Annotated in this window: 62 protein-coding genes (2 of these 62 cut by a window edge); 22 read left to right on the top strand and 40 right to left on the bottom strand. The window is 66.0% G+C overall.

The genetic code is table 11. The annotated features are described in order from the left end of the window. A protein-coding gene (gene eccCa / locus ACLMAL_RS00265) for a type VII secretion protein EccCa (RefSeq protein WP_411997247.1) crosses the window boundary here: on the bottom strand, positions 1-2345 show its 5' portion. The gene continues 1696 nt to the left of window position 1, outside the view; 2345 of the gene's 4041 nt are visible here — the first part of the coding sequence; it begins with the start codon at positions 2343-2345; its stop codon lies off the left edge, out of view. A gap of 171 nt (positions 2346-2516) precedes the next feature. Here eccCa (ACLMAL_RS00265) and eccD (ACLMAL_RS00270) point away from each other — a divergent pair, with 171 nt between their 5' ends. Continuing rightward, positions 2517-3983 carry a type VII secretion integral membrane protein EccD gene (gene eccD / locus ACLMAL_RS00270; protein ID WP_411997248.1) on the top strand — a complete coding sequence of 489 codons (1467 nt, stop codon included), beginning with the start codon at positions 2517-2519 and terminating at the stop codon, positions 3981-3983. Then, positions 3980-5389, top strand: a complete 1410-nt coding sequence (gene mycP / locus ACLMAL_RS00275) for a type VII secretion-associated serine protease mycosin (protein ID WP_411997249.1) — start codon at positions 3980-3982, stop codon at positions 5387-5389. Before eccD (ACLMAL_RS00270) ends, mycP (ACLMAL_RS00275) begins: the two co-directional genes overlap by 4 nt. A 180-nt stretch (positions 5390-5569) precedes the next feature. Here mycP (ACLMAL_RS00275) and ACLMAL_RS00280 read toward each other — a convergent pair whose 3' ends face one another. Continuing rightward, positions 5570-5812: a hypothetical protein gene (locus ACLMAL_RS00280; protein ID WP_411997250.1), complete on the bottom strand. Its 243-nt coding sequence runs from the start codon at positions 5810-5812 to the stop codon at positions 5570-5572. Positions 5813-6028: 216 nt separating this feature from the next. Continuing rightward, positions 6029-7513 (bottom strand): type VII secretion protein EccB, encoded by a 1485-nt coding sequence (gene eccB / locus ACLMAL_RS00285; RefSeq protein ID WP_411997251.1) that lies wholly within the window; start codon positions 7511-7513, stop codon positions 6029-6031. A gap of 112 nt (positions 7514-7625) precedes the next feature. Between eccB (ACLMAL_RS00285) and eccE (ACLMAL_RS00290) the strand changes: the two genes are divergently transcribed. Continuing rightward, the gene (gene eccE, locus ACLMAL_RS00290; RefSeq protein WP_411997252.1) at positions 7626-9278 is read left to right on the top strand and encodes a type VII secretion protein EccE; all 1653 of its coding nucleotides are present in this window, start codon (positions 7626-7628) and stop codon (positions 9276-9278) included. On the opposite strand, the gene ACLMAL_RS00295 is transcribed toward eccE (ACLMAL_RS00290), so the two are convergent. Continuing rightward, entirely contained in the window at positions 9266-9826 is a 561-nt protein-coding gene (locus ACLMAL_RS00295) for an NADPH-dependent FMN reductase (RefSeq protein ID WP_411997253.1), read from the bottom strand. The two genes, eccE (ACLMAL_RS00290) and ACLMAL_RS00295, sit on opposite strands and share 13 nt — an antisense overlap. Positions 9827-10083: 257 nt before the next feature. Between ACLMAL_RS00295 and ACLMAL_RS00300 the strand changes: the two genes are divergently transcribed. Further along, the gene (locus tag ACLMAL_RS00300; protein ID WP_411997254.1) at positions 10084-10926 is read left to right on the top strand and encodes an NAD(P)H-binding protein; all 843 of its coding nucleotides are present in this window, start codon (positions 10084-10086) and stop codon (positions 10924-10926) included. 129 nt (positions 10927-11055) lie between these two features. Here ACLMAL_RS00300 and ACLMAL_RS00305 read toward each other — a convergent pair whose 3' ends face one another. Then, a complete protein-coding gene (locus ACLMAL_RS00305; RefSeq protein ID WP_328409334.1) occupies positions 11056-11865 on the bottom strand; it encodes an S-methyl-5'-thioadenosine phosphorylase in 810 nt (269 codons plus the stop codon). A 247-nt stretch (positions 11866-12112) separates the two neighbouring features. Between ACLMAL_RS00305 and ACLMAL_RS00310 the strand changes: the two genes are divergently transcribed. Further along, on the top strand, positions 12113-12457 hold the full coding sequence (locus ACLMAL_RS00310) for a metal-sensitive transcriptional regulator (protein ID WP_406236406.1): 345 nt from the start codon (positions 12113-12115) through the stop codon (positions 12455-12457). A gap of 7 nt (positions 12458-12464) precedes the next feature. On the opposite strand, the gene ACLMAL_RS00315 is transcribed toward ACLMAL_RS00310, so the two are convergent. Both ACLMAL_RS00315 and ACLMAL_RS00320 read right to left on the bottom strand, forming a co-directional pair. Then, on the bottom strand, positions 12465-13025 hold the full coding sequence (locus ACLMAL_RS00315) for a DUF1772 domain-containing protein (RefSeq protein WP_411997255.1): 561 nt from the start codon (positions 13023-13025) through the stop codon (positions 12465-12467). Positions 13026-13053: 28 nt separating this feature from the next. Beyond that, the gene (locus ACLMAL_RS00320) at positions 13054-13887 is read right to left on the bottom strand and encodes an NmrA family transcriptional regulator (protein WP_411997256.1); all 834 of its coding nucleotides are present in this window, start codon (positions 13885-13887) and stop codon (positions 13054-13056) included. 117 nt (positions 13888-14004) lie between these two features. Here ACLMAL_RS00320 and ACLMAL_RS00325 point away from each other — a divergent pair, with 117 nt between their 5' ends. From ACLMAL_RS00325 to ACLMAL_RS00335, 3 genes are all read left to right on the top strand, one after another. Beyond that, positions 14005-14907 (top strand): LysR family transcriptional regulator, encoded by a 903-nt coding sequence (locus ACLMAL_RS00325; RefSeq protein WP_411997257.1) that lies wholly within the window; start codon positions 14005-14007, stop codon positions 14905-14907. Between the two features lie 577 nt (positions 14908-15484). Beyond that, the gene (locus tag ACLMAL_RS00330) at positions 15485-15943 is read left to right on the top strand and encodes a hypothetical protein (RefSeq protein WP_411997258.1); all 459 of its coding nucleotides are present in this window, start codon (positions 15485-15487) and stop codon (positions 15941-15943) included. Positions 15944-15969: 26 nt separating this feature from the next. Next, entirely contained in the window at positions 15970-16119 is a 150-nt protein-coding gene (locus ACLMAL_RS00335) for a hypothetical protein (RefSeq protein ID WP_411997259.1), read from the top strand. Positions 16120-16402: 283 nt separating this feature from the next. Here ACLMAL_RS00335 and ACLMAL_RS00340 read toward each other — a convergent pair whose 3' ends face one another. Further along, positions 16403-16825, bottom strand: a complete 423-nt coding sequence (locus tag ACLMAL_RS00340; RefSeq protein ID WP_411997260.1) for a DUF6924 domain-containing protein — start codon at positions 16823-16825, stop codon at positions 16403-16405. Positions 16826-17031: 206 nt separating this feature from the next. After that, on the bottom strand, positions 17032-17475 hold the full coding sequence (locus ACLMAL_RS00345; protein ID WP_411997261.1) for a pentapeptide repeat-containing protein: 444 nt from the start codon (positions 17473-17475) through the stop codon (positions 17032-17034). 480 nt (positions 17476-17955) lie between these two features. Between ACLMAL_RS00345 and ACLMAL_RS00350 the strand changes: the two genes are divergently transcribed. After that, positions 17956-18189, top strand: a complete 234-nt coding sequence (locus tag ACLMAL_RS00350; RefSeq protein WP_411997262.1) for a hypothetical protein — start codon at positions 17956-17958, stop codon at positions 18187-18189. Positions 18190-18320: 131 nt separating this feature from the next. Here ACLMAL_RS00350 and ACLMAL_RS00355 read toward each other — a convergent pair whose 3' ends face one another. Then, positions 18321-19217: a LysR family transcriptional regulator gene (locus ACLMAL_RS00355; RefSeq protein ID WP_411997263.1), complete on the bottom strand. Its 897-nt coding sequence runs from the start codon at positions 19215-19217 to the stop codon at positions 18321-18323. A gap of 48 nt (positions 19218-19265) precedes the next feature. Between ACLMAL_RS00355 and ACLMAL_RS00360 the strand changes: the two genes are divergently transcribed. The 3 genes from ACLMAL_RS00360 (at position 19266) to ACLMAL_RS00370 (ending at position 21389) form a co-directional block, all read left to right on the top strand. Continuing rightward, on the top strand, positions 19266-19991 hold the full coding sequence (locus ACLMAL_RS00360) for an SDR family NAD(P)-dependent oxidoreductase (protein ID WP_411997264.1): 726 nt from the start codon (positions 19266-19268) through the stop codon (positions 19989-19991). Between the two features lie 66 nt (positions 19992-20057). After that, complete coding sequence (locus ACLMAL_RS00365; RefSeq protein ID WP_411997265.1) at positions 20058-20981, top strand: NADP-dependent oxidoreductase; 924 nt, start codon at positions 20058-20060, stop codon at positions 20979-20981. Positions 20982-21122: 141 nt separating this feature from the next. Next, the gene (locus ACLMAL_RS00370) at positions 21123-21389 is read left to right on the top strand and encodes a recombinase family protein (protein ID WP_411997266.1); all 267 of its coding nucleotides are present in this window, start codon (positions 21123-21125) and stop codon (positions 21387-21389) included. 39 nt (positions 21390-21428) lie between these two features. On the opposite strand, the gene ACLMAL_RS00375 is transcribed toward ACLMAL_RS00370, so the two are convergent. The 5 genes from ACLMAL_RS00375 to ACLMAL_RS00395 form a co-directional block, all read right to left on the bottom strand. After that, positions 21429-22337 (bottom strand): TAXI family TRAP transporter solute-binding subunit, encoded by a 909-nt coding sequence (locus ACLMAL_RS00375; RefSeq protein ID WP_411997518.1) that lies wholly within the window; start codon positions 22335-22337, stop codon positions 21429-21431. After that, a complete protein-coding gene (locus tag ACLMAL_RS00380) occupies positions 22337-24127 on the bottom strand; it encodes an ATP-binding protein (protein ID WP_411997267.1) in 1791 nt (596 codons plus the stop codon). Before ACLMAL_RS00380 ends, ACLMAL_RS00375 begins: the two co-directional genes overlap by 1 nt. Positions 24128-24146: 19 nt before the next feature. Beyond that, a complete protein-coding gene (locus tag ACLMAL_RS00385; RefSeq protein ID WP_411997268.1) occupies positions 24147-24806 on the bottom strand; it encodes a response regulator transcription factor in 660 nt (219 codons plus the stop codon). 62 nt (positions 24807-24868) lie between these two features. Continuing rightward, the gene (locus ACLMAL_RS00390; RefSeq protein WP_411997269.1) at positions 24869-26293 is read right to left on the bottom strand and encodes an MFS transporter; all 1425 of its coding nucleotides are present in this window, start codon (positions 26291-26293) and stop codon (positions 24869-24871) included. A gap of 644 nt (positions 26294-26937) precedes the next feature. Then, positions 26938-27771, bottom strand: a complete 834-nt coding sequence (locus ACLMAL_RS00395; RefSeq protein ID WP_411997270.1) for an LLM class F420-dependent oxidoreductase — start codon at positions 27769-27771, stop codon at positions 26938-26940. Between the two features lie 158 nt (positions 27772-27929). Here ACLMAL_RS00395 and ACLMAL_RS00400 point away from each other — a divergent pair, with 158 nt between their 5' ends. Further along, complete coding sequence (locus ACLMAL_RS00400) at positions 27930-28373, top strand: Hsp20/alpha crystallin family protein (protein WP_411997271.1); 444 nt, start codon at positions 27930-27932, stop codon at positions 28371-28373. 145 nt (positions 28374-28518) lie between these two features. Here the strand turns inward: ACLMAL_RS00400 and truA are convergent, their stop codons facing one another. The 9 genes from truA to ACLMAL_RS00445 form a co-directional block, all read right to left on the bottom strand. Continuing rightward, positions 28519-29442, bottom strand: coding sequence for a tRNA pseudouridine(38-40) synthase TruA (gene truA / locus ACLMAL_RS00405; RefSeq protein ID WP_411997272.1), 924 nt, complete (start codon positions 29440-29442; stop codon positions 28519-28521). A 93-nt stretch (positions 29443-29535) separates the two neighbouring features. Continuing rightward, complete coding sequence (gene rplQ, locus ACLMAL_RS00410; protein WP_411997273.1) at positions 29536-30060, bottom strand: 50S ribosomal protein L17; 525 nt, start codon at positions 30058-30060, stop codon at positions 29536-29538. Positions 30061-30109: 49 nt separating this feature from the next. Further along, positions 30110-31168, bottom strand: coding sequence for a DNA-directed RNA polymerase subunit alpha (locus tag ACLMAL_RS00415; protein WP_040686662.1), 1059 nt, complete (start codon positions 31166-31168; stop codon positions 30110-30112). Positions 31169-31320: 152 nt separating this feature from the next. After that, on the bottom strand, positions 31321-31926 hold the full coding sequence (rpsD, locus tag ACLMAL_RS00420) for a 30S ribosomal protein S4 (protein WP_328409306.1): 606 nt from the start codon (positions 31924-31926) through the stop codon (positions 31321-31323). A 21-nt stretch (positions 31927-31947) separates the two neighbouring features. After that, on the bottom strand, positions 31948-32361 hold the full coding sequence (rpsK, locus tag ACLMAL_RS00425; protein ID WP_040731638.1) for a 30S ribosomal protein S11: 414 nt from the start codon (positions 32359-32361) through the stop codon (positions 31948-31950). Positions 32362-32370: 9 nt separating this feature from the next. Next, positions 32371-32745 (bottom strand): 30S ribosomal protein S13, encoded by a 375-nt coding sequence (gene rpsM / locus ACLMAL_RS00430; protein WP_014981767.1) that lies wholly within the window; start codon positions 32743-32745, stop codon positions 32371-32373. 243 nt (positions 32746-32988) lie between these two features. Then, positions 32989-33102, bottom strand: coding sequence for a 50S ribosomal protein L36 (rpmJ, locus tag ACLMAL_RS00435; RefSeq protein ID WP_011207363.1), 114 nt, complete (start codon positions 33100-33102; stop codon positions 32989-32991). Between the two features lie 126 nt (positions 33103-33228). Beyond that, the gene (gene infA / locus ACLMAL_RS00440; protein WP_003418601.1) at positions 33229-33450 is read right to left on the bottom strand and encodes a translation initiation factor IF-1; all 222 of its coding nucleotides are present in this window, start codon (positions 33448-33450) and stop codon (positions 33229-33231) included. Between the two features lie 387 nt (positions 33451-33837). After that, a complete protein-coding gene (locus tag ACLMAL_RS00445) occupies positions 33838-34296 on the bottom strand; it encodes a hypothetical protein (protein ID WP_411997543.1) in 459 nt (152 codons plus the stop codon). A gap of 1320 nt (positions 34297-35616) precedes the next feature. On the opposite strand from ACLMAL_RS00445, the gene ACLMAL_RS00450 reads away from it, so the two are divergent. Beyond that, the gene (locus tag ACLMAL_RS00450; RefSeq protein ID WP_411997519.1) at positions 35617-37182 is read left to right on the top strand and encodes an AAA family ATPase; all 1566 of its coding nucleotides are present in this window, start codon (positions 35617-35619) and stop codon (positions 37180-37182) included. Positions 37183-37186: 4 nt separating this feature from the next. Here the strand turns inward: ACLMAL_RS00450 and ACLMAL_RS00455 are convergent, their stop codons facing one another. Continuing rightward, complete coding sequence (locus ACLMAL_RS00455) at positions 37187-38161, bottom strand: GlxA family transcriptional regulator (RefSeq protein ID WP_411997274.1); 975 nt, start codon at positions 38159-38161, stop codon at positions 37187-37189. A 119-nt stretch (positions 38162-38280) separates the two neighbouring features. Between ACLMAL_RS00455 and ACLMAL_RS00460 the strand changes: the two genes are divergently transcribed. Together ACLMAL_RS00460 and ACLMAL_RS00465 are read left to right on the top strand one after the other, a co-directional pair. Next, positions 38281-38748, top strand: coding sequence for a VOC family protein (locus ACLMAL_RS00460; protein WP_328409299.1), 468 nt, complete (start codon positions 38281-38283; stop codon positions 38746-38748). An 18-nt stretch (positions 38749-38766) separates the two neighbouring features. Beyond that, entirely contained in the window at positions 38767-39150 is a 384-nt protein-coding gene (locus tag ACLMAL_RS00465; protein ID WP_411997275.1) for a hypothetical protein, read from the top strand. Between the two features lie 52 nt (positions 39151-39202). Here ACLMAL_RS00465 and ACLMAL_RS00470 read toward each other — a convergent pair whose 3' ends face one another. Then, a complete protein-coding gene (locus ACLMAL_RS00470; protein ID WP_328409295.1) occupies positions 39203-39664 on the bottom strand; it encodes a DUF4254 domain-containing protein in 462 nt (153 codons plus the stop codon). A gap of 213 nt (positions 39665-39877) precedes the next feature. Here ACLMAL_RS00470 and ACLMAL_RS00475 point away from each other — a divergent pair, with 213 nt between their 5' ends. Beyond that, positions 39878-40687, top strand: a complete 810-nt coding sequence (locus tag ACLMAL_RS00475) for a GntR family transcriptional regulator (RefSeq protein ID WP_411997276.1) — start codon at positions 39878-39880, stop codon at positions 40685-40687. Continuing rightward, positions 40684-41274 (top strand): GNAT family N-acetyltransferase, encoded by a 591-nt coding sequence (locus tag ACLMAL_RS00480; RefSeq protein ID WP_411997277.1) that lies wholly within the window; start codon positions 40684-40686, stop codon positions 41272-41274. Before ACLMAL_RS00475 ends, ACLMAL_RS00480 begins: the two co-directional genes overlap by 4 nt. Before the next feature lie 8 nt (positions 41275-41282). Here ACLMAL_RS00480 and eccCa (ACLMAL_RS00485) read toward each other — a convergent pair whose 3' ends face one another. The 3 genes from eccCa (ACLMAL_RS00485) to eccD (ACLMAL_RS00495) are packed head-to-tail and all read right to left on the bottom strand — an operon-like array spanning position 41283 to position 48246. After that, on the bottom strand, positions 41283-45353 hold the full coding sequence (gene eccCa / locus ACLMAL_RS00485; protein ID WP_411997278.1) for a type VII secretion protein EccCa: 4071 nt from the start codon (positions 45351-45353) through the stop codon (positions 41283-41285). A gap of 3 nt (positions 45354-45356) precedes the next feature. After that, positions 45357-46760 carry a type VII secretion-associated serine protease mycosin gene (mycP, locus tag ACLMAL_RS00490; protein WP_411997279.1) on the bottom strand — a complete coding sequence of 468 codons (1404 nt, stop codon included), beginning with the start codon at positions 46758-46760 and terminating at the stop codon, positions 45357-45359. 13 nt (positions 46761-46773) lie between these two features. Further along, positions 46774-48246: a type VII secretion integral membrane protein EccD gene (gene eccD / locus ACLMAL_RS00495; protein ID WP_411997280.1), complete on the bottom strand. Its 1473-nt coding sequence runs from the start codon at positions 48244-48246 to the stop codon at positions 46774-46776. A gap of 120 nt (positions 48247-48366) precedes the next feature. On the opposite strand from eccD (ACLMAL_RS00495), the gene eccA reads away from it, so the two are divergent. Then, positions 48367-50184 (top strand): type VII secretion AAA-ATPase EccA, encoded by a 1818-nt coding sequence (gene eccA, locus ACLMAL_RS00500; RefSeq protein WP_411997281.1) that lies wholly within the window; start codon positions 48367-48369, stop codon positions 50182-50184. An 85-nt stretch (positions 50185-50269) separates the two neighbouring features. Here the strand turns inward: eccA and eccB (ACLMAL_RS00505) are convergent, their stop codons facing one another. Then, positions 50270-51697 (bottom strand): type VII secretion protein EccB, encoded by a 1428-nt coding sequence (gene eccB / locus ACLMAL_RS00505; protein ID WP_411997282.1) that lies wholly within the window; start codon positions 51695-51697, stop codon positions 50270-50272. Between the two features lie 138 nt (positions 51698-51835). On the opposite strand from eccB (ACLMAL_RS00505), the gene eccE (ACLMAL_RS00510) reads away from it, so the two are divergent. Further along, positions 51836-53563, top strand: coding sequence for a type VII secretion protein EccE (gene eccE / locus ACLMAL_RS00510; RefSeq protein WP_411997283.1), 1728 nt, complete (start codon positions 51836-51838; stop codon positions 53561-53563). A 57-nt stretch (positions 53564-53620) separates the two neighbouring features. On the opposite strand, the gene ACLMAL_RS00515 is transcribed toward eccE (ACLMAL_RS00510), so the two are convergent. From ACLMAL_RS00515 to ACLMAL_RS00555, 9 genes are all read right to left on the bottom strand, one after another. Then, positions 53621-53911, bottom strand: coding sequence for a hypothetical protein (locus ACLMAL_RS00515; RefSeq protein WP_411997284.1), 291 nt, complete (start codon positions 53909-53911; stop codon positions 53621-53623). 37 nt (positions 53912-53948) lie between these two features. After that, positions 53949-54245 carry a WXG100 family type VII secretion target gene (locus ACLMAL_RS00520; RefSeq protein ID WP_411997285.1) on the bottom strand — a complete coding sequence of 99 codons (297 nt, stop codon included), beginning with the start codon at positions 54243-54245 and terminating at the stop codon, positions 53949-53951. Between the two features lie 90 nt (positions 54246-54335). Then, complete coding sequence (locus ACLMAL_RS00525; protein WP_411997286.1) at positions 54336-55127, bottom strand: ESX secretion-associated protein EspG; 792 nt, start codon at positions 55125-55127, stop codon at positions 54336-54338. Positions 55128-55152: 25 nt separating this feature from the next. After that, positions 55153-56151: a PPE domain-containing protein gene (locus ACLMAL_RS00530; RefSeq protein ID WP_411997287.1), complete on the bottom strand. Its 999-nt coding sequence runs from the start codon at positions 56149-56151 to the stop codon at positions 55153-55155. Between the two features lie 15 nt (positions 56152-56166). Then, positions 56167-56463 carry a PE domain-containing protein gene (locus ACLMAL_RS00535; protein ID WP_411997288.1) on the bottom strand — a complete coding sequence of 99 codons (297 nt, stop codon included), beginning with the start codon at positions 56461-56463 and terminating at the stop codon, positions 56167-56169. Between the two features lie 12 nt (positions 56464-56475). Further along, entirely contained in the window at positions 56476-57750 is a 1275-nt protein-coding gene (locus tag ACLMAL_RS00540; RefSeq protein ID WP_411997289.1) for a hypothetical protein, read from the bottom strand. Between the two features lie 71 nt (positions 57751-57821). After that, positions 57822-58139, bottom strand: a complete 318-nt coding sequence (locus ACLMAL_RS00545) for a hypothetical protein (RefSeq protein WP_411997290.1) — start codon at positions 58137-58139, stop codon at positions 57822-57824. A 119-nt stretch (positions 58140-58258) separates the two neighbouring features. Beyond that, a complete protein-coding gene (locus tag ACLMAL_RS00550) occupies positions 58259-58546 on the bottom strand; it encodes a YbaB/EbfC family nucleoid-associated protein (RefSeq protein ID WP_411997291.1) in 288 nt (95 codons plus the stop codon). 8 nt (positions 58547-58554) lie between these two features. Then, entirely contained in the window at positions 58555-58869 is a 315-nt protein-coding gene (locus ACLMAL_RS00555) for a hypothetical protein (protein ID WP_411997292.1), read from the bottom strand. Between the two features lie 290 nt (positions 58870-59159). Here ACLMAL_RS00555 and ACLMAL_RS00560 point away from each other — a divergent pair, with 290 nt between their 5' ends. Then, positions 59160-61229 carry a hypothetical protein gene (locus ACLMAL_RS00560; RefSeq protein WP_411997293.1) on the top strand — a complete coding sequence of 690 codons (2070 nt, stop codon included), beginning with the start codon at positions 59160-59162 and terminating at the stop codon, positions 61227-61229. Next, positions 61226-62008: an ESX secretion-associated protein EspG gene (locus tag ACLMAL_RS00565; protein ID WP_411997294.1), complete on the top strand. Its 783-nt coding sequence runs from the start codon at positions 61226-61228 to the stop codon at positions 62006-62008. Before ACLMAL_RS00560 ends, ACLMAL_RS00565 begins: the two co-directional genes overlap by 4 nt. Before the next feature lie 866 nt (positions 62009-62874). Here the strand turns inward: ACLMAL_RS00565 and ACLMAL_RS00570 are convergent. After that, positions 62875-115343: the 3' portion of a sigma-70 family RNA polymerase sigma factor gene (locus ACLMAL_RS00570; RefSeq protein ID WP_411997295.1), read on the bottom strand. Its footprint extends 52438 nt past the window's final position; 52469 of the gene's 104907 nt are visible here — the last part of the coding sequence; the start codon falls outside the window, past its right edge; its stop codon occupies positions 62875-62877.

Here is a 115343-nt window from a genome sequence, read left to right on the forward strand (position 1 = left end):
GGCAGCCAGATCTCGTGTGCCGGACGGCCGTGGCCGCGGATGCGCGAGACCAGCATGTTCACGTTGGAGATCTGTTCGCCGTCGTCGGAGCGCTGCTCCGGCTCGTTGGCGGGCGTGGCCTGCAACGGAATCCGGTCGGCGGGCCGGAAGTCGACGTGGACGGCGGCGAACGGGCGCGCTTTCACATCGATTTCCCCGCCCGCGATCCCCGCACTGGTGACCTCGCGCTGCGAACCGCCGCCGACATACGGGCCGGAGACATAGGAGGCCTGGAACCGCTGGATCTCGCCCGAGTCCGACTTCAGGTAGCCGCCACCGGGAACGCCCGGCAGGTTGTAGGCATCGGGGACACCGAGCACCTGGCGAGATTCGTTGGCGGAGAAGGTCTTCAGACCGATCCGATAGGACAGGTGGCTTTCGAGGCCCTTCAGCTTGCCTTCCTCGAGGCGCTGCGAGGCCAACAGCAGGTGCACGTGCAGCGAGCGACCGAGGCGGCCGATCATCACGAACAGCTCGGCGAAATCCGGGTGCTGGGTGAGCAATTCGGAGAACTCGTCGAGCACGACGAACAGCGCGGGCAGCGGATCGAGATCCGCGCCCGTGGCACGGGCCTTCTCGTACTCGGAGACGTTGGCGAAGTTGCCCGCTTGGCGCAACACTTCCTGGCGGCGGTTCATCTCGCCCGCCAGCGCGTCCTTCATACGGTCGACGAGGTCGGCCTCGTCTTCGAGGTTGGTGATGACCGCCGCGACATGCGGAACGCCGTCGAGGCCGAGGAAGGTCGCACCACCCTTGAAGTCGACGAGCACCAGGTTCAATTGGTCCGGTGAATGGGTGGCGAGCAGGCTGAGCACCAGGGTGCGCAGAAACTCGGACTTACCGGAACCGGTTGCGCCGATGCACAATCCGTGCGGGCCCATGCCGCTCTCCGCGGCTTCCTTGATGTCGAGCTCGACCGGAAGACCGTCCGCGCCGACACCGAACGCGACCCGCAACCGCTCGCGGCCGTAGCGTGGGCGCCAGGCGTGTTCGGGATTGAAGGTGCCGATGTCGCCGAGACTCATCAGCTGCGACCATGACGAGATCACCTCGGAGTCGTCGACCTCGACATCGCTGCTGCGCTGGGTCGCCGCGCGATACGGCGCGAGCCTGCGTGCCACCTGCTGGGCCTGCTGCGGGGAAATCCGGTCGATCAGCGCGAAACGTTCCTGGTTGCCGGTGGCGCCGCGACCGACGCACTCGCCGTTCTCCACGACCATCTTGATACCGCGCGATACCGCCAAACGCGGTGCGTACCCGCACAAGTCGATGAGCGTGACGCCCTCGTAGCCGGATTCACGCAGCTGATCGTCCTCGGCCTCGAGCAGACCGCCGTCGACCACGATGACGATGTGCACCAGATTGACGTTGGCAGGCTGATTACGGGAGTACCGAACGCGATTGGCCAGCAACGGATGCAGACCCGTCATGGCCTCGCGAATCGAGCCGTAGAACATGCGCTGGGTGCCGATGCCGTCCTGCGCGTCGGGGTGCTGGGTGTGCGGCAGCCACTTGGTCCACTCCCACTCGCGTGCCGTGTCCGGGCCGCAGACCACCGCGACGAGCACCTGGTCGGGCGCCTGGAACATGCACAGCTGCAACAACATTGCGCGAGTCATTTCCCTGGCTTCGACCCGATCGCCGTCCAGGGCGATGGTTGCGAAGCCCTTCACTGCGATCGCGGTCGGCAGGTCGGGGACCGTCGAGTGGGCGCGCACGAAACGGCGCAGCGACACCGCGGCGATCGGCTCGAGCTCCTCGACCGGACCGGTCTCCGGCGCGACCAGTCGCGTGGCGAGGCGCTGGCCGCCGATACCGATGCGGGCGTGGCAGAAGTCCTTGTCCCCCGCACGCCGTTCCCACATCCGGCTGGTGCCCGCCAGCATCCAGATCAGGCCGGGCTCCGGGTGGCTCCATTCGACGGAAGCGCGCTGCTGCCTTGCGGTGTCGTCGACATCCCTGCGCACCTGGTCGAGATAGCGCAGATAGTCCTTGCGGTCCTCGTTCGCTTCGGCGGCCTTCTGCCCCTTGCCACCGCCCTGACCGGCGAACATGCCGACCATGGAGAAGACCATCATCATCGGGAACATCATGGTCATCGGGTTCGATGCGATGCCACCGCCCTGGGTGAACATCAGGGCCATCATCCCGACCATGCCGACGACCATCACGACCGGCATCATCTTGCTGAGCAAGCTGCCCGGCGTTACCCGGGGAATCTCGGGCGGCGGCTGCAAGGTGACTTCACCGCCGGGAGAACGCGGCATCTCTCGTCGCGCACGGCGCTGGAACCGGACGGTACTCATCAGACGAGAAATCCCCCTTACGCAGCTGTACTTCGGGCTCAGTGTAGAGCCGGCAGCTGACATGTCGTACAGTTCGACCAGCATTCTGCTGCCCGAACCGTGGGTTCGCAAGCTCGGCCCCTGGGTATGCCGGTTGCGGAAACACGAGGTAGAAGACGAGTTGGGGGAAGCTTGACGCACGCGCGCCTTGACCATATCGACGAAGAGTCCTCGCGCGGAATTGTCCGTGCACCGGACTTGGCTCGAGTGACGATTCTGGCCAAACACACTCAGGTGGATATGGCGATCCCGGTCGACGTTCCCGTCGCCCTGGTGATTCCGAGCGTCGTCGACATGGTCGCCCAGCACAGCCGCACCAACGATTTCGACAACCAGGGCGAACGCTTCGAGCCCGCCGAGTGGGTGCTCGCCCGTATCGGCCATCCGCCGTTCTCCAACTCGCTGAGCCTCGGCGAACACGGTGTCCGCGACGGCGAGCTGCTGATGCTCGAAAGTGCTTCGCACACAGCGCCGATGCCGCTGTTCGACGACATCATGTACAACGTCGCGATCGCGGACACCGACCACTACCGCAGCTGGAGTCCGAAGGTCGCGCGACTCACCGGCTCTATCCTCGCCGCGATCACCATGATCGTCGGCTGCCTCGGTCTGCTGCTGGCCAAGGACGCGCTGCCCGGCTACGTGAGCGGGTCGATCGCGCTGACGGTCGCCATCCTGCTCGTCGTCGCAGGCATGGTGTTCAGCCGCATGTACGGCGACACCGGCACCGCGCTTGTGCTCGCCGGCTGTGCGCTGCCCGCGGCGTTCACCGCGGGCATGCTGCTGGTGCCCGACGATTACGACTGGGCGCACATCCTGCTCGGCTCGGTCCTGCTCGGCGCCACCGCGATCCTCGCGTGGCGCGTCACCGGTGTCGGCCTGGCGCTGTTCATCGGCGCGAGCACCCTTGCGGTGTACGCGGTTCCGGCCGCGATGGTCGGTCTGCTCACCGAGCAGTCGCTGCCCGCCATCGGCGCGGTCGCCGCCGCACTCGGACTCGGCGGTCTCTCGCTGGCGCCACGGGTTTCGATGCTGCTCGCCAAACTGCCGCTGCCGCCGGTGCCTTCGCCGGGCACCCCGATCGACCCGACCGAGGACGATCCGGACGACCACCGCGCGCTGCCGACCATGGATGCCCTGCGGGTCAAGTCGGAGCGGGCCCGCATGTACCTCGGCGGACTCGTCGCAGCGACCACGCTCATCACCGTCGCGGGTTCGCTGGCGGCCACCGACCCCGACGCCGAAAGCCCCTACTGGCAAGGCATCGCGCTCGCACTGGTCTGCGCGATCGTGCTGATGTTCCGCAGCCGCACCTACGCAGGCGCCGAACAAGCCGTGGTGCTGATCGCAGGCGGCGCGGCCATCGTGCTGATCATGCTGATCGGCGCGAGCATCGGCATGGAGCAGCCGCTGATGGTCTTCGGCGCCGCGATGGTCATCCTGATCGCCGCGCTCATTCTCGGCATCATCATCCCGAACCAGTCTGCGACGCCGCCGATGCGCCGCGGCGTAGAACTGCTCGAGTACGCGTTCGTCGCCGCCGTACTGCCGCTGGTGTTCTGGGTGGCCTCGCTCTACTCGCTCGTTCGCGGGCTGTGAGCGCGACCCTGCGCGTCGCGGCCGTCGCCGTAACGCTGGGCCTGAGTGCGTCATTCGGGCTCGGCGCCGGGCAGGGAGTCGCGCACGCCGACCGGCCGCCCCCGGTGAACCCGAGCCTGCTGCCGGCGGGCGATCCGGCGGCCCCACCCGAAAAGACCGAGCGGCCACCGAATTCCGACTGCAATAACACGGTGTCCGGCGGCGACGGACCGAGCATCCCCGCCGCGCAACGCTCGCTGGACCTGGAAAGTGCCTGGCGGTTCTCCCGCGGTGAAGGCCAGATGGTCGCGGTAATCGACACCGGCGTCGCCCGCCATCTCCGGCTTCCCGGGCTGGAGGCCGAAGGCGACTTCGTGGCCAATGTCGGCGACGGTACCGAGGACTGCGATGCCCACGGCACGTTCGTCGCCGGCCTCATCGCCGCGACAAAGGTTGACGGACAGGGCTTTTCCGGCGTCGCCCCCGAGGCACGCATCATGACCATCCGGCAGACCAGCAAGATGTATCAGCGGGAAGGCCGGGCAAAGGAGCGCAACCCCGACGACCTGCCCGAAGGCTACGGAAACCTGCCGACCATGGCCTCGGCCATCCGGCGGGCCGCGGACAAGGGCGCCACCGTAATCAATATCTCCGAAGTCTGGTGCGGCCCGGAGAAAGACCGCGACGGATCAATCGGCGCCGCAGTGCAATACGCCACCCTCGTGAAGAATGTGGTCGTCGTGGTTGCCGCGGGAAACAAGGACGACGCGTGCAAGACCGACCAGGCGATCATCGATCCACTCGATCCCACCGCCGACCCGTGGAGCAAGGTCCAGGTCAATGTCGTCCCAGCCCGCTGGGACGACTACGTGCTTGCGGTCGGCTCGATCGATGCCAACGGCGCGCCGTCGAAGTTCACTGTGCCAGGCCCTTGGCTCGGCGTAGCCGCACCCGGCGAGAACATGATCTCGCTCGACCCGCGCAGCACCGGGACCTCCACCGGAACCATCGACACGCGTGGCGACCAGAAAACGATGAACGGCACAAGCTTTGCCACCCCGCTGGTGTCCGGCGTCGTCGCCTTGGTGCGCGCCCGCTTCCCCGAGCTCAGTGCGCAGGAAGTGATCAAACGGATTCAGGCCACCGCGCACGCACCCGCCGAAGGCTGGAATCAGTACGTCGGGTACGGCGCCGTCGACCCGATTGCCGCGCTGACCAACGAGGTGACCGGCGGGCTACCGCCCAAGCGCCCGAGCCCGGCAGCCAGCACTCAGCTCGCAGTGCCCGCACCGGCTCCCGCGCCCGACCACCGAGCGCGAAATATCGCACTGATCGGCACCGGAATCATCGCGGCCGCACTGATTCTCGGCTACCTCGCGTCATTCCCTATCCGGCGCAGATTCGGAGTTTCCTCCGAGGACATGTAGCGCGATCGACCAAAGCCGCTGGCGGATAGCCGAACTGCGCTGCGCGGTGGATCGTTGAGCGCGCTGCAAACGCACGCGAGGGTCTCGGCAACCTGTGCCGAGACCCTCGCGTGGGTTCCTGATCAGCAATCACCCGAGCAGTCGCTGTGATTCAGCTCGAGGCAAGCCTTTCGACTCGGCTCAGTAGGAAGTTTTTGGCGTCAGCTCCGCCCGACCATCCGACATCGGTGAACAACCCCAATATCTGTGTTCCTGATGGGCGTCGAGATCGCTGTTGCATTCCGCCATAGAATCGTATTTCTCGTTACCGGTGATAGTGCCGGTATGTGCGTATGCCGCCCCTGCGCCAACGATTCCGGCCGCTCCTCCGCCGAGCGCTGCCACGGCCGCGAACGATGCGATCGCTCGATAGATCTTGGTCATTGCCACTCCCTCTTCTGATACCGAGCGGCGAATGCCGCCCATCAGACGAGTTGCTTCCGGTCGTGAAGATTCTTGCGCTGCAATGGAATTCGCTACCGAACCCACCTACACGCACTCTTCGCTCCAGAACTCGGCCCATCACCATCTCTGACGTACCGCGACCAAGATCGGTTCCGTTGAAACCCCAACATTTTCGATCGGTCGCCGGACCGCTGCTCACTTAATAGATGCGACAGGCTGTTTCGCCGGCGACGGGTCCGGAGCGACGCCGTCGTGCGCGACCATCGCCTCTTCCCTGCCGAGGCTGGGGCCGGAGGCGAGCAGGCCGACGATCGGCCACGGCGCTGGTTCCGGCTGCACACCTGCCTCGGTATCCATCCCGAGTGCTTTGGCCGCGTCGGCGTTCTTGACGCCGTAGCGGACTCCGGTGTCGGCGATATAGAACTGGCTGTCCTTGCGGCGGCTATCGGGTTCGATGCCGGTGCTCTGGATGAACGCGCCGGTGCCCGGCTTGATGTACACCGAGTCGGCGTTGGCCCCGGAACCGTCCGCCTGCGCGAGCGGCACCAGTTTGGCCTTCTCCGGAATCGGCAGCGCCACACCGGTGATCACCGAAAGCTCGGCACGGTTACCGTCCTTGTTGTCCGCGGCCGCGGCGATCGGGCTCCAGGACAGGCAGCCGACCGGCTGGTCCTTGGACTGGATGATGGTCGGCGCGGTGTGCGGGTAGAGCTCTACGCGCAAAGTGTGCGAGACATCCGCATTGGTCTTGTCGATCTGATCGATCGTGGTGGTGGTCGCTGTGGACCGGTAGCGGTTGCGAATGATCTTGGCGGTCAACGGGGAAATCGGCTGCAACCCGTCCTGCAGGACCACATAGTGGCTACCAGGCTCGGTGGGCACTTCCACCACGTCGCCGATCCGATGGTTGGCGACCGGGTAGTTCACCGCCGCGCCCGGATCGTTGATCGGGGGCGGAATGATCGGCAGCACTTCGGGAATCGTGTTGAGCAGGCCCGCACCGATCGGTCGTGGAGCCATGCCGGTGATATTCAGCGCGTCGGTGACGGCGCGGTCGGTCATGTCGACTCGGGCGCGCCGATTTTCGTACACCAGATACGCCGAGTCCTTGCCCTGCACGAGCAGGGCCTTGTCCTTGCCCATGACCGAGGCTTTTTCGCCGAGCTCGGGGTCACCCGCGAGCACCGAGGTGGTGAGGTCCTTGCTGCCGTCGTTCTTCAGCTGATCGCAAACCGTCCAGGCGCGGCCCTTGCCGTCCGTCTCGAAACGCAGCGAGGCGGGCGCACCGGGAATGCCGATCAGCTGGCCGCGCGGCTTCTTGCCGAGTTCGGAGTCCTTGACGACCGCGGGCTTGGCGGGCTCCCCAGCGGCCAGCCGAGCCGAAGCGAGGTTCAGCGCGGGATGCACGACGTCATCGATGACTACATAGACGCCACCGGATTCTTTGCCGATCAGGATCTTGTTGCTGCCGATCTTGTCCTGTGGGCGCAGCAGCGCGAGCACGCCGCAGCCGGCAAGTACGACAATGGCCAATACCAGCCCGGCCGCGTACGCACGCGACTGCGAGCGCATCGGATCGTGCAGCATCCGCACGTCCCTGCGGACCAGCGCATGCTCCATCCGCCGGACCAGGAAGCGATAGCCGCTGACCTGCCAGCGAGTAGTGGGTTTTGAAGGCATGTTTCCTCCCCCGAACAGTGCTCACGTTCGCGGAACACAGTACAGTTCCCGGGGACTCTTGTTCAGCTCGGCCGGTAGGAAACGGCCGATATCGGGTACTTGGGGGACGACGATGGCCGAATCTGCCGGCGCGGGACCACGCCCGCTCCTCGGGCGCATTTCGCTGCAGAATCTGCTTGTTGCACAGGTGATCGGACTCGTAGCCGGACTGCTCGCGCTGCTCGTCGGACTTGCGGCGCTGCCCGCTCTCGCCGTGGCCGTCGTCGCCGCGCTGCTGCCGCTCATCCCCGTTGCCAAACGGACCCTGCTGGACTGGATGAGCACCTGGTGGCGCTATGCCACGCGCGATGACTACGAGATCGGCGACACCGTCGATTTCCGTGGCACCGATGGTCGTTCGCTCGGGCTGTACTGGGACGGGGTTCGGGTTGTGACGGTTGTCGAGGTGCTCGCCCCCAAGGGTGGGCTGACTCGCATCGCCCGCACGACGGTGCACGCCTCGCACCTGCTGCCGCTCCCCGAGCTGGCCAAATGCCTCAACCAGCACGACATCCTGCTCAGCGGCATCGACATCATCAGCCACGGACACCGCAGCCGCTCCGGCACACCGGCGGGCAAGATCTACGAATCGCTGCTCGGGCCGCTGCCCGCCACCGCGCATCGCACGGTGTGGTTGGCCATCAGCTTCGACGCGATCACCTGCCCGGAGGCCACGGCCCGCCGCGGCGGCGGCAGCGAGGGCGCCTCGCGTGCGGTAACCATTGCGACACAACGCATTATGCGTACGTTGGAGGATGCCGACTGCAGCGCCCGCATCCTTACCGCACCGGAAATCCGCAAGGCGGTCCTGCAGATCACCGCCGGTTTCGATCCGCGCACGCTGACCCACCGCTGGCGCTACGCGGAGATCGGCAACAGCGTGAACATCGGCAGTGCGGTCGACCCCAAGCGGCTCGGCTCCGACCTGCTCTCCCAGCTGTGGGTGGCGCCCTCGCGCGGCACCACGGTCGCGGTGCGGCTGCGTCCCGGTAGTTCGGCCGAGTCGGTGAGCATCGGCGCGGCCTGGCGGCTGACCGCACGCGAGCTGCCGGAGCGGACCAATCTCAAGGGCCTCATCTCGATGAACGGCCGCCACCGCGACGGACTGCTCGCCCATCTCCCGCTGGCCATCCCGGCTCTCGACGACACCGTGCCGGTGGCCGAATATCCGATCGATGTGATCGGCGCGCTGCACCTGCCGTCGTCGGGCTGCGGTCAGCTGATCGGCTCGGACGACGAGGCTCAGGGTGTCGCGGTGCGAATCGTCGGCACCGGCATCTCGACCGTCTATGTCGCAGGCGAGCTATATCTGGCGCAGCAGTTGGTGTTCCGCGCACTCGCGGTCGGCGAGCGCATCCTGGTCCGCACCGATCGGGCGCACGCGTGGGAGAACCTGGTGAACACCATCGCCAACCCCGAGCGGCTCACCCTCGCGGTCGAAACACACCAGTCCGACGCGGGTTTCACGGCCACTGTGGTCGACGGGGTGCTCGCGCCCGCGCCGCACGCCGGTGTCACGACGATCTACGTCACCGGCGACCCGATGGGCTGGCCCGCCACCCGTCCCGACCTGTCGATCCACCAGCCCGGCGCCATCGGCAACCACGTCATCCTGCGCACCGGCACCGCGCAGGTCGACCTCACCCTGGTCTCCATCCCCCGCGAGGCCACCTACATCGGCCACCCGCGCGGCCGCCGCGCCATGGTGGGTAGTCAGCCCGGGTAGGGGTCGGCGGTGCGGGCGGTTCGCAATGTTCTTGCCCACCAGGTCAGTTGGCGAATCAGGCGGTCGGCGGCGTCGATGGCGGCACCGTCGTGGGTCTCCCCCGCTGCGTCGAACTGCTTCTTCGCCTGATGGAAGCTGACCGTCTCACGGATCGAGACCATGTGGATTTCGGCGACTACCTGACGCAGCTGTTCGACGGCGCGTAGACCGCCGGAAAGGCCGCCGTAGGCGACGAAGCCGATCGGTTTGGCCCGCCATTCCCGTTTCGCCGTGTCGAAGGCGGTTTTCAGCGAGGCCGGATAGCCGTGGTTGTACTCGGAAGTGATCGCCACGAAGGCGTCGGCGGCGGCCAGCCTGGCGCGGTATGCCTCGACCGTCGGCGTATCGGTGAGATCGACCGGCAGCGGAGTTTCCCTGAGATCGATAACGCCCGTATCGAATTCGGGATTTGCCCGCACCGTCCGCAGGAACCAGTCGGCGACGACCGGGGCGAAACGCTCCGGCCGCACGCTGGCCACGATCACTTCGAGCCGCAACGGGTTGTCCACAGCGTGAGCCTATCGCCGCAACATGGCAGCGACGAGCGGCACACCAGCGAGAGCGCTACTCGACGTTTGCCGCAGCCATGAGCCACTCAGCACCACTCCCCGGCTACCGATCGAGGCCTACGCCCACGGTTGGCCTGCGAGAGTCACGAAATTGCCAGCCTCGCAGGTGTTCCCGTCAACAGGGATCTACTTCCCGCGTTGTGGGCGGCGCATGTCCTATGTTCGGGTGGACCGATCCCGAGTCTGCAGGAGGCGAAATGATTCTGGTAACCGGTGCTACCGGGAACATCGGCACAGAATTGGTTGCGCAGTTGAGTGATTCCGGGAAGCGGGTGCGGGCACTGGTGCGGGATCCCCAGCGCGCGACGCTGCCTGCCGGTGTCGAAGCCGTGGTGGGAGATCTGAATCAGCCGGAGAACATGGCCGAGGCGCTCGACGGCGTCGACGGGATGTTTCTGATGCCGGGCTATGCGGGCATGCCCGAACTGCTCGCGCGCGCGAAAAAGGCCGGGGTGCAACAGGTTGCGTTGCTCTCGGGTGGTTCGGCGGCGCTGGAGGATATGAGCAACGCGGTCTCCAGGTACATGACACAGTCCGAGCGGGATGTTCGGGAATCCGGGCTCGCGTGGACATTTCTGCGCCCGCGCTCGTTCATGTCGAACGCGCTGCGCTGGCTGCCGCAGCTTGCCGTCGGTGACGTGGTGCGGGCCCAATTCTCCGAGGTCAGGGTGGCCGCAATTGATCCGGGCGATATCGCGGCCGTCGCCGCGGCGGCGCTCACCGGAGGCGGGCTGGAGGGACGCATCCTCGAGCTGACCGGGCCACAGGCGTTGCTGCCCGCCGATCAGGTCGCGGTGCTGGCCAGAGTGCTCGACCGCCCGCTGGTCTGCCAGAACCTGACCAACGAGGAGACCGTTGCGGAGCTGGAGGCGAGCATGCCCAGCGAATACGTCGAGGCGTTCGTCAGCTTCTTCGTCGACGGCACACTGGACGAGTCCAAGGTCCACCCCACGGTCCGCGAGGTGACCGGCCGCGACCCGCACACCTTTGAACAGTGGGCCCGCACCCACGTGGCCGCCTTCGCGGCCGCGACACCGTGAGTGGAGCGGTTCGAATCTCGGCCCACTCCGCCAGGCCGGCCGACGCTGCTCGGTCGGCCTACTCCACTCGATCGGCCCACTCCACCCGGAGGCGAACGTCCCTCGATCGACAACCTCTCGTTCGATGACTCAGGGCAGCTCGAACGGCAGCGTCACGCCCCCGTGCACACTGCACTTCGCACAGGTGTCGGTGTGCGGAACAGCCGACACCGAGCGGCGGATCAGCTCCTTGAACGGACCGAGGTTCTTCTTGAACTCGGCGAAGACGTCGGTGGCATGCACACCGTGGCCCTCCTCCATGCCTGCATCCAGGTCGGTCACCAAAGCGACTGCGGCGTAGCACATTTCCAGTTCCCGAGCGAGCACCGCCTCGGGATGGCCGGTCATGTTCACCAGTTCCCAGCCCTGGGCCGCGAACCAGCGGCTCTCGGCCCTGGTGGAAAACCGGGGGCCCTGCACGACCACCATGGTGCCCGACGACTTCATCGGCAGCTCATCGGTCGCGGATTTCGTCGCGGCGGAACGCAATTCTTCGCAGTAGGGATCGGCGAAGGAAACGTGCACACCGCCGCCGTCGAAGTAGGTCTGCGGCCGCCCCGAGGTGCGGTCCACCAGCTGATCGGGTACCGCGACGGTGCCGGGCCCCCAGTCCGCGCGCAGGCTGCCGACCGCACACGGGGCGAAGATCCGACGCACCCCGAGCGAGCGCAGCGCCCACATATTGGCCTGGTACGGCAGCGTGTGGGGGGCGTACTCGTGTTGCTTGCCGTGCCGCGGCAGGAACGCCACCGGCCGACCCTCTACTTCGCCGATCGCGACCGGCGCGCTCGGCTTGCCGTAGGGGGTGTCGACCTCGACGGTGGTCGCCTCGTTGTCGAAGAAATCATAGAAGCCACTACCACCGATGACGGCGATCGCGGGCCGGGCATGCGAACTCATGCACATGATTGTCCCGCCCGGCTCCGTGCGCCGGCCGGAAGGGTCCCCGTCCGCACCTCCGAGCGCACCTAGGACGCACTGAGCCCGTCACAGCGTCGGCACCGTGCCGACCATCGCAGCGACGGCCCTGCAGGTGCCCGACCGGCCCGGCCGGGCGCTGACCTGACAAGTCACTTGATCCGTTGTACCCTAGGGGGGTATTAATCAGTTCAGGCCGGAGATCCGGCAGGCAGCGAGGAGACAGCCGGTGACACCCCACCCGTCGCACGACACCGCGGCCACCCAGGATCACGCCGCAGACGACCACTCCAGCCATGGCTACATCACGGCCAAGGACGACTACCTCAAGCGGCTGCGCCGGATCGAGGGGCAGGCCCGTGGACTACAGCGCATGGTCGAGGAAGAAAAGTACTGCATCGACATCCTCACCCAGGTCTCCGCGATGACCAAGGCGCTGCAGGCAGTCGCGATGGGCCTGCTCGAGGACCACATCAGCCACTGTGTCGTCGATGCGGCGGTCGCCGGTGGCCCCGAGGCCGACGCCAAGATCAAAGAGGCCACCGACGCCATTGCCCGCCTGGTCCGTTCCTGACGGTCCGCTAGTGCGACATCGGCCGTGCCGGTGACAGTTTCGCGGCACGCGGGTCTGCGACCACCTCGACGCCGGCCTGTCGGCCGGATCGCAACAGCGCCAACGCGAAACACGTCAGTGCACCGACATTGACGACTGCGCGCGCGATGTTCCAGGCCACCCACGGGCCTTCGAACTCGGCGCGCACGGCGGCCGGATCCGCGATCGTCGCCGGATCACCCGCCGCGGCGAGCTTGTCGTTCAATGGCACGTTCGCGCCGCTGGTGATCAGGAACATCACGAGATAGCAGATGAATCCGGCGATCGCCCAGTACCGCACTGCCGGGTCGCCGGAGCGCCAGTTCGCCACCACCGCAGCGAGTCCGGCGACCAGCCCACCCATGAACATGGTCATGAACAGCGGATTCACAATGGCCACATTGATGTTCTGCATGACCTCGACGAATGCGGCGTCGCCGCTACGTTTCAGGCCGGGCATCACCGAATAGGCGAACGCGGCGAACAGCCCGGCCATCAGTCCGGCCGTCACCGCCGCGAGAACCAACGTGGTCGATCGCAAAGCCTTCATGACGCGGCTCCCTTCCCGAGGGCGGTCCTCATTCGGCATCCCAGACGCCGTCGGCCGCTGCTGCTTTCACATACTCGGCGAAATCCCGCGGCGGACGGCCGAGGCCGCGCTGCACACCGTCGCCGAGATACGCATTGCGGCCATCCAGGACGGTGGTGAACAGATAGCCGAGGAACTCGATCAGGTAATCGGGCACCTGCGCCTCGGCCAATGCCGCCGCGTAGTCCTGCGGCGACACTTGGACGTACTCGATCGAACGCCCGGTGGCCGCGGCGATTTCGGCGACCGCCTCGGCGAAGGTGAGCATGCGTGGTCCGGTCACCTCGTATACCTGGCCGGCGTGTCCTTCCTCGGTCAGCGCGGCCACCGCGAGATCGGCGATGTCATCGATATCGATGAACGGCTCGGGGACCGCCCCGACCGGCAGCACCAGCTGCCCGGCCCGCAGCGGGGCAAGGAACTCGCCCTCGCTGAAGTTCTGAGCGAAGAAGCTGGACCGCACCACCGTCAGCTCCAGCCCCACCTCGGCGAGCGCCTGCTCCGCGGCCTGCGCCTCCTCCTCGCCGCGGCCCGACAGCAGCACCAGCCGCCGCACGCCCGCGGTCGCGGCCATCTCGCCGAAGGCGCGCACTGCCTCCGGGGCACCCGGCACCGCGAGATCCGGCTGGAAGGAGACATACACCGCGTGCACATCCAGCAGCGCAGGCGCCCAACTCGCCGGGTTGTCCCAATCGAACGGCGGGTCGACGGAGCGAGAGCCGACGCGTACCGGAGCCCCGATGGCCTGTAGCCGCTCGACGATCCGGCTGCCGGTCTTGCCTGTGCCACCGAGCACAAGGATGTATTCGGAGTTCTTACTCATAGATCGGTGTTCCTCAATTCACGTGGACAACTGCCTTTTCAAGGATTAAGAAGGGTGGTCCTGGGAACAACGACGCGTTACGCAACAACCGTTTAGGCCCACTCAACGATCGACGGGATGGCCATGGAACGGCACGAGATCGAAGCGTTCCTGACGCTGGCGGACGAGCTACATTTCGGCAGAGCAGCCGAGCGGCTGCGGGTGTCGCCGAGCCGGATCACCCAGATCATCCAACGCCTCGAACGCCAAATCGGCGCACCACTTTTCGAACGAACCAGCCGCAAGGTGACCCTCACTCCCATCGGGCAACTACTGCGCGAGGATCTGCTACCGGGGCACCAGCGAATTCAGCAGGCCATCGAGCGCGCGACCGCCGAAGGTCGCGGTGTCACCGGTGTGCTGAACATCGGATTCAACGGCGCCGCCGCCGGTCAGCTGATTCTGGAGGCGACCAAGCACTTCCGCGCGGCGCACCCCGGCAGCGAGGTGAATATCCGAGAGGTACAGATCAGCGACGGCCTCATCGGCTGGCGCAGTGACGCTTTCGACATGGTACTGATCGGCCGTCCGATCGATGAGCCCGACCTGGTCACCGGCCCGACCCTGATCAGTGAGGCGCGGATGCTCGCGGTGTCCTCCCGGCATCCACTGGCCCGGCGCGCCTCGATCTCGCTGGAGGATCTCACCGCGGTCACCCTGCTGCGGATGCCGACGACGCTGCCCGACTCGGTCGTGCAGGACCGGGTCCCGTCGCACACGCCGAGTGGCGCGCCGATTGCGCACGGCAGGCGCGCCCAGACCTTCCAGGAAATCCTCACCCTCATCGGCGCGGGCGAGGGCGCTTTCATCGTCGGAGCCCAGGTCACCCGCTTCTACCTCCGACCGGACGTCACCTACCTCCCGTTCGACGACGCCCCACCCGTTGAGTGGGGGTTCGTGTGGCGGTTCTCCCGGGAGACAGCCAGAGTCCGGGCGTTCAACGACGCCGCGATGGAAACGAGCAAGAACCGTCAGCACTGATCCCGGCAGTTGCGCAACGTGATGCTGCAGAACCCAGGCACGGTGGAACGAAATCCGGGTCGAGCGGCTGCACATATTTTCGACTGCCATGGGCCTCGATCAGTGGGCATATCGGTGGACCGCTGACACCAAACGGGGTCCCGGTAGTAATCGTGCAAAAGACAACCGAGTTCGCGTAGCCGGGGTAATCAACAGTCGATGGGTTCCTGAGCGGTCCGGTTGTCTCCCCTCCTCGTTTCGTGCCTGGACCAGGCTTGTTTGGCGTTTCTCTGCACTTGATCACTCGGGTGAAGTAGCCTCGGGGGGAACACGTTCGCGAGGGGATCACGAAATGTGCAGTCTGCAAGAACGTTTCAGCGACACCATCACCGAGGTCAAAAGGCTGGACAACGAGCCGAGCATCGAACTGCGGACCACCACGCACGAGCCCGCCGCACGCTAACGGGAAAATGGGGGTTTACCCGGAGGCGGTAGTGGACCGTCCTTGATATCTTTGCTGCACAGAACGTTTCGATGTGCTGTGCGGACCCTGCGGTGGGGTTCCGTTCGAGTAGGAAGCCGACCTTTGCTGACAAGAATGAATCCGGGCCGCGCGCGGGTGATGGTGGCGCGAGCCGTCGTGATCACGACAATGGCGCTGGCTCCCGCAGCCGCGGTGGTGCCCGCGCTCGCCGCTCCCTGTACGACGGCCCTGACCGTCGGCTGCCAGTCCGACGGCTACGACGCCTTCGGTTACGACAGCTTCGGCCGCGACCGCTTCGGCCGCGACCGATCCGGTTACGACAGTTTCGGCCGCGACCGCTTCGGTCGGGACCGATCTGGTTACGACAGCTTCGGTTACGACAGCTTCGGTCGGGACCGCTTCGGCCGGGACCGCTTCGGTTACGACAGCTTCGGTCGGGACCGCTTCGGTTACGACAGCTTCGGTTACAACCGACAGGGTTGCGCTCGAAACGGCGAGGACAAGCCCGAGGCCGACCATGCCGCATGCGAGAGTGCGCGTCAGGTGCGTCCGCCGACCGGCAGCGCTTCTTGAGTTGAGCGGATCGGGCGCGGTTCAGCGTGCGCGAGCTTGTCGACGCCAGTAACCCCCTGGACGCGGCGTGTCGGATCATGATCCTCGAAGACCAGCTCGCCGAAGCCGAACGCATCAACACCGACTTGCAGCGCGCCCTCGACGACCGGTCGCCCGGAAACCCCTCTGCGAGCTGAGTGATCCCGACCGCCGGGCTGTAGAGGCGGTATCGCCTACGACACAGCCAGACTCAACGGGTATGTGAACCGAATCGGTGGCCCGTCAGCAGCCACTAGCCGGCCCCCGGAATCCCGAAGCTGACCCGATCCGGGGTCCCGGTAGCGGCCGGTTGCCCAACGCCGGAACTACGTGCAGCTGTGGGCGGCCAGTGCCAGCCCACTGTCGTTCAGCGAGGGGCAAGTCGTCCATCCATAGCGCTCCGGGGATGGTCCTGTGGCCGGTCATGAGTGCCGGCCGCGATCACCGATCGAAGCCGCGGAAAACACCGTCGTCGTCGACGCCGCCGGCGTAGTCCTCGAAGTCCATGTTGGAGAGGAAGAAGTTGACCTCGACCTCGGCCATCGCGATCGGCGCGATCCGGAACACCGCGTCGCCGTCCCCTCGGGCATCCTCGTCGCTGGTATCGACCGCCAGCAGTGGGTGCTCGGGGTCGGTCATCGTTGTGGTGTCGGCGAGGAACACATAGGTCTGGCCATCGACCAGATCACCTAGGTCGGCGGGGGACAGCCCGTCGAAGATCACGTCGTCGACGGGTGTCAGCTCTGACATCGCGTCTTCGTCGTAGGACGCGATGACCGCCGCGAGGGTTTGGGCCCACGCCGCGTCGTCGGTGAAGTCCGTACGCACCAGAAGTGATTCGCCCTCGGGCAGAGACCGTGCCATACGCCCGATTGTGCACTACAGCAGACGAATACCATGCGCCACCAACATCACGACGTCAAAATTCGCCGATACGAAAATCCTCAGATCCGGGCGACGTCAGCTTCCACCAATGGGTGACGTCACAGATCGCCGATAGAACCACCCGGCATAGTTGCGCTACCACCTGCTGGCCGTTGGGTTTCGTGTGTTGATGTCGGAGTGCGCTGTCACACTTCGGGTATGGGGATGGAGACTTCGATGTCGGTGAAAGATGCTGTGCGCCTTGCCGAACAGTACGTGACAGGCACGATCGAGATCATGAATGTCGGGCGCAGCAACCCCGCGTTCGCCCACACGATCGACGATCTACGTGACGGATTCCTACGCGGGGGTGCCGCGGGCAGGCAGCGGAACCTGATGTTGTTGAGTGAGCTCGCGATCACGCCGGTCAGGTTCGCGCCGGACAGGTCGGCGCCGGACAGCTTTGCACCGGTCAGGTACGCGTCGGTCAGGTTCGCGCTGGTCAGGTCCGCGCCGACGACGTGTCCAAGGCCCCGGTGCACTTCGGGAGCCCGATACCCAAGGACGTCGACCTGGTGGGCGCGCTGCTCGGGGAAGGCGGGCCACAGTACGGCGAATTCGCCTTCAGGCTGTTCTCGGCCGGTGTGCATGCCAGCCACACCTGTCGACGGTCCTGACGCTGCAGACCATCGGCGTCAGTCGTGAGGGGGTGACCTCGGCGCAGTGGGACTTGCTGACGGAGACGCTGGCCGCCATCACCTCCGCGGCAGCCGCCGGATACATCGCCGCATGCGAACGAGCGATGGCCTATTTCGGTGTCGAAAGCAGCACAGCGAGAATGGATTCAGCGATGGACATCCTGGTCGAGGTGTCAGCGTCGGCAAGGCCGAGTCACAGCTGATCATGGCTTGCTGTCGTCGGGGTGCAGGGTGCTGAAGTGCACCGGTTGCCCGGCCCGGCGGTCGGGCAACGGCCACCGGAACCCCTCGCCGTTGGCGCGTCATCTGTCCGGTCCGGAAAACTCGAATGGTAGTTGCGGCCTGGCCTTTTCCAGTAATGATCGTGACGGACGCTGGTGGATGGAGCGCAGAATTCCTAGCCTTCTTGGACATCCACACGAAGGGAATCACATGAAGTTCTTCACGTATTCAGTGCTCGCATTGGGGATGGTCGGCACTATTTTCGCCGGGACTACCGGAACGGCAGCAGCGGTCGGTGGAACCTTCGGCTACTTCGATACTCTGGACAAGTGCGTAGACCAGGGGCACCGGCTGGGTCTCGTAGAACCAAACGGTGACGATGCCTTTTTCTGCCTCCCACTTCCCGACGGCATGTACGTGGGCAACCCGGGCGCAAGGCCCTAGTTGTGCTGTCTTGTGAGGGCTGGGTGTGAGCTGCCGGTTTCCCGACAGGTGTCGCCTCGGCTGGTGATGGGTCGAAAACGTTCGTTTTTGACCCATCACATCGTGCGGTACGCGGTTGCGGATGTTATCGGCTAGAGGCGTATCGCCGTACGGACGAGGTCGGCGACGGCTTTGGATCTGCTGTGTGGTGGCCAGGCGATGACGGTCGTGACGGCCGGTGCGTCCGGCACCGGCACGATGGCGAGATTGTCGCGTAGTTGGGCGCGGAGCGACTCGGGCACGACCGCGCAGGCCCGTCCGAGCGTGATCAGCTGGGTCAACTGGGTATGGTCGCGGACCTGCGGGCCGGGGCCGTCCGGATAACTTCCATCCCGTCGAGGCCAGCGCGGCAGGGGCAGGTCCGTCAGGGCGTTGACCTCGGCCATCGACATGTGGGGTCGGTTGGAGAGGGGGTGCCCCGCGGGCAGGACCACGACCTGCTGTTCGGTGTGCAGGTCCTCGGTGTCGAATCCGGCCGTCGTGTCATAGGGCCGGTGGAGCAGAGCAACGTCGGCACGCCCGTTGCGTAGCAGGCTTTCCGGTTCGCCGGGCCCGCACAGCACCACCTCGACAGCGACAGCGCAGGGGTCGGCGGCGTAGGCGTCCAGCAGCTTCGACAACAGTTCGCTGGACGCTCCTGCCTTGGTGGCCAGCACCACACCTGGCCGCTCGGCAGCGGCGCGGCGGGTGCGGCGCTCGGCGGCTTCGACCGCTTCGAGAGCGAACCGGGCCTCCCGCAGCAGCACCGCCCCGGCCTCGGTCAACGTGATCGCGCGAGAACTGCGGTGCAGCAGAACGACTCCGAGCCGCCGTTCCAGCTGCTGGATCGCCCGCGACAGCGGTGGTTGCGCCATCGCGAGCCGTTGCGCCGCCCGCCCGAAGTGCAACTCCTCGGCGACGGCGACGAAGTATCGCAACTCCCGCGTCTCCACCATGGCATCGTATCCGGCGCTCACCACGACCAATACCCGTGCGGTATCGCCGCCCACCCAATCGGTCTTGGACGCCCTACCCGAGTCCGCAACATGATCAACGGCATGAGTGAACGGACGATCGCACTGGTGACCGGCGCGAACAAAGGAATCGGATACGAGATCGCGGCGGGCCTGGGCGCCCTTGGCTGGCGAATCGGTGTGGGCGCGAGGGATCAACAACGCCGCGACACCGCGGTGGAGAAGTTGCGCGCGGCCGGGACCGATGCGTTCGGCGTGCCGCTCGACGTGAACGACGACGCGAGTGTCGCCGCCGCGGCCGAGCTGATCGCCGACCATGCCGGAGGGCTCGACGTCCTGGTCAACAATGCCGCGATCACCGGCGGTATGCCACAGACACCCACCACGGTCGATCCCGCGACCGTGCGAGCTGTCGTGGAAACCAACGTGATCGGCGTCATCCGGGTCACCAACATGATGCTGCCCATGCTGCGCGGCTCGGCATCACCGCGAATCGTCAACATGTCCAGCAGCGTGGGCTCGCTCGCCCTGCAGACCACGCCCGGCATCGACATGGGCCCGGTTCCCGCTGCGTACTTGGCGTCGAAGGCCTTCCTCAACGCCGTCACCATCCAATACGTCAAGGAACTGGGCGACACCAACATCCTGATCAACTCCGGCTGCCCCGGTTTCACCGCCACCGACCTCAACGGTTTCCGAGGCGTCCGCACACCACAACAGGGGGCGGCGATTGCGATTCACCTCGCGACCCTGCCCGACGACGGACCGACCGGCGGATTCTTCGACGACGCCGGAACAGTGCCCTGGTGACGGGCACCCCGGTGCGAACCATTCCCGAGTCAGCCGCGCATCGCGCGCCGGAGGAGAAGCAAGACAATGACAAAGGCAGTCAGGTACGACGAATTCGGCGGAATCGACGTCCTGCGGATCGACGAGGTCGACCGCCCGGTGCCCGAGGACAGGCAGGTCCTCGTGCAGGTAAGAGCGGCAGGCATCAACCCCGGTGAGGCGGCCATACGCACCGGCGCGATGGCGGACATCTTTCCCTCGACCTTTCCGTCCGGGCAGGGCAGCGATCTCGCCGGAGTTGTCGCCGAGATCGGCACCGGTGCGGGCCGATTCTCGGTCGGCGACGAGGTGATCGGATTCTCCGAGCTGCGGGCCGCCCAGGCCGAGCTGGTCCTGGTCGACGTCGACAACCTCACGCCCAAACCGAAGAACGTCTCATGGGAGGTGGCGGGCGGCCTATACGTCGCCGGCGTGACTGCATGGGGGGCAGTGCATTCCGTACAGCTCGAGAAGGGCGAGAGCGTCGTCATCTCCGGAGCAGCCGGAGGAGTCGGCTCGCTCGCCGTTCAGCTCGCGCGCCGTGCCGGAGCCACGGTCATCGGCCTGGCGAGCGAGGGCAACCACGAGTGGCTGCAAAGCCACAGCGTGATCCCCGTCGCATACGGTGACGGCGTCGCGGACCGGATCAAGGCCGCCGCACCCAACGGCATCCATGCCTTCATCGACACCTACGGCGGCGGGTACGTCGAACTGGCCCTCGCTCTCGGCGTCGCAATCGAGCGGATCGACACCATCGCCGATTTCGCAGCAGCCGCAAAGTATGGGGTCAAGACTGAACCCGGGACCAACGCCAGGCCGGGCGCCGAGGTGCTCGCCGAACTGGCCGGCCTGATTGCCGACGGACACCTCGAAGTCCCGATCGCGAACGTCTACCCGTTGACGCAGGTTCGTCAGGCCTACACCGAACTCGAACGCAGACACACCCACGGCAAAATCGTACTGAGGCCCTAGCCGGCACTACACAGTGCGGCGTGCTTGCAGGGGACTGCTCAACCGCGGGGGCTGATTCCCGTCAGCACGGTTGTCTGCCCCCTAAGGCCACGACACTGCCGACCACACATCTGTCTTGTCGGCCCTTTCTCACTCCGCGGCATGGCAACCGCGACAAAGGATCTCGACATCTCCGAACCGCTCACCCTCGACGGCGATGCGCTCGATCCGATCGGTGGGGGTGGGGCGCTCATCGGCTACGGCCGCGTGTCGACGCGCGATCAGAATCTGGACCGTCAGATCCATGCCCTCACCGCAGCGGGATGCCAGCGGATCTTCAACACCACATCTGTTGTTTTTGCGCCGTTACTACCGCAACCCCCAAACCAAGGTCTACCACCCCTCCCACTTCGAGCACAGATGGCGTAGTGCGCTGGACGAAACCGGCGCCCGCCTGACTACCTCATTTCAACCGTGTCTGCGCCGATATACCGCTGCCGCACCGGGATGCAGTGGTACCGAGCCAGTTCCGATCAGTGAGCGGGCATCCAGGAATTGGGTGCCTGCGGCCTCGGCCGGGACCAGCGCGTCGGCGTAGGAAAGCAGCAGGTCGACGATCGCCGCTGCGGCATCGTCCGGCAGGGACGGCGCGGCGAGCAGCAGATTCGCGACGCCCACCGTGTGCACCGCGGGGCCGCCGGGATAGGCATCGGTGGGAATCTCTACACGGTCGTAGAGATAGCCGAACCGCTCTCGCATCGGCACAGCCAACTCACCCAGGTCGACCAGGCGCATCCGCCGCGGCACCTCGAGCGCACTGGTTGGCACGCCGCCCGCCCAGAGCAGCGCGTCGATTTCATCGAAGTCCAACGCCGCCACCGCCTCCCGCAACGGCCGATGCGCAATCGACACATCCACCGCCGGATCCAAGCCCGCGGCCCACAGCAGCCGCTCGCCGGTGACCGCGGCACCCGAGCCCGCGGCTCCGAGGTTCACCCGGGTGCCGCGCAGGTCGGCGACGTGGTGAATCGGACTGTCCGCCCGCACCGCGAGTTGCAGGTAGTTCTCGTAGACGCGCCCGAGCGCCGACACCCGATCGCGCTCCCCCACCGAATCCGACAGCGTCAGCGCCGCATCCACCTCGCCCGCGGCAAGGCGGGCCAGATTCTCCTGCGAGCCCGAGGTCGTCACCGGTTCGATCCGCACCCCGCCCGCTTGCTCCGCAACAGCCGCGAGCAGCCGCGCGAACGCGTGATAAAGCCCACCCGCCTCACCGGAAGCCAACCGGACGTTGACACCACCCGCATCCGTGCCGCACCCCGACATCCCGGCAACGGCCCCGAAAGCCGCTAGCGCCAAGAAGTTCCGACGGCGCATCACTCGACCACCCTTGGTAGCCGGATGCGGATCGCGAGGCCGTGCGGGTCGACCGGCTCGACGGTCAACGTGCCGCCGCGGGCCTGAGTCAGGGCAGTGGCGATCGGGAGACCGAGGCCAGAGCCACCCGAGGGTGCGGTGGCGCCGCGATAGAAGCGGGTGGCGAGTTTGTCGATCTCCTCAGGGGCCACTCCGGCGCCGTCGTCGCGGACGGTCACCGTCACCCAACCGGGCTCGGTGTCGACGGTAATCGTCGTGTGTGTGCCGGAACCCGCGTAGCGGCACGAATTGCTCAGGGGCACATCGAGTATTTGCGCAAGGACGTCCGCGGGAAGCGCAACCTCCGCGCCATTTCGATCAACCTGCAAGTCGGTCGAACCATCGTATCCAGCGACCCGCGAGCTGCTGGTCGCGTGGGTTCCAGCGACCGCCACACGGCTGGCGGCATCGTCTCCAACCACCGGCAAGCGGCTAGCAGCTTGGTTTCCAGCGACCCGCACACGGCTGGCGGCATTGTTTCCAGCGACCTCCACACCGCTGGCGGCAGCGTCTCCAACGCGCCCTACACCGACAGCAGCATTGTTTCCACCGACCCCCACACCGCCGGCAGCATCGTCTCCAACGCCCCCCACACCGCCAGCGCCAGTGTTTCCACCGACCCGCACACCGCCAGCGGCACTGTATCCACCGGCCTCCACACCGCCAGCGGCATCGTCTCCAACGACCGGCTCGACCCGCGCACCCAGTTGCATGCCCGCACTCTCGAAAGCGGAATACCAGGCATCGATCCGATCGGCGACTACTTGTACCGCGTCGCAACGGTTTTCGGTGCCACCGGCGGCGCGTGCGGCTTCGAAGGCGGCGGGGGTTTCGGCTACGGCCAGGCTGAGTAGGCCGTCGAGCAGCGCGGTCAGGCGTTCGACCTCGGCACTCGCGCGATGAAAGGTTGCGGTCGCACCCGCCGGGATGGCGGGCTCCAGCGAATCGAGACGAATTGTCAAAGCGGCCAGTGGGTTACGCATGGCGTGGGCGGTGTCGGCGACGAGCTGACGTTGGGCGTCCGCCGAGTCGGCGACGGCGAGCGCCATGGCGTCGAACGATTCCGCGACGGCCCGCATTTCCGGCGGCCCGCCGTGGCGGCGGGCGATCGAGGGTGCGGCTACTTCGGTGCGTGGTTTCGGCAGTGTTGCGGTCAGGTCCGCGACCGCATGCGACAGCGCGGCCAGCGGTCGCAGCACCCAGCGGCTCAGAGTCAGTGCCAGCAGCGTGAACACCGCCATGGCGACGACAGCTCCCGCCGCGATCACCGCCCACGCCTTCGCGATATCGGCGCGGGCCTGCGCGGTGGACGCCTCGATCACCACGGCGCCATTGACCTGCACGCCGGTCCCGACCGGCCGCGCGACCAGCATGGTCGGCGCGCCCCACGGCGTCAGCCGATCGATCGGCTGCGGTCGCTGATTGCGGCGCGCGGCGGCCACCGCGGCAACAATGGCGGCATCATCGATATCCACGGCCGCATTGACCGTCGGTGCGCCGCGCGCGTCGACAACGAGCACGGGCTCGTCGTAGAGCTCGTGGTAGCGGCCGACTTCCTCGGCCAGCGCACGGACATCCCCGTCCGCGGCCGCGACATCGGCCAGGGTGGCGAACCGATCGGCGTCCCCGGAACGGCCGAGCACCAGCTCCTGGGTCCGGCTGGTGGCGAAGGTCAGCGACAGCGGCACCGCGAACGCGAGCACCGCCAGCGCCGCGAACACTGTCAACGCGATCAGTAGCCGTCGACGCATTCCGGCTCCGCTCCCCGGCTCATTGTCCCCACCGATAACCGTAGCCACGAATGGTGGTGATCAGACCGGGCCTGGCCAGCTTCGCGCGCAATCCGGTCATGTGCACGTCCAGCGACCGCGACACCGCGACGAACGCGTCACCCCAGATGCGGTCCATCAGTTGCTGGCGGCTGACCGCGGCGCCCGGCCGCTCGACGAGCACCTCCACCAACTCGAACTCCTTCTGCGTCAACGCGATCGGCGTCCCACCGACCTCGACCACCCGCGCGGCGAGATCCACCCGCACATCCCCGGTCACCACCTCCGCGCGCGTCGGCTCCGCTGCCACCGCCGCGCGCCGCATGACGGTCTCCAGCCGAGCCATCAACTCGGCGATCCGCGGTGGCTTCACCAGGTAGTCGTCGGCGCCGCCGCGCAGCCCGCGCACGATGGAACGTTCGTCGCTGCGGGCGGTCAGGATCAGCACCGGTATCGAGCTCACCTCGCGCAACTGCCGCAGCACCTGCAGCCCGTCGGCGTCGGGCAGGCCGAGATCGAGGATCACCGCGTCGTAGCCGCGATGCGCGATCAGCAGATCCGCGCCCCTTCGCATGCGCTCGGCCCGGTATCCGCGGGCGTTGAGCGCCTCTACCAGGGCGTCACCAACACCGTCGTCGTCTTCGACCACAGCAAGCCGCACGCGCCGATCCTCCCACAGGGGACGATCGGCGCGTACGCGCATAACCTCGTTGGCCACGGCCGTCAGGCGCGCGCGGGCGCGAGTTCCCGTTCTTCATCCGGCGCGGACGCAGTGTCCGCCGCCGGTGCCTCGGCGTCGATGGTCGACTCCTTCGACGTTTCCCGCATGAAGTAGTACGTGATCAGCGAGATACCGATGCAGCCCGCGACGTACCAGAAGAACAGCGACTCGTGGCCGGCCTTCTTCAGCGCGACCGCGATCATCTCCGCGGTGCCGCCGAAGATCGCGACCGTCAGCGCGTACGGCAGCCCGACGCCGAGCGCGCGTATCTTGGTCGGGAACAGCTCGGCCTTCACGATCGCATTGATCGAGGTGTAGCCGGTGATGATGACCAGCGCCAGCATCATCAGCGCCCACGCGGCGATCGGGTTCTTGGTGTGGGCGAGCACGGTCATGATCGGCACGGTCAGCAGGGCGCCTGCCACACCGAAGAACATCAGCAGCTTGCGGCGGCCGATCCGGTCCGACAGCCCGCCGGCCAGCGGCTGCAACACCACGAACACCAGCAACGCGATGAAGTTGATCCACGCCACCGTCGGCTTGGAGATGCCGGAGGTGTAGATCATGAACTTCTGCATGTAGGTGGTGTAGGTGTAGAAAGCCACGGTGCCGCCCAAGGTCAGGCCCATCACGAGCAGGCACTCCCGGGGGTACTGCAGCAGCATCCGCAGCGAGCCACGCGGGGGCGCAGGCGTGCCGCTCGCGGCCGCGGTGTCTCGCCCCTGCCGCGAAGCCGTCCCGGTGGCCGTGTCGAGCCGCTCCGCTACAACGGCGGCCTCGAACTGCTCGGACTCGTCCATGCCGCGCCGCAGCCACATCACCACCAGCGCACCCGCCGCGCCGATGACGAACGGAATCCGCCAGCCCCAGTCGTGCATCTGGGCGTTGTCGAGGAACTGCTGCAGGACGATTTGCACACCCAGCGCTACCAACTGGCCGGCGACCAGGGTGACGTACTGGAAGCTCGAGTAGAACCCGCGCTTGCCGGAAGAGGCCACCTCCGACAAATACGTTGCACTGGTGGCGTATTCACCGCCGACCGACAATCCTTGCAGCAGCCGCGCCAGCAGCAGGATGATCGGGGCGGCGAGTCCGATCGTCTGATACCCGGGGGTCAGCGCGATCAGCAACGAGCCCGCCGCCATGACGCTGACCGACAGGGTCAGCGCCGAGCGGCGACCGAACCGGTCGGCGTAGCGGCCGAGCAGCCAGCCGCCGATCGGACGCATCAGGAAGCCGACTGCGAACACGGCGGCGGTCGACAACAGCTGCGCCGCTGGATCATCCGTGGGGAAGAATGTTTTCGCGAAGTACACACTGAAAGCCGCGTAGACATACCAGTCGTACCACTCGACGAGATTACCGATAGATCCGCGAAGCACGTTCGCAATCACCCGGCGCTCGCTTGCAGGCTGTGTCGTAGTCACAAGATCTCCTTCATCGACGCGTCAGCGCGTCAGCTGGGATCGAGTGTGTCTGCTGTCACAGTCGCCAGGGAATGGTCCCCGCGGGTTCCTTACAGTCTCTTAGGACGATCAGCTCGGCGAAATTTCCTGGTCGCGGGCTACCGCCCGTATGTGCAAGATCGCTGCCCGGCTCGACCACATCCGCGTCGGCGCACCCGAGCCTGCCCCGATACGCGCGGCAACTCTCGAGATCCCAATAGCCGGTGCGTATCACACTCAGGGAAGCAGCCATCCTGGATGTAGGTCAGATCGTTGGCGTATCCGACCGGGTACTCGCTGAACTCCTGGCTCGAGGTCACGTATTCGTCCGTGTGGGCAGGCACGCAGTATGTCTGATCCACCGACCACGGGCGGTGGGTATTGATCGCGATCACGCTCGAACGAGCAAGCTACGAGGACAGCGAGCGAATCCGAATGCCTCAGTCCGGCTGAACCTTTGGCGCTACCTCCGAGGACCCGAACGCGTCGGCGGCGGAGTCTCCGCCGCCGATCGCACCTCTACGGTAGCGATAGCTACCGAATTACCCACGGAGCCATAGCGATACCAGCAGATCAGGCCATAGCCGATAGTTCAAACATCAAAATTTCAGATGTGCAGGCGCGCCTCAGGACAGTGCGGCAAGCTCCGGCGCCAGTGCGCGCAGTGTCTGCTGGGAGTCGGCGTCGAGCACCTGCACCACAACATGATCGGCGCCCGCGCGCAGATGCGCGCCCAGCTGATCGGCAATCGAATCGGCGGCGCCATGGGCGACCAGCGCATCGTAGAGCCGGTCGCTGCCCGGCTTGGCGAGGTCCTCGTCGCCGAACCCGAGGCGACGCAGATTCGCAACATAGTTCTGAAGATCCAGATAGAACTCGACGCGCGGACGAGCCGTCGCGCGCGCCCGCACCGGATCCGTGTCCAGCACGACCTTGTGCTCGGTCGCCAACAGCGCGTCCGCGCCGAGCACCTGCCGAGCGCTCGCGGTGTGCGCGGGGGTGACCAAGTAGGGCAGCGCGCCCGCGGTGCGATCCGCCGCCAGCTTCAGCACCCGCGGGCCGAGCGCGGCGAGGGCGCGCTGCTGCTTCGGCACTCCGGCCTCGTCCAGCTCGTCCAGGTAGTCGACGAGCGCGTCATAGGGCTTGCTGTAGTTGCCTGCCTGTTCCGGATGACCGGCGCCGAGGCCGAGCAGGAAACGGCCGGGAAAACGTGCCTCGATCCGATGGAACGACTCGGCCACCTGCTTCGCGGGTGCGGACCAGATGTTGACGATGCTGGTTGCCACCGTGATCGACTCGGTCGCGTCCAGCAGCGTCTCCACCTCGGACAGCTCGGCGGGCGGCGAGGACCCCAGCCATAGGGTGCCGTAGCCCAGCTCCTCCAACTCCCGCGCCTGCTCGGGGGCGAACCCCGTGTAGTCGCGCCATACGCCGAACCGTCCGAGCTGCTCGATAGCCATATCTGAAGCGAACGACCATGAGGTGGCGCCTATTCCACCCGCCGCGATCCGTATTCAGACCTGGCACTCACCCATGGAGAGTGCTAAATTTGTCGGTGCACAGCTTCCGGCGCTCACCGCCGTGGTGAGTGCCGCCAACGGCGATGGAGGTGATTGCTGTGCTGAGGTTCGATCCGTTTCATGACATCGATACCGTCGCCCGCCAATTGCTGGGCGAAGCCGCTGGTACCACCCGCGCTCCACGATTCATGCCGATGGATCTGTTCAGGGCAGGCGACCATTACGTGCTGAACGCCGACCTGCCCGGAGTCGACCCCGGTTCGGTCGACGTCAGTGTCGACAACGGCACACTCACGTTGCGCGCGCAACGCAGCACGCCCAGCGACGAAGGTGTCCAGTGGATTGCCTCCGAGCGCTTCGCGGGCACATTCATGCGCCAGCTCTCGCTCGGCGAGAACGTCGATGCCGACAAGATCAGCGCGACCTACAACAACGGCGTGCTTTCGGTGACGATCCCGATTGCCGAGAAGGCCAAGCCGCGCCGCATCGAGATCTCCGGCTCGTCGGCGCAGCCGAAGACCATCGAAGCAGGTTCGTCGTAACAGACCTGTCTCCCGCTCCCGCGCCGTATCGTGCTTCGCGGTGCGGGAGCACCCTTTTCAGACTCGAGCATGAAACCGCACGCTGCTGGATGGTCAGCGGATCCGCCGCGCGATCAGGTGGCGCGGCCCCTGCGACCGGATCCGATCAGTCGCCGCAGCAGCCCTCGTCCGGCACTGGGACCGAACGCATTTCGCGAGTCTCAGCATTACGAGCCGCGAGGTCGGTGTCGGCCGGATAGTCGACGGCGATCAGGCTCAAGCCGTGCGCGGGGGCAACGGCAACCGAGCTCGAACGCTCGGTTTCGTTCAGCAGATCGGCAACCCAATCTGGCGTGCGTCGCCCCTCCCCGACAGCGAGCACGGCGCCGACCAGGCTGCGAACCATCGACCAGCAGAAGGCATCGGCGCTGACGTAAGCGGTCAGTGCGTCACCGTCGCGCTCCCAGGCGTAGCGCTGAAGTTCGCGCACCGTTGTTGCACCGTCACGACGGCGACAGAATGCGGCAAAGTTGTGCAGCCCGAGGAGTTTTCGCGAGGCGTCGCGCATGACGTCGACATCGACGTCGGACCGGCAGGCGACCACGCTGCGCGCCAGCAGCGGTTCGGCGCCGTAGGGCGCGGTGGTCAGTCGATAGACGTAGTGCCGGCGGATCGCGGAAAAGCGGGCATCGAATTCGGGGGGCGCAACGCGAGCGGCCTTGATACGCACATCTTTCGGTAGAAAGCGCGCCATCCGATGCACCAGCTTCCCGGCATCGAACTCGGCGGTCGTATCGAAGTGCGCGACCTGCCCTTCGGCGTGCACGCCCGCATCGGTGCGGCCTGCGACGGTCAGCTGCACCGGCTCGCGGTACACCTTGCTGAGCGACTCTTCCAACACGCCCTGCACGGTGCGCAGCCCGGGCTGACGCGCCCAGCCGGTGAAATCGGTGCCGTCGTAACTGATATCGAGGCGCACGCGAACCGCTGCGACGGCCGGCACCGGAGCCGGTACTGCCGCGCCCGGTCCGAACTCAGCCGATTCCTGCTGACGCTGAGCTGAATCCCGTGACGGTTCAACAGAATCCATCGAATCCTCCACGTTCACAGCGATCTCCTGGTCGAACCGAACGAGCCCGCCGACCCAGACTGCGGGTGGCGGGCTCGTTCACGAAACACGGCCTCAGGCCTTGTCGTCGGCCTTCTCGTCGGCGGCGTCGGCAGCCGGGGCCTCGGCCTCGGCGGTCTCGGCGACAGCCTCGTCGGCGGTCTCCTCGACAACCTCGGCGACAGGCGCCTCGGCCTTGGACGCGGCAACACGGCGAGCGCGGTCGGCCTCGTTGGTCACGGTCTTCTCGCGAACCAGCTCGATGATCGCCATCGGCGCGTTGTCACCCTTGCGGGGCAGCGTCTTGGTGATGCGGGTGTAACCACCCTCGCGACCCTCGAACGACGGGCCGATCGTGGCGAAGAGCTCGTGCACGACGTCCTTGTTGCGGATCACCTTGAGCACCTCGCGACGGTCGGCAAGAGTGCCGGCCTTTGCCTTGGTGACAAGCTTTTCGGCGTAGGGGCGCAGCGCCTTGGCTTTGGCCTCGGTGGTCGAAATACGACCGTGCTCGAAGAGCGCCGTCGCCAGATTGGCGAAGATCGCCTTCTGGTGCGACGCCGACCCGCCGAAGCGAGCACCCTTCTTGGGCTTGGGCATTGTTTGTTCTCCTTGAGTAAGGCCAGGCCGGGGTGCCTACCCCAGCGGCCTAGAGCTGTTCGGTCTCGGCGTAGTCCTGCTCGCCGCCATCGGTGTCACTGAACGTGCCGCTGTCGCTCCACGTTCCAGTGCTCGCGTCGTAACCCACCACGGAAGAAGGATCGAACGACGCCGGGCTGTCCTTGAGCGAGAGGCCGAGCGCATGCAGCTTGACCTTGACCTCGTCGATGGACTTCTGGCCGAAGTTGCGGATGTCCAGCAGGTCCGACTCGGTGCGGGCAACGAGCTCGCCCACGGTGTGCACACCCTCGCGCTTGAGGCAGTTGTAGGACCGGACGGTGAGGTCCAGGTCCTCGATCGGCAGACCGAACGAAGCGATGTGATCCGCCTCGGCCGGCGACGGGCCGATCTCGATGCCTTCGGCCTCGACGTTCAGCTCACGGGCCAGGCCGAAGAGCTCGACCAGGGTCTTGCCCGCCGAAGCGAGCGCATCCCGTGCGGTGATGGAGTTCTTGGTCTCCACGTCCAGGATCAGACGGTCGAAGTCGGTGCGCTGCTCGACACGGGTGGCCTCGACCTTGTAGGTCACCTTGAGCACCGGCGAGTAGATCGAATCCACCGGGATCCGGCCGATTTCCGCGCCGGAGGCCTTGTTCTGCACGGCAGGGACGTAACCGCGACCACGCTCGACGACGAGCTCGATCTCCAGCTTGCCCTTGTCGTTCAGGGTGGCGATGTGCATGTCCGGGTTGTGCACGACAACACCGGCGGGCGGGACGATGTCACCGGCGGTGACGGTGCCCGGACCCTGCTTGCGCACGTACATCGTGACCGGCTCGTCCTCTTCCGAGGACACGACCAGGCCCTTGAGGTTCAGGATGATGTCGGTGACATCTTCCTTCACACCGGGAACCGTGGTGAACTCGTGCAGGACGCCGTCGATGCGGATGCTCGTGACCGCGGCCCCCGGGATCGAGGACAGCAGGGTACGCCGCAGCGAGTTGCCGAGGGTGTAACCGAAGCCCGGCTCGAGCGGTTCGATGGTGAACTTCGAGCGGTTCTCGGCGACGACCTCTTCGGTCAGCGTCGGACGCTGTGAAATCAGCATTAGGAATCATCCTCCTGTACGGGCGCCCACTATTTGACGCCCACGTTCTGGGGGTTGTGTGTGGTCGCAAGCGGTCGCTTGCGACCACACACCAGCAGCGCTGAAGCCGTGCGCGATGCCGCCCAGGGTATCCAGGACGGCTCGCCCAATGACTACTTGGAGTAGTACTCGACGATCAGCTGTTCCTGCAGCGGCACATCGATCTGAGCGCGCTCCGGCACCTGGTGAACCAGGATGCGCAGACGGCCCGGGATCACCTGCAGCCAACCGGGAACCGGACGGTCGCCGACGGTCTCGCGAGCAACCTGGAACGGCAGCGTGCCGAGCGACTTCTCCTTGACATCGATGATGTCGTACTGGGTCACCTGGAAGCTGGGCACGTTCACGCTCTTGTTGTTGACCGTGAAGTGGCCGTGGCTGACCAGCTGGCGAGCCTGACGACGGGTACGCGCGAGACCCGCGCGGTACACCACGTTGTCCAGTCGGCACTCGAGCAGACGCAGCAGGTTGTCACCGGTCTTGCCCTTGAGGCGGTTGGCCTCCTTGTAGTACCGGCTGAACTGCTTCTCCATGACGCCGTAGGCGAAGCGAGCCTTCTGCTTCTCCTGCAGCTGGAGCAGGTACTCGCTCTCCTTGATCCGCGCGCGGCCGTGCTGGCCGGGCGGGTAGGGGCGACGCTCGAACGCCTGGTCGCCTCCGACGAGGTCGACACGCAGACGACGCGACTTGCGGGTAATGGGGCCTGTATAACGAGCCATTTGTTATCTAATCCTTTCCCGCTAGACGCGACGCCGCTTGGGCGGACGGCAGCCGTTGTGCGGCTGCGGGGTGACATCGGAAATCGTGCCGACCTCGAGGCCTGCGGCCTGCAGCGAACGGATCGCAGTCTCGCGACCCGAACCCGGGCCCTTCACGAAGACGTCGACCTTCTTGACGCCGTTCTCCTGCGCCTTGCGGGCAGCGTTCTCGGCGGCGAGCTGCGCGGCGAACGGGGTCGACTTGCGCGAACCCTTGAAGCCGACGTGGCCCGACGACGCCCAGGAAATGACGTTGCCTGCCGGATCGGTGATCGACACGATGGTGTTGTTGAACGTGCTCTTGATGTGCGCGTGGCCGTGCGGGACGTTCTTCTTTTCCCGGCGACGCGACTTCTGGGTCTTCTTCGGGCCGGAGGCCCGTGACTTCGGAGGCATCGGTTATCCCTACTTCTTCTTGCCGGCGACGGTACGCTTCGGGCCCTTGCGGGTACGCGCGTTGGTCTTGGTGCGCTGGCCACGGACGGGCAGACCACGACGGTGGCGCAGACCCTGGTAGCAGCCGATCTCGATCTTGCGACGGATGTCGGCCTGCACCTCGCGGCGCAGGTCACCTTCGACCTTGAGCTCGGGCGAGCTCTCGATGTAGTCACGCAGCTGCGTCACCTGATCGTCGCTGAGGTCCTTGCTGCGCAGGTCCGGGCTGACGCCGGTCGCCGCGAGGATCTCCTTGGAGCGGGTACGGCCGATGCCGTAGATGTAAGTCAGCGCGATCTCCATGCGCTTTTCGCGCGGGAGATCAACGCCCATGAGACGTGCCATGTGGCAGGTTCCTTAACTGTTGCGGAGGTCTGCTCCCTGTCCGTCCCCTCGTCTTGGTGGGGCCCCGGCCTCCGAACCGGGGGTTGGCACGCACACCTTCGGGCATTGAGATCCTCGACAGTTTGTCGAAACCATCGCTACCCGAAATTCCGCAGTGTGCGGCTGGAGCTGGGAGTTCTTCTTTTTGTGGCCAAGCCGATCAGTGATCGGTGCCCGGCTGGTGATCGACTACGAAGAGTCGGATCAGCCCTGGCGCTGCTTGTGGCGCAGGTTGTCGCAGATCACCATGACCCGCCCGTGACGGCGGATCACCTTGCACTTCTCGCAGATCTTCTTGACGCTCGGCTGAACCTTCACGTCCGTCCAATCTTCTTATGGTTCACACGGGTGTGAACACAGTTTTTCCCCAGCCGACGGCTGGGGAAGTCTCTGTGGGTGAGCCTTGCGGCTCATGTGGTCGCGCTCCATCGGGAGCGGGCGCGATCACTTGTAGCGGTAAACGATGCGGCCGCGCGACAGGTCGTAGGGCGAAAGCTCGACGACCACACGGTCCTCGGGGAGGATACGAATGTAGTGCTGCCGCATCTTCCCGCTGATGTGCGCGAGAACCTTGTGACCGTTCTCGAGCTCGATCCGGAACATCGCATTGGGCAGCGGCTCGACAACTCGACCCTCGACCTCGATGGCCCCGTCTTTCTTCGCCATGTCCTCCGCGATCCTGGTTTACGCTCAAACCTGGTTTGATTGCTTCGTGTCTGCTTGTATGAACCCGTCGACAAACGCCACGGTGGCATGCAAACAGTCGGCGCATAGGTGCACCGCCGCTCCAGCTTACCGGGCGGTACCGGATCCGGCAAAAATGGCTCCCTGAGAACCCACCGACCGGGGGAAGTCCCTGCCAAACGACGGCAGCCGTCCTTCGCGTAAACTGGCCGCTGTCCAGGAATCGGTCCAGCAGATCCAAGGGGGATGGGTGAGCGAGCGCAGCGAGCGAGCCGTGGACACAGCGCCCCCGGGCACGGCGGAACCGAGCGTTAGCGAGGAGACGCCGTGAGCCGTAATAACGACGGCCTCCCCATGCTGCCACCGTGGCTATCCGAGAGCGAAGTCACACAGGTCGGCTACGAAGCACCCGTACAGAACCTGCCACACCAAGAACTCATCGACGAAACGCCCCGGCGCGGCCGTTTCAAGTCTCGCTCCCCCGAGAGCGATCGCCCGGAACCCAATCCCGCACGCCGGGACAAACGACGCAAGGGCTGGCGTCGGGATAAGGACGAGCACAGCGAGGAGCAGCAGCAGGATCAGCTGCCGCACACTGGCTCTCCTGAGCCGTCGCGTGGTCCCGATTTCCAGCGCGGGCCTGAGCAGCAGCGCGGGCCAGAGCAGCAGCGCGGGCCAGAGCAGCAGCGCGGGCCAGAGCAGCAGCGCGGGCCAGAGTTCCAAGGTGGGCCCGAGTTCCAGCATGGGCCCGAGTTCCAGCATGGGCCCGAGTTCCAGCGCAGCCCAGAACCGCAGCCTGAACCGCGATCGCAACCAAACCCGCACCACCAGAACGACTCCTGGCCGCCGCAGCAGCGCGAGCAGGCGCCGAGCCAACTGCCGCCACACCCCGACAACTCGTGGCAGTCGGCACCGCTGCCGACGCGCAACCCGAGCAGGCCGTCGCAGGGCTTCCAGCCGCTCGGCGCACGGCCGGTCGACGCGCCCCGAGAGCCACCGGCCTCGACCGAGGCCACGGTGCGCTACCAGCAGCACCCTGATCTGCCGACGTCTCCACCGAGGCCGGATCCGGCTGTAGCACAAGCGTTGTCGCCGTCCGCGCTGTCGCAGCCGACGGCCGGCGAGCAACCGGTTGCGCCGGCCGACCATTCGACACCGTCCGCCGAACTCCATGGCATGCCGACGATGCCGGAACCCGATGGGCCGCCGCTGTGGCTCGCCGGACCCGGTTCCGACCACAGCCGTACGGAATTCGAGCCGGGTGCCCCGAACATGGGTCCACGCAACCTCGCAAGCCCAACGGCTCCCCCGGTGCACGGACCCGAATCGACCGTCGCGCCCGAGCACGGCAGCCACGGCTTCGAACCCGAAGCACCGAACACCGCTCCTGCGGATGCTGCCCACGGATCAGCCACTGCCGCAACGGAACTGCGCAACGGCGAACTCGGCGCGTCGGACATCTCGCAGCGCGATCGCCCACAGTCGGCGGTTCCACACAGCACGGACGGTCCGCCACCGTGGCTGAGCGGCGAGCGCGCCGATGGCGGTCAGCAGGTTGCCGAGCAGCCGTCCGCGCCGGTGCGCTATCGCCCCGAACTACCTCCGCCCCCTGATGAATTCGCCACGCGCGAGCCGGTTGACAACGAAGTATCGGCCGCCGGAACCGGTGCCACGCCCATAGCCTCGGCCCCGTGGCCGCAACCGCACGGCGCCGTCTCGACACTCGACCAGCGCCCCAACGCTTTCGAGCCGTCGACCGCACGCCCTGCCGCCCCGGAGTCTGCGGTGAGGGGCCGCCACCGACTCGCGTCGGAGATCGACGCCGACGAGGCGGCCGCCGAGCCCAACGACCGGTCACAGACCCAGATGCCCGGTCAGCAAGCAGTATCCGACCGTCCGATGCCGCAAGGACCGGGTGAGCCGTGGCAGAATCCGGCGGCGCTCGGGCAACCGACGCCGGGCCCGCCGCCTCCGACCGGATACGCCCAGCCTTCGATGCCGGCACAGGCGCCTACCGGCGAACCATGGCAGAACCCGACCGGATACGGGCAGCGCCCCCCAGCGGGGTCACCGACACCGGGCAGCGGCCATTGGGGCCCAACAGGATTCGAACAGCCACCAACGGGACCGCACACCCGCGATCAACCGATGCCGCAGGCACCGGGCGTCGGCCATTGGAGCCCAACAGGATTCGCGCAGTCACCGGCCGGGCCGCGCACACCGGAACAAGATCGCCTTGCTCCGCACCCTCTTGGCGGCGACCAGCCGATGCCACAAGCACCCGCAAACGCCCCGTCGGGATTCACGCAACCCACAGGACCGTACGTACCAGGCAGCGCCCCAACAGGATTCACGCAACCAACCCCTGGACCGCACACGTCGGTCGGCGGTCCAGCGGGGTTCGGACAACCACCCACCGGAGCACCCGCACCGGCCGGTGACCCAGCAGGATTCGGACAATCACCCACGGGATCGCATGCAGCAGGCGGCGGCCGATCGACGCAGTCGACCGGCAGCGACCAGTGGGGCAATCCAGCCGGCTCGAGACAGCCGCCGGCGGCACCGCAGGCACCGGTCGGCGACCCCGGATTCGGGCAGTCGCACGCACCGGGCGGCAACCAGCCACCGGCGGCGGCTAGCGAGCAGTGGCAGGGCGCGGCGCGGCAGGGGCAGCAGCCTCCAGTGGAGGCAAGCTCGGATGCCGCGGGGCGGGGACAGCCGCAGGCCGGGCCGCATCCTGGAGCGCCTGCGCAGCAGCACCCGGGTCAGTACAGCCAGCACATGCCGCAGCCGTCGCTCGACGATGTTCCGTTGCGGCGGGCCAAGAAAGCGCCGGGTAGCGGCTGGCGCAAGGCCGTGCACCATGTTTCCGGCGGTGCAATCAATCCGGGACTCTCCGCGGAGGAGATGCGGCTGCAGGAATTGGTCGCACGAATCAGGCAACCGGTGCGCGGTGACTACCGGATCGCGGTGCTGTCGCTGAAGGGCGGCGTCGGAAAGACCACCACGACAATGGGTCTCGGGTCGATCTTCTCGTCCATCCGTGGCGATCGGGTGATCGCGGTGGACGCCAACCCGGACTTCGGCACCCTCTCGCAGCGGGTACCCCTGCAGACGCGGTCGACGGTGCGTGATCTGTTGCTGGATCAGGCGATCCAGCGGTACTCGGATGTGCGCAGGCATACCTCGCAGGGCACGAGTCGACTGGAAGTTCTTGCCAGCGAACGGGATCCGGCGGCCTCCGAAGCGTTCAGCGAGGACGAGTACCGTGCTGTCGCCCGAATCCTGCAGCGGTTCTACAACATCATCCTCACCGACTGCGGTACCGGGCTCATGCACTCGGCCATGGGCGGGGTGCTCGATCTGGCGCATTCCCTGGTGCTGATCTCCTCGGCCGCGATCGACGGAGCTCGCAGCGCGGCGGCAACGCTCGACTGGTTGTCGCTGCACGGCCACGATCACCTGGTCCGCAATGCGGTGGTGGTGATCAACCTGCCGCGCGAGGGATCACCGAATGTCGGCATCCAGCAGCTGCGCGAATACTTCCTGTCGCGCTGCCGTGCTGTGCATGTCATCCCCTATGACGAGCATCTGTCGGAGGGCGCCGAGATCGATCTGCATCGCCTGCACAAGACCACCAAGCGCGCGTATGTCGAACTCGCCGCGACCGTCGCCGACGAATTCAGCGTCGATCACCGCCGCTACCGGAACTGATCGCTCACCAGGACAGCCGGGAGGCTCGGATATCGGCAATGCTCCTGCCACGTCGACGACGGAAGAGGCTGCGCAGGGTTCCCGCGTTGAGATATCCGACCTTGGCGGCCACCGAATCGATGGTCAGCGGGGTGGTCCGCAGCAGGTGCGTGGCACGTTCCAGCCGTATCTCGTTGACGAAATCCCTTGGGGACATCCCGAGTTCGGCATGGGTTGCGCGTTGCAGGCTGCGTTCGGTGACGCCGAGCCCCTGTGCCGCACCGGAAATCAGGAACTGCTCGGCCAGATGGTCACGGACCCAACGTTCGAATGCCGCGACCAGCGAATCACCCCTGGCGATCACCTCGGGTACCGCGAAGTCGGCCTGCGCATTTCGGTCGCCGAACGCCAGGTATTTGGCCACCAATTCGGCCAGTGCCGGACTCTTCGCGGCGATCAGGGACAAGGCAAGATCCAGATGCGACAACGCCGCGCCCGCCGTGGTGACCTGATCGCCACGGCACAGGATCCGGCCCTCGTCGAGAACAATTCGCGGATACCTACGGCGAAAAGCCGGACCGAGCCACCAACTCGTCGTTGCTTGCGAACCATCCAGCACACCCGCCTCGGCCAGGAAGAAGGTGCCGGTGCAGGCTGCGGCCAAGTGGACACCGGCTCCGCGCGCTCGCGTAATCAAATCCAGCACAGGCAGATTGGATGCCGAGGAGACCATCCCGATCAGGGTTTCGGCATCCCGCACGTTCACCGCGGGAACGATCATCAGATCGAATTCGCCGGGTAGGTCGGCCAGCGGCATGGTCGGCACGAGGTAGCCGTTGCCCGATCGCACGCTCTCGCCCAGTGACACGGTCCGCACGTTCCAGGGGTCGATGGAGGCTTCCCATTCGCCGCGCAGCGCGTTCGCGGTATTGAACGTTTCCAGCAAGGCGGCGAATCCGAAATCGGCCACCCCGTCGACGACGAATACCGCAACATCCATGTCGCCTACAGTACTGAATGTGTCGTTTCCGACACTCGAAGATCTGTGATCTGCGCCCTAATGTTCCTGACGACGCCGAACCCGGCAGTCGTATCCTGGCCATCTCACGGCGGAGTTTCATGACGATGATCGCAACCACCGGCATCCACCATGTTCGGCTGACGGTGACGAACCTGGAGCGTTCCCGCACGTTCTACCAAGATGTACTCGGTTTCGAAATCGCCGCGCAATCGCCCGGCAGTCCGGAGGATCCGCAGGTGCGCGCCGATCCGGCACAGCTCTACGGCGGTGTCGTTTTCCAGACCAACGGGATGCTGTTCGGCCTGCGCCCCGTGGCGTCGACCACCGACCGGTTCGACTCCGAGCGGGTCGGGCTCGATCACCTCAGCTTCGCAGTGTCGTCGGTGGACGAGCTGGCCGACACGGCTGCTCGGCTGGACGCCGCCGGGATCGAACACGGCGAGGTCACCGCGCTCGACGCATTCGGCATCGCGATCCTGTCGTTCAGCGACCCGGACGGTATCCATCTCGAACTCACCGCACCGCTAGGGAGTACCCGGACACCGCCGGTATCAGTGGCGTCGTAGCCGACCGGTTTCACCGTCATGTATGTACTGCCGGAACAACTCGAGGCATGGTCGATCAGGCTCGGGCGCTGCGACATTGCGCCCGATCACCTGACAGCAGCCAGCGCGCATCGGATCATGCAGACCCACGCACATTGGATGGGATCACCGTGTGCCCAACGCCGAGCGGCGTTGAACTACCTGGTGCGCACGGGACGTTACGTGCTCGACTCACGGCGCCGCCATCTGCAGGTGTCGTTCCAGCATCTCGAGGCGCCCCTGGACTTCCAATGTGACTGTGCAGCTGCGGAAGAGTTCGCGACGATACTGGACAGAACCCGCACCGACCTCGAAGTCGTCATCGACCGAAACGTGCACCCCGACATGCCCCCGCTGCCATGCGCGACACTGTGGTCGGCATGACAACGGGCGCCCAATGTGTCACTGGCACTTGGTGATCAACGCACCGGAAAGGTCACCACTCCGGCAAGCGCCTGCGGCCCGCCTGGATATCGCGAACCAGATCGTCATAGGCGTCGGCGAGTTCCGCTAGATGATGCCAGGCGCAGTGCAACCGTTCATTGTGTGCGTCCAGCGTCATCAGCGCGTGGTGTGCACGGACCGAGGACTCGGCGATGCGGTCGATAACCGCGCCGACGGTCTCGGTGTGCAGCGTGGCGCCGAGCCGATGCTGCGGGACGCTGCGAGCCACCCAGTCGTCAATGGCCATTACCAATTCGGTTCTGCGCCGATCGATTTCGAGCACAGTAGCCGGATCGGTCGGCACCGAGCCGCCACGCCCCACCAACCGGCGCTCATGCAGCACCGCAAGGTCACGGGCGAACCAGAGCAGCGGGCCGCCGACCACGCGGTGCCCGCGACACGCCCGAACAAGTAGATCAGAAGTAGGCAGTAGTCCGAGGGTCAGTGACTGCACTGCCGAGTCGACACACCGCGGTGTGTCGGGGAGAGCCATAACGACTGTCGAAATCTCCGAACCTGCCACGTTGCCTCGCCGTTCGTCGCCGCACAACACCGGATCAGGACGTTCATTACAATAAACCTCTGAAGGCACCTGTCAAGCGTTACCGGGCCGTAGGAAGTCACGAAGAGTATACTTCGTTACCTGCACGACTGACCGAGGAGCAAGATGGCGGACGGTCCGACGTATCGCCGGATCGCAGACGTCCTGCGCGAGGAGATCCGCGCAGGCAAGTGGCATCCGGGTGATCGACTGCCCAGTCATACCGAGCTGGCCGAGCAAATGGAAGTCTCGATAACGACTGCCCGCAACGCTATTCAGGTGCTTGTCGCCGAAAATCTGGTCTATACAGCTACTTCCCGTGGGACAATCGTGCGAAGCCAGGAAGTTCTGGAATCGGTTGTCACCGACCACATCCGACCGGATCGCCCGCAGTCGGCGCACGACATTTTCGAGGAAATCGCGCGGGCGGCGCGTCGGGAACCCACCAAAGAGTTCAGTGCCAGGATGGAACCGGCCAGTCCGCAGGTCGCCCTGTGGCTCGGCGTGCCGGAGGACTCGTGGGTGCTGGCCCGAACGGTCGTTCAGTACCTCGACAACGAGCCATGGTCGTGGGAGGTCAGCTTCTACCCGAGAGACCTGGCCGAGACCACCGGTATCGACTCACCGCACGATATCTCCGAGGGCACGACCAGGCGGCTGGCCGATCGCGGCCACGCCGAGACCGCGCACCGGGACACCATGTCCGCCAGGCCCGCCAGCGCCGAGGAGGCCATCGTCCTCGGTGTCGCGACCGGGACCATTCTGCTCGATCATCTGCGGATCGGCGCCAACCACGAGCGGGTCACCCGCGCCACCCGGCACCGGTCGATCGCCACGCGCAACCGGCTCGCCTACGAACTCGGCGACGACGCGGGCACCGCGGTCATCCGGCGCGCGCTCGGCACCTCGTACAGGCCAGGCATTTCGTTGCCATGAGTACCGTGATTCGCCAGGCGACCTTCGGCGATCTCGGCATGATCTGCCGCCTGCGGGTCCAGCGCACGTCATGGCTCACCGCGCGCGGCTCCGACCAATGGACGGTGGCAGGCCGCGGGCTGCCCATAGAGATCTTCGCAAGGGCGGTCGGCCGGGCCCTGGAAGCAGGGGAAACCTGGATCGCCGAGGTCGCGGGCGAACCGGCGGGGACGATCACCGTCAACCAGCACGCCGACAACGGACTGTGGTCGCCGTGGGAACTAGCCGATGCGGTGGTCGTCCACTTTATGATCGTCGACCTCCGCTTCGCCGGCCAGCGCGTCGGCGACCGACTACTAGCCCACGCGGGCATGCTCGCCCGCCGCCAACAGCGCACCTGGGTCCGGCTCGACGCCTGGACCACCAACAACGACCTGCACGACTACTACCGCCGGGCAGGCTTCCACCTGGCCCGCATCGCGGGCCCGATCGCCACCGGCCCTTCCCGCGCACTCTTCGAACGCCGCACCGATAGTTGGGATCCGCTCTGCCCCGGCGCCATCCCGACTATCGAGCATCGGAGCGTCGCGGCGTTCGGTCCACGCTGAACAAGCCGCTACACCGGCGGCAAGTAGGCCACCTGAACCATCTCGGGCTCACCGCGGGAAACGAGTGTCCCTCGGCCGGCAGGCAGCTTCGCCGAACGGATATCACCGAGGAACTTGCCCTCGTCCTTGGGCGCGCTCATGAGCAGCGCGTCGACGGACAGGTCCTTCATCCGGCCGAGCACCTTGTCGTACATTGCACGGGAAGCGCCGCCGGAGCGCCGAGCCACGATCAGATGCATACCGATATCGCGGGCCTGCGGCAGGAATTCCAGCAGCGGCTCCAACGGATTCTCGCCCGTGGCGACCATGTCGTAATCGTCGACGACGACGTAGATTTCCGGCCCACTCCACCAGCTGCGCTCGCGCAGCTGCTTCGGGGTGATATCCGAGCCGGGAATCCGTTTCGCCAGGTAGCCCGCGACCTCCCTGATCATGCCGATCGATGTTTGTGACGAGGTCGAGTATCCGGCCAACTGGTCGCCCTCGATGACCCCGAGCATGGTGCGCCGGTAGTCGATGAGGATGACCCGCGCTTGTTCGGCGTTCGAATTCTCGACCAGACCCATGACAATGTTGCGCAACAGTGTCGTCTTGCCGCACTCGATGTCGGCGAACGCCATGAAGTGCGGCTGGGCGCCGAAATTCAGGACGAGCGGCTGCAATTCGGATTCGCCGATCCCGATCGCGACGCGCGTCGGCCCGAGTTCGATGCCGTAGCGTCGGGCGCTGTCGAGCACCTGTTCGCGTGGAATCTCCAGCGGAAGCATGCGCACCTCCGGTGCGCGCCTGTTGCCATAGAGCTCGTTGAGTTGCCGCTTGGCTTCGCCAGCTCCCTCCGGGAGTGTTCGTGCGTTGGAGTCCGAATCCAGCCGAGGTAGCGCGATGAGCATGTGTAGGCGGTCAGGTGTCAACCCACGGCCTGGGCGGCCCATCGGGACGAGCACGGCCGCGCGTCGATCCATCTCGGAGTCGGACGGATCACCGAGGCGCAACTCCAGCCTGGTACCGATGAGATCTTTGATGGCAGGCCGAATCTCGGCCCAACGGCTGGCCGAGAGCATCAGATGGATGCCGTAGGACAGACCTTGAGCGGCCAGCGAATTGAAGGCCTGTTCGAGTGCGTCGAACTCGGCGCGGATAGTCGGCCACCCGTCCACCACGAGAAACACATCGCCGAATTGGTCCTCGGAGAGCGGATCGGCAGCGCGTTCGGCCTCCGGGAGCTGGCTGAGTGCTGCCTTACGCCGACGGAATTCGGCGATCGACTCGATACCGAGCGCACGGAAGCGTTCCTCGCGCTGATGCAGCAACGTGTTCATCTCAGCGATCGTGCGGCGGACCCGATCGACCTCCAAGCGACCGGCCACCGAACCGACATGCGGCACATCGGCGAGACTGGCCAGGGTGCCACCGCCGAAGTCCAGGCAGTAGAACTGGATCTGTTCGGGTGTGTGCGTGGCCGCGGCCGCCATGATGACCGTCCGCAGAGTGGTCGATTTGCCGGACTGCGGGCCGCCGACCACGGCCAGATTGCCTTGTGCGCCGGACAGATCGATCATCAGCACGTCGCGACGCTGTTCGTAGGGCTTGTCGATCACGCCGATCGGCATCCACAGCTGACCGTGCCGATTCATCGGGGACTTCCAGTCCGGATCGGGCAGCAACATATCCACCGACGGCGATTCGTCCAGCGGTGGCAGCCATACTTCGTGCGCGGGTCGTCCGTGCCCGTTCAGCCGTGCGACAACCACCTGCAGCAGCGTCGCGGGCACGCCCTCGTTCGGCCGTTGGGTCGTGTCCGGCTCGGCGGCCAGATCGACGGCGCCGGGCGGGGGCGGCAGTTCGGGAAGTCCACGCGGCCGGTCGGCTGCCTGGCTGCGCGGCAGCTCGGGTGCCTCGACCTCCCCCGCGGTAAAGACCAGCGGCATCTGTCCACCGATCGAACGCCCGCCGACCTGTTGGCTCCCGCGCGGCGAAACATATGGTCCCGACACGTAAGCCGCGGTGAAACGCAGTGGGTCGTCCGCGTCGCTCTTGAGGTAGGCGGAGCCGGGCACGCTCGGCAGGTGGTAGGCATCGGTGATGCCGAGCACCGCGCGCGACTCGTTGGCCGAGAAGGTACGCAAACCGATGCGATAGGACAGATGGCTGTCCAGCCCGCGCAGTTTGTTCTCCTCGAGACGCTGTGAGGCGAGCAGCAAGTGCACACGCAACGAGCGGCCGAGTCGGCCGATCATCACGAACAGGTCGGCGAAATCCGGTTTCTGGGAAAGAAGTTCGGAGAACTCGTCGACCACGACGAACAGTGCGGGCAGCGGGTCGAGTTGTGCGCCCGCGGCACGCGCCTTCTCGTATTCGGTGACGTTGGCGAAATTTCCGGCCGAGCGCAGCAATTCCTGACGGCGGTTCATCTCGCCGGATAGCGCGTCCTTCATCCGGTCGACCATCGAGAGTTCTTCCTCGAGGTTGGTGATGACCGCGGCGACGTGCGGCAGCGAGTCGAGGCCGAGGAAGGTCGCGCCGCCCTTGAAGTCGACGAGCACCAAATTCAACAGGTCCGGTGAATGCGAGGTCACCAGCGACAGCACCAGTGTCCGCAGGAACTCCGACTTGCCGGAACCGGTTGCGCCGATGCACAAGCCGTGCGGTCCCATGCCGTTCTCGGCGGACTCCTTGATATCGAGTTCGACCGGGGTACCGTCCGGGGTGACGCCGATCGGCACGCGCAGGCGCTCACGGTCGCTGCGCGGACGCCACACCACCGCCGGATTGATCTGCGCGGCATCAGGAACCTTCAACAACGACATCAGACCCGCGACCGCCCGGGTTTCGTCGCCGAGGCTGACGATCTGCGCCGCCGTCGCGACCCGGTAGCGGGCGAGGCCCCTGGCCAGGGCGGCCGCCTCCGCTACGGTGGCCGCGTCCGAGGTGGCGAACTTCTCGGTGCCCGCAGCTGATTTCGCCGCGACCGTTCCGTCATTGACGACCAGTTGCAGCCCGCGGCGGACCGCGAGGCCGGTTTGCGGTGCGGAGAGATCCAGGACAGTGACCGAGTCGAGGCCCGCGTCGCTGACGATACGTTCGGTGCCGCTGACGAACCCGTCGTCGATGATGACCATCAGGTGGATTCGCCCCGCCGTCGGCTGGGCGTTGCGCATGAAGCGGCCGCGTTCGAGCAGTTCGGCGGACATGGCGGTTTCGAGTTCGGCCAGCGACTGGTACATCATGCGCCGGGAGCCGAGCCCGTCCCGGTCGACCGGATGCTGCAGGTGCGGTAGCCATTTAGCCCATGCCCATGCCTCGCCGTCGGGATCGGCGCAAATGATGGCCACCGCGGTGTGGTCGGGTCCGTGCGAGGTGGCGAACTCCATCAGCATCGACCGGACCAGCATCCTGGCCTCGGCGGAATTGCCCTCGATATTGATGGCGGGAAACGCACGCAATGAGATCGCGGTAGGCAGGTTGTGCACCACCGAATGGGTACGCACGAACCGGCGCAGCGCGACTGTCGAGACCGGCTCCAGGTCCTCCAGCGGACCGGTCTCGGGTCGGGCCAGCTTGGTCGCGAGCCGATGGCTACCGACCCCGACGCGCACGTGCCCGAAATCCGGGTCGTTCGGCCGACGTTCCCACATCCGCCGGCTTCCGACGATCGATTGCAGATCCGCGGGCTCGGGGTGGCTCCAGACCAACGCGGCCAGCTGGGACCGGCCGGTTTTGCGCACGTCCGTGCGCACCTGGTCGAGGTAGCGGAAGTAGTCCTTGCGCTCCTCGTTGAGTTCGGCGGCCTTCTTGGTGCCGCCGCCGCCCCGGAAACCCGCCAGCATGCCGACCATCGACATGAGCATCATCATCGGGAACATCATCATGAATGGATTGGCCAACAGGTTTCGGCCCATCATGACCATCATCGCGATCATGCCGACGACGGCCACGACCATCACCAGCGGCATCAGCTTCATCAACAGCCCGGCCGGCACCGGCCGGGGAATTTCCGGCGGCGCGGACAGCGCCACTTCACCGCCCGGCGCCCGCGGTGGCGCGATTCGCGGTCGTCGCACAAATCCTTCGGTAGCCATGTCCTACAGTCCTTCTCGGGTTTCTGCCGCCGGATCGACGCCGCTGCGCTGTTTACGGAACGGAATGGACAACGCGTATCCGATGGCGAGCAGGGCGAGCAGGACAAGTGTCCCGATGGTCGCGACCCTGCGTGGCATGGGATCGACATACGGCGGTGGCGCCGCTGCCGGCAGCGGCCGCGCCACATCGGCTCCGACACTGATCGGTTGTGCGGGCAATTGTGCGGTGAGCGCGGCGAGCGGGTCGATCAGCCCGGCACCGATCCGATCGTCTCGCCCGGTGCCCGGTTGCATCGCCGTACGGGTGATCCGATCCATCACCTGCTTGGCCGACAGCTCCGGAAACCTGGCCCGCACCAGTGCGGCGAGCCCGGATACGTAGGCGCTGGAAAAGCTTGTCCCGTCGATGGATCCGACGCCCTCGCTGGTCTGCACGGAGTCGACCACGCCGGCCGCCCCCGGCTTACTGTCGAGCGACACGATGCCGCGGCCCGGCGCGGCGACGCTGACCCACGGGCCATGGATGGAGAAATCCGACGGCTTCCCGTCGGGCTCCACCGAAGCCACCGACAGGACATAGGGAGTGAACCAGGCCGGGCTCACCACGGTCCGTACCGCGCTCCACCCCGCACCATCGTTCTGGGCGCCACATGCGCCACCCTGCTGGATGTTCCCCGCGGCCGTGACCACGACGACGTTTCGATCGTAGGCGTATTTCACCGCAGCGCCGAGCGCCGCGTCCGCGGGCCCGGATCCACTGGGCGCACAGGCGACTTCGGAAACATTGATTACGGTCGAGCCGAGATCGACCGCGCGCACGATGGCCGCGGCCAGTGTCTGTACGTTGCCGTAACCGGCGGAGGCTATCTTGCCCGGTTCGTCGCTGCGACCCCGGTCTTTCGCCTCGAAGGCCAGGCTCAGCTGCCGGATGGCGAGGATCTCCGCGTCCGGCGCGACCCCGGCGAATCCGTCCTCGGCGCTCGGCCGCGCGGCAATCACGCCGGCGACCAAGGTGCCGTGGCCGTCACAGTCGGAAGTGCCGTCCGAACTCGACACGAAGTCGCCGCCCGGCTGCAGTGCGGGCAGACGTGGGTGCGGGTTCACGCCGGTATCGATCACCGCGACCTTCTGTCCACCGCCGCGGCTGAACTGCCAGGCCGAGGGCAGGTCGAGAAGCCGTTGCGGCAGTGGCGGATCCTGCGGCGGTGTGCCACCGAGCATCGGCTCGGCACAGACCGACCGCTGTTCGGTCGCGTCGGGTGCGCCGCCCCTGCTGGCCGCTATCGCCGCACCGAGGGCACCGTCGTCGATGCTCGGCGGTCCGATGGCGAAGGCTGGGGCGGGTAGTCCGATCGTGCCGAGACCGAGCACAAGCGCCACCCCGGCCAGCCTTAGCGGAATGCTCATGGACGCGCCTCGATCACAGGTTTCGAGCGGCCGAGTAGAGATCCATGATCCACAACACCAGTGGGATGATGGTGACGATCAGCAGGTACTCGGTGATCTCCCCCATCCTGCGCACCACCGGCGAGACCTCGGTATGCGGCGCAATCACACCGAAGCCGACCATTGCCGCCGAGACCGCGAGCAGTATCCCGGCGATCGGCACCACGTACGACGGTTGACCGAGCCCGACCGTGATCAGTACCGCGATCAATGTGGTGGCGCCGCCGCCGATCAGCGTGCTCGCCTGGACCAGGTCCGCGAACGAGCGCCCGCGCAGGCACAGGATCAGCCCGACGACCACCGCGAGCGCAATACCCTGCCAGCGCGCGGCACCCAGCTGATCGGCCGCGAATACCGCCCCGGCCACCGCCGCGATCGTACTTCCGAGCAGCAGACCGGATTGGTACTGGTTGGCGGCACTCGCCCGCAACTCCAGACCCGCCGCCGAGGGCAGCGCGGTCGCACCGATGGCACCGATGTCCTCGATCGTCGGCCTCGGCTCGTGATCGGCCGGGTCGATCGCACCACCGGCGGTAGGTACCGGCGGAACCGGCAGTCGCGCCGCGGCGACCGTGATCCGTGGCGCCATCGTGATGATGATCAGTGCCGCGACCAGCGCACCGGCGGCGATTTTCGGTGTGCCGACATCCCACACCATGCGGACCAGTGCGGCGAACCCGCCGAACAGCACGACGGTGATCACCGCGGCGCACATCATGGCGCCGACGCCGGTGACGCTGTAGACGACCACCGAGACGACAAGGGCTGTGGCGCAGGCGAACAGCAGGTGTGGGCTGCCGAGGTCGCCCGGCACGAACAATGCCGCGGCCGCGAAACACAGCAACGTCGCGAACAGCGACAACATCATCGCGGTCAGCAGGGCCACATACTTCCGGGTCGCGATCACGGCCGCGGCGACAGCGGCGATACCCGTACCGAGCGCGAGAAAGCCGAGGTAGCCGCCGGCGCCGTCCTGTTTCGCCACCGCCAGCAGCACGATCGCCGTGAGTACCCCGCCGAGCGCGGTGATCAGGCCCATCCAGCGCGCCGAAGCCGGTGACCAGCTACGGAACGACTCGGCGGTCAGCCGGGATACCGCGTCGATGACATCGTCGAACAGTGCCGGCGATTCCTTCGCCGTCACCGAACGCAGGACAAGCAGTTCGCCGTCGAAAACCTCGGCGTCGGTCAAGGTCTGGTTCGGCGGGATCGGGTCGCGACCGACCCTGGCCAGCGTCCAATGCTCGGTGCGCAGCGGCGCACCATCTTCGTGTTCGGTGAGATCCGGCGTGCGAGATTCGATCAGACCGACCACGTCGGTGATGAAGGTGGCGATCGGAATGGTCGCGGGCAACCCCAGATCCAGCTGGGTGTTGCCTCCGATTATCGAGACTCGACACAATTCCGGATCAGCGGTCCCCATGCCACTGGTCGAAGACTCGCTCACGAGTTTGCAGACTCCCTAGTTCACACAGTCGAGCTTGGTAAGGCACTCAATCTATACCCGCGCCAGCCGGTATGCTGAGCGAGATCTCGCAAACACCGTATGCTTTGGGGGCTTACCCGCATGACTGGCAACCGCCAAGCACAACGCGCCTTCGACGCCGGCGTCTTGTCATTGGGCCTCTCCATCGATGGGCAGGAATCTGCCCGCGACCTCGAATATGCCAAGTTGGCGTTCACTCGGGCCACCGAATGGGACCCCGACATGTGCGACGCCTGGCTCGGCCGGGCCGCCGCGGGTGAGGTCACCCGCGAAGTGCTGTTCAACCTGTACAAGACGAGCTCGACAGCACTGTTCCGAGAGCAGCGTCGCCTCGGTCTGCGCCCCCGCGAGCTGGCGGGTCGCTTCGTGATCGGTCAGTACATCGACTATCCGCTGGCGAGCTTCACCGAGATCAGGCTGGCCCGGGCATCAGCGCTGATCACCGAGGGTGACTACGACGAGGCCGAGCGAGTGCTCGACGAACTCGCCGATCATCGCAAATCCCAGCTGTCGCAGCCCGATCGCGAGACCGACGACCGCATCTGCGCGTACGTCCGTGCTTCGCTGCACTATCAGACCCAGCGCTGGTCCGATGTGATGACGGTGCTGGCCGGCTCCGCGGAGTGGGAAGACCCGTACATGGCCGCGGCCGCGCACGTCATGGTCGGCACCGCGTGCGCACAGCTGGGACTGTTCGGCGAGGCGATCCGCCGCATGGAGCAGGCGGAGCGAGGTCCGATCCCTGCGGCCGCTGTCACCGCTCGGTTCTGCCGCGGCCTGTGCCTGCGCGAAACGGGCCACGAAGCCGAGGCGCAGGCCCTTTTCGAGAAGGTGTACTCGGAAGCACCGGATTTCGAGGCCAACGCCAGTGCCATGCGGGACCGCAAGTACCGCATCACGATCACCACCCAGGAGCAGATCGACGCACGCACCAACCGCTGGGATCCGACGTCGGCTCCCTCGGCCGAGCAGATGGGCCGCGAGGAACGCGACGACAAGGCCAAGCTGACCCTTGCGTCGGCGCGCGCGGAACTCGATGCGCAGATCGGGCTGGCCGCAGTCAAGACCCAGGTGGCCAAGCTGCAGGCCACCGCACAGCTGGCGAAGATCCGCGCCGAGAAGGGGATGGCCAGCGTGCCGCGCGGTCAGCACCTGGCCTTCACCGGTCCGCCCGGCACCGGCAAGACGACCGTCGCCCGGGTGGTCGCCAAGATCTATTGCGGGCTCGGCCTTTTGAAGACCGACGCGCTGGTCGAGGCCAAGCGCGCCGACTTCGTCGGTCAGCATCTGGGCAGTACCGCGATCAAGACTTCCAAGCTGATCGACAGCGCCATGGACGGTGTGCTGTTCATCGACGAGGCCTACACGTTGATTCAGACCGGCCTGCAGGGCGGCGATGCATTCGGTCGCGAGGCGGTCGATACCCTCCTGGCCAGGATGGAGGACGACCGCGACCGCCTGGTGGTCATCATCGCCGGATACGACGGCGAGATCGATCGACTGCTCGCCTCCAACGACGGTCTCGCCTCCCGGTTCTCCAAGCGGGTGAAGTTCGATTCCTACACCCCGGTGGAACTCGGCGAGATCGGGCAATTCATTGCGCGCAAACGCGATTCGGATCTCTCCGAGGACGCGCTGACGCTGCTCATCCAAGCCTGCACAAAGCTGTATGACCAGGAGAGCACCGACCAGAACGGCCAGCCGCGTCGCGGCGTCGACCTGGCGGGCAACGGGCGCTTCATCCGCAACCTCATCGAGTCGGCCGAGGAGGAACGCGAGTTCCGGCTTGCCAGCGATGAGAACCTGGACCTGACCGACATCGACGAAGCGGTGCTCATGCGCATCGAGGCAGACGACATGCGCAATGCACTCTCGAACGTCTTATCAACCCTGCACTAGGCACGACCTGCGCTGCTGAGGCCCCGGTTACGACGGCGCCGAGGCGATCCACCGGGCGAGCGGGCTCGTCAGCGCATGTCTTCACCTACAGCGTGTCGTGGCTGACCAAAGCTTCTTTGGCGGAAAGGGTTGGGCCGGGGACCAGTTGGCCGACGATCGGCCAGGGGGCCAGGCGTGGCTTCCCTGCCAGTCCGAGGATCGTTGCGGTCTCGGTGTCGGGGATGCCGTAGCGAACACCGTTGTCGGCCACGTAGAACAGGGTGCCGCGCCGTGCGCTCTCCGGGTCGATCGCGGTTACCTGGACGAATTCGCCGGTGCTCGGCGGGATATAGGCGGCGTCGATGCGGTCGCCGACACCATCTGCCGAGGCGAGCTCGACCGGGACGGACGGCTTCGCCAGTGGCAGTTCACGTCCCGCGAGCACCGTCACGGTCGGCGCCGGTCGCCCGGTGTCCCCGGCCCAGGAGACACACCCGACCGGCGCCTGCTCGGCGGTCATGATCTTCGGGGTTTCCTTCGGGAAGTGGTCGACTGCGAGGGTCGTGAGCACCGGGATGCCGCTCAGCCGGTCCGGCGGCACCGTGGTGATCTCGCTCATGCCTTGCGAATTCGCGTTGCGGATCACCAGGGCGGCGAACGGTGACACCCGCTGCACACCGTCGGCCAGCACCACGAACAGCTCTTCGGAGTCCACCCCGCGCACCCGGATCACCCCGCCGACCGGAACACCGGACAACCGACCGGGGCCCGGCTCACCGATCCGGTCGATCTGCGGCGGCGTCAACGCGGGAACCTGGGTGGTGGCGTTCAACAGACCGGCGCTGATCGGCCGCGGCTGATAATCGCGCAGCGCGAGCGACCTGGCTACCACCGCGTCCTCCCTGTCGACCTCCGCGCGCTTACCGTCGAACAGCAGGAAGGTTTTCCTCTCACGGGTCACCAACAACGCCTGCGACGAATCCAGCGGCCGGGCAGCGGCTTCCGCGTCGGTGTCGAGCTCGCCTGCGATCACCGTCGACTTCGCCCCGGACGACCCGGTGGCACTACCCGCCGACGACAACGGCACGGTGTCACACAACGTCCAGGTCGACCGGTCGCCCGCCGACGAGCCGGGCAGTGCGGCGGGGGCGCCGGGGATGCCGACCAGAGGGCCGCGCGGCATATCGCCGAGCTTGGACTCCTTCACCGAGGTCGGCACCTCGTTGCTCTGCGTGACCAGTCGGGCCGAGGCCAGGTTCAGCACGGGATACAGGGTGTTGTCGACAACCGCGAACAGTGCGCCGCTTTCCTGGGCCATCACGATCTTCGAGTCACCGATAGCGCCCTGTGGACGCAGGAAGGACAGAATCGCCGCGCCCGCAACAACCAGGACGCCGAGTACCGCACCGACGAGCAACGAGCGCGATTGCGACCGCATCGGATCGTGCAGCATGCGGACGTCCCGGCGTACCAGCGCGTGCTCGTACCGACGCAGCAGAAACCGATACCCGTTGACCTGGGCACGTGTTGTCAACTGGGCCGGCACGATTCCTCCGAACGGGACGCAGTAGAGCGAAGTGGTGTCGGCGCACGCCTCTCGATTTCCGAGGAGCGTGACCAGCTCGCGTGACTACAGTAGCGAAGCTAGGGAAGTTCAGTCCATGATGAGCCCATGGCGACAACAACAGCCGATCCGGCGGCGCAGCCTACCGCCCCACCGCTGAGCTCACCGCAGAACTGGTTGTTCCGGGTGCTCCCGCTGCGCCTTGTGGTTCCCGTGCTCTTGCTCGCAATCGCAATCGCGCTGGTAGCGATCGCCTGTGGGGCACCGTGGTATGCCGCGGCGGCCGGCGGTGTGCTCGTTGTGCTGATCGGGCTCGTCCGCTTCCGCAGCACCTGCCTCGCGGCTTTCCTCGCCGACGAATTCGCTTTCCGCTGGCACGGGTTCCGCCACCGGGCGGCCGAGGTGCACCATGCTCCGTTCGATGTGCCGGTGCCCGATGGCGGCAGCTACGGCATGCGGTGGGACGGTGCCCGGTTGATCACCATGCTGCGCATCGACGCACAGCCACAGAACGTGACATTGCTCAGTCCGAGTGGTCTGAACACCGGCGACATGGTTCCGCTGCCCGAAATCGCCCGCTGCCTGAACCAATTCGACATCGACCTCGCCTCGATCGACGTGATCAGCACCGGCTCGCGTACCTCGGACGCGGGCCAGGTGGCCCGGCTGTACGAGCAGATCCTCGGGCCGCTGCCCGCGGTCGCGCACCGCACAGCCTGGGTGGTGCTGCGGTTCGACCCGCTGTCCAACGCGCCCGCGATCAACCGGCGCGGCGGCGGCTCGACCGGAACGCTGCGCTCGGCGATCGTCGCCACCCGGCGCGTCGCAAACCGCCTCGCCGCCCGCGATCTGACCGTGTCGGTGCTGTCGGCCGCCGAGATCACCGCCGCCGTACACCAGCTCACCCGCAGTGCCGACCTCACGCGACTCAACGAGACATCACACAGCGTCGAGTACAACGGAATCCATTCCGCCACTTACCGTATGGCCCCGGAGGCCCTCGGCCCGCGCGGTCTCGCGGAAGTGTGGGCTACCCCGAGCTTGGCGACGACGGTCACCCTGCGTCTGCGCCGCGCGACCGGCACGCCCACACACCGCTCGGCGCACGGACCGGCGACGCTCTCGGTGTCGGCGACCGTACGCTTCGACGCCCGCGGCCACGCCCCCAAGATGTCGGTCCCCGGCCTGGTCGCCATGTCCGGCAAACACCGCCGCGCCCTGCTGGATCATCTGCCGATCAGCACCCAGGGGCCCGATCTGCCGATCGAGAGCTACCTGGGTACGCCGGATTCGCTGGCTGATCTGTTCACCCCGATCACCGGCTGTGGGCAGGTGATCGGCGCCGACTTCTCCGGGCAGGGCGTTGCCCTTCCGCTGGTCGGTCAGTACATCCGCCGGGTGGAGATCGTCGGTGCGCTTCTGATCGCTAAACAGGTGATCTTGCGGGCGATCGCGCTGGGTGCCACCGTCGTGGTGCACACCAACCGCCATGAAGCCTGGCGTTCCATGGTGGCCAGAGTCGACGCACCACAGGCACTGTCGCTGGCCTCCTGGTCGGCCGGGTCACAGCAAGCGAGCTCGCATCGATCCGCGACGGTGGTCGTCTACGACGGCATCACGCCATCCACACACCACTCCGATGCGACCGTTATCCTGTTGCGTCCGAACGCGAGCCAGAGCATCGACAGTTTCGTAGGCGACATCACGCTCACCGAGGATCCCGACACCGCGAACCTCGTCACCGTACGCACGGCAACGGAGACGACCTCGGTCCATATGGTCGCTACCCCGGCGGAGATGAGTTACCTCGACGCTCCGATGGCGCTGTCGTATTGACAGCCGAAACGGCCCGTGCACGCGAATGGTGAACGGGCCGTTCGGAACCGGTTCGAGCTACATTCCCTGAAAGCTCTCGTACACCTTCTTGTCGGCATGTTGGGCATTGCCGAGCGCCCGGTCGACAGCGTCACGCAGGTTCTCGAGCTGCGTGGCGGTGTCCGAGAACTCGCCCTCCCACCTTGTGTGCGCGTCTTTGAAGGATTTGGCCGATTCGTTGTCTTCCCAGGCGACGTTGATCAACTTGTCGGCCGCCGTCTCGAGGTGCCCGATCTGGGTACGCAGCGCCTTGTAGTGGTCGTCGAGCTGATCCATCAGCGGGACCAGGAATTTGGGGTCGTAGAGCATGTCGAGTCCTTTCTAGAATGTGGTGGTCGGCGCGGTGCTAGACCAGATTGGTGAAGTTGTCGACATTGCTGGCGTCGACTTTGGTCTTGGTCTGGCCACCCTCGAAGATCAAGGAGGTCATATCGTCCAGCTTGGTCCGCAAACGATCCCCTTCTTTCTGCCACTCCACGGCGGCTTTGCCGCACGCGGTGTTGGCATCGCCCTGCCAGCCGGGCTTGGCGGCGTCGATGTCGTGGCCGATGTTTTGAATCGTCTTCTTGATCTCACCGACTGCCGTCATGAACTCGTTCACGACATTGGCGGCGGCGGTATCGTCGAGACTTACCTTGCTCATATTCTGACCCTTCTTCGTCTGCCTTGTTCATGGTGTATTCAGTTGATGCTGCCCATATTTCGCACCGTCCGCCCGACGACGACGCGAAAGCTAGGGCATCCACCTTCCTCCGGGCAACGAGTCGATCAATGCGGAAACCGCTTGCGCGATCCGATGATCGGAGCCCGGGGTGAAGGTGGACCAGACCCGGAGGTCTTGGGCTGCTCCGGGGCTGGCGACGATGCGACCACGCGCGGTGTCGTACACCGCGACTGCTCCGGATGATCGGGTTGTCGCTCCGTCGTTATTGGCGTAGGCGACGATTTCGGCGTGCGCGAAGCAGGTCGACATGGCGAGCCCGAATTCGATCGCATCATGCTGGTCGGCGACACCGAGCGTGTACAGCGCCTGGGTGAAGTCGCTCGAGGTCGATGCGCCGTCGAACCGCGCGCGCAGGTCATCGGCGAGCGCGCTGAAACTGGCGATCGGCGCGGGCACACACGCTCCGAGAGCGGTAAGTACCGGGCGGGCCAATGCGGCTCCGCCACCGTCGGCCCAGGTCGTGCGGACGTCGATGCCGTTGCCGGTTCGGGTTGCCAGCGCATGTTCGGCGCCCCTGCGCGCCAAGCAGACTCGGATCGGCCCGGCCTCGGTGTAGATGCGCGCCACCAACTCGCGATCCGGCTGCGCAAGCACCCGCAGCGCGCCGGCGAGGTCGTTGTCCACCTCGTCGTAGCGGTCGACCAGGCCGGCGCCGCGCAGGCCGGACAATGCCTCCTGCTGCGCGGCCTGCCACGCGTCGACCGAATCCTGTTGCGGACCAACGCCGAGCACCAGCGGCAGAGTCTGCACGCCGAGTAGGCCGGACACAACGAGCAGACCGTCGTTCGTCAACGTCGGCACATCGGCCTCCTACACCTCGGCGGTGTCACGGCTGTGCCTCGACTCGGGCCGGTACCGGCTCGGCGGAGGCGGGCGCACGAGCGCCATGCTCGGCAGCGGCACCGAGCACCGGTGGCGCCGCGTCGAAGCCCGCCTCGATGTTCAGTGCCTCACCGGGACGCGGCTGTGCGCCCACTCCGGCGCGAACGGTGCGTTCGGCTTCGCCCATACCACCCGCCGGAGCCATACTGCCGGGCACCATCTGGCCCGTACCGCTGTCGATTGCGACAGTAGTTGGTTGCACCGCAACGGTTTCCGCGGTGGACACGGCCTGGGCGACGGTCTGCGCCTGGTACGCCGTTTGCACGCGTGGCATCGAGGCGAGCCCCGCGAAGTTGGGCACGAAACTCCCGCGTGGCATGGCCGGATTCGCCGCGGGTGTCGCCGCGGACGCGGCACTCTGCTCGGCCTCCAGCGCGACACTCGTGGCGATCACCGGTGGATGCGTCTGCGGCCACGGGGTGGCCAATGGTGTGGTCGCCGACTCGTAGCTCTGCATCACCCGTGCGGCGTTCGCCTTCGCGAGATCCTGCTCGCCGTCGATCTGCGCCGCCGCCGCGACAAGTGGCGCTCCGAGCGCGGCACCTGCCTGCTCGATCCCCTTCTTCGCCGCTTCCAGCGCCGCGATCTCGGCGACATGCGGCATCGCGAGCCTGGCCACTTCGTAGGCAATGGCTTGGCCGGCCGTCCGTGTCGCATTCTGCCCCGCGGCCGCCGCCGCGTCGATGAGCCAATCACGCAGCTTGGTGACCCGCTCCAGCACGACGTCGCTCTCGGAGGAGCGCCACGATTCGCGGATCGCGGCCACAATCTGGTCGTACTCGACGACCGCCGCCCCGAAGCTCGTGGCCAGCTGCGCCCATGCCGTACTGGCATCGGCCATCGGTGTCGCTCCGGGGCCCGTTGTCAGATCACGGGCCAACTGCTCGGTGCGCCTGGCCGGCCAGACCACACCGGTGAACCCGATTACCGGTGGTTCGACCATACCCGCACCCCGTTGCTATCTCGCGGCCCTGAAGTCGGCCGCATTCTCGTCGTCCATCCGAACAAGCACATCGGTGTGGGAACGTAGAGCAGCGGCCAACTTTCGGACCTCCAGGATGCCCGCGGTGGCGGCCTCGTCATAGGACGAGGCGACGCCGCGCAGCGATTCCGCGGCGCGAACCGATACCTCGTCCACTCCTGCGGGTTCGACAGCCAGCGCGGGCAGCCGCTGTCGCAGATCGGTCTCCAGCCGTGCCGCGAGCGCGTCCAGCGCGGTCGCCGACTTGATTGCCTGCGCCGATTCGAATTCCATGATGTCCTCCTGTCAGAGGGTCAGCGACTTGTCCGGCGAATCGGAATCCAGTGCTCCCGAAACATGTTCGGCCGCGCCGACGACCGGCATCGATGCGCCTTCGACGTCGCCGACGACCTCGTTGCCGTGTTGCTCGGTGACCAGCAGTCCACGCAGTCCCTCGGTCGATTGTTCTTCCGAACGAGCCATCCCTGCCGCACCCGCGGCGCCACCCATCGGCATCATGCTCGGCGAGGAAGAACCCATGCCGCGCACCGTCGAGACCGGTGTGGCGGCTGCTGTTTCGGCAGCGGACATGCTCGTGCCCGCAGCTCCGAAAGAGGCGCCCGCACGAGGACCGGTCCACGGAGTCAACTGGCGCGCTTGGCCTCCCACACTGACCGCACCACCGCCGCCACCACCCGCGCCGAGTGAACCACCACCGGCGCCACCCAGTTCGGCCTCGCGACGTGCCTTCTCTTCGTCGGTTTCCTTGTCGGCGATCGCCCTCGCCGGATACAGCGCGGTCTGCGCGGCCTGCAACGCCTGCCCACCCGAGGTCGCCAGCTGGGTCAGCGGCTGTACCAGCTGCATCAGCTGCTGGATCGCCTGTGACGGATCGACATTCTTCGGCGCTCCGGTCACCGGCACCTTGGTTCCGGTCTTGCTCATGGCTCCGCTGTGCACGGTGAGTTCACCCCGCGTTTTGGCGATGACCGCGGTTGCCTCGGCGAGCGTCTCGGTCGTCAGCGCGACCAGGAACATCTGGCCCGGTGGGGTGGGCAGGAACGGCATCGATGCCGCGAGCGAGGTCATGAACTTCGCGATGACCCCCGACATCGCCGTGGCACCCTGGAACACACTACCCGCCGCAGCGGTGACACCGACCGAAGTCTGTGCACTCTGCGCGGAGACGGCCGCGCCGTCCGAGGCGGCCTGCTGCGATTTCTTAGCCGCGGCCGAAGCGCCCTCCCCCTGCCACAGCATCGACGCTATCTGTAGTGCGGAGCTACCGAGCGACACAGCCGTCTGCACCACCGTTGACACCTGAGACAGCGCCTGCACCGGGTCGATCTGAGGCAGGCCCTGCCCGACGGCCGGTACCACACCGGCGCCGCCGGCAGCCGGGTACTGGCCGGTGCCGATAGCCGGGAGACGGCCGGTGCCGAAGCTGTTCGCCAGATCGGTAATGGGCTTGGCGAGCAGGGACAGGTCGATGACAGGCAGCGGCGGGAACTCCGGCATCGGCGGTAGGCCCGAAATATCCGGCAGTGGGGGCAGACCCATGTCCTTCAGGACATCGTTCACCGGCCTGTCCACCGCTTGCCCGATGGCACTGTGACGCAGAAGATCGAGGACCGACTGGTCGAGCGGCGGATTCATATTTGTCTGCTGATCGTCCCGAAGTCGGTGACCGAGGCGGCTTCGGTGGTGTCGTACAGAGCCGCGCTCTCATACGCGGCAACCGCGGACATCCCGTGCACATGCGCCAGCTCGCACACCGATGTCAGATTATTGCACTGAGCAACGGCGAAGGTGGCCAGGAAATCCTGGCCGATCAGCCCGAAGATCGGGATCGCGGCGGCGATGGTCGCCGCCTGGTTCGTCGCTCCGGCGCAAACTACATCGGCCGCAATCGTCGCAGATGTGTCGCCGTACCGGCGGATGGCATCGGACGCTACTACTATTTCATTCATCGCAAACCCTAGCTGCCGGAAGATGATTGCTCCGCGTTAACGAATGTACCGGATTTGCGCGTGCCGCGGCTCAGCAAAAACTTCCCAGCACTGGTGAGCCGCCACAACCGGCGCTGCCGTTACTCTGCGGCCTCTTCGTTGAAGGCGGTGACCAGCTCGGCGCGTTCCGCGAAGGCGCGCCGCGCAGCCTGCCCCGCAGTGCTGACCAGGACGTGCTCGAACTCGGCCGGCGACAATTTCGTTATCCCCGTGGACAATTCCAGCTCTTGCAGTGCGCCGCTGCCGTCGACCACCACCGTGACCACGCCATCGGGTGAGGTCTCCCGGACCCGAACGGCGGTCATCTCGTCGGCGAGGTCGCGCATCCGATTCAGCCTGCGGTGCGCTCGCGCCTCGAGTTCGTCCATCGCTCGACTCATACCGACCTCAACCAACTCTGCGGCTCGACTTCGTATTCGGCTTCTTCGACCAGCTCTTGGCGGGCAACGTCTTCCGGTTTGGGTAGCCCGGTCAGGGCGAGTACATCGGCGGTCAATCCCGCCTTTTCCAGCTCCGCCCGGCGGGCGAGCCCGGCCCGATTCGCCGACTGTCTGCACAATCTGACAATCTCGGCAGCCAACTCCCCTGGTGGACGGCGCAACTCATCACGCTCGACCTTGATACCGGTCGGCAATCCCTGCTCAGTGGTCTCCACCGAGATCGAGCCACTCTTGGACGCGATTGTCCACATAGCATCCCCATCAACTTGTGCCGCCCGCGAGGATGCGCCCAGGAACCGGATAGCAACAGTCGTGATACCTCGGACCACTCCGACGCCCCAAGGGATTTCGGGGTAGTAGTGTACCGCCATCGCAGGCCGATGGAGCAGTTGACGCATTGCCACCGATGGGAAGAGCGCCCATCGTGCGATCCTGTGCGTCCGTGCCAGACTGGATCGGATTGTCGGTGATAGTCAGGAGCGCGACCTATGGGTGACACCAAGGCCTTGCCGCAGTCGGGTACACACACTCGGGGGCCCCGATGATCGACCCTCCCGGCAGCGGAGACGCGCCCCAGAACGTCGGCCCGGTCGTGACGCCCGACAAGAAGGAAGAAGACCCTTGGAAGGACATCGCCAAGCAGACGGCTGACGGGAAGGTCAGGTTCGAGCCCATGGCCGCGCAGCTGGCGGCTCAGGAATGCGCCGATGCGATAGGCGGCATCCTCGGTGTCCAGAAGACGATCGTCGACATGGGCACACTCAAGGAACTGAGTCAGCTCCTCTCCGGCGGCCTACTCGCCATCCAGTTCAACAACACACTCCACGGGCTCAACGACGTACTGAATACCCACAAAGCGACGTTGGACCAAATGTTGAACACGTTCAAGGCCGCAGGCACTAAATATATCGATACCGACCTTGATTCCGCGACCGGATTCGACCAGAAGACCAAAGACCAGATGAAGGAGGCTTTGGCCAACATCAAAGCCCCCACCACGGCGGGAAAACCTCGTAACGAGATGCCGAAAGAGGATGATACTAAAGACCCGAAAACGGAGAACTACGGCGACAACGACGAAAAAGTGCCGTTGCAAAGTAGAGACTATCTGAAAGGGGTGACGGCTGAGGAAGAAATTCTGACCGGGGGAAAGATCAAGGCGAGCGACTTGGTCAAACCGGCTAATCTCCCGGACCTTCTCACCAAGTATGCAGGCAAGAACCAGACGCAGCCTACTGCCTTGCAGCAGTGGCGGCTGGAATTGAGCCCCAAACCCGAGAACCCGGACAGTCAAGAGTGGGCTGACCTCTATGACCTCGGCCAAACAACCCAGCAGGCGATCAAGCCGGTGAGCCACGCCTCCGACATGTGGAACTGGATGGCCAAGGAATTGGGCGACACCGTCAGCGCTTTCTCCACGAAACTGACGAATATGCCCGAGTCCCTATGGAAGGGTGAGGGCGCCAATTCCGCGATAAGCGCGGTAAGTAAATATCACACGAAGGCTGATGGCCTGACCGAGCGCATGAAAGCCGTCGGCTCCAACCTCGCGTACACATCGGAATGGTTGGCAGATACCAAAAAAGGTATGCCCACAACCCGGACCGCACCAAAGCGGATGGTTTACCAATCTGATCCGAATTTAGAACTGCCGGGCGGTGGCGCCACCATTACCGAACAATCCACTACCGAGTACGACGCCGAAACTAAGCGCAGTCTTGCGATATACCGCCAGAACATGGAAAACAACTATGTTCAGGGCATCCAGGTGTCGTCAATGTTCGTTCCGGCATTGGACGAGTTGCCGACAACCGCACCGGAGAAGCCCGCCGAGGAGAATCCCCCCGGCGCGGAGAACCCCCCTGACGGAGGCGGCACGCCGTACACGGGAACGGGCCCGATCGGCGGCGGCCCGATCGGCGGCGGCCCGATCGGCGGCGGCCCCAGCCTCACGAGCCCCACCAACTACAACCCGACCAGCCCACCCCTGGTTCCACCGGGCGCAGGCAACGACTACACATCCCCTCGGTCCATCGACAGCACCGACCGACCCACACCGACCAGTCCAGCCGGGGCGGATGGCAGTCGGCAAACGTCGGCCCCCCGGTCGGATGGCCTGAGCCAAGCAGCCAACCTCGCGCAGCAGGGCATGGGCGGCGCCCAGAGCGCGATCCAGGCTGCGGCGCAGGCCGCGCAGCAAGCCGCGGCCGCGGGGTCCGGGCTGAACGCGGCCAGGGCAGGGCTACCCAGCGGCCTCGGCACGCCCGGCAGTAGTGGTAGCGCGATCGGTGCCGCAAAAATTGGCGGCGGCGGTGGACTGGGTGGCGGCGCTGCGGCGGCCGCGCTACAGAAGGAAGCCGATATGGCGCGGATGTTCCCGCGAGCGAACGCAGCCGGACCGGCACCTGCGTCGGCCCTCGGGCGCATGGGCGGAATGTCTGCCGGTATGCCCACGGCCGGTTCGCCGGGATCACCCGGTGCGGCCGGAGCGGGTCAGGGCCAAGGACAGGGTAAGGAAAACAAGCGCCCCAACTACCTCAATTCCGACAAGCACCTGGAGGAGGCGCTGGGTGACGCACCGACGGTGGTGAGGGCCGTTGTGGAGAAATGACCCGAACCTGGAAATTCACCGACCTCGAGTTCGTCGTCGCCTGGGAGACTTACCAGGCGGACCTCCTTCCGGCCCCGTTCGTATTCACGAGCCGGACTCCGCTGTACGACGACTACCAGCGTGAGAAACGGGAGCTCCGAGCACAACTGGGCAATACGCTCGACAACAATCTCGCGCGGGTGATGGATGTAGTCGCGCGGCCGGACATCCGAGTCGAACTGCAAGGTTGGGGTAGCGACAGCGAGGACGCCGAGAGCCAGATCCGGCTGCTGGCGGTCCGCCAGGCAGCCGACGGATACCTGCTCAAACAGCTTCCTGGCGAAACTGCTTGGCACAGTGGCGGTTACACGATCACTGAATGCGCGCCGCTGGAGCTCGCCGATGTACTGCTGGCCGAGCTGCCCGAGGTAGCGGCGGGTAAGCTCGGAGACATCGTGCTCGCCGAGCAGACCAAAAGCGCCGACCTGGACTACTCCTACGGTCGGTCGTTCATCAACGACTCCTTCGACGACACCGTCGAACGGCAGGCCGACCAATTCGTCCGCGCTCCGAGCACCGGCGAGGGAATCATCAGTATCGAGCAAGGAATGTCGCGGTTCGGCCCGCGCGGGATAACCCGCAGACGCCTGTGCTGGCGCGACCTGGAGGACGACGGACGCTACGCGATCACCACCGCGATCCCGCCGGTCGCGGTGCCGGCCGACACCAAACGGCTCACCACACTGCTGAACTCCGGAATCGCCGAAGTAGTCAAGGCCATCAAAGACGAACGGCGATAGGCCCGACAGGGCACGGCAACACCCTGCCAGTGGAAGTCACGAAGAAATCGGCAGGGGGCACGCCCCCTCCGGCAGGTGGTCGGCGATCTCGGGCGGAGTCGGATAATGCGCACCCATTGGGAATTCGAGCTCGCCGAGTAGCTGTTACAAAAGCGCTGTGACCTCCAGATCCGGGCGCATCATGAGGCGGGCGCGGATGTTCATGCTCAACGCTCGCATGCCTGCGCCCGCGTACAGAGTCCGCAGCGTACGGGCGGCACCCTGTCCAGTGCCTCCCGGTACCTCGGCACGGTCATGGATCGCGCCCGCGACGCACGTTCCCCGGGACGACCTTCAGTGCGGCACTGACGATCTCGGGCGTAAAGAGCTCGGTCGCGCCTCGGACGCCCCGGACGAGCACCTTCAGATTTTCCCGCCCTCGTGCAGCTGGTCGAGAACCCCGGACCCGGGCACATCGCCATCGGCGGCCGGATCCGAGGCAGACTCGGTCGCACCACTACCGGAACCGGGAAGTCCACGGGCGGTCGACTCTTCTACGGCGCGGTAACGCCGGTTCCGTCACCGCGCGACACGAGCCCAAGTACCTCGGCGAGAGCGAGCACGTTCCACACCATGGTCGAATCCACCGAAATGCCTCCACCTCGTGACCCGTTCCCTGGACCCCACCGGCTGCGGCAAGGCACGATGGGCGATGAGGTGGTAGCCAGCGTTGAACGCGTTCGCGATCACCTTCGAAGGCCGGATCACCCCGACCGGTAATTAACCAACACCGGGATTGGATCCGCCGTTAATCAGACACTCCCCGACAGCATGGAGGTATATCGTGTATACGCCGGAGGCTCGGTAATAGGTATCCATTGCCGCATTCAATTCGGTTGCGAACCCCTCTTGTGGTTGCCGGGTTTGTCGTTGATTTTGCCCTTTTCGCGAGGTGTTTGTTGGTTGGGTTGGGTGGAGTGGAGGTTGGTGAGGTTGTCGTCGTCGTCGACGGTGAGTTCGGCGACGTAAGCCTTTTTGATGTCGCGGGCGTAGGACTGTCGCCATTCCTTGCGGGTGCGGACGCGGGGGATGCGATCGGGGTCGTCGGGGTCGGTGTCGTCGGGGTCGGTGTCGTCGTGGTCGGCGATTTTGGTGTCGAAGATGACGATGTTGCCGCCGCCGACATTGGTGACGGTGTAGGAGTGCATGTTCTTGCCGTAGTCGACGAGGATTACGACGGTGTCGACCTCGTTGTCGGGATCCTCGACCTTGTCGAGGAGGTAAGCAAGAGGGTCATCGGTGTCAGGGTCGAGGTGGGTTTCGATGAGTTGGGTGGCGATGGCGTCCCTGAGGTGCGTCCAATGTTTTTGTCGTCGTTTGGGTTTGGTTCCTTCGTTGAGACCGAGCGCCCATACTGCTTCGGCTGTTTGGTTGATGGAGTCCAGCAGTTTCCGGGCCTTGTCGTGTCCGAAGCGTCGCTGAAGGACGGACCAGGCCGTGATGGCGCCGAAGCCGATGGCGAGAGATGCGGCGGCAGGCTGTTGTCCCCATAGCGCGAGTGCGCCGCCGCCGGCCAAGCTGCCCAGTGCGGCCGTGCCCCTGCTCGTCATGGAGCGGATGGCTTGCACTTGTCCCCGTACTGCAGTCGGGGTCTTCTTGCTCGCGTAGGTGTTGACCTGTATCCCAGCCGCGCCGAGGATTGCCCAGCCACCGCCGAATGCCGCCGAGGCTATCCATGGGTCGGTGGTGGTTGCCTCCACGATGCCGGTCCCGGCCAAGCCGACCAACGTGGTGGTGAGGAGCGTTTTGATCCGAAGGTTGTTCAACCACTTGGTGGGTATGACGTTCCCTAGAACGGCCCCGGCAGGGACGAGCGTTGACACTAATCCCATCTGCCCAACTGACATGCCGGAGTTGACGAGCATCGACGCGAACTGGATCGACTGCATTCCCAGGTAGAGATTGTTCAGAGCTTGGTTGTTGTTGATACTTCGCAGCAGGGAGTGGTCGTAGATAGTACGCGCGCCCCCGACGATAGAATCGCGCATTTCTTCCCGAATAGTTTTGTTCTTTCGACCTGCGGTCGGGAGAACCGGTATTCCCGACATTGACGCCAGGTTCACGATGTTTGTGCCGAGATTGATGAGGGGAGGATACAAAGCGCCAGCGGCCAGCAAAATAGGGCTGAATGTTGCTCCGATAACTCGGGGGGCGTTCTGTTTGAGGTTATTGTAGCGGGTAAGTCCTGTTTTCGGGCCGCCGACCATTTCGATGGCAACCTTGCTGGAACTGTTTCCGTAGAGGGCGGAGACGCCTGCTTCCACGAATGTGGTTGCGATGAGTATGGGGACGGCATATGAAGTTCCAACCGCAAGGGTAACAGTCGCCGTGACTGCTGTTACCGTTCCCACGATTGCGCTCCCCTTCATTAACTTCTTGGGTGAGAAGTAGTCTGTCAGATATCCCGTGATCGGTGCGCCGATAATGAATGGCACGGTGGTGAGCGACCCAACGGCACCCGCCACCCCAGGCCCGGCCTCTGCGATCATCCACAGGGGCAGCGCCGATTGTAAAATTGCGAAGCCGATCTCGTTGAGGAACTCGGATCCGAGGCGTATCCCGACATTGCGGTCGGCGCGAATCACGTGCAGCAGTGATTCGTTCCTTTTGTCGCCTCCTGTCGGATCGACACTGGAATTATTCGACGCGGTGGTTGGCTCCGGAGCATCCGGGGATGCCGCCGATGCGGGCGGATCCTCGGCCCCCTCCGTGTTGGGCACACCCGCGATCGGCCGCTTTGGACCGCGGCCCGACGGCTTCCCGCCATCGAGTGGGAACTCCGCCCGGCCGTCCTCACCGAAGACAATGCCGTGCACCGTACCGACGTTCTGCTCATCCGCGCGACGCAACCAACCGGCCACCTCCTCACCACGCAACAGACCCCCCGCGGCATTGTCGAACACCACAACCTCACCCACCCGCAGGTCCGGATACCGATCCCGATGCTTCGCCGCGTACTCCTCGGTGACCTTGAATACCGCGAACGCGTGAGCACCGGAGGCACCGAACTCCATCGCACCGGCAATCACACCACCATCAGCCCGCACCTGCGCGAGCACGGCCGCCAATCCGTAGGCGCCGACACCGAAGGTGTCCTCGTGCCAGTCCGCGCCCAACCCCTTTGCGAAGGCACGAGCGGTGATACCCCGCGCACCGACATACCTGGTCGGCCGAATCGCCGTACCCGCCGCACCCAGAAACTCCTTGACCTGCCGCTGCACCAACGGGCCACAGATATTCCGGCCATCTGCCGGGAGGCCGAAGACACCGGATGCGGGCACATCGCCGTCGGCGGCGGAAGCCGTCGGAGTGCCGGGCTTCTCGACGATGCCCTCACCAGTGGCGGCAACGGGCGTCTTCCCTGGCGCCGGATACAAGGCGCTTGCCACCCGGTCTGCCCCAGCTCGTATCATCCGCGGCAGCCACGCGGTGGCACCGACGACAGGCTCTGTAATGTTCCGCAGCAGGTGCTCGGCTGCCTCGGGCAGCAGGCCTACAACACCCTCGTTGAGGTCGTTCACGCTGCCCAACAGCAGCTCTGGGATTTCCCGGTTGATCACCCAGCGCTCGACGAAGGCGCGGCCGGCCTCGGTCGGTATGTACCGATGAATCTGCTCCAACAGGGTGTCGGCGCTCGGGTCGTCGGTCCCCCGTGCATCCAAGTAGCGCCGGTACAGCGCGACCGCATCGGGATGCGGGGGTTCGGGAATGTCGGGGGTGATGGCGCCATGGTCGGCCAGCCAGTCCGCGCACACCTGCTCCGTCTCCGGCACCACGCCGTCCGGATAGCGGTGGGCCAGCCAGTGCAGCGCGTGCGCGGGATGGGTCGCCGACAGCGAGGCATCCACCGCTGCCATGCGGCTGCCTTCCGCGAAGCCCTCGGGGTCGAACCAGAAGTACTGCTCATCGACGAAGACCTCGGTGGTCGGTCCAACCATCCCCACACCGCGGTCGCCATGAAAGGCGTAACCGACCACCTGGTCGCGCCAGAGTTGATAGCTGAGTTGGGCCGGAATGAGGTCGCGCGCCTGCAAGGTGGCGTGCACGAACTCCATCAGCGGCTCACCCATCCGCGACAGCCGCCAACCGCTGTAGGAGTCCTTGACATGGCCCCATTCGTGGTCGAACATCCCGGCCAACTCGCCGTCCGGCATCGGTGCCAGGTCGTGTCCGGCCACTCTCTCGGCGACATTCGTCACGTACTCGTCGTGTTTGGTGATCACGCCCATGTTCACCATCACCACGGCGTAGTGGTTGGCGCCATCGGGGTCGGCGGAGCCGTACGACGGGGTCTCCGCGTCCGCGGTGAACGGCCAACCGTGGTCGAGCCGCACCCGCCCGGAGGCGTCGGGGTGCATGAACCGGATCTCCCGCAGATGCAGCCGACCCTGCTCAGCAATCCGCGCCCGGGCCTGGCGGTCGAGGGTCGCGAGGGCCTCCGGCGTGACAGCGTCGGACTCCCACCCGACGTACCGCACATGGTGGTCGACTTCCATCGCACGCACCTGCCGCGCCTTGGCCTCGTAAGGCGTTGCGGGCGGCGGGTTTTCGGCGGGCAGCGCTCCGGTTGGCGGCTCGTCGTACCTGGCAAACACCTCCCCCCACGGCTCCACCCCGGACCGGGTCGCCGACAACAGCAGCTCGCGCACCTCAGGCCCCACGGCCCGGGCACTGTGCAAAGTGGCCGGCCACTCGTTGGGCAAGTCCCAGAACATCATCGGGCGGTGGTGGGCACATTCGACCGACACGTGCAGCGAACGAGCGCCGTCGGACGCCCTCGACATGCGCAGGACGAGCCGCACCTGCAGAGTCGCGGCGGCCTGTTCCCGGTCGTAGGTGCCCTGGATCCGCGGGCCGCTCTCCATGGCCTCGCGATAGCCGTCGAGAAAGGCCATGACCTCATTCCCGGCGCGCCGCACCAGATCCGGGGCTGCGGCCAGGTGCGCCGGGTCACGCCAGCCCGACTGGCGCAGCATGTCGTGCAGCGCTGCCGCGGCCCCGTCCACGCCGTGGCGGTGGTCCAGATCAAAGGTCAGAATCGTGTCGGGATCGGTCAGCGCCGTGTGCAGGGGCAGGTCGTTGATCGCGTTGAGCTGCAACTGCGTCAACTCCACCAACCGCGGATTCCCCACCGGCTCGGCAGGGGTGCCGGCGATATGGACAGCACCGAGCTGGTCTTGCTTCGACTCCGGGGAGTGCGCCGGCGGTAGCGGCAATACACCACCGTCGGGCGGCAGGCCGCCGATCGGCACCGCCGGGGCGGAGTGGCCGCGAACCTCGGCGCGGTCGCGGTTTTCGTCGAAGGGGATCTCGGGTCGACCGTCGGTGTCGATGACGATGCCGTGCACCTGGGTGATCGTCCAGCCGGCGCGTTCGGCGAGCCAGGTGCGGTATCCCCGCTTACTGCGCCAGGATACGATCCGACCGTTGATCTTCTCGGTGATCACCACCGTGCCGTCGGCGGTGCGTTCGATCGAAAAGGCATGCGCCCCTGCATCACCGAACACCATTGCGCCTGCGATGAACCCGGCTTCGCCCTCCTGAACCATCCGCAGCGCCTCGGCCAGGCCGTCGACACCGATACCGATACCGCCCTCATGCCACTCCGCGTCCAGCGACCGGGGTAGCTCGTGTTCCTGGACACCCTCGGTCCTGGCCTCCCGGCCGTCCACGAGCTCGGGCCCTGTCGGCAGACTGCCGGTCAGTCGTTTGATGAACTTCCGGCCGTTGTTCGCCACCTCCGGGGCACAGTTCATCAGGCCGCGCAGCTTCTCCGGAATCCCCTTGGCCACCGGTCGCTGATACGCCGTGGTGGACTCCCCGGTGGAGCGTCGAATCACACGTTGCGGCGTGCGGTCTGCCGGATCGGTGTCCAACAACGCAACCGACCGGTCGATCCCGCGCTGCCGCAGTGTGGCAATCGCCCTGGCCTCGCCGCCCAACTCGCCGGCGATCTCGGTGTCCGACCAACCCAGTAGGAACAGCGTCACCGCGGTCGCCGTGTCGGGGGGCAGCAGAGCGAGGCAGTTCAGGAAATCCTCGGGATCATTGGTCAAGGCCTCGATCACCCTCGGGTCCTCGCCACGCGGCATCCACACCCAGAGCCCGGCAATACTGTCGGCGAACTTCGCCGCCGCATTGGCCTGCAGCTCCCGCACCCGGTCTTTGGTGAGCTTCAGCTCAGCGGCGGTCTCAGCAACGGTGAGCCCCTGGAAGATTCGCCGTTCGACGACCTGGTCGCGCTTGCGGCCGTTCAGCACCCCCATCGCATCGCGCAGCCGTGCCTCGTCGACCCGGCCCAAGGACTCGAGCATGCGCCACGCTTCGGCTGCAGTGACCCACCCGGCCTTTGGCTCGACGCCGAACAGTTCGACCACGCGGTCCACAGCACGATCGCGCAATGTGGTGACCGGCAGCACCTCCCGGATGGCACGGTGTCGTTTCCGCGGGATCGGGGATGCCTCCCGATAGCTCAGTTCGGCCGCGACCTCTATGTCCGACCGCCCCTGCAGATACCGGTCGATCACGGTCCGCTCGACGGCGGGGAGCCGTTCGAGACGGGCGCGCAGACCGTTGGCGTCGCGGCGCAACGCCAACACCAAGCGGATGTCGTCATCATTGGTGGGTACGCGGAACCCGCCCATCCCGGCGGCCAGTCGCGCCAGCGCGCGGGCTTCGTGGACCTCGGCCCGGCGTTGTGTGATACCCAATTCGGAGGCTATCTCGGCGGCCGAGCGGCCCCATCGAACCCGCCGGCGGATAACCTTGCGCGCCTCGCCGTCCGGCACCATCTCCATGGCGCGCCCCACCGCAACCGAATCGACCTCCTGCAACGCCACGACCAGGCTCCGCGCCCCGTCCGGAGTGAGCCACACGACCCCGGACAGCCCGGCGGACTCGCGGACGACCCGGTCTCGCAGCGTTGCGATCACGGCCGCAGCGGGGTCGACGGCAAAGGCGGCAGGATCGTTATCCTGTGCCGCCGCAATCAGTTCGGCGGCATCCGGATCGACAACGCCACCATCCCTGGGATCATCTACCACGCTGTCTGAGACATGGCCGTCGGCGATATTCTCTGTCGGGTCGACGCTCAGCAGCTCAACCGCCCGACGGATCCCGGCGGCCCGCTGAGACCTGACATCGGTGATGTCGCGGCCGGTGGCCGCCGCGACCTGGTGCGGCATGCGTGCCTGCAGGAAGAACTCCAGAGCGGCAGTTTCCTCGTCGGTCAACGATCCCAGCGAATTCCAGAACACTTCGGAGTCGGCGAGGTACTCGGCAACGACAATCGCTCCCGCGTGGAACAACTCGGGGTCCATCCGCCGGTCCGCCCACAGCACGGCCAACTCGTGATATTTCATCGCGGTCACTGCCTCGGCCAACGCGGACAGTGCGCGTTGTTCCACGATGGGATCCGCGGCCTCGGACGCATCCCCGTCCCGGAACCGGCGTAGCAACAGTTTCTGCTGGCGGAGTTTCAGCTGGCGGAACGCGTTGTTCAATTCCCGCTCGCTCGCCTCCGCGAGCTCGGTAGCTTCCAGGCTGCCCGCGCGGCCCGGGACAGCATCGAACGCGGCCATGACCTCGCGCCGGAACCGTTGCGCCCCTGTTTCGTTCGGCCTTGCCGGTTCGCCTGGACCGATTTGCGGGCCGGCGAGCGACCCGGCGTCGCCGCGCGGGCCGGCCTCGGTCGCATGCGCGCTCGAGTCGAGTTGTTCGTCCCGGGCGAAGAACACCGCCGGATTACGTGGCCGCCCACGCTGCCTCGGCCCCCGCGGCCCACCGAGCTCGGCAAGCACATCGTCGACACCGCCCACGTTGTCCTGTCGTCCGCGCAGCGGACCGAACTGGTTGTTCTCGTGTCCCCCATCATTATTCGGCCGCACGAACCCGACGACACCCACATCGGCAGTCTGGCCACCGCCGCCGTCAGGAGTGTGCTGCCGGGGCCCCGGATACACGAAATCTGCCGCGAATCCCGCGCCACTGCGTATCAACCTTCCCAGCCAACCGGTAACAGGCTGTGCGATGCCCCGCAGCTTTTTCCCGGATTTTCCGGGAAGAAGAGCTGCGATGGCCTCGAGGATGTCCTCTCCCGTGCCCAACACGAAATCCGGGACTTCCCGGAGGACGACACTGGTCAGGTATTTGTCGATGACCTCCATCATGTATTCCTCGGCCGCTCGACTGCCCATCATCGACCAGATTCGGGCACAGTAATACCGCGCCCGCAGATAGTCGGGCGACTGGGCTTCGAGCCCTCGGCAGCCCGGGAAGTGCAGCGCCGACCACAGGTCGTTCTTCTGGAAATCGACCCAGAACGCGTACTCCTCGTCCGTGAGCACTCCCCGCATCAATTCCAGGTCGTTGTCCAGCATCGGCCGACCCGCGAAATACTGCATGCGGCCGGACGCAATCGACAGCAGCTGTAGCAGTTCATCTAACGATGTGGTGCGCAGGAGATTCTCTGCCCTGGTGATCCGGTCTTTGAGGTCTCGGGTGCTGGCTCGCTGCGGCTCGCTCTCCGGCATGGTCCGGAACTTCCAGACACTGATCGTCCTACCGTCGCTCGCAATCTTCTGCTGTTTGATCAACAGCGATTGCCAGCTGACCTTGCCCGTGTGCACCAGCTGATCGACCGACAGGCCGGTCGCGACAATCAACATCAGCGTCATATAGAGGGGAGCGCGTTTGATGATGCGGCCCAGCTCGACGAAATCTTTGTCCGTGAGCTCCACGTAGCGGAGTTTGTCGACGTCCCCCGATAACAGCGCTTCGAGCCATTCCTCCCGATTGCTGATCCAGTCGGGACCGAATGGCTCACCGTCCTTCGGTCTCGGCACTTTTTTCAGGTACCAGTAGGCTTTCGGGTCGAGTGCGACCACCTCATCGATGTAGGCGTCCACCAGCGCCCAGTATTCGGGCCCGCCCAGCGCGGGGCCTTCTTCGAATTCGGCTACCTCCGTGGCGGGAACTCCTGCGAGGGCATGCGCGGCGTGGTACTCCAAGGACCGGATCGTCTTTACGCCGCACTTCATCACCTCTGCCGTCTGCTCCACCGACAGCCCCCGGACATGCCGGAGCATGAGGCATTGGTACCGGGCAGGGCTGGCCTTTTCGAGAGCATCCAGGCGGTGCCGCAAATCTCGTCGAGTGACCTGGGCCAGCTCGCGGCCGTGCTGCCCGGTGCGCACTTCTTCCGGCAGGGTCGACCAAACACCCTGTCGCAGTTGGACGGATTCGAGGTGGTCGCGGAGCACATTTCCGGAGACAGTGGCGAGCGTCCGACCCGCATCCGCGCCAGCAGCGGCGAGCAGCGGACCCGCCACGACGAACGTCTCATCGGTGACGTCGCGTGCCAGCCATCGCTGTTGTTCCTCATCGAGCTCGAGAACACCGCGCTCGACCCTGCCGGCCACAGTGGACAGCGCCCGCTCGAACACCTGCGGCTCGAACTGGTTTCGCAGTTCAGCGGAGACAGCCGACTCGGGCATGTCGTCGTTGGCTGCCTTGGTCACATTCGAGGCGCGGGTGCTGTTGTGGATTGCCCAGGTTCCGGCGGCGTCCGGATCGGCGGCGTACCACCCGTCCGGACCAGGCCGTCCCCCGGGCCGTGCGATCGGACCCGGCATTCCCTCGAACCGGCCACCGATCTCCCGCACCACGTCGGCCACGTCCGCATCCGCCCGCAACGCTCCCGGCCACGTCGGCCCAAGGAACGCCCACGTCCCCAGACCATGCCGCGAATCGTGAGACGGCTCGACCCGGTCAAGTCGAGACAACCCGGACGGACTCTGGTCGCCCGCGCGGAAGACCTCCGGCTCGTCTGGTATCACCGACGGCGACGCGTCAGGTGTCGCGGTGCCGCGTCGGTCCGGCGGTTGCGCGCGCGTGCTGCCATCACGCGGCTTCCCCAAGGTTTCGGCAAGGCGGTGGACACTCGGCGCCGGTGCGGACTCGTAACCCCACAGGTGGTGGAGGCGGGACATGTTCGCGCACACGTCGCGAAGAGCCTTGGCCTGCTGTTCGGGATCCATCTGCCCCCGGGACAACTCGATAATGGTGTCGATGGTGTCCTTTATCCGAAGGAAGTCGTCGTATACCTGGATGTTTCGCCCCGCGGCCGGCAGCGCGGCAGAGTTTTCTCCGGGACGGTAACCCAGGGTCGCCCGGTCGTAGTCGGGGTCTCCGTACCGGGCGTAGTCGATTTCGGTATAACCGCTGACCCTTCCGTTCTCGACCAGGATGTGCTCGCGAGTGAGACGGCCGTGGATCAGTTGGAGTTCCGATTCGGCCATTGTCTCGGTGGCCGCGATCACCGGCGCGTAGGGCTTCGTGGGGAAACCGAGCGCTTCGAATGCCTCGGCCACGGCCGGATCATGGCGATTCACCTGATAGTTGGGCATCGCCTCGTCGACGAGGCGGCACGCGAATTCCCGGGTGTCTCCTGCGAGGAGCAAGGCACCGGTCAACTGCGTCAGCGACGCCCGCGGCACCTGCTTCAACTCGCGCAGTAGGTCTTCCGCTTCGGCGGCAACCATGTCGAACATCTGCCGGAACTCGTGATCAGGCAACGGCGTGCCTGGGAGAAGTCGCTGGATGGTGACGGTCACTGTGCTCGCCCCGTGGCGGGACAGAACATCGAACTGCTCGATCACGTGCAGCAGTCGCGGCACCCGGCCGACGAAGGGCGCGATCATCGGCAACAGCCGATGCGCCGGGAACTCCTGTCCACCCGCGGGGTAGGCGTCCGGTGGTCCCTCGATCTGCAGGAACAGATCACCGATTCGTCTGCTGTTGTGGTAAGTGTCGTCCCACTGGCTGAGCCCCAGTTTCGCGATCGACGCCAGGATTCGACCTCCGATCTCGGACATCTCGGGACGTTTATCCGGGATCGGGCCGAGGTGTAGGTATTCGTCCGCGGGCCGGAAATGGTTGAGCCCGATCCTGGTTCGCATGTTTGACGGCAAGGGCGCGGCCCGCGGGGGCGGCTCGTCCGGCGTCTCCTCCACATAGCCGTAGACGAACACCCGCGCGGCGGATTCAGGGAAGGCCCGAGTCACGCTGTACCACATGCTGTCGACGAGAACGAGGCGCGCAGTCGCGGAATCCGAATCGGCGCGCCGCACCGCTGTACCCGCAGGCACTCGTACGAAAGCGGTGTGGGAGCGGCTCAACTCGTATTCGGCGTGGAACAGAACGGCGGTCAGGTTCTCCGGTTCGATGTAGACGCGGTCGCGCATCCGTTCGGGATGGTCGACATCTTCGTCGGCCATGTCGGGGGTGACCGCGATCAGAACATCATGCGGCAGCGGACGGACCTCGTGGACGTCGAAGTGTTGCCGAATGTATTCGACCGCCTCGGCTTCGGTTGCGAAAATTACAGTGCCGCCGCCGATTTCGAATTCCGCATGCCGGATTTTCTGCCAGACGGGGTATTGGTCGAAATCCTCCTCGTCCGGGAACCGGCGGTAGCGGAACGCGCCGGGTGTGTCATCGGCCTCGGTCAGCATGTCCTCGGACGAGAGTGGCAGCTCACCCGACCTGGTCCCCACTCGCCGTAGGAGCTCCGCCGGGGGCGCGGCCCAGAGCCTGCGGGCATACCGCAGGTCGGAAATGAGCCCATCCGCGGCCGCCGAGTTCGAATCCGACGCGACCAGTGCCCGGATCAACCGGCTGATGCGGAGATAGCCTCCGTAGACCATTTCGTTCCCAATGCTGAGTTCCGTGCCCAGCGAGAGATTCAATGTCGCCCAGGCAAAGTCGGGATCCGCCCACATCGCCGAACGCCACCCCGTGAAACCGGACACTCGGCCGTTCGCGAACAGCATGTTGTCGAAGGTGAGCGCGCCGGGAATCAGCTGAAACCGACTCGGCCGCAAGGTGCCTGCCAACGCCAGGATCGGCGCGAACGGCTGGTCGGGAATGTTGTACTGGGCGAGCGTCTCCGCGAGCTGTTCCCGGTGCCGCGCCAACAACCGCATATCGTCGGCGACGAGAGAGTGCAGCAACTGCGCGGGGTCGTCTGCCACCAGGTGGCCGTCGGGAAGCTCCGACCTGGGCACCCGCCGCAGCTGCTCCAGCAATGTCTGCACCGGAGCGACGATTTCATCCACGACCAGCATCCGGTCGAGACTGGACAGCGGATGCCCCGGCAGGCGCTCTTCGATGATCAGGTGCCCGGGGCCCTCTTCCGGCCTCGCGAGCAGGCGATACAGCGGGCGGGGGACCCGCTCTACGCCGTGGCGATGCATGACCGCCAACACCTCGTGTTCCCGGTCTTCCCAAGGGCCCCTGGCCACGACCGCGGGAGAAACTTCGTGGTCGGAAAGATTGCCGACCACACAGAAACCGTCGCCGGCGGCGATACTCCAACGACGTGCGCCTTCATACCGGCTGGTCGCCGCGGTCGCGGCGACGTCGAGCGCCACCAGCGCCTCGTCGTGGTCCATCGGCAGGCCCGGGGACTCGTGCTCTCCCAGCGTCTGATAGGCGCGCGCAGGCCGCTGCGGGGCCCGCTTCAACGGGGAGTCGGCGGCCGGAGACGAGGACAGGGTCTTGTCCGAGCTCGTATTCCCGAAATACCGCATGTGCATCACGAACGTGAGCGACCGGGTCCAGCCCTCGCGGTGGTCGTAGTCGAATCGGGTGTCCTCGAGCTCCCCCATCCAGTCGCGCGCACTGTCGGGGAGTTCCATGTCCAGGGCGTCCGGGCCGGTGTGCAGGACAGTCACCCGGATGACCCGATTCCACCACGGTTCGTTGGTGCTGGTCAGCATGAGCACCACCTTGCCGTCGGATTTCCGCAGCGCGCGACCGACCGCCGCCGCGGCGGCCACCGCTGCGGCAGAGCGTTTGTACCCTGGCCAGAGCTTCATGACCATGCGGACGAATCCTTTGGCCGCCTCCTCGACGTATCGGACCGTGCTCTCGTCGAAGACCTGGCCGTCGTCGCGCAGGGGCAGGGTGCTCACCGTTGGTCTGGACGCCAGGTCGATGACCAGCTGATGTCCGTGTCCCGTCGCCTTTCTGACCAATTCGGCGCATCCCCGGGTGGACTTGCCCAACATCTCCCGCACGGCGGTGAAACTGGCCATGTACGCGGTGTCCCGACTGGGATCGATCTCCCGCCCGAGGGCAGCCGGGGCAGTATCGTGCGCCAGCCGCTGCGCATGCAATATGTCGAGCGCGATCCGCACATTCGGGGTCATGTCGGCGCTGGACAGGTAGCCGGCCACACCCCGCTGATGCAGGATCGCCTTGTCCAACGCTCGCGGGCCCAGCAACGCCAGGTCCCAGTCCACCATGCCAAAGGGGTCGAGCAGTGTGTTCTCCGGAATAGGGTCCCCGTGCAGCAGGGTGAATTCCTCTGGTTCCGCTGCCTCCGTCAACTTCTCGACGAAATCGAACAGGTCCTCCGGGATCTCCAACCGGTCGAAGAGGTTCGCCACCTCGCCGTTTTCCAGTAGTGAGCGAAACAGCGGCCGCTGTTTGCCGATGACCCACCGGTAGAGCCCCCGGGTGTTTCGGTTTTCCGGCATCGGCTCCAACAGCATTCCCCGCAGCACAGGTTCCGGAATCTGATCCAGCTGCCGCCACAGCTTCTGGAATCCTGCCATGACCTGTTCGCGCTTCCGGTGGTACTCCCCGGGAGTCGCTTGCTGTCCGGACAGCATGTCCGTGAGCACGATCGGCGTGGACTTGGTCGCCACCCACCGGTTCCCCAGACACAGATCCGTCACCACGTCGTACAGCACGGGCACGTTCTCCACCCCGTACTCCGCCATCACCCGCAGCACATCGTGCTCCCGGAACACCCGCGGATCCACCCCGCTGGAGGGCTTGCCCATTCGGACGAACAGACCGCGCTTCGGCAGCGCGTAGTTGTGGTTGTTGAATCCCTGCAGCAGATTGCCTTCGCGGAACCCCTCGGAGATCATCGCCTCAGACGCATCCCTCGGCATGGTCGGACGTGAGTCGCCCACCGCACCCAGTGGGCGGAACAAGTCGGCGAGGCGCTCCCCCTTGCGCTTGTCGGCCGACCGCCGCCCCCGCGCGCCGAACATCTTGTCGTCCGGCAGTGGCAGGGCCGTCCCTTCGCCGGCATCGGTCGACACTCGGCCGTCGACGACCACCACGGCCCACACCCGACTCGGCTCGGTATGTTCGCTGTTCCACACCTCGAACGGCGTCTCCTTGTCGCCGTCCAAGACCAGGACCTGGCCACCCCTGTTCGCCAGAACCACAGCGTGGCCGATACGGGCGCCGCCGTACTCCTCGAACATCACCGCAGTAGCTTTCGGACCACCCTCCGACACCGCCTGAGCGACAGCGGCACGGTTCTCGAAACCCGCCGGACGATAGCCGCGCAATCCGTCGACGATCTGCCGCCCCGACACCCCCTCCGGCCCTACCGGGACCAGCTTCGACAAATCCACCAGATCAGCACGACCCTGCAACTGCGCCAACCTACCGAACGCCACCGGCACACAATCATTGCGATGACCGAGGTCACCATGTGGCACCCTCGCGGCCGACTCGGCCACCAGCCCGTCCTGCCGGACGCTGCTGCCGGAGGAGAGGATGTTCGGGCTCGAACCGGGATCGGGGGCAGGGCCCCTATCTCCCGAATCATCGTCCCCCTCATCGAAATACAACGCCAAGTTGCCGCGGTCGGTTTCGGCGGTGACATCGAGTTGCCGGGAGCCTCGCGGTCCGGACAACTCCATAGTGAGCACACCGTCGGCAGCGGTGAGCGGCGCGGTGGGGCGCGGGCCGACGCCGGACACCCGCTCGAGGACGGTGGCGAATGCTCGGGTGACCTGACCGGGATCGGCCCAGCCGGTCATCATCTCGGGCAGCAGAACCTGCGCCAGCAAGACGTGATCCCGCCGGTCCCGGTGCAGGTGCGCCCGCACCGTCACCGTGCCGTCGGTCATCTCGACGTCCAGGAGTCGGATGCCGTCGGCGTCGCGGACCTGGACGCGGCGTCCTGCACCTAGGCGTTCCACGGGCCAGAGCTGAGTACCCTTGTGCTCCAAGGCTTTTCCGAGTACCGCAGTGACGACAGCGCGGTCGTCGGCGCCGAGGTTCGGCACCTCGGCGAGCGCTTCCCGGATCTGGGTCGCGGGGGCGACCGGCTCCGCCACCACGGGGTGGGCCCGCGCGTCGAGCCGTCGGGCCTGCGCGTCCCGTTCCTCCAGTATGTCTACGGCTCGAACGACCGGGTCGACTGCCAGGAATCGCTCGCACATTCCGGCTATCCGGTCGGCGAACAGGAACCTCCTCGGATCATCCGGGGGCAACGGCGAGTGCTGCTGCCGCTGCGCCTGTCCCAACAGGTTGTACGCCTGGTCCGCGGTCACCTGCACCAGTTCGATGTCCAGGAACTGCGCCAATGCGTTCTGCGCAGCGTCCCGCTCCCGGGTCAGGTTGCTCATCAACGGCGAGCCCGGCCGCGCCTGAGCCGGATCGAGCGATTGTTCGAAGGCGAGCAGATCACAGGTGGCCCGCTGGCGATCAGCTTCCTCGTAGGCGTCGATCGCGGCGTCGAGTTGGCCGACCCGGTCGTCCCACCGGCGGTACGCGTCGATCTGGGTGACCAGGGCGCGGGTGCGCGGATCGGTGGCCCGGCGCAGCAATTCCAGTTCACCGGAAACCGGCCCCAGTTCGGACAGTTCCTCGTCTGTCAACACGGCCAGTTCGGCACGAGCCTTCGCTCGGCGCTCCAAAGCTTCGGCTCGTTCCTGGACCAGGACGGTAAGCCGCCCCTCGACATCGAGCCCGGCCAACGGTTCGGCTTTCAGCCCGGCCACTTGGGCGCCTGCGGAGGCTTGATCGGCGTGCGCGGCGGAAACGCGCTCGTGACCTTGTGCGTCGTCCCAGGTCCACCCGTAGAACTCGGCGTAGGTTGTCGCGGACAGTCGAGGCCCGACGCGCTCCAGCAGCGGTCCCACCGCAGCGACACCGGCTTGCCAGGCGAGAGTGATTTCGGTCGCCGACGGCAGGCGGCCATGCCCGACACCGTCGAGAACGTGCCGATACGCCTCCGTGTAGACGAGTTCCAGTGCATCAGGCGGCGCGGTATCAAGGCCTGCTTCCCGCAGTTGCCGCAACGCCTCGGCACGTCCGGCCTGCGCCTCTGCCTCCTCCGCGAGCCGCCGCGCTACATAGTGCCGACGATCCGAGGCCAGCAAATCTCGAATGGTGTTGCCGCCGACGCGATCCCGCTCCTGCCGGACGTGGAAGGCGCCCGCGACCATGGCGGCGGCGATTTCGGCGTCGGAGCCGCCGACATCGAGCACCAGGACGTTCCGAGCCGGGTACAGCCGGTCGTCCGCATTCGCTTCCAGAAGCAGGTGAATGCCGTTGTCGCTCAGGACCTGATCGGCCCACCGGCCGATCTCGGTCTTGCGCAACATCTGCCGGACCCGGCGCATCCGCCGGGCCGAAGCCTGTTCGGCCAGGTCCAGCCAAGGAACTTCGAGGAGTTGTGGTTCCGGCCCAGGTGCCGGATCCTCGATACGGTCCAACGCCACCATCCCGTTCCAGTTGCTGTAAGCGAACCAGTACTGACAGTCCAGATCGGCCAGACCCGCCAGTTCGGGATGCGCGGCGATCGCGTTGTCACGCAGTCGGACATGATCGGCCTCGCCGGCCACGACGACCAGGCGCGGCCTGTCACCATCGATCACCGCGACATGATCGCTCAGCAGCATGCCGGGCTCATGCTGTAGCACGGCGTGCAGCACATCACGAGCGACCGCCGCGTCTACGGCGGCGTGGATCACGGCCGCGTCGCGCGCCGCCGCCGCCCGCCATGCGACCAGGTCACGAAGCAGCAGCTGAGCATGTTCCCGGCGACGATCATCGGCAGGCGACACCGGAGCGGGCGGGGCAGTGCGCTGCCGCTCGAGTTCCCGCTCGATCGCGTTGTCCACCATCGCGAGGTCCCGGTCGGCGGCAGTTCTTGCCATCGCCGACAACCGGATTTCCGTCGCTTTCTCCGGTGTGGTCGGCGAGTACAGGTTCAGTTGCTCGGCGAGCTCGCGGGTTTCGAACCATTCCTTGCGGGCGTCTTGCACGTATGTCCCGGGCTTACCATACTTTTCAGACGCGAGAACTTCCCTGAAGCTATCGGGCGACGCGAGGAATTCTGCGACCTTCTCGGGCGACACGACGAATTTTGCGAAACTGTCGGGAGACACAAGGAAAACTTCCAAGGCCCGGACACCAGCCTGGTATCCGACAACCGCCTGTTGCGACTCGGTGAGGTTCGGATGAATCTTCAGTGCGTCTGCGACGGCCTTGCCGTGGGCATTGGTGTAGACGACTAGCTGGCGATTGTTCTTATCCTCGATGACATAGCCACGGGAGCGCAACGCCAGGGCAAACAGAGATTCCCTGGCGAAAGCCCGCGCTTCATGACGCAAGATCGCGTGGACGTACTCATCACACGACATCGTGTAGGGGCTCGCCATTGGGCTGTCGTCGAAGTCCACGGCATGCTGGTTTTCGTGGATCAGGATGAGCGCCTGGGTGCCCAGGTCCACACCCTGCGTCAGGATGCGGTTCGTCAGCTCGTGTGGGGAATAGGTTCCGGTGAAGCCCGGCGTCACCTTCCGCACATGCCGGACCTTGGCGGTGGGCGATAGCAGTGCCGTCCACTTTTCTCCTGCCTCGGCCACCATCGACAACACCTGGTCGCCGTTCGTGTCCTGAGACAGGCCGACAGCAAACTCGAGGTCGGCAGCGTCGGCCTGCGTTCCCGGCAGGTCGATCGGATTTCCGTCGCCGTCGAACGCGGCCGCCCAGACACCCTTCAGGTCCGCCAAATCCTCCGGATCCATGGTGTCTTCGAATAATCCGAACACTTCCTTGCCCGGGTCTTCGATGTGAATCTCACCGTCGCGGTAGACCAATCGGAACGCGTGCCCGGCGACGCCGTGCTCATCGGCCTTGTCGAAACCGTCGAACACCAACACCGACGCACCCTCGCGCTGAGCCTCCGGCAGTGCCAGCAACGCGTCCACAACACCCCGATGTGGACGAGTCGGATCAATCGCGAACTGCCGAACATGCGCCGCGTTCCCACCCGCGATACGCACAATATCTTTCACCAACATGCCCCGCATGCCGAGTTCTTCGGCACTCGGCACCTGGTCTGCGTCAACCCAATTCAGCAGCTCCAACACCAGACGCCCGCACTGGTTGAGGAAATGTCCCGCCTCCCGCGCACCGGTCGAACCGTCTGGTGCGGCGTGGGCGGTGACACCTTCGTCGACCGGAGCCGACGGCAGCTCCGCCGTCCGTGCCGCGACGTCCATCAACTGCGGCGCCGGAACAGGCCCGGCCATCGGAACCGACTGGGGTGCAACCGTGTTCCCGGCTGCACCGTCATCCCGACCATGACGCACCGCATCCGGTCGCACGTACCCGGCGACAGCATCACCGGATGCTGTCGGGGAACCGCTGGTGCGCGTACGAGACCTCGCCACAACTGGTTCCACTCCGGTCGGAGTCTCGACCACGATGCCGCGATGTTCGGCCGTCCACCCGAGCCGCTCAGCAGCTGCCCGCACTCGCCGCACGATGTCCGGGGTCGGGTTGCCTCGACCGCTGAACACCCGTTGCACAGTGGTCCTACTCACCCCGGCCGCACTGGCGACATCCTCCAAGGTGACCCTGCGCAGCGTGCCGCGATCCGTATAACTCCGTACCAGATCCGGCTCGAGCAGACCGGTCAACACATGGGCACTGTGATACAGCTGCGCCTTGACCGTGTCGCTACTGCGCTCCCTGGTCTGCGCGATCCGGCCGATGGACTCGCCCGCCAGATACTGGCTCAGGCACTCCCATTCCGCGGGCGCGAGTTGCTCACGGTGCACCGTCACCGCGTCCGAATCGTCGGACGAGACCGCCTCGACCAGCAGCAGCGCGATCGAATCCGTCAATAGCACTCCGGTGGAGAGCAGCGTCGACAACCGCGGCGCGATCCGCTCCTGGTGGTTCTCGACTTCGGCTGTGGGACACCCGAGTTCCCGCGCGACCTGATACGGCGCCTTATTCCGCACATACAGCAGGACGGCCATATACCGGAACTGCGCGGGGAGCTGCGCGATCGCGTCCATCAGGGCGTCGGGATCCGCGGCGTGGATCCGCTGCAACGGTGTGCCGCGGCCGTGCTGGTATCCCCCGGTACCCGCGACCCGAGTCACCGGTACGGGCGACCACCCTTCGTGGCCGTCGGAAACCACGGCTCGCCGCCCGTGCGTCCAACCGAGCCGATCCGCCGCGGCCCGCACCCGCTCGATGGTGTCCGGTCCCGCGTGACTCGTCTCGTTCAGGACTCGAAGGGCGGTTTCCCTCGCGACGTCCGCCTCACTCGCCACGTCCTCCAATGTGGCCCGGTGCAGCATGCCTGTTGTCGTGTAGTCCAAGAGGACGTCGAGCGGAAGATTCTCGATCAGCAGCTCGGCCGTCCGACGCAGTTGCGACGCGATCGTCGCTTTGCTCCGACCCGTCGCTTCCATCGCCTGCGCCACGGTCAGGCCCTGCACGAGGTACAGGTCGAAACAATTCTGTTGCCCGGGCGCCAGCAAAGCACGCAGCGGCGCCAATAGCTCAGGTTCCTGCGCCTGCACCGCCTCGGCAACCAGCAGCTCCCAGCCACCGGCTTGCAGTGCGGCAGCGTTGGCTAGGGCAGCACTGCGCAGCCTGTCCCCGGCGCCCTCCAACTCGCCCGTTGCCACCTCCGACACCTGCTGGTGGGCAAACCATCGGGTGAGGACGTCCCGTCGGTCGGCAAGCAGGTCGAGTGCGCTTTCGACGAACCACGCACCGACATCCTGTTCCTCGTCCAGCTGGCGAAGTTCGGAATCAGCGCGCTGCATTGCGGCAGCGGTAATCCATTGGGCGAGCCCTCGATCCCCCACTGCCAGCAGCACATTCGAAAAGACTCGCTGCTCGTAACGCTGCTGTAGCGACTCGAATGCCGCCGTGTCACCCTCCTGGGCCGCGCGCACCCACTCGCGCACCTTCGTATCCGCGTGCCGCTCGACAAGATCGGGGTCGAGCATCGCTACCAATGCGTGCGCAGCCTGATACACCGGCTTGTACGAGGCCGGTTGAGCGTGCCCGAGCATCGTCGCGATCTCGGGCACGTTCATCTCCTGGACGAAGAACAGGTCGAAGTATCGCTGTTGGGTTTCAGTGAGACCGGGCAGCAGCGGCGCGAATACTTCCGGGTGAAGTGTGTGCAGTTTCCCGATCAGCGCCATTGCCGCACGTTCGGTCAGCAACACCCCACCGGACAATAGGCTCGCCAAGTTGAGAGCGATCTGGGACTGGTCTTCGTGGATCGCCCCGTCGCTACGTGCCAGCCTGTGCGCTACCTCCGGAACTGTCAGATTCTGTAGGAACAGGAGCGTGGCGATTTCCTGTTGCGTCGCACGCAGATTCGGGATGCACCGCGCTACGTCGTCCGAGTGCGCCGCCCGCACCACCTGCAGTCCCTTTCCTCGACGTCTGTAGTCGGGGGCCCCACCGTCGCCCACCGCCGGAATTCGTAGCAACGGAGCGCCGTCAAGAACCACACCGTCACTGAGCACCACTCCCGAACGCCCTGGTCGCCAGCCCAACCGGTCGGCCACCGCCTGTATCTGCCGTGCGGTATCCGTACCGACGCCGCCCCGGTTACCCAGAGCCCGCTTCGCGGCAACCTCACTAACCCCGGCCTCTCGAGCCACGTCCGCCGTGGTCACGTACCGCAATACCCCCGCCCGCGCGTACTGCTCCCGCAGCTCGGTCGGCAGCTGTTCGGCCAACAGGTGGGCGATCTGGCGGAGCCGACGCCCGATAGTGGTGGCAGCGTTGCCCTTCTCCTCCGCAATCACGGCGATGGGCGTACCCCGCACGAAAAACCGCTCGAAAAGCTCCCGCCGCACTGTGTTCAATATCGACAGATGCGGCTGCAGCATCTCCGGGCGACGATCGTGAACCGCGACGACGAGCAACAATGTCGCGGAGTCGGCCGCGCGCCGTAGCCGCTCCAACTCCGCGGTGAGGCGTCGCTGATCACCAGCCACGTCGTCTTCGGCGCGCCCCAGCAGCATCGCGACATCAGCCGCCGGCAACGACCGCACGAACAACATCTCCGCCAGCCCCCGATCGGCCGAGGCAAGCCCGCCGATAAACCAACCCAGATCCCTTCGAGGTATCGGCTCCGAGCGGGTCACGGCGTCTGGAGTGATCCCGGATAATCCTCTGACCACTGTGGAGAACGCATCATTAACCAGCCGTGTTACCCAGGATTCGCTGTGTTTTGTCGCAGCCGCGATTTCGGATATCGACTGCCCCAAGAACCACCGGATGAAAGCCTCGCGTCGCTTGGACTCGAGGCGTTCGACGAGACTCGCCAGCTCGTCCGGTCGCGCACGCTTGGCCGCTCGAATCTCGGGTATCAGCGCTACAAGTGCGCTCGGCTGCGCCATGTGCTCGCCGCCGACCGTCAATACGGCGGCAAGATCCGCACCCTCCGCTATGAGTGCCGTCGACAACACCTCGGCCTGTGGCCGTAACAACATGGCACGCAACAGGTCGCGAGCCTCGTCGACCATCTCCTCTACGGCGTCCACCTCCATACCGAAGTGTGTGGCCACCTCCGCTGGGGAAGCCCCTTCGATATCCACCCACCGCAGCGCCGCACGCAACTGATCCGGCAGCGCCTGGAACGCGCGCCCGATGTCGGAGTCCTGCCATTCGAGGTCCGCGCCGGAGTCGACCGTTTGTGGACCACCGAGCTGCATCCGATCCAGCGCCTCGTGGTCGTCGACGAGCGCAAAAGCTTCGCGTCTGTAGAACGTTGCTACGGCATTGCGCACCGTAGCGCCCAGATACTGACGGAAATTTTCGGTCGGGCCATTACCACGGCGCAGAGTCGTGAGCAACCCGGTAAAGGCCTGGGCGACAACGTCCTCCGCATCCGCAGGACTACGCGTCGTCTGCTGCGCAATCCGCCGCGCGTAGCCGACATACTGTCTATACAACGTCGCGTACGCACTGTCATCGCCCGATCGAACCGCCGCCCACAAGGCGGCTTCACCAGAATCCCCTTCCTCCGATGGTGCCCGGCCGACGGCGAGGTCGTCCGGCGAACCATGCCGCACACCAACCGGCCGGGCGCCGACCGGCCCCGAGGGGCCACGCGGCGGCGGCTCCGGGGCTTCCCGACGCGATTGCCCTGCTCGATCCGACTCGACCCAATCCGACCGATGAAGTTCGAACCAAACCGCTTTTCGCCAGCCCTCGTCGTGGTGCCGCAGCAGATCGACACCCGACCGCATCCACGGACCATCGGCCCCTTCGACCGGGCCCGGCAGCTGAGGAAGATCGACTTCTGCATCGAAAACGTTGAACTGATCGAACACGGTGACGCGCACCAGATCACCGGTCGTCTCCACCGCAATCTGCACTTTGCCGGGGCTGCGCCGCAGGGCGTTGTCCACCATTTCGCCGAACGCCCCCGCGGCGTGATCGACCTTCCACGCAGGCCAGCCGGAAAGCTGGTCTGCCAACCAGGACAACGCCTCTGCCTTTGCCTGCGGATCGGCGTCAGCTCTCATAGTCCGCACCACATGCTGTGCGCGCCGCGATGATCCGTCCATCGTGAATGTGTTCGCGGCTGTGGAATCGGGCGCCGTCTGGTTCGAGGTCGGCGAAACATCGCCGACCTCGAGCCAGACCGCGCCCGATTCCTGCATCCACGCGGTCAGTCGGTCCTGCAACTCACGCAGTACAGCGGCAACCCGATCCGGCTCCGCACCCAGATCGACATCGCGAAGCTCCACCGTCGCGACGCCATCCACCCGCCTCAGCGCCACCGTGACCTGACCAGGTTTGCCGCGAACCGGGTCGAGCTTCAACGTCACCTCGATGCCGTCGCCCGAGCTTTCCATTCCGACGAGGTCCACCGAGAAACCGTGGCCGTATCCCATGAGCAACCAAGCGACGTCACGGCCGCGGCCCTCGAGCACGTCGTCGAACGACAGCTCCGCGAACCGGTTCTGCCACAGCAAACCGGGCGGCGCGAAGTCGTCGGGATCGAATTCGGCGGTATCGAAATCGACGCCGGCCTCAACCAGGTCGAACAGCAGGGTCGCGGCGTTCTTCGGGTCGGCGCACGCGTTGGCCAACGGCGGCCCGCCCAACGAGTTGACCTCGGTGAGTCGGCCCTCGACGAACCACGCCGTCCCGACACCCGCGATTCCGGGCCCGTTTCCTTTCTCCAGATAGCCAGCGTACGCGTCCCGGTGAGTATGGTCGCCGCTGTAGTAGTCCTGGGGGTTCCGCCCGAGGATGATGGGGTCGCCTCCCGCCCCTTCGGTGGTGTGGGGCGTGTCATCCGGCCGGAGGAACGCCGTGCCGCGCTGCCCGTCGTCGAATTGCCAGTCACGGACCACCCGGAGCTGGAACGTCTGAGACTTCGGACGGTGCAGGACAGGATGGTCGGGAGCCAACATGCCGTACTCGGGCACAGCCGGCGCGTCCTCGTCGAGGGCCACCACACCGTCACCGGACAACACGTCGGCGACCGGCTCCTGCCGGCGAACCTCCGCTGGACCATCCGTATCGGCGGCGGGGGCTTCCGAGGTGTCGTGAGCGCCGCCCTCGGCGGGATGTGCGGGGTCCTCCGGCTTGCAGAATCGCACATCGACCTCGGTGAATTCACCGTAGAAACGATGACCTTCTGCTGGGCCCGTGCCATCGTCGCCTTTGAGGGAGACAATTTGAACTCGGGTGTAACCGTATTCGGCCGCCATTTTTCCGCCGAAGGTGTGCCGTGCCGCTTCCTCGGGGGAGAGAAACAAGTCCTGCATGAGGGCGTTGAAGGTTTCGAGGTTGTCCCCCCGCCACCCACGCTCGTTCGCGGGAGTCACGTCATGTCCACGAATCAACTCGTGCGAAAGGCTGTAGAAATTCCAGTGTTCATGGATCTCATGCACCGGACGAGGAAGGGAATCCATGAGATGGCGGAACATCTCACGCCCTGATGGTGTCCCAGGGCCGACTTCTATGCGGACACGGAGAACACCATCCTCGATCTCCGCGTGGACTCCGTAATCTCGTGTCCCATACGTATTCGTGTAATCGGCAGCATTCAGGTCGGGATGATCAGCCCACGGGCCAGGCTGGTGTCCCGGTGCCGGGGCAGATTCCCGCTGCTCCGCAGTATCTCCGCCCTGCCGCAGTTCAGCGGACACAGCCGACTCGGCCATCTCGGCGTTAGCTGCCCCGGTCACATTCGAGACCTCGTCCAGGTCCGCAGGCAACGGCACAGCCCGGGCGACGGTATCGGCCCGGACGTTGTTCTCGTACTCGGCCATGAGTTTTCGGGCGTTGACGACAACCCATTCTTCGACGCCCCTTTCACCGATCTCGCCGAGTTCACCGATCTCGCCGAAGCGATCGACCGCAACCGCGAACGCCTCGTCGGTGATTTCTCGCGCCAGCTGAGGTTGACGTACACGATCGTGAACCCATCCAAATACTCTGTCCCCGAATCGTTCTTGCATCAGAGTGACAGCCTGATCCGGAAAGCCCAGTGCGACAAGCTGTTCGACAAACGGTCGAAGGAACGTCCCAATCAAGTTGTGGTACGCCGAGAGCACGTGACCCGGGATCGCTTGTTCGACGATGTGCCCCCTGCCGGGAGACTCCCGCAGACCCTTAATTTCACGCAGGATCTCCACCACAATCTGATCCGGAGTCGGATCCTCATGGGAATCGGATCGCATTCCGTAGCGGATGTAGTTCTCCACCGAAACCGGCGCCGTGACGACGGAAATGTGCTTGACGTCTGGAGACTGCTTCCTGATCGTCGCCCATACGCGACGCGCGTGTTGCGGTGCGCAGACGACGATGATGGATTCGACGTCATGACCGCGCTTTTGCAGTTCTTCTACGGAGTACTTCGCATTTTCCCTGGTGTTCTGGGCGCGCGGCTCCTCGATGATTTGGCCAGCCTTCAGGCCCTGGTCCAGTTTCACCGCATCCGACCTGAACTTGGCGGCCTCACCGCGCCAACCGGAAAACACCACGGGGATATCGGCCCGACCAAGCTCGCGAACCAGGTTCGCGACAACGGCCGCCCCGCCGTCGTCCGGTCCGCCGAACATAACGATGGCACCGTAGCCGCGTTCAGTATCCAATGCCCATTTCGGGTCGTGCCGCAAGAAATCCCAGATCGTCGTCAGGTAGGACATCGTCTGTTCGGTATCCACCCCCCGATCGCGCAGTTCTTGCATCCAGAGCAGGTTCGGATCATCCGCGGACTCGAACGTCGCCACCGTGCCGCGCGTCGCGGGCGGAGTGGGGAGGTCGACCTCGTCGTGCGGATCCTCCGGAACCCGACCGCGCGCGCCGATCCGGCCCTTCGGGCCACGGTCCGGTTTCGGCTTGCGGTCGGGGCCGAGCGGATCCTTCGGCGTACCGTCTTCTTCGAAGATGATCCCGTTGATCTCGCCTGCCCCAGCGGCCACTGCCTCCGCGATCCAGGTGTCGACGTCGGCGCCGCGCACGATGCCGCCCACGGCATTGTCGAACACCACGACCTCGCCGACTTTCAGGTTCAGGTGCTTGTTGCGGGCGGCGTATTCCTCGGTCACCTTGAACACCGCGAACGCGTGGGCGCCCTTGCCACCGAAGTCCATCGCGCCTGCGATCGCGCCGCCGTGCAGCCATACGTGTTCCACCACGGCTTTCAAGCCGTCGAGGCCGTGACCGAACGGCGACGCCTCCCAGTTCGCGCCGAGCCCTCCGGCGAAGGCGGCACCGGTCATCCCCTGTGCCGCGAGGGTCTTGCTGATCTTGACGGGCTTGATCCCCTCGCCCTGAGGGCCGAGGAAATCCTTGACCTCCTCCTGCACCAGAGCACCGCAGATCCGTTCACCCGGCCGCAGATGCGCGCCGATCTGATCCCATTCCCAGGACACCACGCTGCCGTCAGCCTTGGTCGCCCGGCCACGGCCGTATCCGCCGGACACCTGGTAGCCGAGGTCACGGATTGCCTCCAGGACCTGTTCCCGGGTCCACAGGTCAACGGAATGGTTCGCGAGTACCCGTTCGACCGTGGTCGAACTCGTTCCCGCACGCTCCGCGACCTGAGCGATGGTGACCCGGCCGCGTGGGTTGCCGACGTCGAACCCGAGTCGCTCGGCTTCCACCTCGCGCTCGCCCGTCGAACCCTCCAGCACGACATGAGCCGCGACACCATCGCCGACCGGAACCGACGGCAACTCCGATGTCCGTGCCACGACACCCATCGGCTTCGGGGCTGCGGCCGGCTCAACCATCGGAACCAGTTGGGGCGCAACCGTGTTCCCGGCCGGCCCGTCATTCCGACCAAGCCCTGCATCATCCGGCCGCTGGTACTCGGCGACAGCATCACCGGACGTCGGCGAACCGCTTGTGCGCGTAGGAGACCCCGCCACAACTGGTTCCACTCCGGTCGGCGTCTCGACCACGATGCCACGACGTTCGGCCGTCCACCCGAGCCCCAACTCCGCCGGCACAGACCCCGCACCGTCCGCTACGCCCTGGTGTGGTGAATGGACACCGCTGCGCGGCGTCGAGAGACTTTCCCCGCCGACGGCATTGGAGGTCGACGTGTCGGGGCGCCGCTCGATTGCTGGTGGTCGATCCGGCCAGTTGTCCGGACTTGTGACTTGGTTTCCCGTGGTCTTGTGGTAGACCACGTATCCATCGGTGTACAGCTGCTGGTAAGCCCTGTTGACCTGCCTGGTCGACATCCCGACGATCTCAGCGCAGTCCCGAATTATGGGCAACCTCAGGCCCGGCAGCAAGTCCTCGCGGCGGATCGCCGCGATCAGTGCGCGAGCCAGTGCTGCAGCGTCCGTACGGAATTCGAATTCGTGCGCCCTGGACTCGAGTATTTCCAAAAGCCGCGCGGGAGAAAACTTGCCGGCTGTCGCCAAACCCGGGTCATCATAGGCCCCATGGTCGCTTGGCCAAAGACCGGAACCCGCCACCGTCGGCCCCTTGGGCTCTTGGCTCTCCACCAGGTAACCCTCGACCCGCAACTGGGCGTAAACCCGCCCCACTGCATCCTGCGTCAGTCCCGGATGCCGGCCGAGATCCGCCGCCTCGGGCAGCTGCGAACCCGGTGCCAGCACACCGGATCGAATCGCTATCCGCAGCTGCGGCCCCAGGTAGCGGCCAGCCGGCTCAGATATCCCCTGCAACACAGCCCGGAGGTGACGCATGAATCGGTGGCTGACGAGCTCCGCATCGAGAATGTCTCGACATATCGCCGCTACCACGGCCTGAGTCCGGTCGGAAGTACCGAGCTTCGCGTTGACACGGCCGATTTGTCCCCGCGCGGTCCTCGAGGAAAGACCCAGCTCGTCGCCGATCTGCTTGTCCGACAGGCCCAGAGCGGCCAAACCGAGAACCTCGATCTCACGATGGGACAAGTCCGGCGAACTCGGTGTCTCCGGATAGAGCGCAGCCAGTATCTCCTTCTTCAGGGCACCGCGACGCAGCATCTCCACGACGGCCGCGGTCCGGTCGTAAATACCGAGCCGTACGAAGAGCTCTTCGACGTGAGAATTCACGATGCTCGGGGCTAGTCCCAGCCTCGTCGCGATCTGCGCGTTCGACAAACCCCAGGCCATCAGCCGAGCAATCTCGAGCTTGTCTTGGTCGAACTCGGTGGGCTCACCGGTACCACCATCGCGACGCACCACCCTGGTGCCGACGCCGGTTCGACGCTCCAGGTAGCCCTCGGCCTGCAAGTTCCGATAGACCCAGTCCACCGAATCCCGCGCCAACCCCGAGTGCGAACTCAGCGCCTCAACTCGTGGCAACGCATCGGCTACGGCCAATCGGCCATCCCGAATCGCCTCGCGCAAAGCGTCCAACAGCCGCAGCCGATAGTCTCGGGCCTCAGCCCTTTGTCCGTCGGCGACCAATGGTCCGATCCCGAGCATCTCGAGCAACCGGTGCGCCTCGCGTTCGCTAGCCCACTTGACCCACTTGTCGTGACTGGTCACCACCCGGCCTGCATGCTCCTGGGTTACCAGATAGCCATCGACTTGCAACTGGTCGTAAACCGCGCCAACAGTGCGCCATGGCAGTCCGAGCCGCAGAGCGACAGCCCGTCCTCCGGGAACCTGCGAACCCGCAAGCAACCGATCGGAGACAATCGCCCGCTGTAGGGCGTCCTGCAGAAGTTGCCGGGATGGACAGACCCGCAACTCCGGCAACGCATCGCGAAGGATACGCACGAACTTCGTCACGGCATCTGCGCTGTCGGCAGAGCTTTCCTCCAGCAACGACAGATCCAGCGCCCACACTGCACGCGTCGGGCGACCTTCGATATCCAAAATTCCGCTGCGTATCGCCACCGCAACGGCACCGAGCCGCCCCCCGGTGCCTAACTTGTATCCAATTCGCAGCATGTGACTCTTGACGGTGTTGTCGGATATGAATAGCTCCCGACCGATCTCATCATTCGTCAAGCCCCGAGCCGCCAGAGCCAGAATCTGGATTTCACGTTTGGACAACCGACTACCGAATAACTTACTGTCGGCACTTCCCGATATGCCCTGATAATACAGAGCCGATAGATCCAGGACACCAAGGATCCCGCCTCGCAGCGCCGCCATCATGGATGTTATCCGACCCGAAGTTCCGAGCTTCTTGAAGATCCGGTGGGCATGCGAACGGATAGTGTCCTCGGACAGACCCAGTTCCTCCGCGATCTCCGCGTTGTCGAACGCCTGGGCAATCCAATAGAGGACCACGATCTCCCGATTGCTCAAGGCATTATCGATCCTCGAATTCTCCTGGTGCGATACGGTGAGATGTTCGAGCTCGAGGAGTTCACCACGTATCGCCGCCGCGACAGAACCGACCAGGTTCGAAGTGCCCAGCTTCGCGTTGATATTTTGAATATCTGCCAGAACCCGGAACGCGGATGTACCGGCGAGTTTTCCGATCTGAAAGATACCCATACCCTGCGCCGCCAGGCCGAGAACCGAAGCCTCGCGTTCGGAAAGCTCGCCGCTATCCGACGACTGTCGATCGGGCGGCGCTGGAAGATCGCCTATATCCAGAATTCCGCGGCGCAACGCCACGACAATGGACCCGAGCGGACCAGAAGTACGGAGTCTCAGGTAGATCCTCGTGATACGCGTCGAGACCGTGCCTTGCGCGATACCCATCGACTCCGCGATCTCGGCGGTCTCCAAACCCTGGGCCATCAACCTAAGAACCTCGAGCGCACGACCAGTCAGTGCACGGTCGACAAGCTCGGTCTCGCCGCTACCCGGCGCTTCCTGCGGCTCGGCAAGATCCGCCGTGTTCTGTACCCGGGCTGGTGAATCGCTATCTGGGTGTCCCTGATCCGGATCTACGGCGACCGACTCGGACGACGCAGAACCGGACGCGTCGTCGTCCTCGCGCGACTGCGGGAGACCGCTCCGCAGGTCGGGCCGTCCAGACCGCGACTCGACCGAGCCAGGTTGTGCCCCTCGCCCAAGCATGGAACTCGACGAGTCGCCGGCCCCGATAGAATACGAATACACCAGTCTGGCCAACTTCTTGACCGCGCCGAGCTGGGAAATGCTGAGCGTTTGTTGACCTTGGTCCACGGCACGCATCGCCCCCGCAAGGTCCCGCTTGTGGATCGGCGTCAAATTACCGGAGTTGAAGGCGCGGCTCAGCTGCCCTTGGGTCATTTGCACCAGCGCCTGACGCAGGCGGTCGGTGTCCTCGTCAGGCTCACCGGTTTCGAATGCGGCCACCAGCCACGACAGAGACTGAACAAACCTGCGGTCGGTTTCTGATGCGCCGTCAGCCTTGGCAGCTACCGACGACGGTTGCCCAGAGCGTGACGAGCGTTGCGCGGAACCTCCGGCGCCAGGCAGAGCCGTGGGCGGCCCAACCCTCTCGTCACCGTACATCCCTTCGTCCAGAATCGAACCGGGGACAGAAATAGCCGCGATATCCAGGATTCCGCTCCGCACGGCGACCGCCACTGCACCAGTCCGGGACCTCGCGCCCAACTTGTCGAGAATTCGTTTGAGGTGACTCTTGACCGTGTTCACGGACAAGTAGAGACGTTGAGCAATCTCACTGTCGTCCATGCCTCGAGAAACCAACTCGAGAACCGAAAGTTCACGCTCGGACAACTCACGGCCGTACGACCCACGGCCGCCACTGCCCGGTCGCGAGCGACCAGGAGGCACAAGCAGATCCGACACATCGAGAATCCCCCGACGCAGCGCCACCACCATGGCCGCGGTACGGTCGGAAGTACCGAGCTTCTTGCCGATTCTGGCGAGATGCGTTTTGACGGTGAGCGCAGACAGGTGCAGCAAATTCGCGATCTGCGCATTGTCCAAATCCTTCGCGACCAAACGGAGAATTTCGATCTCACGTCCGGTCAGTTCACGCCCGAATTGCCCGCTCTTATCGCTATCCGGCGCTGACTGCTCGGATTCGCCGGGTGTGGTGGCGTCGTCTGCATCCGGGACATTCGCCGGATGTTTTGCAGCGGTTGCTGCCGAAGCCCTTCCCGGGCCGGGGAACTCGACAGCGCTCCACCGCGGCAGGCCGGACTCGGGATCCAGCTCGGGATCGATCGCGTAAGCCAGATCCGGCTGAAACCTATTGCCCGACGACGCGATGACTGAAGCGAGTCCCGGCACAGCTTCCGGCGTATCCGCTGGCATCGCGGTAAGTTCCGATCCTCCGTCCGGGCGGCTCGCGGTAATCGTGTAGTGCCCGTTCCTCGCAACGGCTTGGCCGATGACGAAACCGGCCGTACGCAGATTCCGCGTAATGATCCCGACCATCGCATCCCCGCGACGCGGTCGCAGATCGGTTTCGATCCGAACCATGCCACCCGGCGCGAGGACCCGGAACAGCTCGTGCGCCACTCCGTTCTCGACTGTCAATCCAACGTCCGGCTGGAATCCGAAGTACCGGAAGACAATACGGTCGAACACCGCATCCGGAACGGCTGCCAGCACCCCCCCGTTCGTCAAGACCAGCGCTGTCCCGTCCGGATCGGACACCAGCAACTCACCCGGTGCGAGCTCGACATCGCCGTGCTCGGGCAGGGCCGAAACCGACTCCACCTCAGCATCCTCGGCGGCATCAACGACCGCCCGTTCCGGTCGGACGAATCGCACCTTCACACCGATGTACTCGCCGGGACGTCCTACCAGCCCGCTGTCCTCGATACCGAACCGAGCCAGCTCCTGGTCTCCGAAGACAATCTCGGTGAACCCGAGCCGTTCGACCATCTTCGCGGTGAACGTCTGGCGCGCTGCCTCCTGCGGAGTCAGCCAGTTCTGGATGCCGGCATTGAAACTGTCCAGCTGGTCGCGGAATTCATCGCCGGAGGTCCAGAAATCCTGAATGGCCTCGACCTGGTCGCCGAGCGCACGCATGAGGTCGGCGAACATCTCCTGACCCGACAATGTGCCGGGGCCGACCCGCACTTCGGCACTCAGCACTCCATCCTGATCGATCCGCCCCCAAATTCCGTAGTTGGAGTCGCCCGCGTAATTGTTGACATATGACGACTGGCGGACTTCACGTACCCAGATCGCGCCGTCCAATTCACCGACGCCGACTTGCAGCAGGGTGACGGCATACCCGTCCCGGCGCCACCGCGTGAGCTCGTCGACCGAAACCATGGACGTCGGTTGCTCGCCGACCACGAGCAACCGCTGCGGACTATCGGGAAGGGACCACACCCCTGGATGTAGCCAATATCCCCTGCCCCGGCTCTCGGCCCGCCGCACGACCCATACTGCCTCGCTCATGCTCTGCTGCAGCAGTTCTCGCACACTGCCCTCGGCGTCGAGCACCTCGGCGGTCTGCTCGGACAGACTCCTCAGGTCGGCATGGAACTGCGTCGCGATCTGCTCCGCCTCTTGCCGGGCGGGCGACTGCTCACCAAGGCCGCGCAGACGATCCAGCACATGCGACAGCGCTTCCACCACACCGAGCGCATCCGCCAAACCATCGGTGCCCACGGGCTCCACTGTCGGGGCCTCGATCGATAGGACCGCTTCCACCCGCTCGAACAACTCCGCAATCGCGGGTCGCAGCGCCGACAGATACCACACCGTCAGCTCCATGGCCGTCGAATCCGACGGATCTACCCCCTGCTGCAGGAACCGGTTACGCAGCGCTTGCAGCGCCGCCTCGCCACGTTCGCTCGACGCCCGCATCCGGGCAGCGTTGCGCTGCAGCGCTTCCGCCAGCCGCGGATCGGGTTCGAACAGCCGCGCCGACCCCACATTCCACCCGTCGGGCAACGGCGCGAACGCGTCACCGGGAGCGGCCGTGCCCGACGGCTCCACCGGCCCGACACCGAGCTTCCTCGCCGGACCCCGTTTCTCCTGCACCTCGGTGGCGAGTTCATCGGTATCCACCAGTGCCACAGCACCATCGGCGTCCAGGCCCGCCACGTGGACTTCCGCGAAGCGGACCCATTCGGACACCATCCACTTGTCGACCGCTTCGCCGCGCAGCAGGCCGCCCGCGGCGTTGTCGAAGACGACGACCTCGCCGACCACGAACTCGGGCCCGCCGCGCACCGCTGGGGGCAGGGCGTTCATCCTCCTCGCGAAGCCTTCGTCGACCCTCGCGACGGCGAAGGCGTGGCCGAGGCCGTTGCCTGCCGGGTCGACGCCGCCGACCAGAACGCCGCCGAGTTTACGGACGTGCTCGACCATGGCGGCCAGACCGGCGGTGCCGATACCGAAATGCTGTGCGGCCCAACCGATGTTCATGCCCGCGACGAGCTCGACCTTGTCCATGCCGGACATGGCGGTGGCCTGGTCGTTCACATCCTTCGGGTGCATCGCAGCGCCCGCATTGCCCGCAGCGGCGTCGCGAACGAACCATTGCACCAGCGGACCGCAGTTGAACAGGCCGCGTTCGGCGTTGCCCTGCCGCTTGTGCCCGTCGACGTTCGCCCATTGCGCGACGCCGTCACCTTCCAACGGCGACAGCGCGCGGCGAGCTGCCGGATCCGGCAGCTGTCGCGGGTCAGCCGCAGGCGCGGCGGTCGACTGGGTGGAGGCGTCCAGGCCCGCCGAAGAGGCGGCGTAGGTGCCGTCGGCGGCGGACACAAGTTCCGCGGGTAACCACGGCGCAAGCTTGACTACAGCGCGGCGCTGCAACTTTCGGTACGTCGGCGGGTCCAGACCGAGTGCCTCCGCCGCTGCTTTCGGTTTCAAGCCCAGCTTGAACCGTGTCGTGAGGTACTCCTGCTGTCTGGGGCTCAGCACTTCCTCGGCGATCGGCCACACCGTCTCCCAGTCCGCCGTACACGCCTCTGCGACTGCCGACAACGCATCCCGCGGTTGTAGGACAACCTGGGCCGAAGCAGCCTCGACCGCGTCCAACGCCGCACTACTCGACCGAGGCGGCAGATCCTCCGGGATGGCGTGTGTACCGTCAGCGGCGGACACAAGCTCCGCGGGCAACAATGGCGCAAGCGCGAGCACAGTGCGGTACCGCAACTGACGGTACGCCGGGGGGTCCAGACGGAGTGCCTTCGCCGCTGCTTTCGGTTTCAAGCCCAGCTTGAACCGCGTCGTGAGGTACTCCTGCTGTCTGGGGCTCAGCTCTTTCTCGGCGATCGGCCACACCGTCTCCCAGTGTGATTGGCACGCAATTTCGACCGCGACGAGCGCTTCCCGCGGGGTAAATTCACGGGGAGCCGGACTATCCGCTGCGCGACGGGCAAGTTTGTCGGCAACTTCGGCGACAGCACGCTTCTGTAGCGACTTGACATCCATACCCACAGGCAACAAACGTGCGATCTGCCGCAGCTCGAGTTTCGCGGGCCCGAACCTCGACGTCATGAACAGCTTTTGGTAGCGGGACTTCAACTTGTCGACCGCACGCCAGACCGCCTGCGCCGACTCCGACTCCGGGCCACCAGCCAAAGCAGCCTTGATCACCTTTATTGCCGGACTATCCTGGTCGGCAGGCGGATTGCCACCGGTGAGTCTCTCGGCCACCAGGCGATAAGCACGCTTCTGTACCGAAGCGACATCAGTACCTTCAGGCATCCGAGCCGCGATCTGCCCCAGGGTGGGAAACTTCTGCCCCGGCTTCAGATCGAACTGCCCCTCCGCCGGATCGAACTTCAGCTTCAAAAGCAGCTTCTGGTCCTCGGAATTCAACCGATCAACAGCACTCCAGAACTCCTCCACCGACTCCTTGCCGCCAGCCAAAGCAGCCATGACCACAGCCCTTGCCGGAATATCCGGGCTGTCAGCAAACTTGCCCGACCGCAACGCGGCCAGTGTGCTCCCCGGAACCGGTCCCACGGCCTCGTTTTCGGCCGCCTTGTCAGTGCTGCTTGGAGTCGGTTTCGGCACCGCGCTCGGCTCGTGGCTCGGGCTGTCGCCGGAGTGACGGCCGGTGACGTTGCCGATGTGTAGGCGGCGCGGCTTGCCGGGGGACGTGTCCGGGTCCGTTTCAGGGGACTGGTCGGATGACGTATTCGCATCCGCCCCCAGCGACCCGTCAGCCGACGCATCCGCAGCTTTCCCCGACGACCGGTTGGCCGACGCATCCGGATCCGTCCCGAGGGACTGGTCGTCCCGCGAGTCCAGGGTCTCCTCCAGCGGGCGGACCGGATTGCCCTCGGCGTCGAGCTCGATACCGTGCGTGTAGGCCACCAGCCCCGCCGCGTGGGCAGGGACGAACTCGCCGACCAGATTGCCGCTGCGGTCGAATTTCAGCAGTTCTCCGTTGTGGTTGACCACGAAGTAGGCGTGTGCGCGCGGTTCGGACTCACCGTCACCGAGGAAGGTGTCGATCACCAACATGCCGCGGCGGTGGTTACTTTCGCGCTGCTTTTCGGTGTGGGGCTGTTCGGGATCGACTCCGAGCAGCTTGGCTGCGATGGCCTGGTGGCCGGCCACCCCGTGGTCGAGCTGCTCACCACTCTCGGTCTGGCTGTCGACGCCCTCGAGGATGGGATCGGCATGCCCGCCGACCATCCAGGACAGCGCGGCACCCGGGGTGCCCTCCTCGTCGATCGCGACCGCAGGCATTGCGACGGCACGCTGACCAGCGCGCACACCGTGGTAGTAGTCGTTGGCCGCTTGCCCTGCCAACGGCGCGCAGAGGCCGTCCTCCGGCGGCGGCTCCACCGGGTGGGTATCGGTGTCCGCGACCGGCTGCCCGGCTGCTCGGGCGAGGCGGTCGCGCTTGATCCGGGCCGCTTCCTGATCCGCCTTGTCCCGCATGCGCTGCGCGCCGCGCGCGTCGGCTCGGTTGACGTCGACGAAATACCGAGTCGCCTCGCTGAGTGCCTCGAAATCGGCTTCCGGCATGTCGGCCGGGCAGTCCGCGAGCGCCTGCTCCGGTTGCGCCACAAAGGCTTTGACGATGTCGGGTACGTTCTCGGGCTGCGTCGCGAACACCCGGCGTACCACGGCGGTGAGCGCATCCAGTTGCTGTGCCCGGTCTACATCGCGTTTCAGCCGGTTGCGCCAGTCGGTACCCGAAGTCGCGAACTCGCCGGTGCCGTCGGGAGTCAGCGACATCTCGGGCACGCCAGCACGACGATGCACACCCTCGGCATGCCCCGGCAGCGGAGAATTGAGAGCCCGGTTGCCGACATCGCCGGCAGATGTGTTGTCGCGGGCAGGATCTGACATCGCGCCTTTGCCGGGGCGGACCTCTGCCTGCACGTCGCCGGTGGCGGGAGCATCGTTCGGACTCGATCCGGGCGAGGGTCCGTCGGGCGGATCCGTGGCCACTCCGCCATCCGGATCGTCGCCCTCGCCGTCGATCTTGCGGTACTTCGAGGTGAATAGGTAGCCGTCGTTGTCCACATGGATCCGCACATGGACGACATCCCTGCCCTGCCGCCGCAAGCCCGCGAGAGTCGGCGCGTCGAGCACGTTGTCGGGCTCAGCCGCTACGACAAGGACGATGTTCTCGCCGACCAGCCCAACATGCCGGTGTGCAGGCAGCTCCGGCAGGCTTTGTGCGTGCTCCAGCTGCAGATAGTGATCGCCGGCGTCCAGGGCCACGTCGGCGCGGATGTGTTCCGACGCGCTCTTCGCGTGCTCGTATTCCGCCAGATCCGCGGCGGCAGCGGTGCTCACGTCCGTCGCCTGGAGTTGCGTCGCCAGCTGGCGCGGACCCATCCACCCCGGATCGATACCGACATCGCGGGCACGCCGCTCCATCCGGCCCCGAATATCGGCAGCGCGGAACTGGTGCTTCGACGCATTTGAGAGTTTCTCCCGCAGTCGTTTCCGCATAGCGTCCGGCAGCGCATAGGGGATTCGCACGTCGCCGCCCGAGGCCGACACAATGTTCGGGCCACTCCATGGTGCAGGGCGGTGTTTCTCGAACACCGCATAGAGCATCTTGTGCCCGTCGGTGATGCGCTCTCCACCGCTCAGGATTCTGGCGACTGACTCGGCAACGGCATCGGCCGCGTCCAGCTGTGCGTCCGGATCCTGGACCCGAGTAAACCTGAAGCTGGACTTGGCGAACTGCGACCTCAACCACCGGGAGAAGTCTTCCGCGTAATCGGAGTGACCGTTGGCTCGCCCGTGGAGCCAACGCGAGAGCAGGGCGGGCAGGACATCATCGATAACGGCGCTGCCCGCATTGGCGACCATGATCTTGGCGAATTGGAAACAGGCGTCCTCGAGAAAGCTGCTGGTGCCGTATCTGAAGCCATTGACGTAATCAGTGGGATAGTTCTTGCGCAGATACGTCGGGTTGACGAAGATCTTGTTCCCCTCGACCTCGGTCTTGTGCTCCAGCTTCATCCCTCGGAGACCGGTTTCGGAGATTTCGACGTCGGGGTGCACGGCAAGCATGATGTGAAGCCCTTCGAGGAAGCCGTGGAACTTGTTCACATCGATACCCGAGGCATCGGCCACCGACACGGGGATGTGGTGGTCCTTCGTGAAAGCTTCGGCGAGTTTCGGCACGGTGTTGTGTGCCTCGCCCCATTGCGACAGCACCTGCAGGCGACCATCCGGCACCGCCGCGTCGATGAGCCCGCGCGACTCCGGGTCGATGCGCACCTGCGCGAACAGCAGTCGATAGAACGCCCGTGCCGCATCGGAGGCATTTTCCCACCCGTTGACCTGCACCTCGATCACGGCCGCGCGCGCGGCCTGCTCCGCATCGAATCGTTTCGACGCGGCCGCACGTCGCCTGAGTCGATCGATCCGGGTGATGGAAGGCAATGCGGACGCGCTGAGCTGCTCACGCACCCAGATCTCGAACGCCGCTTCGGCACCGTTACCCAGCTCGGGCCGCGACCCGGTGAAGTGCTGCAAGAGATACCGGAACCAGGCTTGCTCGAGGCCGACTCCTGCTTTGACGAGGACGCCGCCGACCGCGCCGACAGCCATGGCATAGAGCCTTTGGTCGGTGGGCTCCAGTGGGCCGAACAGACAGCCCGGATCGACCGTAATCGACTCGATGATGACGCGGCCACGTTCGGATCGGCTCGCCACGATCTCGACGCCGTTACCGTTGGCAACTTTACCGATGGTGATGGCGATGCCATTGCGCACCACGATCTGCCGCCGATATCTGCCCAGCATGTGGTCCAAGCCCCGAACCAGGTGCCGGGTCGCCGCCGGCTCGGCGTTCTCGAAGCCGACCAGCTCGGCGTGCCAAGTCCGGCGCGACCACTGGGCGAGCTCGACAACGGTTCCGCTGCTCAGCACGTCCTCGTCGAGCCAATCGCGCGACTCGTCCAGGAGGCCTGCCACAGTGTCGGCCCGATAGTCGGACTCGGGGTCCGCTGTGGCCGTGGTGAGCTTGTACTCGAACCACACCGTTTTGCCGCGTCGATGCCGTTCGATGCCCCACCCGTGGGCAGTGTGGTCCACCATGGCTATACCCCGGCCCGGACGATAACCGAAGTTCAGCACCGGCAGCTCATGGCTGTTGTCGGTGATCTCGACCCGCAAGACACCGTCGGTCACCGTCGCCGTCACGAACGCGTCCCCGCTGGTGTGCTGAAACACGTTCTCGACCAAGTTCATCAGCGCCTGCTCCGGGAACAGGGTCTGACTCCGGCGCCCGCCCGCGAGCTGGACAACATCGGCGCGGACCTGTGCGAGCAGCTGACGCTGATCCCGGCTGATCAGCACACCTGCGGTCAAGTCCACCAGCCCGGGCTCACCAGCGGCATCGGAGGTGGCCCACGGGTCCGGTGTGTACTGCGGCGTGTAGTCCGACGATGACAGGACGAAGCTGGCCTCCTGGCCCGCCGGATCGCTACGCACCGCGAAGCCCCACGAATCGGCCGCCCGGTCCAACTTCGGGACCCACTCGTACTGCCACCCCGGCAGCACGGGCGTCGGCAACGTCCGGCCATCGGCGACGACCGTGCAGTGCAAGTCGCCGAAGCCGGATACCCACAGCGTCACCCGCGCAGTACCACTGTGCTGAAATGCGTCGTCCAGCAACGCCGTGACCAACGACACCGCCAGGAGCCGACGGGCCGCGTGAGACCAAGACCCGGGGAGCAACCCGGTGACATCCCGGTCGCCCAGCTCCCAGTCCGCCCGAGTGATCGCTGTGTAGCGGGTGCGCGCCACACCGCGGCGGGCGGCAGCCTGTGCCACCGCGGCTTCGGCGGCGTCGATCCGGCGCACCCTGTCGTCCGCGGCGACGAAGGCGTCGAGAGCAGGCAGCAGAGCGTCGAGCTCCTGCAGGTCCTCCACCGACTCTTCCCACACCGCAGCGTTGTCCTGGTCGAACAACTCCACCGGTGTCGCCGCGATCCGGCCCGCTGTCAGCTGCTGTGGCGACACACCGTCGAGCATCGCCGCCATGCCGGCCACAATCAGTGCCCGCTCTTCGCGCAGCCGGGCATGTTCGCCCCGCAGGTCTGTCAGGTCGACAGGCTCGTGGAGTTCGGGGCTGATATCGGCGAGTTGTTCCCTGGCCGCGCCACGTGCCGCGAGGGCTTCGGCACGGGCACGCGACAATTCGGTTCCTACGGTGACACCGGCGGCATCACGGACTACACCGACCGGGTTGAGCGCCAGCTCCACCAGTTCGGTGTGCAACTGTTCGCGCAATTGCGTCAGCCGCACGGCGCGCTCGGCGCTCGCGGCACGGTCGAACGGCTGCCCGATCGGCGTCCGGAAGATCTCCAGCTGCCGGATCTGTTCGGCCACCGCGTCGAGTCGAGCAGCCTGTGCGGTCAGCCGACGGATATCGTCGACGGACCCCACACCCTGCTCGAACCGCGCCCGGGCACCATGCAGTGCCCCGTGCAGCGCGCCGATCTCCTCGGCCCGCGCCTGCAATTGACCGAACTTCCCGGCGAACCGCATGATCTCGTGCAGCCGCTCGAATTTCTCCTCGGCCTCGTCGTTTGTGCCCTGCCGGTCCGCGAGTTCTTCCGCGACCGCGTCGTCGTCCAGCAACTCTTGCGGCGAAATGCCGAACCATCCGGCCAGCACATCGCGCGCCTCGGAAAGCTCGGTTGACCAGAAGTGCCAGGTTGTCGACCCAGGCCGCAGCAGATCAGTGACGACATCCGCCACATCCACGGTCATGTCCAGTCCGAATCGGCCGCAATACAACTCGATACTTTCCTCGAGTTCGCCCCGGAACAGCTGCGCCTCGCCCCGCAGGTCGCTGTGCAGGGCATCCAGTTGCGGCGGTAGATCGAACGCCACGGCTTCGACGTCGGCGGCCACGGTTTCGAGACCGTGCTCGGCCGACGACTCGCTGCCGCCGATAGCTTCGGGGTCCGGGCGGTGTCCCGGTGGCTGCGGATCCCGACCGGAGGCGTTGTCGTCCGGTCGCGCACCGATCCTCCTCGCCGGGCCGCGCTCGGCCTGTACCTCGGCGGCGAGTTCCGCTTCATCCACCAGCGCCTTGCCGTCGGCGTCCAGTCCCGCCACGTGAACTTCCGCGACGCCGACCCAGCCGGAGTTCACCCAGTCCTCGACCGCCTTGCCGCGCAGCAAGCCCCCTGCGGCGTTGTCGAAGACAACCACCTCACCAACCACGAACTCGGTTTCGCCCCGCACCGAGGCAGGCAAGGCATTCATCTTCCTGGCGAAATCTTCGTCGACCCTCGCGACAACGAATGCATGGCCGAGACCATCACCTGCCGGGTCGACGCCACCGACCAGAACACCACCGAGTCGCTCGACGTGCTTGACCATCGCGTCCAGACCCGCGATGCCGAGACCGAAATGCTGTTCGCCCCAACCGATGTTCATGCCCGCGACGAGCTCGACCTTGTCCGTACCCGACAGCGCGGTGGCCTGGTCGTTCGCATCCTTCGGGTTCATCGCCGCACCCGCATTACCCGGTGCGGCGTCGCGAACGAACCACTGCACCAGTGGGCCGCAGTTGAACGGGCCGTCACCGGCCATGCCCGGCTCGTGCCGGGTGACGGTGACCCACTTCGCGACACCGTCACCTTCCGACGGCGACATCGCACGGCGGGCTGCCGGATCCGGCAGCTGTCGAGGGTCGGCCGCAGGCGCGATGGCCGGCGGGGTGCTCGATTCCTGGTCCGGCCGACCAGCTTCCACCGGCGCGGTGACGGGTGTTGCACCGGCCGCTGCGGTCTTGGCTCGTCGCTGTCGTCCTGCTTCGGCGACCGCGACGATGAACTCATCGACCGGCAAGTCCCGGACCTCGAACCAGGCGACGCTGCTCGAACCGTTTTCCGTCAAGCCGACACCGGATGCCACCACGGGGTGGTCGTCGAACATGCCATCGGGCAGCGACCAACCGTCGGCGCCCTCGACCGTCACCCGCGCTACCCGGTCGTGCGGCGCACCCGTTGTTTCCACCCTCAGCAGGGCCAGGCTGCCTCCTTGTAGCGCGTGCCCGACCACCTCGGCAAGTACCAGACCCACGTCATCAATGCGCTCCGCGGACCAACCGGGCAGCTGTCCGGCGAGCCAATCCCACGCACGTGCGGCCGCCCCGTCCGGACCACGCGCATCGCGCTCCGTACGCACCACGAACTGAGCCCGATGTGTCGAGGAATGCCCCGCAACATCGCTATCCGCGGCCCTCGGGGCGACCCACGGCACTTCCGGAGCCTGCGCGCCCGCTCGGGCCCGGTGCTCCGCGACGATGTCGAGGATGCTGCGCACCGCCTGGTTGCCCAGCGCATCCACCGAGGCGGGCTTGATGCCCAAGGCCCGCGCCACGGCATCCCTGTCGGACAGTCCCTGGAAATACACCAGGTCGCAGTACATCCGCCGGCTGGGCGACAGCTGCGCAACAGCACGCATCAGCGTTTCGAGATCGCCCGCCATCGCATCGCGGACCTCATCGGGGACGCGCAACCCGACTGCTCCCAACAGCGCGATGCGCTCGATCGGCCGCAGGTCCGAAAGCTGGTCCTCGCCAAGCCGGAACACCGGATTCGGAGACAGCCCCTCATCGGTCAGCGAGAAGACTCCGGTCCTGCCGGACGCGGGTTCCCGAGTCGGCGCCTGGTACACACCTCTGGGTTCGAAGCGTTCGTGCAAGCTGTGCGCGATGCGGGTTCGCAGCGTACTCGAGTTCTTCGGCGGATCACCTTGGAAGAACGCCAGATCGCAGTACTTCTGGTAGCGCGGGTTGAGCGACTCGACCGCACTGATGAACTCCTCGATGGAATCCGGCATTGCCGGGCGAAGCACCTTGGGCACTCTCTCGGTCACAGCCGCCAGCAACGCAGCCCGCTGCGCGGGAGAATCTGGAAGCTGGTCCACCCCCAGCCGGAACACCGGGGTCCCATTCTCAGCGACCCGGCCCTGCCACACATCCGTGCCTTGCGTCGCAGACCCGTCGCCGTCGGCCGCCTGCATCGAATCGCGGCGCCCGCTGATCCAGTGTTCTTCGCCCGGTGGGAACAGCCGGGAGGTGCGCCGACTCCATTCCACGTTCGGTTCTTCGACGGAATTGAATTCGATACCGTCCACGCGGCCCGCACCGGCGGCGACGCGTTGCCTCCACTGTTTTATTGCTGCGTCACCGACGATCCAGTTGGACACCGCCTTCGGGTCGGCGGTGTCCAACACCGCCATCTCGCCGACGTGGTTGTGCAGCACCGGGTAAGCGGCCGCCATGGCTTTGGTGACTTTCATGAAGCCGATGGCGTGGTGGCCGACATGACGGACTTTCAAAATCCCGGCCTCGGTGACCGGCTGGATGACTTCGACCAGCAGCGCGACCATGCTCATGGAGTCCCAACGCACCGCGTTCAGCGCTGCTTCCAGGCCTTCGGCACCAAATCCGTAGGGCTTTTCGCGCCAACCGGCACGCAAAGCGGTCGCGTGTTCCTCATCCGTCTGACCGTCCATCCCCGATTCGACGGGCTCCGGTCGGATCTTTGCTGCGTGAGCACCCAACCGGATCTTGGCTGCCAGCTGCACATGGGTGGCACAGTCGTTGTCGCCGGCATCCATCAGGTGCCGTGTCAGCGGCTGGACCACGGGCTTGGGGGCGAATGCATCGTAGGGTGACACGGACCCGAAGTCCGGCACGGTGTCATCGACTGGTCCGACCGGCAGTGGGGCAGCAACCCCATAGCCGAAGAACCGCTCGCCGTCGTAGCGCACCCGAGTCAGGGTGATGTCGAGGTTGCGTTGCAGCACAAACTGTTTGCGTCCGGGATGCCACAGTGCCTTGGTGCCGGCGGGCACCCGCAGGAACAGTCGGTTCTGGTCCTGCAACCGGTCCCCGGCGGCTTCCAAGATCTCGCCGGTGGTGTAGCCGACCTCCCACAGGTGGGCATCACGCATCATCCACGGCTGCGCGGGGTCGAGGTCATTGCCTGCACGCAGTTCCAGCACCAGGATCAGGTCCTGCTCGAGCGGCTTTGCCGCGACGAGGGCGTCGACCGTATTGATCAGCGGCAATGCCAGATGGCCTGGCGGTCGCTGATCCACCGCGGTGGAGAGCACCTCGTTGGGGACGGAGAACCCGTTGAAGGCATCGATGTTGCCGCCGTCCCAGGCCGACATGAGCTGACGGTTCCGCTCGGCGGTGAGCGATCGGAACAACTGTCCCCAGATGCCCTCGGCGTATCCCAGCGCATTCTCGGCGCCGTCGAAACGTAGAGTGCCCTCGGATATTTCGGCCAGGCCGATGGCATGTTGGGCGTGCTGGGTCAACCCGGCGTAGGTCGGGTCATCCGCCCGCGGCACGGCGCCGGTGGCGTCGAGGTCGCCGCCCGCTTCCTGTTCCAGGCGACGCAGGCCGTCGGCCACCTCCGCTGCCGAGGTGTATCCGAGCTGTTCGGCGACCAGCCAGACTCGCAACCTGCTGCGCAGGTCGAGTTCGACCGGCTCGTGCCGCAGCACCTTGGCGACCGCGCTCCGATCCACGCGGGCCACCATCGCGATGTCGCGCTGGGCGATCCCGCTCGTGCGACCCTGACCGAAGGTCACCGTCTCCGCGGCGGCGACACCGGTCGAGACTTCGCCGACCGGCGGCTGGAATTGCGTCAGGTCCAAGGCCAGGAACTGTAGTGACAGCTGCAGCAACGGCTGGAATTCGCTCTCGCGGTTCGTCCGCCGCGCGAAGGTCTCCAACTCGGTTTGGAAGGCACCGTCGTGCCCTTCGACGGATTCGGGCCGCAGTTCGGCGAGCCCGAGTATCGCCACCAGGTCCCGCCGCAACGCCGCGGCCTGGGAACTGTGGTCTTCTCCCGCGGCCGGCTCAGTGCTGATCCGATATTGGTGTTCGATGTGTCGAGCGATCCACCATGTCAGCCTGTTCGGCCGCCCCGCGGTGACGAGATAGCTCCATTCTCGGTGATCGAACTGCCGCAACTGCGCACTGACGACCTCAATCGCCTGCCGCAGCCGATCCTGGGTGAGTAGCCGGGCATCGACACCGAGTCGGTTGCCCAATTGTTGTGCCAGCTCCCACGCTTGTGGGCTGCGTTGCTCCGCGGTGTCGGGGAGTTCGCCGTCCTGGCGGACCCCGATCATGCGGTGCTGCGCCAACCCGAGCGGTTGGCGACGATGCAATGGGAACTCCGGATCACGAGGACTGTCGAAGACAATCGCGTCCACATCGCCGACACCGACACCAGCCGCCTGCACCCATGCATCGATCGCGGCGGCGCCGATGATCCAGCAGCCCTCGAACGCACCGGGGTGACCGTTGTCGTGGACCACGATGTCACCGATCTCGACCCGTCCGCGCAGTTCCGGGTTCTCGTCGAGCAACTGCTGCGTCACCTTGACCACAGCGAACGCATGATCACCGAACCGGCCGAGGTTCATCACGCCCGCGATGGCGTGCTTGCCGCCACGGACTGCGGTCACCGCCGCGGCCAGACCCGCGACACCCACACCGAGCGGCTCATCATGGAAGTCCGCGTCCAGCCCCGCGGCCAACGCCAGATCCGACCAACCTCGGACACGACCGGTCGCGTCATCGATCGACACCGGGTGCATCCGGGCCGCGGCGGGACCCTCGACAACCGCACGAATCACCCTCTGCACCAGCGGAACACAGATCTTCGGCACCGTGCCCGCAAGGTGAACCGCCGCAGCGGGGGGACGTTCGTAGTCGGCCAGGTCGGCAACGGCCGGGTCGGCGACGGAGGCGGAGGCCGGTAGCTCGGTCGCGGCGGCGGCCAGCAAGGTGGTCAGTTCCTGGTCCAACCGATCGACTTGCACCACGGCAGTGTGGAAAGCCGCTGCGGCAGCGATCTTTTCGTCGAACCGAACATACGTGTCGGCGACGTCATGGATCTCCGGCGGCAGTGCCTGCTGATCCCGCAGCTCCCGGACCCGGTCGGTAGTCAGGCTTTCATCGGAAATACCGAGCTCGCGGCGGACCTCTGGACTGAGGTTGTCCAACAGGAGTCCACGTGCGGTCTCCTGGTCCGCACGCAGTCGGACGAGTACTGCCGCGGCGGTTTCCACACTATTCGACACCACGAGCAGACCGGTCGAGTGCTCGAGTTCCCGGCTGCGGGCGGCCCTGATCTTCTGGGCCGACAACTGCCGTTCGGCCTTCAGTTCCAACTCGGCCGCAAGCAGGGAAAGCCGGTGGGCGGACTCGCCCAAAGCATGGAGGGTTTCGCCGAGTTGCAGCAGGCTGCCCAGCCCTCGGTGCCGTCGAGTCTGGTCGAAGCCGGTCCGGCCGGGACCGCTCGGCTCGATCTCGACGTGCCTGGCGCGCAACGCGTCCATGGTCAGCAGGTCGGCATCCTCGGGGAACCGGTCCATATGTTCGCGGGAGAGCAGGTCGAACCGCTCGTCGAGCACTACCTGCTGCGCGGCGACCCGACGACGCAGGGTGACAAGCGCGTCGATGCCGTGCAGGCGGTGGCGGGCGTCGAGGAACTCCTCCACCAGGTTTCCGCGCCAGGTCGTCTCGACGTCGGATCCGTCGAGCTGCCCGCGCATCTCCACCAGCCGTGCCCGCGCCTGCCGCGGATCCGTCAGATCTATTCCCAGTTCGGCGGCCCACCGCGCCAAGTCGGGTTCCAGTTGCCAGAAGGTGTCAGCGTTGTCGTTGCGGATCTGGGACAACGCGGGGCCCAATCCGACCGGGGCGGGCGGACCCGAGCGCCCCGCCTCGAACAGGATGAGCTCGATCTGCCAGTCGCGGGCCTCGAGCTGCGCGGTATCGACCATCGGCCGGGCGTTGCGCAACTCCCGCAATTCACGGCATGCCTGGTCGAGCAGGTCGACCTGCTCGACCACCTCTGCGAGGCTATCGACTCGGATCAGCCCTTGTTCCTGCCGCATATCCCCCTGGTGCAACAGATCTTCCAGCAGGTCGACCTGGAGAAGGCGCAACCGGAAGGGCTCGACCGCGTCGATTCTTTCCTGGGCGCCCACGAGGAAGGCGTACCGCTTGGCCGCCTGAGCCACCGCCGGGTTCTCCGAGGCCACCAGCTCGGCGATCCACTGCGCCTCCTGCCCCGGCGCAGGAGCCTCGACCACACCCGGCTGGCTGAACAACTCATCGAGGGCGTCGTTGGACTGGGTGTCCAATTCCTCCCGTTCTGGGGAATCCACTATCAGAAGCTGTGTCAGGGCCAGATTCGTGGGGAGGTAACCCGCATTGCCAACTTCGATCCAGTCCGCCAGTCGCTGCATAGCGTCCTGGTATGGAGCGGTGAAATCGTGGCGGATCCGGTTCAGCTTTTCGATCGGCTCAGCCAGCGACGGCACAACCGGTGCGGCCGGGGCGGTGGCCGGCCGTGAAGCCGAAGGACGTTCGCGCACCCGCACTTCCGACGCAACGGCAGGGTCGCTGTCCGGCGTGTCGGTCACCGCCGGCTGTGCGGCTTCGAAGGCCTCGACCGCCTCGTCGAGCTCGCCCCTCAGCTCGTCCAATTCCCGTACGACGTCGAGGTGTTGGCGCACCAGCCCTTCCACCAGGTCGATCTGCTGCCAACTGTCCCCGTTCTGGGGTGCGGCGCGCAGTTGCGCGAGCAGCTCGGCGATCCCCGCCGCAGTGTTGTAGTCGTAGTCCGGGGCCACGACAAGACCGCCGAGTTCCTCGTCGATCCGGTGCCACAGCTTTTGCTGCACCGCACGCTTTTCATCGAGTCTCAGCACGAAAGTCTGGAGCATCGCCCGCTTCGCTTCGGGCATCTGATCGCGAGCCTGCCCCGTGGCGTCGAAAACGATTCCTAGCGCGAACAACACCTTCGACTGTTCTTGCGGCGGGAAATCGTGTACGACAACACCGTTCCAGTCGATGACCACGAGGCGGTGGTTGTCGTTGAGGACCACATAGGTGTGTGCGTCCACGAGGCCGTTCTCCCCGGCAAGGGAATCGGTGACCACCATCAGACTGCCCGGTCCCAGGTCGGTCAGGGTTTGCGCGACGGCCGCGTGGTCAGCGAAATCCCACTGCTCGGCACCCAGCCCGACGGCCAGCTCGACGCCCGTTGACCCACTACCGTTTCGTTCCAGCAAGCGAATGTTCGGATTACCGGTGAGCGCCCTGACAACCATGGTTGCGGCGGGCATGCAGAAGCTGGGCAGCGAGCGAGGGAATTCCTCTCGCCGGTACGCCACCGCGTCGGAGATCGCCCGGTCCAGCCGTGCCACTCGTGCTTGCGCCTCCGACAGGGCGTCGGCGAGTTCCGCCAACTCGGCCTGGACGCTGCGCGCATCCACCCCGACAGGGCCCCAGCCGGGTTCGGCGGACAGCATCTGGAAGTCGGACCGGAGGCGGTGGAGGTGCAGCAACGCCTGCAGCCGCCGGGCGTTCAATTGGTGCAGTTGGTCGAGTTCTTCGGTGAGCTGCTGGTGGTGGTGCAGCGCGGTCCACAGTTGGCGCTGCGGATCGGCCTCATCGGATGACGCGGTCTTCTCGATGTCGCGCAGCGTGTCCGCCCGCACCACTGGATCCGACAGGTCCGCTCGCAGACCGACCCGTGCCGCCGCGGCTTCCGCTTCGGCGAACAGCTGTCCGCGGTCGAGCGAAATGAGATACATCAACCAGGTGTCCGCGTACCGCCGACCCGGCTCCGGCAGGCTCTCGGATTGCGGGACAACGGGATTCGAGGCGTCGTTCGAATGCACCGGCGTGCCGACCGAATCGTAGACGACGGCATACATCCGGGTGCTGTCGAACACCGCGCTGTAGCTCGGCGAGGGATAATCGGTTTCGGCGCTGAACTCGGACACCTCCCCGACATGCAGGGCGACCTTGACGAGCGTCCCATGCTGGTTGGTCACCACATAGCGGACGCGGGTGCCGTCGGGTTGCACTTCGACAACAAGTGCCGACGCCTTCGACCTCAACCCGATCAGCGTCTCGGCCAAGGATTTCGGCCCCGGCACCCGCAACAACCTGCCCCGTGCCCGCGTTTGCAGCACCGTGTCGGTCAGGCCGGCCAGGCTCGAGTTGTCGACAACATCCACCGCGTTGTAGCCGTAGATGTCGGTAATCGCCTGCAAGGCCGCGGCGCCGTCCGCGACACCCACTCCACGCGACGCGCCGTCGATATCGGCCCACGCGGGCAGCACACCGGGATCCTTCAGTCCGGCGGCCAACTCCTTCTCCAGCTTGCGTGCCTGTGCGTCGGACTCTCGCAGGCCGGCGGCGACCTCAACCAGTGTCCGCAGAGTGTGCGCCGCGTCGAGCTCGCCATTGCGCTGCAACCGGTCCGCCTGGGCTGCCATCCGCCTGCCGCGCCGCTCGGTGTCGGGCACCTCGACACCCGCCTGCGCGGCCAGCTTCCGTGCCTGCGCCGCTCGCGCAGCCCGGGCCACCAACGCGCTGGTGTGCCGACTGCTCACCACGTCCAACCGACGGCGCGCCTCGACCGCGTAGCCGTAACGCCGGACCTGGTCGATCAACGCGGACCGATGGTCGGAGTCGAGGACATTGTCCGGCGCGGCCGCCAGTCGGCGCAGCACCTCATCCACCGACAACTCGCCCGATCCGAGTATCGCCACGGCCTCGTGATAACTGCGCCGCAGACTGCCGAGTTCTACCAGAGCGGCCCGCTGCCGACGGGTCGAATCCGCCAGGCGCTGCGCTTCCGGCGGGGCGCCGATCATCCCGGCCAGACCGATGCTCGGGCGTTGTTCCAATTCGACTACCGCGTCGAGGTTTTCGTCGAACTCGATGCCCTTGATCTCGGAGTTGCTGCCCGCGGACACTCGTTGCATCCAGGCGGCGATCGCCTCGTCGCCGACGAGCCAACCGCCGTTGCGGAGGGCTTCCGGGTCAGCGCTGTCGAATACCACGACGTCGCCTTCGCGCAGCTGCGGGTTGGCCGCGGCCAGCGCCGTGGTGACTCGCATGACGCCGAAGGCGTGCGCGCCGATGGCGCCGTGATCGATCACGCCCGCGATCGCGCCCCGGCCACCGTCGCGCACCGCGGCCAGCGCCGCTTCCAATCCCCGTGCGCCCCGGCCGAACGGCTGCTCCCGCCAGCCGGCGGCCAGGCCGCCGGCGTAGGTCCGGTCGGTCATTCCGTCCATTGCCAGCTGACCGGTCAGTGGCGCCGGGTTGATCCGAGATCCATTGTCGCCCAACAGCTGCTGGAACGTCAGCTGCACTTCGCGACCGCAGACCTTGGCAGGCCTTGCCGGCGCGCCTTGTTGCGCCACCTCGGGCACGGGTGCACCGAGGAGCTCCGCGAAGCCCGTTCCGAATTTGATTGTCTGGACCGGCATTTCGGTCTCGAAGTGGTCCAGATCGATGCGATCCAGCTCGACGTGGTCGGAGTCGGCCTGATCCAACTCGACTTGATCCAGGTCGGCCTGATCCAGCCCGGTCGGCACCGATACCGGGTGCGCGCCGGTGACCGTTCCGGCCTCGGTGACCGTCAGACCAACGAAACTCAGACGAGTTCGCACCCAGATGGTCATGGTCCGGTTGCCCGGCTCACCCGATACCGATACGTGCGCGTGCCCGGAAACCTCGGTGGCGGCGGTCAGGAAGTACCGGTCGACGGCATCCATCGCGACCTCGGCCACCTGCGGCGGCGTCCCCCAATCCTGGGTCAGACGCCGGACCGCCTGCTCCAACGCGGCGACACGCTCCGGGTGACGAGCATCGAGCCGAGCCGACACCTGCACTGCCGCAGGCGCGGACACGTCCACCGGGGCCACCAGCCGCACGCTCATCTGAGCCGTGTCGGTATCGGCGAACAGATCCAGCCGGTGCACAGTGTGTCCGGATTCGTCCTGTTCGGCGCGTACTTCGGTGGCCAGGTGCAGGTCACCGTCGGTGGCATCGAGCATCGCATCGGTCACGGACGCCACCACTGCCCTGGTATCGGCGCCGACACCGGTGAGCTCGGCCAGCAGAGCACGGGTCCCGTGGAAGTCGGCGGTGGTCGCCTCGGTCGGATTCGCAGGAGCCGGGTTGTCCGGTGCGAAAATGCTGAACCAGATCACCTTGCGGTACGGATGCTGCTCGCCGGGAGCAAGCGGATATCCACCGAGTCGATCCATAGTGTCGCGGACGATGAGCCGGCCCCGGTTCCGCTCCAACTTCCGGTTCTCCACCGGCACTTCGGGTTTCGCGTCGTCCTGAGCGTCCGAGTCGCTTCCCCTCGACATGAGGCCGTCTGCCAGCGAGAGATCGAAGCCTGGCAGCGTCTCGTCACCCGCGTCCGACATACCATCTGCCAACGAGAGATCGAAGCCCGCCGGCGTCTCATCACCCTCGTCGCCGTCGATCGACTCACCCAGGCTGGCCATGAGCGCGTCGATGAACTCGTCGGTGCTGGCGTTGTCGTCCATTGCGTCGAGTTGGCTCTGCTCCGGCGGTTTCGCGTCGGCAGGCATCGGCGGCGGGAAGTGGGTGCTGGCATCGAGGACTTCCACCAGCACTCGCCCAGCGGCCCCGGTGTTCCCCGGAGTGTCGATCAGGGTCGCGCGAACCAGCACCGGACCTTCGGTGTGGTTCAACGCATTTCCGCCCCACTCGGACACAGCTAGTTCGGCGTCCTCGACCATGTTCCGCGGCAACCCGTGTTGCTTCAAGAGCGCGACCAGCCACGACCGAACCTTCGAGACCTCGGCCTCTCGGACGTCGGCACCCACTCCGACGAGTAGTTGAGCGCGCTTGCGACGACGCGGATCCAGACCGGCGGCAGGCCGCTCGAAGAACTCGATGCGGAATGTGTCACCGTCGGCGGTGGATTCGAGCTGCCAACGGTCCGCTGTCTCGGTCAATGCCCTGGTCGCCGCGATCACCGACGCGTCGGACAAGGCAGCGCCGGTGACGACGACATCGAACCGCACTTCCCGACCACCCGCGGTGCCATGCACCTGCGGCCGAACCGTCACCTGCGCCCGCGGGGTGTCGGCGAACACGGCGTCCACGACGGTCGCCAACAGCGTCACTGCGGCAGGTGGCTTCCGGGTGGACTTCGCGGGCCTGTCTTCGTCCACCGCTACCGACGACGTCTCCGCGGCAGGTGTTTTCGGGGTCGCCTCCGCGTCCGCCACTACCGACGACGTCTGCGCGGCCTGTGTGTCCACGGGGTCGGCCCAGCCGTGCCAGTACATGAAGTCGGTGCACTCGTCGAGTGTCTGCTTGCGCCGCTGTTGCCAACCCTCGCGGTCCAGTGCCCGCGGCGTCACCGCTTCGATCGCGAGCGCGGCAGCGTCGAAGCTCTTCGCCCGCACGGATGCGGGCAGATCCTCGTCGACAGTCAGCCCGACGGACGGGCGCATCTCCTCGGAATCGAGCGTGATGCCGGCATCGCGCCGGTCGAAAACCTGTCCGTGAATAAAGGATTCGTGAATCTGCTCGGCCACGAACTCGATGGCCAACGGCGTGGACAGGTCCACGCCCGCATCCCGCGCCGCCAGCGCGGCCCGCAAGGCGGTCCTGGCCTGGCTCATGTACTCCAGCTGAAAATGTTCGGGGAGGTCCGCGAACGACAGCTTCGCGATGTCGACCTGCTCGCTCTTCGGTGTGCCTGCCGGGATCTTCGTGCCGTCCGGCATCCGCCACTGCGGGGTGTATTCGTCGTCGGATACGCGGAAGGACTCCCGGAAGTTCTCGTGCAGCTGGGCGGCGATCCCGCGGCACAGCTGGTCGAACTGCGTGGCGAGGCGAACAGCGGGGTCACCCGCGGGCTGTTCGATATCGGTGCGTTCGCGTTCGACCCGACCTACATCCTCCCTCAGCGCGTACCGGTCCGACAGCATCCGAACCTCGGTGACAAAGGCTTGGACGGCGCGGTGTTCCAGGACCGCAACCTGTCGCGCAGGCAATCGCACGGCCGCGGCCACCACACCGAGGTCCCGCTGGTAGAGGAAGCGCTGCCAGATCACCCACCGCTCGGCGGCGGGCAGCTGGGCCAGCGCGGCCTGCAGCACCGCCGGTGCGACCCCGGTCAGCGGACCGGCCGATCTGCGCACCGAGGTCGGTTGGTTCGACGCGCTCGCGATCTGGCTCTCGGTGGACCCGGCAGTGCGCAGGAAGGACGCCCACACCCGCTCGGTGAACGCGTGCCGCTGTTCTTCTTCGGCCACCACCACGCCGATCTGGCTGCCCAGCCAGGAGTTGACTCGCCGTCCCTCCGGGAGGGTCCCGGCAAACGCGAGGTCGAACACCCGCTCCCGCAATCGACCCGCCACGTCGGGGTCGTTCACCTCCGTTTTCAGCCACTCCAGCACTGCCGTGTCCTGCCGGATGCGGAACTCGCGCATCGCATTCCGGTCCCCGGCCTGGGCCGCGCGCAGCAGCGCGGCACGCTGGTCGCCGTTGTCCGGGGCTACGGGCGCGGCGGCGCCGTCACCGACTCCGTTCGGGATCGGGCCGAGGTTCCCGTCGCCGTCGATCTGCGCCATCGTCGCCGCCGGCAGCAAGGCTGCCATCAACCCGTTGATGCCGGGCGGCCGACGGCGTGGCTTGCGCTCCAGCTGCGACGGAGCCCGCTGCGGCGGAATCTGCTGCGGCGATTCCAGCACCGAGTAGCCGATGAGCCCGGCCACAGCGCGGACCCGTCGTTCGACGTCCTCGCTGCTCAACCGCTGACCGTTGCGCACCTTCCTGACCGAGGCTGCCGACGTGCCTGCCATCCAGGCGACCGCGTCCTGGGTCCGTGCAGCGGGCAACCGGGGGCCGAGTTCCCCGGCAGCATCCCGGATCCGCTGCGCAACGAGCTCGTCTACATCCCGACCGGCGAGTAGATCGACGACCGCCACGACATCCACCGCGGCCGCGTCGGCCACCTGCTGCACCCGGTTCTCCTCGGGCAATTCCCGCAATGCCGCCCGCACTGCTGCGGCATCGTCGAGTTCACCTGTGGGAGCGGGGGTATCGCCGTCGCCGACACCTGCGGGTGGTTGTCCGGCCGCATGCCGGTCCACCTGTGCTGGCAAGTGTGACGGCGCCACTGCGGGAATGATTCCCCGGACGCCGCGCCCGTTGGTCGGGTCCGCATTCCAGTCGACCAAATCCTGGATGGCATCGAAAACCCTGGCCCCGTCACCGGTTTCGACCGACATCCGCCCGTCGAGCACCAGGACGACGACCGCTTCATCCACGTCGGCCGCCGCGGCGATGGCCGCGACCTGCCCCGACATCGCGCGCAACCCGGCGGGCAGGTCGCGATAGTTCAGCTGCAGCGCCGCGGCCAGCGTGCGACGGTGCGACGGGTCGTGCACCGGCCCACGCCAGGACACCACCTCTCGCACCGTCTCTGTCGAAACCCCGGCCGCGGACGCCACTTCCGACGTCGACGCCTGCGGATTCGGCGCGGCCTGCGCCGCCGGATCCACCGCCACCGTCGCCGGCAACGCCAACCCGTGCCGGC

This window comes from Nocardia sp. CWNU-33 (assembly GCF_046764895.1).
Lineage (GTDB): Bacteria > Actinomycetota > Actinomycetes > Mycobacteriales > Mycobacteriaceae > Nocardia.

What these genes read in the sequence shown, in the direction of transcription:
- ACLMAL_RS00320 (WP_411997256.1), bottom strand. Translation starts at nt 13,887, where the DNA reads ATGAGTAAGAACTCCGAATACATCCTTGTGCTCGGTGGCACAGGCAAG.
- eccB (WP_411997251.1), bottom strand. Translation starts at nt 7,513, where the DNA reads ATGCCTTCAAAACCCACTACTCGCTGGCAGGTCAGCGGCTATCGCTTC.
- ACLMAL_RS00395 (WP_411997270.1), bottom strand. Translation starts at nt 27,771, where the DNA reads ATGGCTATCGAGCAGCTCGGACGGTTCGGCGTATGGCGCGACTACACG.
- ACLMAL_RS00545 (WP_411997290.1), bottom strand. Translation starts at nt 58,139, where the DNA reads ATGAATGAAATAGTAGTAGCGTCCGATGCCATCCGCCGGTACGGCGAC.
- ACLMAL_RS00520 (WP_411997285.1), bottom strand. Translation starts at nt 54,245, where the DNA reads ATGAGCAAGGTAAGTCTCGACGATACCGCCGCCGCCAATGTCGTGAAC.
- ACLMAL_RS00415 (WP_040686662.1), bottom strand. Translation starts at nt 31,168, where the DNA reads ATGCTGATTTCACAGCGTCCGACGCTGACCGAAGAGGTCGTCGCCGAG.
- ACLMAL_RS00530 (WP_411997287.1), bottom strand. Translation starts at nt 56,151, where the DNA reads ATGGTCGAACCACCGGTAATCGGGTTCACCGGTGTGGTCTGGCCGGCC.
- eccE (WP_411997283.1), top strand. Translation starts at nt 51,836, where the DNA reads ATGGCGACAACAACAGCCGATCCGGCGGCGCAGCCTACCGCCCCACCG.
- ACLMAL_RS00330 (WP_411997258.1), top strand. Translation starts at nt 15,485, where the DNA reads ATGAATCCGGGCCGCGCGCGGGTGATGGTGGCGCGAGCCGTCGTGATC.
- eccCa (WP_411997278.1), bottom strand. Translation starts at nt 45,353, where the DNA reads ATGGCTACCGAAGGATTTGTGCGACGACCGCGAATCGCGCCACCGCGG.
- ACLMAL_RS00480 (WP_411997277.1), top strand. Translation starts at nt 40,684, where the DNA reads ATGAGTACCGTGATTCGCCAGGCGACCTTCGGCGATCTCGGCATGATC.
- ACLMAL_RS00560 (WP_411997293.1), top strand. Translation starts at nt 59,160, where the DNA reads ATGATCGACCCTCCCGGCAGCGGAGACGCGCCCCAGAACGTCGGCCCG.
- ACLMAL_RS00565 (WP_411997294.1), top strand. Translation starts at nt 61,226, where the DNA reads ATGACCCGAACCTGGAAATTCACCGACCTCGAGTTCGTCGTCGCCTGG.
- ACLMAL_RS00475 (WP_411997276.1), top strand. Translation starts at nt 39,878, where the DNA reads ATGGCGGACGGTCCGACGTATCGCCGGATCGCAGACGTCCTGCGCGAG.
- ACLMAL_RS00375 (WP_411997518.1), bottom strand. Translation starts at nt 22,337, where the DNA reads ATGCGCCGTCGGAACTTCTTGGCGCTAGCGGCTTTCGGGGCCGTTGCC.
- eccA (WP_411997281.1), top strand. Translation starts at nt 48,367, where the DNA reads ATGACTGGCAACCGCCAAGCACAACGCGCCTTCGACGCCGGCGTCTTG.
- ACLMAL_RS00300 (WP_411997254.1), top strand. Translation starts at nt 10,084, where the DNA reads ATGATTCTGGTAACCGGTGCTACCGGGAACATCGGCACAGAATTGGTT.
- ACLMAL_RS00455 (WP_411997274.1), bottom strand. Translation starts at nt 38,161, where the DNA reads ATGGATGTTGCGGTATTCGTCGTCGACGGGGTGGCCGATTTCGGATTC.
- ACLMAL_RS00550 (WP_411997291.1), bottom strand. Translation starts at nt 58,546, where the DNA reads ATGGACGAACTCGAGGCGCGAGCGCACCGCAGGCTGAATCGGATGCGC.
- ACLMAL_RS00350 (WP_411997262.1), top strand. Translation starts at nt 17,956, where the DNA reads ATGAAGTTCTTCACGTATTCAGTGCTCGCATTGGGGATGGTCGGCACT.
- eccE (WP_411997252.1), top strand. Translation starts at nt 7,626, where the DNA reads ATGGCCGAATCTGCCGGCGCGGGACCACGCCCGCTCCTCGGGCGCATT.
- ACLMAL_RS00535 (WP_411997288.1), bottom strand. Translation starts at nt 56,463, where the DNA reads ATGGAATTCGAATCGGCGCAGGCAATCAAGTCGGCGACCGCGCTGGAC.
- rpsD (WP_328409306.1), bottom strand. Translation starts at nt 31,926, where the DNA reads ATGGCTCGTTATACAGGCCCCATTACCCGCAAGTCGCGTCGTCTGCGT.
- ACLMAL_RS00360 (WP_411997264.1), top strand. Translation starts at nt 19,266, where the DNA reads ATGAGTGAACGGACGATCGCACTGGTGACCGGCGCGAACAAAGGAATC.
- ACLMAL_RS00370 (WP_411997266.1), top strand. Translation starts at nt 21,123, where the DNA reads ATGGCAACCGCGACAAAGGATCTCGACATCTCCGAACCGCTCACCCTC.
- rpsK (WP_040731638.1), bottom strand. Translation starts at nt 32,361, where the DNA reads ATGCCTCCGAAGTCACGGGCCTCCGGCCCGAAGAAGACCCAGAAGTCG.
- infA (WP_003418601.1), bottom strand. Translation starts at nt 33,450, where the DNA reads ATGGCGAAGAAAGACGGGGCCATCGAGGTCGAGGGTCGAGTTGTCGAG.
- truA (WP_411997272.1), bottom strand. Translation starts at nt 29,442, where the DNA reads ATGGATTCTGTTGAACCGTCACGGGATTCAGCTCAGCGTCAGCAGGAA.
- ACLMAL_RS00465 (WP_411997275.1), top strand. Translation starts at nt 38,767, where the DNA reads ATGTATGTACTGCCGGAACAACTCGAGGCATGGTCGATCAGGCTCGGG.
- mycP (WP_411997279.1), bottom strand. Translation starts at nt 46,760, where the DNA reads ATGAGCATTCCGCTAAGGCTGGCCGGGGTGGCGCTTGTGCTCGGTCTC.
- ACLMAL_RS00325 (WP_411997257.1), top strand. Translation starts at nt 14,005, where the DNA reads ATGGCCATGGAACGGCACGAGATCGAAGCGTTCCTGACGCTGGCGGAC.
- ACLMAL_RS00450 (WP_411997519.1), top strand. Translation starts at nt 35,617, where the DNA reads ATGCCGCAGGCACCGGGCGTCGGCCATTGGAGCCCAACAGGATTCGCG.
- ACLMAL_RS00315 (WP_411997255.1), bottom strand. Translation starts at nt 13,025, where the DNA reads ATGAAGGCTTTGCGATCGACCACGTTGGTTCTCGCGGCGGTGACGGCC.
- ACLMAL_RS00340 (WP_411997260.1), bottom strand. Translation starts at nt 16,825, where the DNA reads ATGGCACGGTCTCTGCCCGAGGGCGAATCACTTCTGGTGCGTACGGAC.
- ACLMAL_RS00515 (WP_411997284.1), bottom strand. Translation starts at nt 53,911, where the DNA reads ATGCTCTACGACCCCAAATTCCTGGTCCCGCTGATGGATCAGCTCGAC.
- ACLMAL_RS00555 (WP_411997292.1), bottom strand. Translation starts at nt 58,869, where the DNA reads ATGTGGACAATCGCGTCCAAGAGTGGCTCGATCTCGGTGGAGACCACT.
- ACLMAL_RS00305 (WP_328409334.1), bottom strand. Translation starts at nt 11,865, where the DNA reads ATGAGTTCGCATGCCCGGCCCGCGATCGCCGTCATCGGTGGTAGTGGC.
- rplQ (WP_411997273.1), bottom strand. Translation starts at nt 30,060, where the DNA reads ATGCCCAAGCCCAAGAAGGGTGCTCGCTTCGGCGGGTCGGCGTCGCAC.
- ACLMAL_RS00365 (WP_411997265.1), top strand. Translation starts at nt 20,058, where the DNA reads ATGACAAAGGCAGTCAGGTACGACGAATTCGGCGGAATCGACGTCCTG.
- rpsM (WP_014981767.1), bottom strand. Translation starts at nt 32,745, where the DNA reads ATGGCACGTCTCATGGGCGTTGATCTCCCGCGCGAAAAGCGCATGGAG.
- ACLMAL_RS00345 (WP_411997261.1), bottom strand. Translation starts at nt 17,475, where the DNA reads ATGCACACCGGCCGAGAACAGCCTGAAGGCGAATTCGCCGTACTGTGG.
- ACLMAL_RS00280 (WP_411997250.1), bottom strand. Translation starts at nt 5,812, where the DNA reads ATGACCAAGATCTATCGAGCGATCGCATCGTTCGCGGCCGTGGCAGCG.
- ACLMAL_RS00380 (WP_411997267.1), bottom strand. Translation starts at nt 24,127, where the DNA reads ATGCGTCGACGGCTACTGATCGCGTTGACAGTGTTCGCGGCGCTGGCG.
- ACLMAL_RS00460 (WP_328409299.1), top strand. Translation starts at nt 38,281, where the DNA reads ATGACGATGATCGCAACCACCGGCATCCACCATGTTCGGCTGACGGTG.